Genomic DNA, 108995 nt, shown 5'->3' on the forward strand with positions numbered 1-108995 from the left:
CCACCTCGCGCATCACGGCGGCGGCGAAGCGGGCTTCGTCGCGGTGGTTCACCACCGGCGGCGAGGCGCGCACGAAGCTCACCTCGGCGCTGCACTCGTGGGCCAGCGCGACGTGCTCGGCCAGCGTGCGCAGGCGCTGCTCGATGCGGTCGAGTGCGGGAATCGAGAAGGTGCGCACCGTGCCGCCGACCGAGGCGAGGTCCGGGATCACGTTGGGCGCGTCGGAACCCTGCAGCTGCGTGACCGCGACCAGCGCGCGCTCGGTGCTGGCGACGTTGCGCGGCACGATGGTCTGCAGCTGCTGGGCCAGCGCGATCACCGCGCCGACCGGGTCCACGCCCGTGTGCGGCATCGATGCGTGCGTGCCGCGCCCGCGCAGCGTGACCTTGTAGGTGTTGCTCGAGGCCATCAGCGCGCCCTCGTTGAGCGCGAAGCGGCCGACCTCGCCGACCGGGAAGTTGTGCAGCGCGAAGACGGCGTCGCACGGGAAGCGTTCGAAGAGCCCGTCCTCGATCATCTTCTTCGCGCCCGCCTTGCCCATCTCTTCGGCCGGCTGGAAGATGAAGTTGACCGTGCCGTCGAACCGGCTGCCCTGCTGCGCGAGGTGCCAGGCGGCAGCCAGCAGCATGGTGGTGTGGCCGTCGTGGCCGCAGGCATGCATGCGGCCGTCGTGCGTGGAGCGGTGCGCGAACTGGTTGGCCTCGTGCAGCGGCAGCGCGTCCATGTCGGCGCGCAGCCCGATGCTGCGCGTGCCGCTGCCCCGGCGCAGAACGCCGACCAGGCCGGTGCCGGCGATGCCGCGATGCACCTCGATGCCCCACTCGGCCAGCAGTCTGGCCACCTTGTCGGAGGTCCGGTGTTCCTCGAAGCCCAGCTCGGGGTGGGCATGGATGTCGCGGCGGATGTCGACGAAGCGGGTGAAGTCGGCGAAGGAGTCGGCGAGGTTCATGGGGAGGCGGGCGGGAAGTTCGCCACGCATTCTGGACCAGCCTGGGGGTCGCGGTCCGCGGCGCCCTCAAAACGCTACCTCTCAGTTCCGCGGAATCTGACCAATTGTCTCGTCGTGAAAAGGATCGTCCTCCGCACCCCTAAGATCCGGCGCACCAAAAATCTCAGGGGAAAAAATGAGAGTTCTGATCGTATTTACAGTTTTTATGTTTTGGATGATCGGTCTTGCCAATTCTGCGAATTTATATCCCGATCAGGTAATTTATAAAGGCCAGTCTCTTTCCTCGGACGATGGTCGATATCAGCTGGTGATGCAACATGACGGCAATCTCGTGTACTACAGAACGTCAGATTGGTCCGCACGCTGGCATACTTCTACGCAGAACAGAGGCGGCCACCTTGCCGTCATGCAGCGAGATGGTAATTTTGTTGTTTACGACATTTACTGGAACGCGCTGTGGCATACAGGTACCTATGGCCGTCCGGGCGCATACATCGCCGCACAGACCGATGGCAATCTCGTAATCTACCAAAATGGCCAGCCACTCTGGAATATCGGTGTCGACACAGTGGTCCAAGATCCAAAATATCGGGCTGATGTGGTCGGCCGCAACATGGAAAACAACATGCCCTATGCATGGCTTGGGCACATAGGTTTATATGATGGATTGGGGGGCGTCTACGAAGTCTTGAATGATGGAAAGCCTAACGCCGTTGCGTACAACACCCTCATCAATTTCAAGCAGCGGGCCTACAACGGATACTGGGGAGCGGCCGCTCCGAAGATCCCTGATTACTTTGTTACCGGCTGCTTCGCAGACTATTGCGGCCCGTCATCTTATAAAACCGTCGATGCCAGATTTGGAATGGCACTACGCGCATTTCAAATCCTCGCAATTGGTGCGGAATATACGCATCTTGCACAATATGCGCCCGCGACGCCCCGATATCCAGATCGCTCCACGCGGCAGGGTACATATCGATGCGACACTTATATATTAAACATTTTTAATGCTTATGAGGCGAACATCACAGACGCCTATGGCACTCCAATAAACATACCCGCGCTTTCCCTTAACCATCCGATACGACGCTGGATCAATTTCACCATGGAATTGAGAACCGTGATAACCCCATTGAGCATCTTTAACAAGCTGAAAGCCTATGCCGGTTAAATTAGCATGAAAAAGTTGTTTCCACCTCTCCTCGGCGTAACCGGCCTTCTAGCAGTTGTGCTTATTCTTTATCGTATCGACCATACACCAGCGGCCATTGTTCTTCCCAGCAATCAGAGCTACGCCGATATTCCTGTATCGCCAAGCACGCCAGGAGCAGGCGGCGCCATGAAATACAAGGCCGATCTCGTCATCGCGGCCTCAAAAACAGATGAACAAAATCCTCTGCATTCCTACAAGCCGCGACCGGGGCTGGAAGGCCGCAATGCGATGGATGAAATCTACTTTAAAGGCGTTCCCGCTACGGCTCAATCGGTGAATCTTGCACGCGCCCTTTTGCATGGCGGCACTCTGAGTTCTGACGAGAAAATTCCGCTTATTCGGATATTGGCCGACCTTCACAACAAAGAAAATACAACGGGCGCAAACAATGATATTGCGTTCGATCTGAAGATTTTGGCTGCCGACCCAGACAAGCAACTTGCCGCCCAGGCAGCGATCAAATACGCGCGGCTGGACTATCAGATTGGAACGGAATTGGTGTTGAAAAAGGCCCTGGAGAATGGAGCATTGGATATCGACACGTATTTTCAGGAGCTGGCTCATCTGATTCCCAGCTCCCCTAAAGAAAAACAAAAAGAGTTTCTTGCAGAAATTCGGGGCGCAGGCAACCTGATGGGCCGCGATGTCCTCGTCATGGCCCTCAACAGCGGAGAAGAGTTCAACGCCGTGTCGTTCCTCAAATCGTCCGAAGATATGGCCGAACTGCTGCGCGCCACAGAGCCGCCGTTCGGCCCGACCGTTGGGCTCGGCCTCGGGCAAGCGGTTCGCTACACGGAATGGTTGCGCGCCAGTGCCGCGATCGAAAGCCACAAGACCGGGCGCAGCATCGACGAGGTCATCATCGGGAGATTGAGTCGAGGGAATGCTTGGGGGCTAGCGCCGCGGTGGAGGGACGTACATGGGATACCCCGGCGGGGCTGGGCTCGGGCCGATCAACGGGCCGGTCGGCGGCATCGCGACAAGCGGCGGAGGTGGGGGCGGAGGGTGCTTCATTCGCGATCTGATCTCCTTCACGAACTCGATCATCGTCAGGTTGCCCGGACTCTGTGCGGAATAGATCTGTGCCACGTCGACGAGCTTCTGAATCGGCGAATCGGGCGCGGCAGCCGCCAGCATGGGGCCTGCCTGGGGCGAAATGAGGCGAAGCGCAAAGCACCCATTCACCGCTTGGCGAAGCACGTCACGTGCCCCTACGATCTCACCCACTCGATCGTCAAAGGAGGGCACCACGATGAGCAACGAACTGCGCAGGAAGCTGCACGAGCTTCAGGAACTCTCGAACAACGCGCCCGATCCGGCGACGCGCGCGATCATCGAAGCCATCCGGCTTCAGACCGCGGTGCTCAACGAGCGCCTGTTCGCCGTCGAGCTTCAGTTGGCGGAGGTGCTCAAGCGCAGCGGGACTCAGCCCCTGCCTTGAGCAGCCGCTGCGCTCAGTGGGCGGCTGCGTTGCGCTTGCGCGTGGCAGCGGCCTTCTTGGCCGAGGCCGAACGCTGGGCCGCCGTGCGGCCGGCCGAAGCCGCACCGCCCTTGTGCCCGCCCTTGCGCGAGGGCGCGTGGTTCTCGGCCTTGCCGCGGCCGGAGCCGCTCTTCTTGCCGCCGCCGCTCTCGGCGTTCACCGTGGCCCACGCGCGGCGCTCGGCTTCCTTCTCGCCCACGCCGCGCTTCTCGTAGCCTTCCTCGATGTGCTCGGCCTTGCGCTTCTGCTTGTCCGTATAGGACGATTTGTCACCTCTGGGCATGTGTCACTCCTTGAATGCGGGTGAGGCCCGCATCCTGCGCGCGTGAAGGCTCACGAAGGTAGGCGCGGGGAGGCTCTGTGCGTCAGAGCGCTCCGGCGCAGCGGCAAGCCGGGCAATTCAGCGTTTGTCGCGCGCCATGCGCTCCGCTTCCTCGAGCTGGGCCGCATCGGTGCCGATGTCGGGAATGCCGGGCTGGCCCGTGCCGTCGTACAGGCGGCGTCCCATGCGGCTGCCGTGCAGCGGATCGTCCTGGCCCAGCGCGCGGTTCTGCTCGATGTTGCGGCCCGAGGCGGCGCCGCGGTCGCCGAGGCGGGCCTCGTTCTCTCCGAGCGGTCCGAGGGGCGCGGGGAGCGGGGTGGTGGTGTCGGTCATCGACATCTCCTTTCAGGGTTCATGGATCGTCACGTGATCGAAATCGATCGGTGCGACCAGCCTGCAACCCGCACCGTGCATTCGGCGCAGTCCGGCAGTCCGGGGCGCCGTAGGCGAATTCGCGCGCGCGGTCGCGGGGCGAATCTCGGCAGGGCCTTGGCGCGGCTTCCTACAGGGCCGTGCCGCCGCGGGCCCTAGCTTGGATCTCCCGACCACGAGGAGGCCGCATGAGCAGCACCACACCGACCGATCCCTTCCCCTTCCCGACCTCGGAGAAGCACGACGCCCCGGTCGAGCATCACAAGCCGGTGAAGGAAGAGCCGAGCGAGCAGGCGCTGGACAACGGCGTCGAGGAATCCTTCCCGGCCAGCGACCCGGTCTCGGTCACCGTGGACAAGGTCATCACGCCGAAGAAGAAGGAAGAGGCGCAGTAACCCGGGAACCTGCGCAGACTTCCAGCGGCTGCACCCGCCACCAGGCGGGCAGCAGCGCACGAATATCGTGCCGGGCGAAGCGATCGTCGAGCAGGTAGAGCACTCCCGCGTCCTGCTCCGTGCGAATGACGCGCCCGGCCGCCTGCACCACCTTCTGCAAGCCCGGATACACATAGGTGTAGGCATAGCCCTCGCCGAACAGCGCCTGCATGCGTTCGCGCATGCGTTCGTTGGCCGCGTTGTGCTGCGGCAGCCCCAGGCTGGCGACGAAGGCGCCGACCAGCCGGTCGCCGGGCAGGTCGATGCCCTCGCCGAAGGCGCCGCCCAGCACCGCGAAGCCGATGCCGCGCCCGCCCGGCGCGAAACGCGCCACGAAGGCCTCGCGCTCGGACTCGTGCATGCCTCGGGCCTGCGCCCAGGCCGGCACCTCGGGATGGCGCCGGGCAAAGGCCTCGTAGGCACTGCCCAAATATTCGAAGCTGCTGAAGAAGGCCAGGTAGTTGCCCGGCTGCTGCGCATACTGCGCGGCGATGATGCCGACCAGGCGCTCCAGCGAACGCGTGCGATCGCGAAAGCGCGTCGAGACATCCATCGCGATGTGCACCTTCAGCTGCTCGCTGCGGAAGGGCGAGCCCACGTCCAGCGTGGCCGTGTCCTCCGGCAGCCCCAGCATGTCGCCGTAGAAGGAAAACGGCGCCAGCGTCCCGGAAAAGCAGGTACTGCTGAGGCTGCCGGCGAAGCGCCCGCGAAGGAAGGGCGCGGGCACCAGGTTGCGGATGGCGAGCGCCTCGCGATGGCCGTCTTCTTCCAGCATGGACTCGAAGACCGAGTGCTCCCCGAAAGACTCGGCCAGTCGCGCGAACTGCACCAGGTCGAAGAAGCACTGCTGCAGCGCGCCCTGCGCGTCTTGCGGCTGCGCCGCGAAGTGGTCGCCGAGGCTGACCACCGCCTCCTGCAAGGCCCGCGCGAATCCGGCGGGGATGCCGTCCGAGGCGCGGTAGGCCTCGAGCTGCGTCTGCTGCTGCCGCCGCCACTCGCGCTGCAGCTTGCCCAGCGCCTTCTTGATCAGCGGAGGCGCCTGGCGGCGCACCGCGCCGAGCGCCGCCGCATCGAGCTGCGCGCTGTACATGCCCCGCGCCCGATCCAGCAGGTTGTGCGCCTCGTCGACCAGCACGGCCGCGCGCCATCCTTCCTCCTGCGTCAGCGCCCACAGGAAGGCGCTGGCGTCGAAGTAGTAGTTGTAGTCGCCGACGATGGCGTCGCTCCAGCGCGCCAGCTCCTGCGCGAGGAAGTAGGGGCAGACCTCGTGCGCCAGCGCGATGCGGCGCAGCGAGGCGCGATCCAGCCAGGCCGCGTCCACGGCCTCGGCACGCGCGGCGGGCAGGCGGTCGTAGAAGCCGCGCGCCAGCGGGCAGGACTCGCCGTGGCAGGCCTTGTCCGGGTGCTCGCAGACCTTCTCGCGCGCCGCCAGTTCCAGCACGCGCAGCGGCCGGCCCCCGCCGTCGCGCAGCAGCCGCAAGCCTTCCAGCGCGACCGCGCGGCCCGAGGTCTTGGCCGTGAGGAAGAAGAGCTTGTCGATGCGCTGCCGGAGCCCGGCCTTGAGCAATGGGAAGAGGGTGGCAACGGTCTTGCCGATGCCGGTGGGCGCCTGCGCAAGGAGGCAGCGTTCGGCGACGGCCGAGCGGTAGACCGCCCGGGCCAGCTCGCGTTGACCGGGCCTGAAGCCCGCGTGCGGGAAGGCCAGCGCTTCCAGCGCGGCATCGCGGGCCGCGCGGTGCGCGGCCTCCTGTTCGGCCCAGTCCAGGTAGCGGCCGCAGAGGGTCTCGAAATGCGCACGCAGGGCCTCTCGCGTCATCGTCTCGGCGAGCACATGCTCTTCGTCCGGGCCCAGGTCCAGGTAGACCAGCGCGACCTCGAGGCCGTCCAGGCCGCGCGCCTCGCACAGCATCCACGCGTAGCAGCGCGCCTGCGCCCAGTGCAGCGCGCGGTGGTTCGCGCGAATCGCCTCGAAGTCGCCGCGGAAGGTCTTGATCTCCTCCAGCCGGCGGCGCTGCGGGTCGTAGCCGTCGGCCCGGCCGCGCACCTGCAGACAGCCGAAGCGCGAACGCAGGCCCAGCTCGCTTTCGTAGTCCGCGCCGCGCCGGCCCTGCACCAGGCGGTGGCCGGCCACGCCTTCCTGCGCGCTGGGTGCGGGCACGAAGCGCAGGTCCAGGTCGCCGGCCCGGGCGGCGAAGGCGCACAGGGTCTTGACGGAGACCGCGAGTTCGGCGCCGGTCGCCGGCTCGGCGGGCGAAGAAGAAGAAGGATCGGCGGACATGGCAATCTGGATGAATATACAGTGACCGCCGTTCAAAGCCTCGTCCTACAGCAGCCCTCGCGCACCACGGACACACCCTGCCGGCGGCGCTTCTAGCGTGGTGACTCCCTCGATCAGGACACTTCAGGAGAGACCATCATGGCGAGTACCGACGGCAACGGCGCCGGCCAGGCCGCAGCGCAGTACCTGCAGGAACATGGCCTGGTGCTGGTGACCGCCGAGTCCTGCACCGCGGGACTGATCGCCTCGCGCCTGGCCTCGGCGCCGGGCGCGGGCAAAGTGCTCGAGTCGGCCTTCGTGGTGTACGACCCGAAGGCCAAGCACCGCCACCTCGGCGTCCGGCAGACGACGCTGGAGCGCTTCAACCTCACCAGCGAACCGGTGGCGCTGGAGATGGCGCGCGGCGCCCTCTCGCACAGCAGCGCCAACGTGGCGATCTCCAATACCGGGGTGGCGGACGACACCGACTCCGCCATCCCGGCCGGCACCCAGTGCTTCGCCTGGGCCTTCCGGGACGGCAACCGCACGCAGAGCTTCACCGAAACGAAGCGCTTCCACGGAGATCGCAACACGATCCGCGAAGCCGCCGCGGACTATGCGCTCCAGCGCCTCGCGCACTACCACCGCCGCTTCAAAAGCTGATGCTTCAGCCCACCGAGACGACGAACAGCGCCAGCGCAGCCGCCGCCATCGCGGCGGTGGCCAGCCAGCCCAGCAGCTTCCACTTGAGCGGCAGCACCATCGCCCCCATCACCTTGTGGCTGGTGGCCGCGATCATCACGGCCACCATCACCGGCACCGAGATGACGGCGTTGATCACCGCCGACCAGTACAGCGCCGAGATCGGATTCACCCCCGACAGCCCGATGGCCAGGCCGATGACCATGGCGGCGGCCAGGATGCCGTAGAAGCTGCGGCCCTCGGCCAGCGACAGGTCCAGGCCGCTGCGCACATGGAAGTAGCAGGCCACCGCATCCGCCGCCGAACCCGCGAGCACGGGCAGGGCCAGCAGGCCGGTGCCGACGATGCCGAGCGCGAACAGCAGGAAGGCGGCCTCGCCCGCAATGGGGCGCAAGGCCTCGGCCGCCTGCTCGGTGGTCTCGATATCGGTGATGCCGTGGGCATGCAGCGTGGCGGCCGTCGCGACGATCATGAAGAAAGCCACCAGGTTGGAGAAGCCCATGCCGACCGCCGTGTCGATGCGCAGCCGCCGCAGCTGGCCGCGAGCCTGCTCGGGCGCGACGCGCAGCGGCTGGTCGCGCGGCACGCGCTTGATTTCCTCCACCTCCTGCGCGGCTTGCCAGAAGAAGAGGTAGGGACTGATGGTGGTGCCCAGGATCGCGACCACCGTCGTCACGTAGTCCTTGTTCCATTCGATGGACGGCATGAAGGTGCCCTTCAGCGCCGCGGCCCAGTCCACGTCGACCGCGAACACCACCGCCACGTACGCGAAGAGCGAGAGCGTCAGCCACTTGAGCACGCGCACATAGCGCTCGTAGGGCAGGAAGACCTGCAGGAGCAAGGACACCAGCCCGAAGCCCAGCACATACCAGGCTGCGCTGCCCGGCAGCACCAGCGCGGCGGCGGCCCCCATCGCGTTGAGATCGGCTCCGAGGTTGATGACGTTGGCGGTCAGCAGCAGCAGCACCAGCGCGCCCACCAGCCAGCGCGGGCAGAACTGCGCGAAGTTCCCGACCAGGCTCCTGCCGGTGACGCGGCCGATGCGCGCGCTGGCGAGCTGGATGCCCACCATCAGCGGATAGGTGAAAAGCAGCGTCCAGCCGGCGGCGTAGCCCAGCTGCGCGCCGGCCTGCGAATAGGTGGCGATGCCGCTCGGGTCGTCGTCTGCTGCGCCTGTGATGAGGCCCGGTCCCAGCCGCTTCCACCATCGCTCCCGGCCTTTGCGGGTGCTGCTGGCAACGCTGAGGGGAGGGGTGCTCATGGCGCTTTTCGTGAACGGCGGGGTGCAGGCGATGGCGCAAGGTCGCCGGGCCGCATCGAGGGCCGGATAGGCGCCGGCCGCATCCCGCTGTGGGACGTCATCGAATCTGCAAGGGCGATGCGGCATCGGACGACATGAGGCTTCTCCCGGACTGGCTACGGTGAATTTCACCCCTTCATCTTCATCAGCAGGAGCCATTTCATGCCTTCGAACCGGGACACCCCCACCTCCGACACCAGCGAGGTCGCCGAGCAGCAGCGCAAGGTGCAGCGCGAGCAGGACGCCAAGGACCGCAAGGCGGGCGACGCCAAGCCCAGCAAGAAGCCCGTGCAGGCCGGCCACCGCCCGGAACCCGAAAACCCGATGCCGGCCCAGCACCTGAAGAAACCCGGCATCGAAGCCGACATGGACCTGCAGCCGCGCTTCCAGGCTTCGGGCTACCTGGGCAGCGGCAAGCTCGACGGCATGGTCGCGCTGGTGACGGGCGGCGACTCCGGCATCGGACGCGCGGTGGCGCTGCTCTATGCACGCGAGGGTGCGGACGTGGCCATCGTCTACCTCGAGGACGAGCAGGTCGATGCCGAGGAGACGCGCCGCTGCATCCACGAGGAGGGCCGGCACTGCGTGCTGATCCCCGGCGACGTGCGCGATCCGGACTTCTGCCGGCGCGCAGTGAAGGAAACCGTCGAGGCGTTCGGCAAGCTCGACATCCTTGTCAATAACGCCGCATTCCAGTTGCACGCGGTGAGCATCGAGGACATCACGGACGAGCGGCTGGACCTCACCTTCAAGACCAACATCTACGGCTACTTCCAGATGGCGCGCGCCGCGGTGCCGCACCTGCCGCGCGGCGGTTCGATCATCAACACCGGCTCGGTGACCGGGCTCGAGGGCAGCGCGCATCTGCTGGACTACTCGACCACCAAGGGCGCGATCCATGCGTTCACGAAGTCGCTCGCCAGCAACCTGCTGGACAAGGGCATTCGCGTCAACGCGGTGGCGCCGGGCCCGGTGTGGACGCCGCTCAATCCGGCGGACCGCTCGGCTGAAGAGGTGCAGCACTTCGGCAAGCAGACGGACATGAAGCGGCCCGCACAGCCCGAGGAGTTGTCGCCGGCGTACGTGTTCCTGGCCGCACCTTCGTGCGCGAGCTACATCACGGGCATCGTGCTGCCGGTCACCGGCAGCGTGGGCGCCGTGTAGCGCCGGCGCCCCTGCCGCGCCGATGCGCTGCGCGCTTCAATGGCGCGCGGCGCGGCGCCTGCCGAGCTTGCGCTGGCGCTTCGTCCAGCGCTCCGCCAGCACGTTGCCGAGCGTGAGCACACCGAGCCACAGCATCTGCCGCAGGAGCGTCGCGGTGGCGCGATCCACGCGTCGATCGATCTCCTCCTGGGCGCGCGCCGTACGTCCGATGCCCGAGTAGTCGGCCGGCGGTGCCGTCGCGGCCGCCGTCGCGCCCCCGGCCTCGACGCGGTCCGTTCCGGCGTCCGCTTCCTTCGCGGAAGCCTCCGTGGCAGCCACCGCCTTGGCGCCCGAGGTCGACCCGTGCGCACCGGCATAGACCTTGGTGAACTCCGCCCCGAGCAAGAAGATCTGCGCCGCGTAGTACACCCATGCCACCAGCAGCACCAGCGATCCCGCCGCGGCAAAGGACTCGTTCACGCCGCTCTTGCCCAGGTACAGCCCGATGCCCAGCTTGCCCAGCTCGAAGAGCACGGCGGTCACCAGGGCGCCGATCCACACGTCGCGCCAGGCGATGCGCGCGGTCGGCATCAGCTTGTAGATCAGCGCGAAGAGGAGCGTCACGATGCCCAGCGAGATCAGCACGTTGAGTCCCTGCAGCAGCAGTTCCCAGCCCGGCATCAGCCCGCCGAACCAGCTGCCGAAGGCCGCCAGCGCGGCGCTCACCACCAGCGACACCATCAGCAGGAAGGCCAGGCCCAGGATCAGCCCGAAGGACAGCAATCGCGCGCGCAGCACCGCCCAGATGCCCGAGGGCTTCTCGCGCTCCGGAACGTGCCAGATGCGGTCGAGCGCGCTCTGCAGCTCCGCGAAGACGGTGGTGGCGCCGACCAGCAGCACCACGGCACTGACCAGCCCCGCGATCAGGCCCTTGTCGGGTTCGCTCACGCTGCGCAGCATCGACTCGACGGCGACCGCGCCCTCTTGCCCGACCAGCCCCGAAATCTGCGCCACGATGCGGCCCTGCGCCGCCTCGCGCCCGAACAGCGCGCCTGCGATCGCGATCACGATCACCAGCAGCGGAGCGAGCGAGAAGATCGTGTAGTAGGAGATCGCGGCGCCCATGCTCGGCGCATAGTCGTCGACCCACGCGACGACGGACTGGCGGCAGAGTGCGTAGAGCTTCTTGGGATTCATGGCGGCCTCGCAGGTGCTGAGGCCAATGTCTTCCGCGCCGGCCCCGCCGCCATGCGGCAAGCTTGCAAGTTCGAGTAGGCGCGCGCCCCACCTGCGCGTCGCCATCACCGCGCCGGCCTCGCCCCGCCGCCGAGCGCGCTCACCAGCGCGTCGTACACCAGCCGCACGCGCGCCGGCACCGGCGCGCGCTGCGCCCGCCATACATGCACCGGCCAGGGCTCGGGCGCCTCGGCCTCGAGCACCGACACCAACTGCCCCGTCTGCAGCCACGGCTCGGCCAGCGGCGCCACCAGCTGGCCGAAGCCCAGGCCGGCCAGCACGGCGGTGCATTCGGCATCGGTGTCGTCGGTGACGAAGGCCGGTGCGGACACCGGCATCTGCCGCTTGCGGCTGAAGGACCAGGGCCAAAGTCGGCCGGAATCGCGATCGACCAGCGCCGTCAGCGGCAGGCGCTGGAGCTCGTCGACGCTGCGCGGCACGCCGGTGCGCGCGACCAGCGCCGGCGCCGCCACCACCATCAGCGCCATGCGCTCCACCGTGCGCGCCACGAAGCGGCCGCCCGGCTGGCCGCCCACGCGCACGCCGACGTCGATCTGCTGGCTCACCGCGTCGGCCAGCTGCTCCGACAGGCGCAGGTCCAGCACCAGCCCGGGATGCCCGGCCAGCATCGGCGCCAGCGCCTGCGGTATCCAGCGGCGGCCGAGCACGCTGGGCGCGGTCACGCGCACCGTGCCCGCGTGCTGCGAGAGCGCGCGGCGGTCGGTGCGGTGGAAGAGCGCATCCACGCCGCCCACCGCGGTGCGCGCGCGCTCGGCCAGGGCGCGCCCGAAATCGGTGAGCTGCACGCCGCGGGTGCTGCGGTGGAACAGCGGCTCGCCCAGTTCTTCCTCGAGCTCGCGCACCGCGCGCGTCACCACCTGGGGCGAGACCGACAGGCGGATCGCCGCATCGCGGAAGTTGGCCGCGTCGGCGGCGGTGCAGAAGACGCGCAGGGCTTCGAGGCGGTTGGACATGGAGCGCGGCTTTCTCAAGATCGGAGTGTTCCGGAAATGCGAATTCTGAACGCGCCGGAGTTTCATTTACGGGAACGCCAGGATTTTTCACACTCACGTCACTCCTCCTCAACCCCTCCTCGAAAGGAAGCTTCCATGACATCCGTTCAAGACAACATTCGCGGCAAGGTGGCCATCGTCACCGGCGCGAGCAGCGGGCTCGGCGAATCGACCGCGCGCCATCTGGCCGCACGCGGCGCGAAGCTGGTCCTGGCGGCGCGACGCACCGACCGGCTCGGGCAGCTGGTCGCCGAGATCCGCGAAGCCGGCGGCGAAGCGATCGCCGTCGCCACCGACGTGGCCAGGCGCGCCGACCTCGAGAAGCTGGCGGCCGCCACCGTCGAGGCCTTCGGCCGCATCGACGTGCTGGTCAACAACGCGGGCGTGATGCCGCTGTCGCCCCTGGCCCGGCTCCGGGTCGACGAGTGGGACCGCACCATCGACGTGAACATCAAGGGCGTGCTCTACGGCATCGCCGCCGTGCTGCCGCGCATGCAGGCGCAGGGCAGCGGGCACATCGTCAACGTGGCCTCGATTGCGGGGCTCAAGGTGTTCACGCCGATCGGCACGGTGTACAGCGCCACCAAGCATGCGGTGCGGGCGATCTCCGAGGGCTTGCGCGTGGAAGTCGGCAACAGCGGCGTGCGGGTGACCATCGTGTCGCCGGGCGCGGTGGAGTCCGAGCTCAAGTTCGGCAGCAGCGATGCGGAGAGCGCCGCGGGCGTGAAAGCCTTCTACGACGCGAACCAGATCCCCGCGGATTCCGTGGCGCGCGCCGTGGTCTATGCGGTCGAGCAGCCGGAAAACGTGGACATCAACGAGGTAGTGCTGCGGCCGGTGTCGCAGGAGTTCTGAGCGGTCTTCGGCGCCCTCCCCCAACTGGAAAAGGGCTGGGGTGGGGGCAGCGGCCGTGTCGAAGAGGCAGCCCCGCGATCTGACCGAAAATCCCGCTCCCGACAGTCCAGCCCTCTTCCCCCATGAAAATCCAGAAAGACACCGTCGTCACCCTGCGCTACAAGGTCGCCGACGCCAGCACCAACAAGCTCATCGACGAAAGCCGCGACCCCATGGTCTATCTCCATGGCGGCTACGACAACACCTTCCCCAAGATCGAGGCCGCGCTGGAAGGCAAGGAAACGGGCTTCCAGGCCACGCTGCACCTGGCGCCCGGCGACGCCTTCGGCGAGCGCGACGAATCGTTGATGCGCACCATCTCCAAGGCGGACTTCCCGCCCGGCGTGAAGGTCGGCGGCCAGCTCGAGGGCCGCGACGACCAGGGCCAGCCGCAGGTCTTCAACGTGGTGAAGATCAAGGGCCCGCAGGTGATCCTCGATGGCAACCACCCGCTGGCCGGCAAGTCGCTCAAGTTCAGCCTGACCGTGACCGGCGTGCGCACCGCGACGGCGGAGGAGATCTCGCATCGCCACGTGCATGGGGAGCACGGGCACCACCACTGAGGCCGAACGAGCCGGCAGGATCGTCGGCCCGGGAACAGCCGGGCGACGGAACTTTCGCATTCCCGCGGTTACCCATTGGCGCCGCTCTGCTAAAGCCGATGTACTGCCGCACCCTCAAATACCGCGATGGCCATGGCCGCTTCTCCATCACCGTGGAGGAACGGCCGGATGGCTCATTGCAGATCTGGGAGCTCGATGTGCCCGGCGGCGAGGCGCGCCGCCTCCACGTGATCGAGGAAGTCGCCGGCAGCCTGTCGCGACAGGGCCGGCGGCTGCATGTGGTCTGGGGCGCGGCGCGGGTCGAGCGCAAGCGCGCCGGCGACTTGCCCTGGTCTTGAGGGCCTGCGGTTCGCGTGATTGCGCATCGCCCGAGCGGGCACGGGCGCCCTCACTGCGTCCGCACCTGCGTCGTCCGCACGCAGCGCAGCCACAGATAGCGCACGGCGAGGAGGGCGGCCATCACCGCGCTCCCTCGCCCGCGATGTCCGGCTGGATCAGCAGAAACGACGCCCTCCGGTCCACGGGCCAGAGCTTCACGAGGTCGGCGACCCGCTTCTCGTCCCTCGCGGGCGCCTCGGCCTGCATGGCCGGGTCCGTTGCGATCCCTGTCTCCCAGGTTTCGGCCTGGGTGGGCTCTCTGTGCGTTGGCGGCACGATGGTGGGATCGAAGTCCGGGGGCGGCGTGGCGATGGGCATGATGCGTGACTCCTTGCTGATGCCAAGGTAGTCCCCGGCGCTTCCGCCGCACTGTAGGAAGGCGCCGTTGCCGGGACGGGAAGCCGTCCGGGTTGAGTGTCAGACCCACCAGCGCCCGGCCGCCAGCGCAACCGCCAGGGCGATCGGGCTGGTGACCTGGGTGGCATACCACGCCAGCTGCGGCACGTCGCCGCCGCCGGGCACGCTGCCCGCGGCCATCACCGCGAAGGTGCAGACGCCCAGCGCGTAATACGCGAAGACGGCCAGGAACGGCACCGCGAAGCGCGTCAGACGGCTTCGCGCCGGACGCCGACGTGCCGCCGACGCGAGCGGCAGGGGCTGGGTGCGCATGGTGCAGGTCGGAATGCCGCCATCGCCATGGCGTCGGTCCGGGAAACTCTGCTGTGGCTGCTGGTCCATGTCGTTGTTCTCGTGGGAATCGCGGCGGTCTCTTCGCCGCTGCCTGCCGTGTCGGGGCCTGGAGGCGCTGGTACGCGCCGGAATTGTGGGCCCGTACTGCCGCGGCCCATTCGTCGAACAGAAGCGCAATCCGCCCGTAGATCGTTGCGATGCCGGGGCGACAGCGTCCTGCGGCCGGCACTTCACCCGGGCCGCATCGTCCCCATCTGGAGCGAACCACTTTCCATTGAATCGATCGGAACAGAATGAGCCTCTGTCCAGCAGGAAAAACATCATGAGCACCCCCAGCCCCATCGTCCGCATCGAAGCCCTGGGCTTCCCCTGGAAGACCATCGATCCCTTCCTCTTCTGCGCCTATCACGACGACGCCTACCCGCGCGCCAACGCGCAAATGGGCCCCGAGGCCCCGCTGGCCGGGCGCGACCTGGGCCAGGACTTCAGCCGCAAGGACGGCTGGAGCATGTACCACGGCACGACGGTGCCGGGCTTTCCGGGCCATCCGCACCGCGGCTTCGAGACCGTGACCCTGGTGCGCAAGGGCCTGATCGACCATTCCGATTCGCTGGGCGCCACGGCGCGCTTCGGCGGGGGCGACGTGCAATGGCTCACCGCCGGGCGCGGCATCGTGCATGCGGAGATGTTCCCGCTGCTCGACAAGGGAGCGCCCAATCCGCTGGAGCTGTTCCAGATCTGGCTCAATTTGCCGGCACGCAACAAGATGGCGCAGCCGCATTTCACGATGTTCTGGGCCGAGGACATCCCGCGCTTCACCGCGCTGGACGCCGAGGGCCGCTCGACCGAGGTGGCGAGCATTGCCGGACGCATCGCGCCGATCGAGGGCGAGCCGGGCGCCGGCGGTCCGCTGGCGCCGCCGCCCGATTCCTGGGCCGCGCAGCCCGATGCGGACCTGGCCATCTGGACCGTGAAGATGGAGCCGCAGGCCTGCTGGGTGCTGCCGGCCGCGACCGGCAAGGGCACGCGGCGCACGCTGTACTTCTTCAAGGGCCGCTCGGTCCGCGTGGCGGGGCAGCAGGTCGACCATCATGCCGCGATCGAACTGCGCGCGGACGCGCGGGTGGAACTGATCAACGGCGACGAGGAGAGCGAATTCCTGGTGCTGCAGGGCCGCCCCATCGGCGAGCCGGTGGCGCAATACGGCCCCTTCGTGATGAACACGCAGGCCGAGATCGCGCAGGCCATGGCCGACTACCGCAGCACGCAGTTCGGCGGCTGGCCCTGGGGCGACATCGCCCCGGTGCATGGACGCAGCCCGACGCGCTTTGCGCGGCACCCGGACGGGCGCGAAGAGCGGCCCGAGCAAGCCGCGGCCGGCGCAGCCGCGCGCGGCTGAGCCTGCAATTCAGCCGCAGCCGGCCGGCGGCTGCACGAACCAGCGCCCGTCCGCGCCCTGGTGGAGGGCGACGCTGGTGAAGAAGTAGTCCCAGGCGAAGCCGATGTCGCGCAGGTCGCCCGTGCTGATCGCGCGCAGGTTGAAGAATCCGCCCAAGGTGGCGCGCCCCGCGCCCACATGCGCGCCGGGTGCGGCGACCACGCTGGTGCAGCTCGGCGGCGGCGGCGGTGGAGGCGGCGGCGCAGGGCCGCCGGTATCGGCCGCATGGCGCGAGAAGAAATCCCACACGATGTCCGGATAGCTCGGCCCGCGCTGCAAGGCCCAGTTCCCGTCGCGGCCCGCCTGCCCGCCGATCCAGTAGTGGCCGTGATCGGTGTCGCCCGGGGCGGGCGTGGCGGTGGGCCCGCTGTAGAACACGGTCTCCACCAGCGAGCGGCTGCCGGGCTGCGCATCGACGGTGTAGAAGCTTTGCTGGCACCCGTAGTCCGGCCCGTTGATCGGCGTGCAGGGCCGCTGCCCCGCCAGCGCCTCGGCCGGCGTGTCGTGCGCGGCATCGCCGTTGAGCTGCAGCTGCGCATCGCGCAGGTTGCGGCCGGCGGGCTGGACCACGGTGCAGTCCTGGTTGTTCTGCAGCACCAGCAGCGGGATTGCTTGGCTTTCGTTGCGTTCGCGCCGCATGTCGGCGACCACCCGGCTCACCGCGTGGAACGTCGCGTTGCCGGGGCAGCCCGAGAAGGACACCGAAGCCGCGTCCTCGCCGTAGGGCAGCCCCGAGGCGCTGGCCGCCGCGGCAAAGTACTCGTTGTGCGTGACCGAGAGCACCACCGCCATCGCCGCGCCCGAGGAAAGGCCGGTGACGTAGCGCCTGCGCGGGTCGGTGCCGAAGCGCGCCTCCACCTGCCGCGCAATCTGGTGCAGGTCCTCGGGCTCCCCGCGGCCCTGGTGGCGGTGCTGGTCCAGCCAGAAGCCCCAGCAGTTGGTGTTGCGCAGCCCGTCGTAGCTGGTGATGAAGGGCGCGACCAGGATGAAGCCGAAGCGGTCGGCCGCGGCCGTGAGGCCCCAGTCGCGCAGCACGTCGTCGTGCGTCTGCTGGCAGCCGTGCAGTGCCATGACCATCGGCGCCGGGGTGGCGATGCCGTCGGGCACGTAGACCTTGTACTGACGCTCGCGCGAGCCGGAGTAGCTCTGGGGGGGCAGGGTGAAGGCGCTGGTGGTGCCGGCCTGGACGGGCCGCCATGTGCCGGCCAGCACGAGCAGCCCGAAGAGGGCGATGACGATGCAGCGCGTCAGCGTGAAGACCATGGTCACCGTCCTTGGGCATTGGGCGGCACACCTTAGCGTGTGCGCGCGGCCCTCGCAATCCTAGCCAAGCGGAAGCGTTCGCAGCCCCAGCGGCCCGGCCGCATGGCGCGCGAGGGCAGCAAGGTCGAGCTGCGCGCCGCACAGCGCCACGTACCCGTCGGGCCGCAGCAGGTAGAACGAAGTCGCCGGCAGCTTCAGGCGTGCCAGTTCGGCAACGTTGTCGACATCCGAAGGCACGGCGTGGACGCGCACCAGTTCGTCGGGGAGCAGCAGCGGCTGCTGCGGCGCCGGCTGGCCGAACAAGAGCAGGTGGAAATGCAGGTCGTCGAGCTTGTCGAACACGTCCTCCTGCGGGCCTTCCGCCGAGAAGCGCAGCCGCATCCACGGAAAGCGGTCGCCCGCGCGCGGAGCGCCCTGCGGCGGATCGTCCAGCGACACCGACAGACTGCTCGCGCGGTAGTTGATGCCGATCTGCGAGACCACCCGGAAGGCCGTACGCTGGATGCGCGGCCGGCTCATCGCCAGCGCACCGACGCGCGCCATCACCTCGGTGCGCAGCAGGCCGGCCCACCAGCTGTCCGACACCACCAGCTTGAAACCGCGGTCGGTGGTGTCGAGAAGTCGCCGCGCGACCGGCATGCGCTCGGCCTCGTAGGAATCGAGCAAGGCCGCATCGGCCCGGCCCTGCGCGACCAGCGCCAGCTTCCACCCCAGGTTGTAGGCGTCCTGCAGGCCGGTGTTCATGCCCTGCGCGCCGACCGGGCTGTGGATGTGCGCCGCATCGCCCAGCACGAAGGCGCGGCCTTCGCGGAAGCGCGAGGCGCTGCGGTGATGGATGCGGTAGGTGGAGAACCAGCTGCATTCCTTGAATTCGAGCCCGGCGCCTGCCTCCTCGCGCACCGAGGGAATCACGTCATCGAAGCGCACGCCTTCCCTGTCGCGCAGCGACGGCGGCAGGATGCCGACCAGCCGCCAGTGGTCCTGCCCGCGCATCGGAAACAGCAGGTTAAAGCCCTCCTTGTGCAGGTAGACATTGACTTCGTCGGGCACCATGCTGCCGGTGGCCTGCACGTCCGCGACGAAGAACACGTGCTCGTAGGGTGCGCCGGGGAAGCCGATGCCACTTTGCTCGCGCACCGCGCTGCGCGCGCCGTCGCAGCCGGCCACCCAGGCGGCCTCGATCTCGCGCACGCTGCCGTCGGGCTGCTTGAGCCTGGCCACGGCGCGCTCGGGCGTCTGGGTGAGTTCCAGCAGCTCGGTGTTCCATTGCACGGACAGGCCGAAGTCGTGCAGCCGCTCGCCCAGGATCTTCTCGTTGTCGTCCTGGCCGAGCACGAGGATGTAGGGATAGGGGGTGAGCCGCGCGCCCGCATCGGCCAGCGGAACACGCGCCATGCGGCGGCCTTCGGCCCACATGTTGGCGCCGTCGCCGCGCTTGCCGAGCGCCAGCGCGCGATCGACGACGCCCAGCTTCGAATAGATCTCCAGCGTGCGTGCCTGCACGCCCAGCGCGCGTGTCTCTCGCGCCGGCCCGGCATGCCGATCGATGATGAGCGTGCGCACGCCGCGGCGCGCGAGCTGGTTGGCCAGCATCAGGCCCGTGGGGCCCGCGCCGACGATGAGGACGTCGCAATCCATGGAGTGTCTCCCGAGGCCAACCAGACGCGGCCCAGCAGATAGTCGTTCTTCGCCTGCACCAAGTCCAGCTCGGCTGGCGTAGAGGCGCTGCTGCGCATCGAGCACACCCAGCTCGGTGATGGTGCCGTGGGCAGGACGGGGAGGGGGAGCAGGGTGGCGACGAAGAGCTCGCCCATGATCGACAGGCCATCGGTCCCCACAAGACCGAGCGCGTGTGCGGCACCATGGCGAGGATGGCCGCCGGCGCGGTGAGGGCGCTGGGTCGCACGCGGCGCGGCCGGCGACGAAAGCACCGCCGCCGGCTTTTTGCCGCGGTGCGACAGCGTGAAATAAGCCCGCGGTGGGATGGGTAAACCCTGACCAGGCGCCCTGCGGCGCCCACTTCCAATCCTTGTTCACCATAACCACTACCCCGGGAAGAGGATTCGTTTCATGCAACGCAGAAGTTTTGTCGCGTCCAGCGCGGCATTCGCCGCCGGCCTGGTGCCGCTGTCGTCCGCGCGGGCCGCCGAGAACGGCGTGAGCGACGGCGAGATCGTGCTGGGCAGCTCGGCCGTCCTGAGCGGGCCGCTCGGCTCGCAGATCAAGGTGGTCCACAACGGCGCCGGGCTCGCCTTCGATGCCGTCAACGAGCAGGGCGGCATCGGCGGCCGCAAGATCAAGCTGGTGGCGCTCGACGACGAACTGAAGCCCGAGAAAGCGGTCGAGAACTACACCAAGCTGCTGAACGACCACCGCGTGTTCGCCTTCTTCGGCTGCGTGGGCTCCGGCACCACGGCCGCCGCGGCCAAGCTGCTGCAGCAAAGCGGCGCTCCCAGCGTGGGCGGCTACGGGGTGGGCGACACGGCGCGCGAACGCGTCGCCGGCTCGGCCTACTTCGTGCGTGCCAGCAATGCGCGCGAGGCGCAGGCGCTGGTCGAGCACCTGACGACCGTCGGCGTCAACAAGATCGCCATCGCCCACCTCGACAATCCCGGCGGCGCCGAGGCGGTCAAGCTGATCGGCGCGGCCATGGCCACCCACAAGCTCACGCCGGCGGCCGCGGTCTCGGTCAAGGGCGACAGCTCGAACGCCGCCGAGGCCGGCAAGACGCTGGCGGACAGCCAGCCCCAGGCCGTGCTGATGTACCTGGCCGGCACCGTGGCCGGCGAGGTGATCAAGGCCACCTACGCCGCCGGCAGCAAGCCGATGTTCTACGGCATGTCGATCGTGCCGGGCGAGGTCACGGCCAAGGTGGTGCAGCTGCAGTCGAGCGGCCTGGCCATCTCGCAGGTCATGCCCTATCCCTGGGGCGAGGTGGAGACCGTGGCGCGCGACTACCGCCGCCTGGCGGAGCGCGCACAGGTGCCGGTGGGCTACGGCAGCTTCGAGGGCTACCTGAACGGGCTGGTGATGATCGAGGCGCTCAAGCGCACGGGCCGCGACCTGACGCGCGCCCGCCTGCATGCGGCGCTGCGCGCCTTCAAGCTCCGGCTGGCCGGCATGGACATCGACTTCACGTCCGGCAACGGCACCGGCTCGCGCTTCATCGAGATGGTTCGGGTGACGCCGGAAGGGCGCTTCGTGCGTTGAGCGCGCGGGGTACCGGGCGCGCTCAACCCAGGCGAAGGGCCTGGTAGAGCTTCTCCCTCCCGGCGGAAGGCGGCAGGTTGATTGCGTGGAAGCCGGAGTCCTCGGGCACCTCCCGGAAGTTGTCGAGCACCTGCACTCCCCCTCGTTGCGGATGATACGGCCCAGGTCCCTGGACTACGATGCGCGTGGCGCACGATGCGCCGGGCAGGAGGGCGTATGGCAGCAGCAGACAACAGCGGCGCGGCGGACTTCGGCGCCGCCCGCAACGCGTGGTGGAACCGGACCGTGCCGCCCTGGCCGTGGCCGCCGGCCGCGCCGCAATCGCTCGTTCAGCCGATCAACCCGGGCTGGTCGCTGATCAACGTCACCAACAACAACTCCTCGGCCCCCGCCATCGAGCGCGACGTGCTGCAGCAGCACAGCTACGGGCGCCAGATCGGGCGGTTGATGGACGCGCTCTCGGTGCTGGTGGAGCGCCTGCCGGCGAGTGCGAAGGATGACCAGCGCATCGAGGATTTCGTGGCGCTGGCCAAGGAGGTGGCGCAGATCAAGGAGAACGCGCGCCTGCCGCGATTGGAGCGGCTGCGCAAGGACATCGAGGCGCTGAGGCAGGAGGACCCGAAGGCCTACGCGCAGCTCAAGGCCCTGCTGGTGCGCTGAAGCCGCCCGCTGCGTCGGCACGCCCGCAAGTCGCCCTCTCGCACCTCCGCGGCCGAAGCAGCAGAAAGCGCTAGATCAATTCGTCGGCGCACCACCGACCCGACGATCGCGCCGAAGGGAGCCCTTCTAATCCTCGATTGCGCCGGGATTCGTGCTTCCATTCTGGGACAGCGAGCCGGCAGGCTGAGCCGACGCCTGGTTGCGCAGCTTCTTCTGGTAGTTCTGCTCGGCCTTGTCGCGGTTGCTCAGGTATAGCCTTTCGGCAGTCTTGCGGCCCTCGTTTGCTCCCGTGGCTGTGAGCTTGTTGACTGCCTCCAATGCCCGGCCTGTGCTCGTTCCTGCGAAGGCCTCCCCGAGACATTGAGCCAATTCAGCGATATCGGAGCTCATCATGGTGAGCGCGAACCCCAGCCCTGCCCCGCGCGTCGCCAGGAGCAATGACTGCTTGTTGCGTTGGAGGATGACGCCGAGCAGGTCCATCGCGCCATCGAACTCAACGCCCGCCCTTCCCTCGCGCTCGAGACCGTCCCGGGTAGTGAAAGTCAGCGATTGCAGCGATTGCAGCGATTGCAGGGCTGGCAGCGGTTGCCGCCAAATACCTTCGAGGGATTCGAGCGGTCCATCAGAGGTCCCCATACCTGGCAGGATGATCCAGTTCGGGCTGGGGAGCGTGACGTCCGTCAGATGCTCGGCCGCGAACAGCCGGGACACGATGTTCTTGACGTATTCGTCGTCGATGGACTGGCCGAGGTTGCTCAGTTCGACCTGGTGAACGCTAAGCTCCGGTCCCAGCGTTGCATTGGCGTTGGCGACCGCTTCGGCAACCCATTGGTGCCCAACTGCTAAGGCACTCCGAACCGAGAGCTTCTCGACCCCACCCAGGAGCAGGACGCGATCGAGTTCGTGTTTTTGTTTCTCTGTGGGAGGGAAAGGGACATCCAACGAGATTTCCGGGACGCTGCGTTTCAGCAACGACAACACGGTTGGAGGGCCGCCCACGTGTTTCAGCGTCTTGCAGTTCTCGATGCAGCCGCTCAGGATCTCCCTCGTGATTGCGGCTCCGCCCTGTTCCAAGTCCCGCTTACACGGATAGGAGAAGCTCGTGATGCAAAACTGCCCACTTGTAATCGCATCTCTCAGCACATGTGCATGAGTCTCGTCGAGCCACTGGGAGACGCTGACGCCGAACGTCACGCCGTTGCTTTGAAATCCCGTGAGCAGGGTGCCGACATTCTCGTAGCACAGCAAGTTCACCGTCGGGAGGAATTCGGGGGCGCATTTCTGCATGCCAGCGAGCAAATCGCTTTGCGGCTTGGTCTTCTCCAGCCAGAGAGACAGATTCAAGCTGTCTCTTCGCGAAAGCTGCTCGCCGTCGATGAACTTGTAGAGGGCAGTTGTCCCCAACATGCCTCTGAGGGGTAGCTGTAGACCGTGGGTGAGAAGGAGGTCGCGCCGCGCGTCGACGGTCGACTCGTTCGGGGTCTCGCCGGATCCACGGTCGGCCGCGCCGCGGCTCGGCCAGTGAATGTTTTCGAAGCCGTTCGTGCTGGTCCTGGAGAGCATGGTTGGGGTGAATGAGTGGACACGGAACTGGGTAACCGCTGCCCACGTCCAGTTCCGCCAGCCCCGTCGACCCGCGCGCGGGGCCCTAATGCACCGTCTTCAGCCCCGCACCGCCGCAACCACCGCCTCGCCCATCTCACGCGTGCCCACGCGCCGCATGCCGCTCTGAAAGATATCGCCGGTGCGCAGCCCCTGCGCCAGCACCCGCCGCACCGCCGCCTCGACGCGGTCCGCCTGCTCGGCCAGCCCGAAGGAATAGCGCAGCATCATCGCCATCGAGAGGATGGCGGCCAGCGGATTCGCCAGGTCCTTGCCTGCGATGTCGGGCGCGGTGCCGTGCACCGGCTCGTACAGTCCCTTCGTGCCCGCGGCCATCGAGGCCGAAGGCAGCATGCCGATCGAGCCCGTCAGCATCGCAGCCGCATCCGAAAGGATGTCGCCGAAGATGTTGCCCGTGACGATCACGTCGAACTGCTTCGGTGCGCGCATCAACTGCATCGCCGCGGCGTCGACGAAGAGATGCGTGAGCTCGACCTCCGGGTACTCGGCGCCCACGCGCGTCACCACCTCGCGCCACAGCTGCATCACCTCCAGCACGTTGGCTTTGTCGACGGAGCACAGTTTGCGTTTGCGCGCACGCGCCGTGCGGAAGGCCACGTGCGCAATGCGCTCCACCTCGGGTTCGGAATAGCGCATGGTGTTGAAGGCCTCGCGCTCGCCGCGCGCGTTGGTGCCGCTGCCGCGCGGCTCGCCGAAGTACACGTCGCCGGTGAGCTCGCGCAGGATCATCAGGTCCAGGCCCTCGACCACTTCGGGCTTGAGGGTCGAGGCACCGATCAGCTCGGGAAAAAGAAAGGCCGGCCGGAAGTTGGCGAACAGGCCCAGGTCCTGCCGCAGCCGCAGCAGGCTGGCCCCGGGACGCATGGCGAAGGGGATGGCCTCGTCGCCCGGCATGCCGGCGGAGCCGAACAGGATGGCATCGGCCGCCCGCGCGATTTCGAGCGTGGCCGGCGGCAACGGGTCGCCCGCGCTGTCGATGCCCGCCTGGCCGATCGGCGCTTCCACCAGCTCCAGGGCCCGGCCGGCGCCCAGCACGGCTTTCATCACGCGCACGGCCTCGGCCGTGACTTCGGGACCGATGCCGTCGCCCGGCAACACTGCGATCTTCATGGAGGACAACTCTTTCTTCAGGCGGAGGGGATGGGTGAAAGGGACGAAGCGCGCTCGCGCTCGAAGGCCGCGATGCGCCCGGACTGGCCGAGCGTGTAGTCCAGCTCGTCCAGGCCTTCGAGCAGGCAATGGCGCGCGAAGGGATCGATCTCGAACTCATCGCAGCCGCCGTCGCCCGCGTGCACGCGCTGCGCGGCCAGGTCGATGCGAATGCGCGCGCCGGGCTCGCGCTGCAGCAGGCCGAGCAGCGCCTCGACGCGCGGCTCGGGCAGGCGCACGGGCAGCAGCCCGTTCTTCAGCGCGTTGGAAAAGAAGATGTCGCCGAAGCTGGGCGCGATCACGGCGCGAAAGCCGCCATCGGCCAGCGCCCACACGGCATGCTCGCGCGAGGAGCCGCAGCCGAAGTTGCGGCCGGCCACGAGGATGCGGGCCTGCGCAAAGGCCGGATCGTTGAGCGGGAAGTCCGCGCGCCGCGCGCCCTGCGCATCGTGCCGGACGTCGCGAAAAAGGAAGGCGCCGAAGTCGGCGGCGCGCGGCTTCTGCAGGTAGAGCGCCGGCACGATCTGGTCGGTGTCGACGTTGATGCGGGGCAGCGGCGCGGCCACCGCATCGAGCTGGGTGAAAGCTTGCATGGGGCTCGTCCTCAAGGCACCGGCAGCAGGCCGCGCACGTCGATCAGCCGTCCCGTCACCGCGGCCGCGGCGGCCATCGCCGGGCTCATCAGGTGGGTGCGCGCGCCAGGTCCCTGGCGGCCGACGAAGTTGCGGTTGGAGGTGGAGGCGCAGCGCTGGCCCGGCGCGACCTGGTCGCCGTTGGTGCCCAGGCACATCGAGCAGCCCGCATGCCGCCACTGGAAGCCGGCCGCACGGAACACGGCATCGAGCCCCTCCTGCTCGGCCTGCTGCTTGACCAGGCCGGAGCCGGGCACGACCCAGGCCTCCACGCCCTCGGCCACGCGGCGGCCGCGCGCCACCGCGGCGGCGCTGCGCAGGTCCTCGATGCGGCCGTTGGTGCAGGAGCCGATGAAGACGCGCTGCACCGCGATGTCCTGCAGCCGCTGGCCGGGCGCGAGGCCCATGTAGGCGAGGGCGCCTTGCATCGCCGCGCGCCGGTCGGCGTCGCCCGCATCGGCCGGGTCGGGCACGCGGCCTGAGATCGGCAGCACGTCCTCGGGGCTGGTGCCCCAGGTGACCATGGGCGCGATGTCGTCGGCGTGCAGCGCGAGCTCGCGGTCGAAGGCGGCGCCTTCGTCGCCGGGCAGCAGGCGCCAGCGGGCGAGGGCGGCGTCCCAGTCGGCGCCCTTCGGCACCTGCGGGCGGCCGGCCAGCCAGGCATAGGTGGTGTCGTCGGGCGCGATCATTCCGGCGCGCGCGCCGGCCTCGATGGACATGTTGCACACGGTCATGCGCGCTTCCATCGACAGCGCGCGGATCGCCTCGCCCGCGTACTCGACGACATGCCCGGTCGCGCCCGCGGCGCCGATGCGGCCGATGATGGCGAGGATGAGGTCCTTGGCCGTCACGCCATCCCCGAGCCGGCCGTCGACGCTGACGCGCAGCGTGCGCGGCTTGCGCTGCCACAGGGTCTGCGAGGCCAGCACATGCGCCACTTCCGAAGCCCCGATGCCGAAGGCCAGCGCCCCCAGCGCGCCATGGGTGGAGGTGTGGCTGTCGCCGCAGACGATCAGCATGCCCGGCAGGCTCAAGCCCTGCTCGGGGCCGACCACGTGGACGATGCCCTGGCGCGCATCGTCCAGGCCGAAGAAGCGAATGCCCGATGCGGCGCAATCGTCGGCCAGCGCCCGAGCCATGGCGCGCTTCTCCGGATCGGCGATGCGGCCGAGGTCGCGCGAATCGGTGGGCACGTAGTGGTCCGGCGTGGCGAAGGCCAGCTCGGGCCGGCGCACCGGCAGGCCGCGCTGGCGCAGCATCTGGAAGGCCGGCGCCGAGCCGTCCTGCACCAAATGGCGGTCGACGTAGAGCAGGCCCTGGCCGTCATCGCGCTGCATCACGACGTGCTGCGCCCAGATCTTGTCGAACAGGGTGCGGGGGGAAGACTGCGAATCGGCCATCGGCATCAATCCAGCTTGGCGCCCGAGAGCCGCACGATCGATTCGTAGCGCTTGATCTCCGACACGATGAAGTGCCCGAACTCCTCCGGCGTGCCGCCGCCGATCTCGGCGCCGAACTCCGCCATGCGCCGCTTCATGTCGGCCGACTGCAGCACCTCGTTGGCCTGCGCGTTGAGCTTGTCGATGATGGGCCGCGGCGTGCCGGCCGGCGCCATCAGGCCGTACCAGGATGAGGCGTACACGCCGGGCAGCCCCACTTCGTCGAAGGTCGGCACGTTCGGCAGCGCCGGGTTGCGCTTCTTCGATGCGACGGCCAGTGCGCGCATGCGGCCGCTCGCCACGAAGGGCAGGCAGGTGGTGGTGTCCAGCATCAGCGAGATATGGCCCGCCGCCAGGTCGGCCTCGGCCGGCGCGGTGCCCTTGTAGGGCACGTGCACGATGTCGATCTTTGCGGCAGACATGAACTGCACCGCCGCCAGGTGCTGCGAGGAGCCGACGCCGCCCGAGCCGTAGTTGAGCTTGCCGGGGTTGGCCTTGGCCGCATCGATCAGCTCCTTGACCGTCTTGTAGGGCGAGGAGGCCGGCACCACCAGGATGTTCGGCACCGCCGAGACGTAGACGATGGGCGCGAAGTCCTTCACCGGATCGAAGCCCAGCTTGCTGTAGAGATGCAGGTTGACCGCGTTGGGGCTGATCGAGCCCATCAGCAGGTTGTAGCCGTCGGGCTTGACGCGGGCTGCGAGCTCGGTGCCGATGTTGCCGCCGGCGCCGCCGCGGTTGTCGATCACGATCGGCTGCCCCAGCTTCTGCGCCAGCGGCTCGGAGATCATGCGGGCGGTGGTGTCGACGCCGCCGCCGGCGGGCCACGGCACCATGAGCTTGATCGGCTGGCTGGGATAGGCGCTGTCGGCTGCGGCAGCGCCCGCAAGGGCGAGCAGCGCGGCGGCCAGGCCGGCATGCAGGCAGGCATGCGCTTTCTTCATCGTCACCATGGGCTCGTCTCCTGTACTTGTCATGGGGTCGATCCTATGAACGCAGCGGCGCGCGGGCAATCACAATTAAGGCATGCACCCCATGAGCAAATCTCATGGCCTCGCCGAGCCATGAGCCGCCGGGGCCTTCCCGAGGCGAAGACCGTGCCGGTGGCGGAGCCGCTCCAATGACGCGCCGTCTTCCACCCCTCAACGCCCTGCGCGCCTTCGAAGCCGCGGCCCGCTGCGGCAACTTCACGCGCGCGGCGCAGGAGCTGTGCGTGACGCAGGGCGCGGTCAGCCGCCACATCGCCACGCTCGAAGGCTGGCTGGATCTCGCGCTGTTCGAGCGCGGCCGGCATGGCATCGCCCTCACGCCCGCGGGGCAGCGCTACTTCGACACCGCGCGCGCGGCGCTCGACCAGATCGATTACGGCACGCGCCAGCTGCAGGCCGGGCCCGACGAGCGGCGCCTGCGCATCAAGCTGCCGCCCACCTTCGCGATCCGCTGGCTGGTGCCGCGGCTGGCGCGCTTCCATGCGCTGCACCCACGCATCGACGTGCAGATCACCACCTCGCACGAACGCGCCGATTTCGAGCGCGAGGAGGTGGACGTGAGCATCCATTCCGAGCCTCGGCCGCCCGCGGGGCCGGGCTTCCGGCGCCTGTTCGGAGAGACGCTGGTGCCCGTGTGCGCGCCGGGCCTGCTGGAGCGCGGCCCCCGGCTGCGCAAGCCGGCCGACCTGGCGCGACACGTGCTGCTCTGCTCGATGAACCGGCCCAAGGACTGGCCGGCCTGGCTGGCTGCGGCCGGCGCGCCGCAGATCGACGGCAACAGCGGGCTGAGGTTCGAGAATGCCGCGCTGGCCTACCAGGCCGCGGCCGACCAGCTGGGCGTGATGGTCGCGCTCGACGCCTTCGTGCGCGACGACCTGGCCACGGGCCGGCTGGTCGCGCCCTTCGCGCTGAAGCTGCGGACGGAGGGCGCCTATTACCTGGCCTGGCGAGACCAGGCGCCGCTGCCCGAGCGGGTGCGCGCCTTCGAGGACTGGATCGCGAAGGAGGCCGAGGCGATGGAACCGGCGCTCGGCCCAGCTTGACCTCGGCGTTCGCGCCGATCCGATCACGCGTGTCTCGATGCGGCCGCATCATGCGGCGAATCGAGAGGGTTGCCGCGACTACTGCGCCAGCTGCTTGCGCCGGGCCCCACCCTGCCGCTCCAGCATCCAGCCCGGGTATTCGGAAGGCAATGCGCTCACCTTGTCTAGCTGCGCCAGCTCTTCGCCGCTCAGACTCAGCGCCGTCGCCCCGATGTTGTCGTCCAGCTGGTCCACGCGCTTGGCGCCGACGATCACGCTGGTGACCACGGGCTGGTGCAGCAGCCAGGCCAGCGCGACCTGCGCGACGGAGACCTTCTTCGACTCGGCGATGGCGCGCATCGTGTCGATGGTGGCCCAGGCGCGATCGAGCTGCACCGGCGGGAAGTCGAAGGTGGTGCGGCGGCTCCCCTGCTCGGCCTGGGTGCTGCGGCCGTACTTGCCGCTCAGGAGGCCGCCCGCGAGCGGGCTCCACACCATCAATCCGACCTGTTCGCTCTGCAGCATCGGCACCAGCTCGCGCTCCAGGTCGCGGCCGGCGATCGTGTAGTAGGCCTGCAGCGATTCGAAGCGCGCAAGGCCCAGGCGCTCGGAGATGCCCAGCGCCTTCGCGATCTGCCAGGCCGCCCAGTTCGACACGCCCACGTAGCGCACCAGGCCCTGCTGCACGAGCGTGTCGAGCGCGCGCAGCGTCTCCTCGATGGGCGTGGCCGGGTCGAAGCCGTGGATCTGGTAGAGGTCGACGTGCTCCAGCTGCAGCCGCTTCAGGCTCGCATGCACCGAATGCAGGATGTGATGGCGCGAGGCACCGCGCGCATTGGGCCCCGGCCCCATCTCGCCCAGCACCTTGGTGGCGACCACCACGTTCTCGCGCGGGATCTTCAGGTTCTTGAGCGCCTGCCCGGTCATGATTTCGGAGCGGCCTTCGGCATACACGTTCGCGGTGTCGATGAAGTTGATGCCGGCATCGATCGCGCGGCCGACCAGTTCATCGACCTGGCGCTGCTCCAGGTTGCCGATGTGGCTCCAGATGCCGCTTTCGCCGCCGAAGGTCATGGTGCCGAGGCACAGTTCCGAAACGAAGAGGCCGGTGCGGCCGAATTTCTTGAAACGCATGGGGAGCACTCCTTGATGAGGCTGGGAAGTATGTGGCGCGATCGATCCCAAGCCCATGCCGGATCGTGGCGCAACATTGCCCGATCCTGCAAAGCGGGAACGCAGCTCAGGACGGTGGAAGTCGTCTGATGTCATAAGTGTTAACGCAGCGCTGTCTTCCGCAGAGCGACGAAGATGGCGATGCAGTGTCCTGGAGAGCTGTCTCGTATCGGCGTCGCCCTCATGGTTTTCACTAGTCTCAGCGTTCGGCTCGACTTGTACGATGACCGATGACATTCGACGCCCACCTCGATCCGGCGTCGCATGCCGCCGAAGCCGTGCCGCGCGCTTGCCGTGCGGCCGGTACTCGTCCCCCAGGCCCGATCCAGCCACCAGGGCGTGAGCGCTTCCCGGTGCACCGGAACGGGCGAATCACCTTTGAGGAGCAGCGAATGAAACGCAGAAGATTCGTGGTGTCCGGACTCAGCCCACTGGCCCTGGCGGCCTGCGGTGGAGGCGGGAGCGGCAACGGCGCCCTCGCCCCTGCCGGGATGGACAGCGCCAAAGTCGCCCAGGACGCGCAAACCCTCAAACCCGACGCAAGCGGCGACAAGATCCAGAAGAACGCCCGCATGGCCTTGCGCCGTGCCGTCCGCTTCATGGACGAGCAGGTGTCCTTCCGCGGCGGCTATGTCTGGGCCTACCTGCCCGACCTGTCGGTGAGCTGGGGAGAGATGGAGGCCAAGCGCAGCATGTGCTGGATCCAGCCGCCAGGCACGCCGACGGCGGGCCACGCCCTGCTCGATGCCTATCACGCGACCGGGGACGAGCTCTTCTACAAGGCCGCCGAGCGCACCGCGTTTGCCATCGTCGAGGCGCAGCATCCGGCCGGAGGCTGGAACTACATCCACGACTTCGCCGGCGAGGACTCGCTCAAGCATTGGTACGAGACGATCGGCGCCAACGGCTGGCGGCTCGAGGAGTTTCAGCACTACTACGGCAATGCGACCTTCGACGACGCGGGAACTGCGGTGGCATCGCAGTTCCTGCTGCGCATGTACCTGGAAAAGCACGACTGGCGCTTTCGCGGCCCGCTGTACAAGGCCATCGCCTTCGTCACCAACGCCCAGTTCAGCGGCGGCGTGGGCGACGGCGGATGGCCGCAACGCTATCCACCGCATCCGGGCGCGATCTCGTCGATGCCGCTGCCCAACCCGCAGCAGCTGCCGCCCGGCGCGACACAGGGCATGGAAGACGGCGACTACACGCGCCACATCACCTTCAACGACGACGTGGCGGGCGAGAACATCAAGTTCATGCTGATGTGCGTGGTCGGCCTCGGCGAGACCCGCTTGATCGAGCCGGTGCAGCGCGCCATGCGATGCCTGCAGCGCCTGCAGCAGCCGGCACCGCAGGCCGGCTGGGGGCTGCAGCACCTGACCGAGGACGGCAACGGCCGCTTGGCCGGCGCACCCGCCGGCGCGCGCAGCTACGAGCCGCGCTCCCTCGCGACGCACACGACCCAGACCAACGTGCAGCAGCTGTTCAACTACTTCCGGCTGACCGGCGACAGGAGCTTTTTGGCGCGCGTGCCGGAAGCGATCGCCTGGCTCGACAGCTGCAAGCTCACGCCCGCGATGATCGCGGACAACCCGCTGCTGGCCGGACGCACGCATCCCACCTTCATCGAGCTGGGGACCAACCAGCCGCGCTTCGTCCACCGCTACGGCTCGAACATCTGGAACGGCGCGTACTACTTCGACCACGATCACCGCGCCACGCTCAGCCACTACTCGGCGGGCCGCAGCGTCAACATCAACAACCTTCAGGCCACGTACGACCAGCTCGCATCGATGAGCGACGCCGCAATCGCCGAGATGACCTCGCGCTCGCCGCTGAAGACCACCAGCGCGAGGGAGTTGCCGAAGTATTTTTCGCTGCGCGAGGTCGACTTCCCCGATCTGTTCACCGGTGCGAAGATGACCAGCCCGACGGTCACCGAGGCGCAGGCGCAGGCCGTGATCGATGGGCTCGGCGACAAGGACCACTGGCTCTCGCCGATTCCCTTCGTCACCAATTCGTTCCGCGGCAACGGGCCGAGCACGCCCTACACCGGCGACGCCTACCGCAGCAGGCATGTGGGCGATATCTACGACACCTCGCCCTACGACCCGCTCACCCCGCCCGAAATCGAGCCCTACCAGCCACGCGAGCGGCCGCTGGGCATCTCGACCAGTGACTTCGTCGCGAACACGGGCAAGCTGATCGCGTTCCTGGCGCCGGTGACCTGAGCGCAGGACGGGCCGCGGTTTCGAGAGCTTGGGGCAAGCCTAAAAGCGCGCCTTCAGGAAAGCCGAAGGCCCCTTCAACTTGACCCGCAGCCGCGCCGTGCTGCTCAGCGCATCGAAGTCCCGCTTGAGCTCGATCTCGCTCACCCCATAGGACAGCACCACGCCCACGTTCTTGATGGGGAACCACTCCACCCCAAGCGCCGCGTTGTAGATGTGCCCGCGCAAACTGCTGCCGCCCTTGCGCACGCCCGACACGTCGGCGAAGAGGCGAAGGTCGGGACTGATCGCATGCCGCACGCCGACCTCAAGAAGCGGCGCGAAGGCGTCGTCGCTGTCATGCTGGCTGAAGGTGGCGGTGGCGCCGTTCACGCCGGCGAGCGCGTTGCTGTCCAGGCTCACGCGGTAGTAGGCCACCCCCGCCCCGAGACCCAGCACCGTGTTACCCGAGCCGATCCACCACTTGTAGGCGAATTTGGCGAAGTCCAGCTTGAGGTCGAGATTGACGTTGCCGAGTGCCGTGACCGAGGTCGGCCCGATCGCGAAGCTGTTGGCGAAGCCGGTGCCGTAGTCGCGGTTGAAGCGATAGTAGTCGAGCGAAAAGCCCTGGCTGTCGCCGATCAGCACGTCCGCCGTGATGCGCGGCATGGTCACGCTGCCGCCTTCGATGTCGCGTGTGTCGAAGCGGCCGTAAGGCGTGTTCAATCCGGCGTCGAGAGTGGGTTCGGCGTGAAAGGCGCCGACCGAGAGGCTGAAGCGGTCCAGTGCAGGCGAGGGCTCGGCGAGCGCGGGAGTCGACATGGCGCATCCCGCCCCGGCCAGGATGGCGAGCACGCATGAGCGCGAGAACTTCATTGAGAAGCAATCCGATGTTGCGGCTGATGCCCGGCGTGAAGGCCCGATGTCGTGGTGGCCGCGAGGCCCCCCTGGGCGCGAGCGCCAAACTAGGAGGCCTGCCGCAGAAGAGAAATGCGCGGATTTCGGCTCTTTGTGTAGGAATGCGCCTTGTGCCCGGAGCAAGCCATCCGGACTGCGGTGCGGCTCGAAAAAGTGAACGGCGTAGATCGGTTGGCGGGGATCGCTGCTACCAGACAACGATCTTGCGAAGTTGGCGACGCCAGATCCCAAGCGGGAAGCTGACGTGCGACGGCAATGCTTCCAGGCGAAGGATCGCATCGATCAAAGCGATATTTTCAGCGGGCGATGACGGCGCTTTTGCAAGACGTTCGATGAAATCTTCCACATGGTCGAAAGGGCAACTTTTCAAGAACCTGGCTTGCTCCAGAAGGGACAACTGCATGAAAGACTCTACGAGTGCCGCTTCACACACAAAGTAAACAGCCTGAAACGGATGCGTATGCTCGATCTCATCATCCGGGTTGCCCGGCACTGCCAGTGACAGGACGTGACGTACCAATGCCGTGGTCCGGCTCACCAGTACTTCGAGCTGCTCACTCGCCAGCAAATGCTGCCGATGCAGATCGGAGAGAAGCTGCATCGCGACAAGCGAAAACACGTTCCAGGGCTGATCATGCGAAGGCAACATGCCGATCAGGGAGCCGATGGCTGCCGGCTCGATCGGGTGGGGAGGGTCGACGTAAAACAGTCCCGCGACCGCTTTGTAGCGGGCCAGCTTATCCAGTTGCAGGCATGATGCCTGCGTCCCAAGTGCGTCGAGCTGTTGCTCCAGGTCTGCGCAACGGTTCCTTTCGGGTTGAAAAAAGAAAGCGCAGAGATCGGCATACACCTGTGCCTGCGCTTCCGCACCATAGATGTTCGACGTGTTCAGTACGACCCTCACCATGGCTTCGAACTCGGCGCCGTTCTTGTCGAGCATCAGGTACGCTGCCAGCAAGCCATCTGCCGGGAGTTGGGCCAGACTCATGTGTCGCGGCGCACCGGCTCGGTTTTTCGCCCGGTTGTGCAACTCCCTATACAGCCTCGACAGGTTCTGCCATCCGGCAACCATCAGTGCCAGCGTGTGGTGGGAGGGGGCTTGCGCCAGATTGGACTTGTAGACATCAAGGTCGACCAGCATCTGGACGCTCTCGTTGAATTGAAGTCGAACAGCAGGATCGCGGTTCAGCTTGAGCCGTTCCAGCGTGAGTTGGAACGACCAGCGCAAGCAGGAAAGCTTCCCTCCATATTGCTGGTTGTACTCTCGGTTCAGCAGTGCCAGACGAGCCATTGGTGTCGCGCTCGCTATAAGGGTTCGGGTGGTTTCGACGCTGAGCGCGTTCACCTCCGGTACCGGGAGCTCGAGGATGCGTCTGGTCCATGCATGGTCCCAGGAGTAGCCCGGATTGATGCTGATGATCTCGTCGGGTTCCATCTCGGGCTGGGCGGGCAATTCCAGCGGGATGACCAGCGTCCCCGGTGGCAACTCGGGGGCTTCAATGAAGTCTGCAATGCCGTTGTCTTTCTCGGGCATCGCCGACTTCTGGATATCGGTGCAGGCGGTCGAACTGGCGACACTTTTCAAGCGCTTCAGATACAGCTCGAACGTCCCGCTGAGTGTCGCAGGCGCCTCCATCGATCGTTCGTCGGCAATTGTCTCGACCAACCGGACGAGCTCCTGTCTCGACGCCGAAGGGAGATGTTGAGCCAACTCGACGAAGGCGGTCAGGACACAACGCAAGTCGTGCGTGGTCTTCGCGAGCATCAGCAGCCTTTTGACGATCTGTCCCAGCAACGCAGTGTCTTCGCGAGCTACTTTGAAGAGCTGTTCGATCAGCCGGAAAGGCATGTCCGAGTGGCTTGTCAGATCCTCGCTTTGGAGGGCATCGAGCACCACCCGCACATTGCCTGCGGCTCGAATGCGCGGTATGTCGGCGATCTTCAATGTGCCCGGCTGCAGTTGGGGGAACGGGTCCGTGCGCGGCCGCTCCACAGGCGGAATGTCCAGCCGAAACACCTCCAACCTCTGTTTCTTGACTTCCCTTTCCACGGGGCTTTCATGGGTCTCGGAATTCCGCCGTTTGAACTGGCTTCCTCTGCCATCGGATCGCTCGATGGGTTCGTTGGACGACGATGAAGAGGACGACGAGGATGAAAAGCGAGTACGTGGAATGCTCATGCGGGGATCGGGCGTTGATGAAGTTTTGCCATCGTGAGTAACTCCAACCCCAACCATGGTTCCCCGCATTCGGCCGTGCTCATGCTGCCGGTCACAACACCTCGTTGAACGCATAAAGCATGTTGTCCCGGCACCGATGCCAAAGCCCACGCCGGGCCCATGCATCGGCCCGCAGCTCCACGCACTCGCGGGCGTCGCGCTCGAAGATCGCCTCCAGTTGCGCAGCCAGCGCGTCGTCACGCACCCCGAGCGTGATCTCGTCGTTGGTCTCGAAGGAGCGGTCGTCGAAGTTGCTCGACCCGATCGCACACCACGCCGTGTCGATGGTCATCACCTTCTGGTGCAGCAGGCACTTCGGGTACTCGAAGATGCGCACGCCGCCGGCGAGAAGAAGGTGAAAGTTGCGGTGCGCCGCGTGCTGGACCATCGGCATGTCCGACGCCTCGGTCGACGGCACCATCACGCGCACGTCGACCCCGCGCTGCGCCGCGTCGCACAAGGCATCGATCGCCTCCCTGTCGGGCAGGAAGTACGGGTTCTGAATCCAGATGCGCTTGCGCGCGACGCACAGCACCAGGTGGTGCAGGATCTTCACCGCGGGCGGGGAGCCCTCGGGCTTGAGGCTGGCCACGTGGACCGCGACATCGCCCACGCGCTCGAGCGGCGGGAACACCTCGTCGCCGACGAACAGCTCCCCCGTGTCCTCCACCCAGTTCTCGCTGAAGGCGCCCTGCACCGCATGGACGATCGGCCCGCGCAGGCGCACGCCCAGATCTCGGACATGCTCGCGCGTCTCGCCGTTGCCCATCCAGCCGTCGACGATGCAATGCCCACCGACCAGCGCCACCCGGCCATCGGCGACCAGGAGCTTGCGATGGTCGCGTTCGTTGAAGACGCCGATGTTGCGGATGTGCCGCGGATGATGCATCTTGAGCGCACAGCCCGCTTCCCGAAGGCGCACGGCATCGCGTCCCATCTTCTTGCCGCCATCGGCATCGACCAGCACGCGCACCTTCACGCCCGCGCGATGGCGTTCCAGCAAGGCGTCGACCAGGCGCGCGCCCAGCACGCCTTCCTTCCACAAGAAGGTCTCGAAATGCACGGAGGCTTTCGCCTCGCGGATGTCGTCGAACATGACGTCGAAAAAGGCGCCGTTCTCCAGCAACTCGACCGTGTTGCCTTCGTAGATGGTGCCTTGCGTCAGTCCCGACAGCGAGGGCAAGAGGTCGGTAAGGGGTGCATCGCAATCGATTTCCAGGCGCGGATCGCGATGCCTTCGGATAGACCAGATGACGAGGCCCAGCACGACGACGACGATCGTCAGTGCGAGCGCGAGCCAGGTGGGCCATGACGCCGAGGCGGGCAGGTCGATGTTCATGCCGCCTCTGCCTCTAGCAGCCGCAGGGCGGGATGATCATTCCTTGGGATCGATGCCCTCGATCGGATTTTTCGTCAGGTCCTTGCCGATCTCGACGACCTTGTCTTCGTTCGCCTCGTCGCGGAACTCGCCGGGTTGATCTTCCGTGCTCTTCTCCATGTTGTCCTTGACGCTCTCGCGGCTCGTCTTGGGCTGTTCCTTCGTGCTCATGCGTGTCTCCTTGCAAATGGCCGCCCGGCAGGCAGCCCGTGCCGATCGCCGGCACCCCCACAGGGTCGCAGCAGCGGCAGCGCCGCGCTGTCAGGCAAGAAGAACTTCGGGCGTAAGGGAAGCCGCGCCGCCCGAGGCTACTGCTCGGGTCTTCGCCAGAGCCAGATCGACACGATCAGCATGACCAGCGGCACTGCGATCCTGGCTTCCAGCGGCACCGACGCGAACTGCACCACCACCGCCCCGGACGCCATGGACACACTGGCCGCCCACTTCGCGCGGCGAGACACGATCTGGCCCCGGCGCCATTCGCGAAGCGAATGACCGTAGCGCGGATGCCCGAGCAGCCATTCCTCGAGCGCCGGCCATCCGCGCCCTGCACACCACGCGGCCAGGATCAGGAAGGGCACGGTCGGGAGAAGCGGCAGCACGATGCCGATGATCGCGAGCGCGAGAAACAGGATCGCGAAGATTCGCCAGAGCAGAGACAAGTGATGGAGTTCCCAGATCAGCGCCCGACGGCGCCCGCAGCGGCCATGATCTGCGCCGCGTCCGGAAAGTAGCACAGGCTGCTCGGCCCGTCGCGCGCCTCGATGTTCGCCCAGGCGATGGTGCCGGCGCCATCGACCAGGAAGTGTCCGACCAGCTGCGTGGCATGGCTCGCCATGATCGCGATGTCGGTTTCGTCGGGCTCGAAGCCGTCCTTGGCATTGAGCACGCTATTGGCCGCCATCGGTTGCGTCGGTCCGGGGAGCTCGCGGGTCGGGTAAATGCGTGCCGCCTCGAAGTCGGCCATGCGCGTGCGCACGGGCCACTCGGACGGCTCGTTGCTGTCTTCGGGCAGGAACTCGACGGCCGGCACGCCGAAAGCCCGGTGCGTGCCGCAAGCCGGGTCGGCCAGCAGCAGCAGCGGCACCGGGCGATAGCGGAAGTACATGCGGGCGCGCTCCACGGGCGTGTTGATCACCGCCACGGTCTCGATCCCCTCGGCGCGCAGGGCCGGCTGGATCTCGGCCAGCTGCGTCACCTGGCGCCGGCAGAAGGGACAGTGCAGCCCGCGGAACAGGCCGATCAGGAAGGGGCGGCCGCGCAGGTCGGCGAGGGAGACGCTGCCTTCGCGGTTGGCCGCGGGGAGCGTGAACGCGGGCGCCGGGTCTCCGGGTTGCAGCGGGTGTAGCGGATCTCCCATGGGGCACCTCTCTTCGTCGTGCGTTTCGGTCGAGCGGGCAGGCGTTCGGACCCTATCACTTGTCGCAGGAAGGCACAACGCCGCAAGTCCGCGCCGGAACGCCCTGTGCGGCATCGCGCGACTGAACCACAATGCCATCCGGAGGTGTCCATGCTCGTCGACGCGGATTCGGAGATGGTTCGCGCGCCACCGGCGCCGGCGCCGGCTGATCCGCCCGCCGCGCAGCACAAGGGCGCGCGCCAGCGCCCGGCGCGCCGCTGGCACCTGTTCCCCAAATATGCGCTGCTGATCATCGCGCTGGTCTGCAGCACGCTCGTCGCCAGCGGCGCGGTCGTCATCTATTTCTCCTTGCGCGAGAACCAGGCCCACGTGGTGGCGCTGCAGGCCGAGAAGGCCCAGGCCGCGGCCACGCGCATCGAGCAGTACGTGCTGAACATCGAGCAGCAGCTGGGCTGGACCGCGCTGCCGCGCGTCGATGCGCCCGGCAGCGATCCGCGCGAGGCCCGCTACATCGAGTACCTCAAGCTGCTGCGCCAGGCGCCGGCCATCACCGACGTGGCATGGATCGACGGCGCCGGTCGCGAGCAGCTGCGCGTCTCCCGCCTGGCGATGAACGAGCTCGGCCGCGGCATCGACCGGTCGGCCGAGCCGGGCTTTCGCAGCGCGATCGAAGGCCGCACCTGGTTCGGTCCGGTCTACTTCCGCATGGGCACCGAGCCCTACATGACGCTCGCGCGCCCGGCCGGGCCCGGCGGCGGCGTCACGATGGCCGAGCTCAACCTGAAATTCGTATGGGACGTGGTCTCGCGCATCCGCATCGGCGCCAAGGGCCTGGCCTACGTCGTCGATGCCGAGGGCAGCCTGATCGCCCACCCCGACATCAGCCTGGTGCTGAAGAAGACCGACATGAGCGCGCTGCCCCAGGTGGCTGCCGGCTTGCGGCCCGGCGCCGAAGCCTCCCAGGCGCCTGCGCGCGACCTCTCCGGCCAGCGCATGCTGGCCGCGCACGTGCCCATCCCCTCGCTCGGATGGACGGTGTTCGTCGAGTCGCCCCGCAACGAGGCCTTCGCGCCTGTCTACGTCATGCTGCAGCGCATGGGCCTGGTGCTCGTGCTGGCGCTGCTGGCCTCGATGGCGGCCACCTTCTTCCTGGCACGCGCGCTGGTGCGCCCGCTGCGCGCGCTGCAGGCCGGCGCGGCGCAGATCGGCGCCGGCGACCTCGACCGGCGCATCGAGGTCCACACCGGCGACGAGCTCGAAGGCCTTGCCGAGCAGTTCAACCAGATGGCCGCGCAGCTGCGCGAGTCGTACTCGGAACTGGAGCGCAAGGTCGAGCTGCGCACTGCCGAACTGAGCGAGTCGCTCGCCTACCAGACCGCCATCAGCGAGGTGCTGCGCGTCATCAGCGAATCGCCCACCGACGTGCAGCCGGTCTTCGAGGCGATCCTCGACTGCGCGGTTCGGCTGCTCGGCAGCCTGACCGCCGCGGTGTTCCGCTACGACGGACGGCTGGTGTACCTGGTGGCGCACCGCAACTGGTCGCCATCGGCCATCGAGAACGCGGCGCGCTTCTACCCCGGCCCGCCGGACACGCGCATGCTCAGCGGCCGGGTGATCGCGTCGCGCAAGGCGGTGACCATCGACGACGCCGCGGCCGATTCCGACTACGACCACTCCACGGCAGCCACCGGCCGATGGCGCCGCATGCTGGGCGTGCCGCTGCTGAAGGACGGCGCGCCCATCGGGGCGATCGCGGTGGCCTGGACCACCCCCGGCGCCACGCCGCAGCGCCAGATCGACCTGCTCGAAACCTTCGCCGGGCAGGCCGCGATCGCGATCGAGAACCTGCGGCTCATCAACGAGACCCAGGAGGCCCTCGCGCAGCAGACCGCCAGCGCCGAGGTGCTGCGGGTCATCAGCAGCTCGGTGGCCGACGCGCGGCCGGCCTTCGACGCCATCCTCGACAGCTGCGAGCGCTTTCTCTCGGCGAGCGGGCTGGGCATCGCGCTGGTCGACGATGCCGGCATGCTGCACAACGGCGGCTTCCGCGGCCCCCGCGAGCCGCTGCTGCGCGCCATCGTCGGCGCCTTCCCGCGCCCGCTGGAAGGCAGCGCGACCGGGCTCGCGCTGCGCGAGCGGCGCGTCGTTCACTATCCCGTGGTGCTCGATGCCGCGGACGCACCGGCTGGTTTGCGCGAGGTGGCCGAAACCACCGGCGACTTCTCCATCGCGATCGCGCCGATGCTGTGGGACCAGCGTGGCGTGGGCGCGGTGCTGGTGCTGCGCGATCCGACGAATCCCTTCTCCGCCAAGGAGCTCGCGCTGCTCAAGACCTTTGCCGACCAGGCCGTCATCGCGATCCAGAACACGCGCCTGTTCAGCGAAATCCAGGACAAGAGCCACCAGCTCGAACTGGCCAACAAGCACAAGTCGGAGTTCCTGGCCAACATGTCGCACGAGCTGCGCACGCCGCTGAACGCGATCATCGGCTTCAGCGAGGTGCTCGCCGAGCGCATGTTCGGCGAGGTCAACGACAAGCAGCTCGAATACCTGAAGGACATCCACGCCTCCGGCCACCACCTGCTGAGCCTGATCAACGACATCCTCGACCTCTCGAAGATCGAGGCCGGCCGCATGGAGCTGGACCTGTCGAGCTTCCATCTGCCGATGCTGCTCGACAACACCGTGACGCTGGTGCGCGAGCGCGCGCTGCGGCACGGGCTGACGCTGGCGCTCGAGGTCGACCCGGCCCTCGGCGACTGGGTGGCCGATGCGCGCAAGCTCAAGCAGGTGGTGATCAACCTGCTGTCGAACGCCGTCAAGTTCACGCCGGCGGGCGGGTGCGTGACGCTGCGCGCACGCGCGCTCGAGGATGCGGTGGAGATCGCCGTCATCGACACCGGCGTGGGCATCGCCGCCGACCAGCAGGCGCTGGTGTTCGAGGAATTCCGCCAGGCCGGCGGCGACTACCTGCGCAAGGCCGAAGGCACCGGCCTCGGGCTGGCGCTGGCCAGGCGCTTCGTCGAGCTGCATGGCGGCACCCTGCGGGTGGAGAGCGCGCCGGGGCAGGGCTCGACCTTCGCCTTCGACCTGCCGCGGCGCACGCTCGGGGATTCGCCGCCGCAACGACGGGATTGATCGGCGGGGACAAGAGGAGGAACATGGCGCCCGGACTCCCTACCCCGCACACGCCCGCGACACGCAGAGGAGGTGGTCGAATGGCATCGAACCGACGCGTCATCCCGCTGTCCCGGCGTGCGGCGATCGCCCTCGCGCTCGCGACCTTCGCCACGGCGGCGGGCGCACAGCCGCGGGCGGCCGGCAAGGCGCGGCTGGGCATCCTCAGTGCCTCGACCCCCGACCCGATCACCATGCGCACCCAGATGGAACCGCTGCGCCAGGGGCTGCGCGAGCTGGGGCATGAAGAGGGGCGAAACCTCTCCATCGACATGCGCTGGGCCGAGGGAAAGTTCGATCGCCTGCCCGGGTTGCTGGACGAACTGCTCCGGCTCGACATCGATGTGCTGATGACCACCAGCCCACGCCCGGCCCTGCTCGCCAAGGAAAGGGTGAAGACCCTTCCGATCATCGCCGTGGGCGTCGACGACCCGGTGAAGTCGGGGCTGGTCACCGACCATGTGCGCCCGGGCGGCAACATCACCGGCATCTCCGCCGCGTTCGACGGCATCATGCAGAAGCGCCTGCAGCTCCTCAAGGACATCTTTCCGGCCGCGCGGCGCTTTGCCATCGTGTTCAATCCGAACACCCTGCCGCGCGCGGAACTCGCGCGGGGCGTGGCCAGCTGGGAACCCGCCATCGGCGTGGCGCTGCAGATCGAGGCAGTGCGCGGCCCGGATGATTTCGAGCCCGCCTTCGCATCCATCGTCGGCGCAGGCGCGAACGCGGTGGCCCTCCTGGCCGACCCGATGATCTGGACCGAGCGCGCCAAGCTCGGCGCGCTGTGCGCAAAGCACCGCCTGCCGTCGATCTGGGGCGGCGCGGGTTATCTCGACGTCGGCGGGCTGCTGTCCTACCAGGGCGACTGGTCCGCGCTTTTCTACCGGGCTGCCGCTTTCGTCGACAAGATCCTCAAGGGGACGAAGCCGGGGGACATCCCCTTCGAGCAGGGCACCAAGCTGGAGCTCGCCGTCAACCTCCAGGCCGCCAGGACCCTCGGCTTGACCATTCCGCAGAGCGTGCTGGTGAGCGCCGACAAGGTGATCGAATGAAGCAGAGACCATCGCCATGAGCACCATCCTGATCGTCGAGGACAACGAGAAGAACATGAAGCTGGTGCGCGACATCCTCCAGCACGCGGGCCACGCCACGCTCGAAGCGGCGACCGGCCGCGAAGGCCTGCGCCTGGCCGTCGAGCAGCGGCCCGACCTGGTGCTGATGGACATCCAGCTGCCCGACATCGACGGCATCGACGTGCTGCGCGAGATCCGCCGCCAAGCCGCGCTCGACGCCGTGCCGGTGCTCGCGGTGTCGGCCTCGGTCATGCCCGACGAGCAGCAGAAGATCGTCAGCTCCGGCTTCGATGCCTTCATCACCAAGCCCATCCAGCTGCAGCAGTTTCGCGAGACCGTGCAGCGCATGCTGCGGGAAGGGCGGCAGGCCCGATGAGCGCCGCACGGCCGCCCGAAGGCGCGAAGGCCATCCTTGTCGTCGACGACACGCCGCTCAACGCCAAGCTCCTGGCCGATCTGCTGAGTGCCAAGGGCTACCGCTCGGTGACCGCGGCCTCCGGCCCCGAGGCGCTGCGCAAGCTGGCCGACGAGAAGCCCGACCTGGTGCTGCTCGACGTGATGATGCCGGGCATGAGCGGCTACGAGGTCTGCGCCGCCATCCGCGCCGATCCGGCGCACGCGATGCTGCCCGTGGTGCTGGTCACCGCGCTCGACCCGGCGGTGGAGCGCGTGAAGGGCCTGGAGGCCGGCGCCGACGACTTCCTGAGCAAGCCGGTGGCGCAGGCCGAGCTCCTGGCGCGCGTGAAGTCGCTGCTTCGCATCAAGCAGCTCTACGACGAGGTCGAGCGCCAGCGCAGCGCGCTGGCCGAGTGGAACCGCACGCTGGAGCAGCGGGTGCAGGAGGGCGTGCAGGCGCTCGAGCGGGTCGGCCGGCTGCGGCGCTTCTTCTCGCCGCAGCTCGCCGAGGCCATCGTCAACGGCGGCGCCGACGATCCGCTGAAGAGCCACCGCTGCGAGATCACCGTCGTCTTTCTCGATCTGCGCGGCTTCACCGCCTTCACCGAGACCGCCGACCCCGAGGAGGTGATGGCCGTGCTCGCCGACTACCACGCGGCCATGGGGCGGCGCATCCTCGAGTTCGAAGGCACCCTCGAACGCTTCACCGGCGACGGGATCATGGTGTTCTTCAACGACCCGACGCCGATCCCCGACCCGGCACCGCGTGCCGCACGCATGGCGCTGGCGATGCAGGGAGACGTGGCCCTGCTGGCCGAGCGCTGGCGCAAGCGCGGGCACGAGCTGCAGATGGGCGTGGGCATCGCGCAGGGCTTCGCGACGCTGGGTGGAATCGGCTTTCCGGGGCGCATCGACTACGGGGCGATAGGCACCGTGACCAACCTGGCGGCGCGCCTGTGCGGGGAGGCGCAAGGCGGCGAGGTCCTGGTGTCGCAGCGCGTGTGGGGCGCGATCGAAGGCATCGTGGACGGCGAGGCGGCGGGGGCGCTGGTGCTGAAAGGGTTCGCGCGGCCGGTGCAGGCGTTTCGGTTGCGGTGCGGGTAGGTCTGAAGGCTCGACGAAAGGGCCGATGCCTGGCTTGACTACGGCAATCCGCGGCCAGCAGGCATGCCAGGAAGTTGGGAACCGCCCGGACCTTTGCGTTGACAGGAATGCTCACGGCGCGGGTGAAACGCCGAGTGCCTGATCCAGTTCTTCGTCAGCCACGAACTGTCCCGCCAGGGCCTGCCGCAAGCCCGAGATGGCGTCCTCGGCCAGCACGAGGCTCGCATGCTCGGCTTCCAGGGCATGGTAGTAGTCAAGCCGGCGCGCGTCGATCAGAGCGACGTAGCTCGCGCCGTTCTTGGTCAGCACTTTCTCGGAGCCATTTCCCACCACGTCTTCGGCCAGGTCGGTGAGCCTGGCGCGCGCTTCGCTGATGGGAACGACGTCTGATGCGCGGAGTGGCATGTTGCAGTATCCATTAATGGTTTCGTTAATGTAGCCACTCCAGCCGCCACGCCGCAATGAAGCCGTTGGCCCCTCTGGTGGAACCTTTGTTTTAGGCGTACAACATTGGCGCCCGAGGGGCGCAAGCGTTGTTCGGAGCGTGTTCAACTTCACGCGGCGATCGGCCTCGGCCCTCGTATCACCGCCCGTGGCGGGGCAGGAGAGGGATCATGGACAAGCCTTGCGGTATGGCCGTGTTCTGCGCTGGTGCAGCAGCGGCGGCGATGATGGTGATGAGTCCTGCGTGGGCCCACGAACCGGGCCGAATGACCGGCGGCGGCAGCTTTTTCTGCCCCTACTACGGCGGAACGCAGAGAGTGACCCACGGATTCGAGTTGCATTGCGGAACAGGCGGCGCGTTCGAGGGCGCCGATCCGGCGGAGCCGAACAACCTCGAAATCAATTTTTCCGGTGGTGACAACTTCCACCTGACCACGTTGACGAAGGGCCTTTGCAGCGACACCGACGCCATCCAACAGCCGCCGAGCGCGGGCTTCGACACGTTCCTGGGCGAAGGAACCGGGACCTTCAATGGCCAGCCCGCATCGATCGTCTTCACCTTCACCGATGGCGGAGAGCCCGGCACGAAGGACACGGCCCAGGTCGTCATCACCCCGACCGGCGGGACGACGCCCGCATTGGTCTGCGATCAGGCTGCGTTCCCGCTGACCTTCGGCAACCATCAGGCGCACAGGTTGACGGGCGGCACTCCGTAGCAGGGGCGTGGCGATCCACGAGGGCCTGTCGTGGCGAACAGAAAGCATCGAGCGCGCCGGGCCTGGGCCGTGCCGTGCCTGGCCACGCTTTCGCTGGCGCTGGGCACACCATTGCTGGCAGCCGAGGGCGAGAAGTCGCCCTCCGTCGAGGCAGGTGCGCCCAAGCCCGCAGGCGTCCATGCGCAGCGTGGCGAGGCGGACTTCGTGAGCCTGGGCGGCGCGCTCTACAACCCGTTCAGCCCCTCGTTCGAGACGACGCAGAGGATGCCCAGCGTCGCCTCGCCGGCACGGCAGGAAGCGAAGAAAGAGCCTGTGGGCCTGGTGACGACAACGCTCGCAGCATTCTTTGCTGCGGGGTGTCTCGTGGCGCTCGTTCGCTTCCTCGTCGCGGGCTAGGCGGCGGCGGCGCCGATGCTCCAGCAGGCGGCAGAAAAGCGGACTTCGCCTGCCTGCACGAACGGGTCGAAGGCCGCGCGGACGGTTGCGATGACGCGCGCACGCGTCCGCTCGTCCGCGTCCTGAAACACCAAGCCGACCGGACCCAGGCGGGTGAAATAGCCGATCAGCTCCTTCTCGGGCAAGGTGCAGGTGACATCGATCGGCTGGATGTCGACGCCGGTCCAGCCGCTCGATTCGAGGATGGAAGCAACTCGCCCGCGATCCGCGAAGGCGAACTGCCCCGGCGCGCCCGGCTGCCGCGGAGGAAGGGTCAGCAGGGGTGCCGCGGCACGCTCGGCTGTCGTCATGAACGGGTTTTCCGCGGCGCTGCGCCAGACGATGGCGTGGAGCCTCGCATCGTCGATCGCAGCCCGCCGCAGATTCGCGAAGGCAAGGACCGGGTCGTCGAAGAACATGACGCCGAAGCGCGAAACGATTCTGTCGAAGCTCGCGGGCTCGAAGGCGTGGCGCTGCGCGTCGGCGCAGACGAAGCTGGCCGGCAAGCCTTCGCGTTCGGCGCGAGCCCGTGCAAGGGCGATCATCGGCTCCGAAATGTCGACGCCGACGCAGCGGCCCTCGGCGCCCAGCCGCCGCGCGACGGCGAGCGTCGTGCTGCCGGTGCCGCAGCCGACGTCGAGCACGCGCTGTGCAGACGTCGCGGCCAGCGCTTCGACGAGCAGGTCTTCGAAGGGCTTCAGCACGGCATCGAGCACCTGCTGCTCGTCGACCCAGGCGCGGCCGGCGCGCCCGCTCCAGAAGGCCGCCTGATCGTTGCCGGGCGGGGGTGTGGTGGTGTTCATGGTCGTCTTTCCTTTGCTGACCCAGGGGGCGAAAGCTAGACTGTGCAACTTCAAGCCGACTTCAAGTCAAGAGCATGACGACGACCATGAGCACGAGACACCTGGACATTGCCGAGGTCGCGAAGCAATCCGGCGTTCCCGCGTCGGCGCTGCGCTTTTACGAAAGAGAAGGGGCTGATTGCCTCCACCGGAAGACGCGGGCTGCGGCGGCTCTTCGACCCCGGCGTGATCGAGCGGCTGGCGATGATCTCGCTGGGCCGGGCCTCCGGTTTTACGCTCGACGAGATCGCGCAGATGTTCTCGCCGGAAGGGCAGCTGCGCATCGATCGGCAGCTGCTGGCGGGCAAGGCGGATGAGCTGGACAGGACGATCCGCAAGCTGAGTGCGATGCGCGACGGGCTTCGGCATGCGGCGGTCTGCCCGGCGCCGAGCCACATGGAATGCCCCACGTTTCGGCGGCTTCTGAAGGCCGCGGGCGAGGGGGCTTTGGGGGCGGCCCGGCGCGACAGGGAGCCACGCCGCCTGCGCCTCAGGTCGCCTTGATCGCAAACCGCTTGATGATGTCCCCGTACTGCTTCGTCTCCGCACGCATGCGCTCGGCGAACGCCTTCCCGGGCATCGCGACCAGGTCGGTGCCCAGCGCGCTGAGCTTGGTGCGCGTGTCGGGCCGCTGAAGCACCGCGAAGGCGGCCTTCTCCAGCTGCTGGACGATCTCCGCCGGCGTGCGCGCAGGCACCAGCACGCCGTACCACGCGACGAAGTCGTCGTTGCGCATGATGCCCAGCGCCTCGCCCATCGTCGGCACCGCCGGCACGAGCGGCGAGCGCTTCGGCTGCGTCACCGCCAGCGCCAGCAGCTTCCCCGTGTTGAGGTGCGACAGCAGCGGCGGCGCGCCCACCAGCGCGAAGGACACCTCGCCGCCCAGCACCCCGACCGTCGCCGGCGCGGCGCCCTTGTAGGGCACGTGCACGATGTCCAGGCCCGTCTGCGAGCGCATCAGCTCCACCGCGATGTGCTGCGGCGTGCCGTTGCCGGGCGTGCCGATGGTGATGCCGCCCGATGTCTTGCGCGCCGCATCGAGCGCCTCGCGCAGCGTCTTCGCGCCCAGCGATGCGTTGGCGACCAGCAGGTTGGGCGACTGCGACACCAGCGCCACCGGCGTGAAGTCGGTCAGCGGCGCATACGACATCCTGGCGTGGAGCGAGGGCGCGATGGTCAGCTCGGGGTTGCCCGCGAGCAGCACGGTGTAGCCGTCCGGCGCCGCCTTGGCCGCGGCCTCGGCACCGAGCATGCCGCCGGCGCCCGCGCGGTTGTCGACCACGAAGCTCTGCTTCAGCTCCTCGCCCAGGCCTTGCGCCATCAGACGGGCGACCGCATCGATGCCGCCCCCGGCGGAATAGGGCACGATCATCTTCACGGGCCCCTGGGGGTAGCCCTGCGCGAAGGCCGTGCCGATGCCCCCGAACAGGGAGGCGCCTAGGCCAGCGAGGACGGTTCTGCGTTGCATGCGATGTCTCCTTCGTTCTGATCGAATATGCGGCCCGGGTTGAGCAGCCGGGCCGGATCGAGCGCCTGCTTCAGCCGGCGCATCAACTCGACTTCCGCCGGGCTGCGCGACACCTGCAGGAACTCCTTCTTCAAGCGGCCGATGCCATGCTCGGCGCTGATGGTTCCGCGGCGCCCGCGCAGCGCGCCGTAGGCGATCTCGTCGACCTCGTGATGGGCCCGTGCATCGACCGGCCCGCTGATGAGGTGCAGGTTGTTGTCGCCGAGATGGCCGAGGAACAGGTGCTCGGCCGACGGAATGCGCTGCCGCAAGGCGGCCTCGACCTCGCCGATGTAGCCGGCCGTCTCGGCCCAGGGCATGCCGATGTCCAGCGCAGCCGTGGGCCTGAGGTGCGACAGCATCTCGGGAATCGACTCGCGCAGGCGCCAGAAGGCCTCGCGGTGGGCGAGCGTGGCGGCGAAGGCGCAGTCGGCGATCTCTTCTTTCTCCAGTGCATCGGCCAGGGCCGACTGCAGCGCGTCTTCCATCGACTGGCCGGCCGAACCGGCGGCCTCGATCAGCACGTGCCAGGGCGCCGCGCTGCCCAGCGGCGACTCCTGCCTGCAGAGCTTCGACGCCATTTGCACGAAGCGGCCCGACATGAACTCGAAGGCGCACAGCGCAGGCCCCATGCGGCTCTTGAGCGCGCGCAGCAATGCCGGCAGCGCCTCGAAGCGATCGGCCGTCACCCACGCCGCGGCCACCTCGCCCATCGGCGGATGCAGCCGCAGCGTGAGCCGCGTGATGATGCCCAGCGTGCCCTCGGTGCCGATGAAAAGGAAGCGCGGATCGAAGCCCGTGCTGTTCTTGACCAGCCGCGTGAGCGACGACACCACCGTGCCGTCGGCCAGCACTGCCTCGACGCCCAGCACCGAATCGCGCATGGTCCCGTAGCGGATCACGCGGATGCCGCCCGCATTGGTCGCCGCATTGCCGCCCACCGTGCAGCTGCCGCGCGCGCCCAGGTCGACCGCGAACATCCAGCCCTGCGCGGCCGCCGCTTCCTGCACCTGCTGCAGCGTGGCGCCGGCCTGGACCTGCATCACGCCTTCGAGCTCGTCGATGTCCTCGATGCGGTTCATGCGCTCGAGATTGATCACCACGTCGCCGTCGCCGGGCACCGCGCCGCCGGCCAGGCCGGTCATGCCGCCCTGCACGGTGATGCGCCGCTTCTCGTCGCGGCAGCGGCGCACCAGGGCGGCGACCTCCTCGGTGGTGGTCGGCCGGTGCAGCTCGCTCGGCATGCCGTGCGGCAGGCCGCTCCAGTCCTTCAGGTAACGCTCGTCGATGCCGGTCGTGATCATGTTGCGTGCCTCACACCTTGACCGGGGTCGACGTGGACGATCCCAGCCGGTGCGCCGCATCCGGCCCGCCGTAGTGCTGGATCAGCCGCGCCTGGTCGACCTGCGCCTGGCGGTCGACCGCGTCGGGGTCGCAGATCGCCAGCAGCGCCTCGTGCATGGCCGCCAGCACATCCGCATGCGCCGCGCTGCCGGCGAGGTCGACCAGCTCTTCCGGATCGTCCTGCAGGTCGAAGAGCTCGGGCCGGAAGCCGACGTAATAGTGGTACTTCCAGCGGCCCTTGCGCAGCATGAAGCCGCCCGTGTTGCTGCCGGCCGCGTGGTATTCGCTCAGGATCGGGCGCTCGGGCTCCGGCGCGGACGTGGCCACCTCGTACAGCGAGCGGCCAGGCCGCCCCGCCATTTCCGGTGCCGGGTCGAGCCCCGCGCCTTCGAGGATGGTGGGGAAGAGATCCAGCAGGTCGACCGGCGTGTCGCACACCGAAGGCGCGACGCCCGGGCCGGCCAGCAGCATCGGCACCTTCACGCTCTCTTCGTACAGCGTCGACTTGCCCCACACGCCGCGCGCGCCCAGGTTGTCGCCGTGGTCGGAGGTGTAGATGACCTGGGTGCTGTCTTCCAGCCCCGCGCTGCGCAGGGCCGCCATCATCTGGCCCACGTTGTGGTCGAGCCAGCTGCACAGGCCGTAGTAGGCCGCGAAGGCGCGCCGCCGCTCGTCGGCATCTGCGAAGCGCTCTTCGGAGGCCATGAAGTCGCAGTACTCCTGCACCCACGGGTGGCGCTGATAGCCGGTGGCGGGGTGCAGCTTGGGCTCGGGCAGGCGGTCGGTGGGGTAGAGGTTGTAGAAGGCCTCGGGCACCACCAGCGGGAAATGCGGTGCCACCAGGCCCACGTACAGCACGAAGCCCTGCTCGGCGCGCTGGGCGGCCTCGCCCAGCCATTGCGCGGCGCGCTGTGTCACCGCGCGGTCGTACTGCGTGTACGACGATTCGCCGGGGCCGATGCGCTCGCCCAGCATGCGCGGGCCGTCGGGCCGCGGGCGAAAAGGGTTGCGGATCGAGGCCCACACCATGCCGTGGCCGCCGACCACATGCATCGGCAGGTGCTCGGCGTCGAAGCCCGCCGGGTCTTCCTCGCTGCGGTAGTGCAGCTTGCCGATGCTCTCCACGCGAATGCGATGCTCCTGCAGCACATGGCCCCAGCCGCGCTGCTCGCCGGTGTAGGGCATCGCGTTGTCCCAGAGGCGCAGCTGGTGTACCCGCAGGCCGGTCGCGAAGGCGGCCCGCGCCGGCACGCAGATCGGGCTGGGCGTGTACGCGTTGGTGAAGCGCACGCCGCGCTGCGCGAGCGCGTCGAGGTGGGGGGTCTGGACGAAGGGATGGCCGGAACATCCCATCATCCGCGGGTCGTGCTCATCGGACATGATGACCACGACGTTTCTCTTCTGTGCCATGCGTTGTGTCTCCTGATGCGCCGTGCGTCGGCACCGGCGCCTGTTGGAGACTGTGATCGCTCCGGCCCTGGGAATCAAATACTGTCTAGGGATACGCCGCTTTCATTTTTTCTTATGGCTCGCGCCCGGGATGCGGCCGTGCAGCCGGCCTTCGCGAACCATGCCGCGCACGACCTCGACCAGCGTGTCGCGCACCGCCAGCGCCGCAAGGCTGAGCGGGCGGTCGCGCGGCCACACCACGGCCTGCATGCGCGTGAGCTCCGGATCGACCACCAGCCGCCCGACGATCGCCTTCGCCGCCACCGCCTCGTGGCAGGCGCTGGGCGGCATGATCGAGAACGCCAGCCCTTCGCGCACCACCGAGATCAGCATCGCCGGGCTGTTGAGCTCGTAACGCACGTCGAGCCGACGGTCGATGGCGCTCGCGGCCCGTTCGATGATCTTGCGCAGGTCGTGCGCGCCGTCGGGCTCGGCCAGCGGGAGCGCCGCGACCTCGGCGAAGGGTATCTGCGCCGGCTTGCGGCGCATCGCCGAAGAGGCGCCGAAGAGCATGAAGCGCTCCTCGAACACCGGCAGCGACTCCATGCCCTGAAGCTCCGAGGGGCTCGGCATCGCGGCCAGCTGCGCCTGGCCCGATTCCACCTGCGCGCGCACTTCGGACGACATTCCTTCGCGCACCGTCAGCTCGATGCCGGGGAATTGCTCGGCCACCGCCCGCAGCAGCGGCGCGACCAGAAGGCCGGCGAGCGAGCCGGCGATCGACAGGCGCACCGTGCCGGAGGGCCGCACGTCGCGGCCCGCGACCTGCTCCTTGAGCGCGTCCGTGCGCGCCAGCAGGTCCACCGCCTTGTCGAAGAGCAGCCGGCCCGCGGGCGAGAGCTCCACGCCGCGGGCATGCCGCTTGAAAAGCACCACCTCGAGGTCTTCCTCCAGCGCGGCGATGTTCTGGCTCAGCGCCGGCTGGGCGATGCTGAGGTGCTCGGCCGCACGAGAGAAGCTGCGGCTTCGGGCGATCTCGACGAAGTAGCGGAGCTGGCGCAGGGTGATGTTCATCGGATGGCCCTCGACGTGGCTGAGCCGACACTGTAGAGGCTCGATGCCTGTGCGCAGGGCCGTCCTACACCTGGATGCGCAACGCACTGGCACCGTTCGCGAGCCGTGATTTGCATCGTCAGGTTACGAAAGGACCGGCCATGAACACCCTCAAGCTCCGCACCGTCTTCACCGCGGCAGCTCTTGCCGCCAGCAGCATTGCCATCGTCGGCTGCACCACGACTCGGCCTGACGACACTGCAAGCAGCGTGTCGGCGCGCACGTCCATCGACGCGCAGGTCGACGCCACCTTGTCCAAGCTCTACAACACCGTGCCGGATGCGCGCGAGATGGTCGCCAAGTCGAAGGGCGTGCTGGTGTTCCCGTCGGTGGTCGGCGGGAGCCTGGGGATCGGCGCCGAGTACGGGCGCGGCGCGCTGCGCGTGGGCAACCGGACCCAGGCCTACTACAGCACCACGGCCGGCTCGATCGGCTTCCAGGCCGGTGCGCATTCCAGGGCCGTGATCTACCTCTTCACCACGCAGGAAGCGCTGGACAAGTTCCGCAACAGCAAGGGCTGGACGGCGGGCGCCGACGCCACCGTGGCCGCTGCCACCATGGGCGCCAACGGCCGGATCGACACCCAGACGATGCGCCAGCCCGTGGTCGGCTTCGTGCTGACCAACCTGGGCCTGGAGGCGGGCGTTTCGCTGCAGGGCGCGAAGATCAGCGAGGTGCGGGTCTAGACGCCGCCATGCGCGGCGTCCACTGCGCCGGCCGCTTCGACACGGCCGCGTGGTGCTCGGCCCACTTGACGGCAGCGGCGTGCAGGCCGGAGAGAAGCTTGTGCGCCCGCTCCACCGTGCCGGACCGCGTCAGCACGCACACCAGCGTGGGGCCTTGATGGATTTCCGCCCGCGCATGGATCTTTCCGCCGTCCGTCCAATGCGTGATGGTGACGCGGCGCCCGCGATGCAAAAAGGATTTGGGCTGATCGCTGCTGCTGCTGTCCATGCGACGACACTGGCCGACGCCCGTGCGGCAGCAAAGCCCCGAACTTCGTTCGAGGGTGTAGGTTAGTCGGCGTCGGTGTCGTCCGGCGACGGCTCTACCGGGCCGGCAAGCTCGTCGTCGACGTAGGCCATCAGGGCCTCGTTGCCGGCGTCGAATGCTTCGCGCCAGGTGTCGAAGCCCTCTTCGCCGGTCTCCAGGTCGAGCCAGACGGCTGGATCGTCCGTGCTTTCCATGAGGACCCACACGAAGTTGCCCGGGCTCGGACGGTCCACGAAGACGGCAAGGCGGCGGTACAAATCGGCCATGAAAAAAGGGTAGACCTGCGCTGCAAGAAATACCAGAGGCAATGGCCTACAGCGAAGCGCCCTAGGGCCTTGCCGGGTCGGGATAGAACGGACGCAGCGCCGCCGGCGCGGCAAAGCGCGTCCACCCGTTCTCCGGCATCGACAGCCGGTCTGCCACGGCATAGAGCACGGCCGGGTGGGCGCCCAGCCCGAGGTGGCTCGCCTCGACCTCGATGTTCTCGGAGGACGGCGTCTCTTCCTCGAAGCTGCTGCGCCACGACACGATGCCGTCGGAGCGGCTGAAGATGGAGGTGGAGGGCACCAGCGGCGTGGCCCTGACCCAGCGCTGGCGCCGGGGATCGTTGGCCGGCTGGCCGCTCAGCAGTTCATACACCTTGGCCGCGCGGGTGGCCTTCGGGCTGCCGTGCAAGGGGCTGCCCAGCGTGATGACGCCGCGCACGGCCTCCGGGACTTTGCCGGCGAGCATCCGCGCGAACACCCCGCCCAGGCTCCAGCCCACCAGGCTCACCTTGCCCGAGCTTCGATGCAGGCCGCGCAGCAGGTCCAGCAGGCCCTTCTCGACGCCGGGGAGCGGTCCGCAGTTGGTGCCGAGGCCCCAGCCCTGCACGGCGTAGCCGCGGCTTTCGAGATAGCGCCGAAGCAGTTCCGTCGAGCCGTCGCTCGCGCCCAGGCCGGGCAGCACGATGACCGAATGGCCATCGCCCCGCGGCGCGCATTGAAGCAGCGGCCAGAGCGCAAGCGTCGCGGTGGCTTCCCAGAGTGCGCGGCTCTCGGCCAGCAGCAGGAATTTGGAAGGGGGCTGGGCGGGGCGGGCAAGGGCTGCGGTGCGCATGGCGGTTTCTCATCTCGTTGGCTTCAGGAGCGCCCAAGGTAGGCGACGCGTCACTGGCCGCACCTTGGGACAGAAGCGATGCAATGCGTAGGCGGATTTGCCATTCGTTGCCCGGCTATGTCTTTTGACATGAAGTCCGACTTGCGACGGCGGCAGGAATCATCGTCGTCCTACTCGCGCCCACAGCCGGTCGGCGGTTTGATGCGCTTCACCATGCGCCCCATCGTTCAAGCGGCACTGCGGAGTCTGCAAGGGCTCGCCCATGCGAGGGCGGTCGCGCAGACTCGGCGGGTGGCGTGGTCGTCGCGCGCACAGGGCCGCCCGACGCGGCTGAAGGAACGGCCGGGGCCGGCGCTCGCGTGGGAGAACCACGTCGTGATTCTGCGGGCGGCCATGACCGCGCAGGACCTGAGCGACTTGAAGATCAAGCGCGCGATCTACCTGCGCATGCTGCTCGACAGTGCGCCGAGCCGATTGCAGTACTGGGTCGACGAGGACGATCTGGAGGACATGCCGAAGTCGCGGCTCTTCGAATGGGTGGCGTACGACCTGGAGTGCATGGAGCTGGAGCAGATCGAGGCCACGATGACCCCGGCTGAACAGGCGCGCTATGCGAGGGAGGCCATGACGTTCAGAGGCTTCGAGTAGCTGCGGTGCGGGGTATCCTCGGCGCATGGCTGCTGCATCCGGCTCGTCCTCAGACCCGCTCGCACGCTACTGGTCGAAGCGCGATTTCTCGATCACCTCCGAGCCGCGCGGCGAGAAGGGCAAGGCCGGCAAGTCGCTCAGCTTCGTCATCCAGAAGCACGCGGCATCCAGGCTGCACTACGACTTTCGCCTCGAGCTCGATGGCGTGCTGCTCTCGTGGGCCGTGCCCAAGGGCCCGAGCTACGACCCCACCGACAAGCGCATGGCCATTCACGTCGAGGACCATCCGCTGTCTTATGGTTCCTTCGAAGGCACCATTCCCCCGAAGCAATACGGCGCCGGAACCGTCATCGTCTGGGACAACGGAACCTGGGAGCCCGTCGGCGACCCGCGCGAAGGCCTTGCGAAGGGAAAGCTGGTCTTCCACCTGCACGGCCAGAAGATGGCGGGCTTGTGGGAGCTCGTGAAGATCGCCAAGGGCGGCGAGAAGCAGGAGCCCTGGATCTTGTTCAAGAAGCGCGACGAGTTCGCCCGCCCCAAGGCCGAGTTCGACGTCGTGACCGCGCTCCCCGACAGCGTGATTGCCAAGCCGCTGAAGGCGAACGCCGGCGCGGGAGCGGGCAACAAGACATCGAAGGCCGCACCTGCACGCCAGGACTCCGGCGTTCCCGGCGCGGTGAAGGCGCCGATGCCGGACAAGATGAGCCCGCAACTGGCCACCCTGGCCACCGGCGTGCCGGCCGACGGCCAGTGGGTGTATGAGATCAAGTTCGACGGCTACCGCGTGATGGCGCGCATCAAGAACGGCAAGGCGACCATCATCACCCGTGGGGGCCACGACTGGTCGGCCAGGATGAAGACGCTCATCCACGAGCTGGAGCAGCTGGGCATCGGCTCCGCCTGGCTCGACGGAGAGATCGTCGTGATGGACGAAACCGGCATGCCCAGCTTCAACGCCTTGCAGCAGGCCTTCGACAGCCGCGCCACCAACGCGGACATCACCTACTTTCTGTTCGACGTGCCCTACTTCGAAGGGTACGACCTGCGGGGCGTGGACCTGCTGTCGCGCCGCAAGCTCCTCAAGGCCCTGCTCGACGAACGCGGCACCGACCACGTGCGCTACAGCGCCGACTTCGAGGCCGACCCGGCGTCCATCCTGAGCTCCGCGTGCCGCATGAACCTCGAGGGCGTGATCGCCAAGCGGACCGATGCGCCGTACGTCTCGCGGCGTACCGAGACCTGGCTCAAGCTCAAGTGCAAGCAGCGGCAGGAGTTCGTCGTCTGCGGGTACACGAACCGCAGCGACGGCTCGCCCCAGATCGGCAGCCTGCTGCTGGGCGTGCATGCCCCGGGCGGCGAGCTGGTGTCGGTGGGCAGCGTCGGCACCGGATGGGATTCCAGCGAAGCCACCAGCCTCAAGCGCAAGCTCTCGAAGATCGAGATTCCCAAGCCGCCGTTTGCGGCCGGTGCGGCCAAACCGGGGCGATGGTCGAAGCGGGCGGCCGGCAGCGAGCGCTGGGTCGAACCCAAGCTGGTGGCCGAGGTCGCCTTTGCGGAGTGGACCCCGGACGGCCAGATACGGCACCCCTCGTACATCGCGCTGCGCACCGACAACCCGGCCAAGGCCATCGTGCGCGAGACCGCCAAGCAGCTCGGCGCCGCGCCGGTGCGGTCTGCCGGCAAGACGGCGGTCGGCGGCATCAAGGTGAGCAATGCCGAGCGCATCATCGACCCCGGCACCAAGCTCACCAAGCTGGACCTCGTGCGCTACTACGAGTCGGTGGCCGACTGGATACTGCCGCATCTCAAGGGCCGCCCCTGCTCCCTCGTGCGTGGGCCGACCGGGGTGACCGGCGAGCTGTTCTTCCAGAAGCATGACGACAAGATCAGCATCCCCGGCATCAAGAACCTGGACCCGGCCCTGTGGCCGGGCCATGGCGCGCTGCTCGAAATCGGCACCGCGCAGGCGCTCGCCAGCGCGGCGCAGATGAACGTCATCGAGTTCCACACCTGGAATTCGTTGGCCCGGAACATCGACAAGCCGGACCGCATGATTTTCGACATCGACCCGGGGGAGGGTACGCACTGGCAGCAGGTGCAGGAGGGGGCGACGCTCGTGCGCACGATCCTTTCGGAGCTGGGGTTGGACTCGTGGCTGAAGACGAGCGGCGGCAAGGGGCTGCATGTCGTCGTGCCGCTGGCGCCGCGCTTCGACTACGACACCGTCAAGGGCTTTTCGCAGGCGGTGGTGCAGCACCTGGCGAGGACCATTCCGTCGCGCTTCGTTGCGAAGAGCGGGCCGGCGAACCGGGTCGGGAAGCTGTTTGTGGACTATCTGCGCAACGGGCACGGCGCCACCACGGCAGCGGCGTTCTCGGCACGGGCGCGGCCGGGGCTGGGGGTGTCGATGCCGGTGAGCTGGGATGAGCTGGGAAAGCTGAAGAGCGGGGCGCAGTGGACGATTGCGACGGCGCGGGAGTACCTGTCGTTTCAGACGGAGGACCCGTGGGCGGGGTACTGGGGGGCGAAGCAGCCGCTGGCCGGGGCGATGAAGATGCTGGGGTTTGCGGCTCCGCCTGCGCGCAAGCGGAAGGCTTGAGGGGGCGGATGATGTTTGTCGTGATCTTGAGCTACACCCGGCCTTTGGAGGAACTGGATGCGCTGATGCCGAAGCATGTGGCTTGGCTGAAGAAGCACTACCGGAGCGGGCTGTTTCTTGCGTCTGGGCGGCAGGTGCCGCGGACGGGGGGCGTGATCTTGGCGCGGTCTGGGGATCGGGCGGAGCTGGAGAAGCTGATGGAGGAGGACCCGTTTGTGAAGAACGGGTGTGCTCGGGTGGAGGTGGTTGAGTTCAGGCCGAGCATGACGGCGGCGGGGGCGGAGGGGCTGAAGGAAATCTAGAGTCTGCAAATTGAGCTCTTGCCTGAGTAAATCCACAGGGGCTTTTACCGGCAGCTCAGCTTTGCAGTGCAAAAGGGTCCGAGCAGGCAGCAACTTCGCGCTGCTTCGTCCCGCTGGCCGAGAAGCACGCTACTTCGTTTGCATCGAAGCAAGCAACGCACGCCGCGCTTCCTTGGTCATCCGATGGGCTTGCAACAGGATGGCCGCCAGCACGTCGTCGTCGCAATAGAGGAAGGCAAGCGGAACCTTGAGTGCTGCGGCGATCTGCTTGGCCGTTCTCACGGGCGGCTCGTGAATGCCGGTTTCGTAGCGGCTGATCCGGGCGCTGCTGCTTGACTCGTCGAGGCCGATGAGCACGCCGAGCTTGTCCTGGGCAATGCCAGCCATCTCGCGAGCTTCGCGAAGCCGCTTGCCGAACAACGGGGCCATGTCTCCTTGGGTGCGTGAAACCATTCTTCGATATTCGAAGAATGGCTATACACTTGCTCTACGAATAACGTAGGAGTGCATGAAGTGCTCGACCAGCGGATTTCCACGGATGGTCCTTACGCTTACACGATCCTTCGCTACGTCCACGACATCGGAACGGCTGAGTTCATCAACGTCGGCGTCGTTGTGGCCGCGTGTGACACGCCCCGCGTTGCGGCGAAGTTCAAGACCGACTATGGCCGTGTCAAGGGAGCCTTTCCATCGCTCGACACAGAGATCTTTCTCGCTCGCATGGGGCGTTTGCAGGCGTGCTTCGACGCTATCGATGCCGAACGGTGCGCCCAGTTGCGTGCGCGCGAAGGTACGTCGATCGCGGCGCTGATCCGTTGTGTGGTGCCGTTGGAAGACAGCGCACTCTACTGGTCAGCCCCCCGCTCAGGCCTCGGCGGTCCGCTGGGAGCAACACTGCAGTCGCTCTATGAACGTTTCATCACCCGGCACGAATACCGACGGCGTCGAAATCTTGTGTATAGGTGACGGAGGGAGAAAGCAAGCGCGATGAGGACGGCCTAGGAATGGAACGTGAGCACGTTTTTGCGCTTGGCATACTGCCCGCCCATAGTAGACGCCTCGCAAGAGGAATCTGCCGATGCTCCTTTCCATGAGCTTAAGCAAGGGCGCTAGGGCACCATCACCGCATCGACGCGCCATAGTTGAAGTCGCCCCTGCCGCGCATATGCCCGAACTGCTGCAAAGCCAACCACGGATGGTTCGCCTAGTGCAAGGGCTCGCACAACGCTTTCGGAGATCGCGCAGCAACATGCCAAGTACTTGAAAAGGAGACCGACACGTGACCCGTGAACAGACGAAGAAGGATCTAATGGCATACCTCAAGACCGACAAGGTCTCAGTGGTCGCCCTTAAAGGCCTTTGGGGGACGGGAAAAACGCATCTATGGGACGAACTAAAGACTGAACTAGGCCCGAACGCAGAAGGCAGTCCACTTTACGCATCCTGCTTTGGCCTCGCTTCGATCGAGCAGGTGAAGTTGGCGCTCGTCCAAAACAAACTCGGAGGGACGGAGGGCGTTGCCTCTCGGGTTCACAGGAATGCGGCCCAGATCTGGGGGTCTATCAAGGAGATGACAAGAAAAGTCGGTACGCCTTGGCTAGCCGATGCCATGGGCATCGCAGGTAGTCTAGGCGGGCTGGTGCAGTCCGCCGTGATCGACGGTGTCTTGCGCAATAGGCTGGTAGTGCTGGATGACATCGAGCGAAGCTCGCCAACGCTTAACGTCGATACCCTTATGGGTTTTATCGACTATCTCAAGCGAAACCATTGCCAAGTGCTTGTCATCCTCAACGAAGAGCCGTTGCTCGCGAATACTAGCGGCGCGATAGATTGGCTCAGTTTGAAGGAAAAGTGCGTCGACAGAGAGATCTCGCTACTGATAACTCCAGACGAAGCCGCTGCAGTGGCTCTCTCGGCTGACATTCCCTATCGCGAGAGTGCGCTGCGGGCGGTCCGGAGTTTGGGCGTCACGAACATACGAGTTGTCCAACGAATAGATCGTGTGCTTTGCACACTGTTTGCGCGCCAACCCGCTTTGGACCATGACGTCTCCGGCACATTGGTACCGGCAGCAGTCATGCTCACCGCTCTGAACTTCAGCGCAGCGCCTGGAGCGCCAGACTTCAGCACGCTGCTGGACGAGTGGATGGACTGGTGCCGAGAGCCTCGTTATGCGCGCAGCGAGGAGCTGAGTCCGGCCGTCAGCTTTGCCGCGACGCACAGCCTCACTAGAGATCTGGACTTCATCACTCTAGTTGCGCAACATCTCGTTACGGGCCATCGATTGGAGACCGAGTTCGACGCGCTTCTCGATGATCGCCAGGATCTTGCCGTTCAGAGCCATTTCGTTCAGGCGGCACGTCGATTTCTTGACGACGCTTACATGAACCCACAAATGTCGGATGATGACTTTGTAAAGCTCGCCCAGCGCCATCACGATCATTGGCACTTGCTATCGGCCGATCTGATCGACGGAATTGTGCAGGTGCTTTCTGAGTGCGGCGCCGGACCCCTCGCCAATGATCTCGCTGAACGCTGGGCCGCTTGGTGGGTCGCTCATCCGCGCGCATGGACCAGTTCACTGTACTCTCCGAAGAGGTTTCATCCGACGATCCAGGCAGCGATCGAGCAGTCGGATGCTCTCGCGGCACCTCGGCCCAGCTTGCTCGAATCGATTAACGCTGTCTCTGGAGAAGGATGGGGAGACGCGCACACGAGCACGATCAACGAAGCCGGCGTCACAGAGATTGTCGACGTTCTTCGCGGCCTAAACCGCGAAGGTTTCGCTCAGCTTCTCCGCTTTTACAGCAAGGAGATCCAAGCTCCTACTACATCCAATGGCGAGCCCTTCTTCAGCAAGGGCGTCGCTACTTTTCTCGAGGCGGCAAAGAAAGTCGTTGCAGATGAGTCCGGCACTCGCCTAGCGCAGTTGCTGCGCATGCACCTCGCTAAGCCCATCAAGGGGTGAACGGGTGAACGCGAGGCGGCGTCGGGTTAGATTTGATTGGAACGCTCGACCGCTGATTGCTGGCGGTGCAGGCCATCACCTGCATGAGACTGGCTCGATGGCACCCCGCCGATGAGCCCGGCGAGGACTGACCCGTTATGAAACAGCTAGGGCGCTTTGGCGTGCGCGATCAATTCTCTGAGGCGAATGCGCGCGGCATAGACACTGGCGGCGAGGAAGAACTGCCCCACTACGCTCAAGACGAACAAGAGCAGCCCAGCGCCGGTGCCAATGCCTGATTTCGCTGTCCAAGGAACTAGGGACGCAAGCGCAAAGACAAATGCATAGAACACTGCCACCCACACATGGGTTTTCAAACGCCAGTAGTCTCCCCATAGAGTAAGCAAGCGAACAGTGTCATTGTCCTCTTGAAGAAGACTACGACATTCATTAATCACCCACGTGGCGACGGCGACGGGAAGAAGCATCAGGTACTTGAGCACGTCCTGATCTAACTCCAGCAATTCAGCCATGGACTGGAGTTCTTTGGGAAATTTCACCCATGCAAGCCCGGCGATCGAAAGCAACAAGGTTTCTACATTGATGATAAGAACGCGAAGCAGATAAAAAAATCTCATCACTTAATGCTTCATGTCGCGCTCTTTGCTGATCCGTTCGAACTGACGGCGAGCAACTGCTGCCAACGCCTCAGCCTCCGGCTGCTTCGCGAACAGAAAACTCTTCTGCGATTCCGAGGTACGCACGACGACTTCATTACCATCTTCCGTCCCGATTGCTTTACCAGTACCGTATCCATCAGCAGCCATCAGTAGTGCGGCGTCTGCAATGGCTACCTCCTCATCTGGCTCATACTTTGGATCCTCAAGTATTCGCTGGATGAGCACGAGGACCTGTGTTGACAGTCCCTGAGGTTTTTCCGTTGATTCGCGAATCGACACTTCATCGGCCTGCCGCTTCTTGACGTACTTATCGAGGCTACCCCACAGTCGACCGAACAACGGGTTTGGGGGGTGAACCTTCGCGGACAGTTCAATGATGCGGTCCAGCGATTGAAGCTTCTCCAAGAATGCCCTGTAGTCGGCAACCGGTTCGACAGTGCAGTCCACGAAGAAGTTGTTGTAGGCCGCCTCGACGATAGCCTTGAATCTTCTTGGGAAAACATCCTCCTGGATGCCGTTCCAGACATGCAGGAACGCTAGGCCAGAAAAGTCGGGAAGATACACAAAGGGGGCACTTGCCTCTAGAAGATTTGGCGCTCTCGCCTGCAGCTGTCGCTTCGCTGGCTCATCCACAATCACGACCTTGCCTTGTCGTGAATACTTAGCAAGATTGCCGAAGACATACGGCTCGGTTGATGAGCGCTTGTCAATGACATCCGTGATTGTCCATTCGAACTGGCCGAGCGGGACTGTGGGCGCTTGAGCAATTGCGTCAAGCAGTTTTGCTTGGTCTAGTTCACCCAGCTTGATTACGCGCGCCAGAAAGTAGCGGCCTCTTCGCATTTGGCTTCTCCTCCATCCTCAGTTGTTTTTTGATTCGTTCCGGTGTACGAATGTATCCGACGACAGCTGCACTCGAAGGTGCGCAGAGATGGTTTCAATTCATCCGCGAGGCTGGATTGAGGCAAGTTGCTTCTAGAAGGGCCAAGTGGCACGTCCCATTGAGACGGCTGTCTACTGGGGGGCCCGAGCCTGCCGCCCGCTTGCACCTCCTATCTCGAAACCTTCACCCTCTCAAACTCAAACACCGCCGTCTTCCCCTTCGACGTAACTTCAAACCGAATCAAATCCTGCCCCTTCGGATACGGATCACAGCACCCCTTCAACACCAGATCCCCCATCACCATCTGCAGCGGCTCGACCGTATTGGCTTGCAGAATCGACTGCGCCGCCTGCTCCTGGTTCTGCGCGTTGTACTCAAGCTGCTGAATACCCAGCCCCGTAGCGCCCCCCACAGCCGCGCCGGCCACGATGCCCGCCACCGGGTCATACACGCGCACGGTGCTCGTGCCCGCAAAGGTCCGGATGCCGCGCGGCCCGGCGCTGTAGCCCGAGTAGTTCGATCGATAGGTCTGCCGCGACGCGCCATAAGCAGCAGCCCCGGCCGCGAGGCCACCGACGATCGCCAGGGCGATCTGCTTGGCCTGCTTCTCGCTCTGGATCTCGGCGATGCGCTCGGTGTACGTGTAGATCGGCACGGGCTCGCCGCGGAAGAAGGCCTTGACGTTGTCCGGCGTGAAGTTGATCGCCTCGCCCCCGTTGTTGGCGTAGCCGATGGTGAAGGTCGGCATGGTCGTACCCTGCGTGCGGAACGTCGGGTACATGAAGATCTCATGGCTCTCGTTCTTCTCGGCAACGGTGCCGACGCCCTGGGTGTACTTCAAAGTCTGAAGCGGCTCGTTCGCCTTGGGGGTGTACGCCACCATCGTGCTGCAGCCGCTCAAGGCGAGGGCGAGGGCGGTGATGGCGATGAGGGCCTTCGCGGGTCTGCTGCCGCGTGGCTGTTCTTTGTTCGAGGGCACGGGCCGGGGCTCCAGTTGTTCTTATTGAGGCCGCGATGTTGGCGGCCCCCGGCCATGGGGGCGAGGCAAAAAGTCTCGCTTGCCCCGGAAATCTCGCCCGTCCGACCTTCCGCCCGCGGCGGGTCTCGCCTGCCTACTGCCCGACGAATGCCAGGATTGCTCTGGGTTCTTCCTTGCCGAACACCTGCGCCCAGCCACCGCGCGTATCCATGTACTCGCGGATGCGCAGCACCTTGCCGTCGCGGACTTCATAGGCAAAGCAATAGTCGTTCGCGTACGGCCGGCCGTTCGGCAGGGTCGCCGACAGGCGATGCTCGGCAAACACGACAGGGCCTTCAGCAACCATCGCGCGGAACTCGTTCTTGGGGTCCAGGAACATGCGCGGGAAGTTGTGCGCCATGAACTGCACGATCAGTTGCTTGCCCAGCGTGTTCGATCCGCTCGGCGCCCCGGCGTCTTCCGGGTTTCCAAGGCCGAGCGCGACCTGCGTGGCATTGCCGGGTGGTGCAACCCACACGACGTCGTCATGCAGCAGATTGGCGATGCGCTCCGCGTCCCCCGAGCCGTAGGCGGCATAGAGCGCGATGACGGTTTCTTTTGGACTCACGATGCTTCCTCCGCGGGTTGAGTAGCTCGTGATCGTAGTCAGCCCAACGCAGGCACCTCGCCGAAAACGGACATGTCCATCGGCACCCGAACCGGCGCGTATTCAGCGGCACTTTGCTGCCGCTCCAGCTGCGGGCGCCGGCCCCGGCGCGGCGCTGGAGCGCGGCGGAGAGGCTGTGCGGCATAGTGCCGTGCATGAATGCCGAAAGCACTTCTTCCAAGCTCGAGCCCGGGCGGCGTCTGGACGAATCCCTGATCCGGTCGCTGAACGCCCTGTTGCTCGAGGCAAGCGTTTCGAAGGCTGCAGCGCGGCTGGGCATCGCGCAGTCGGCGCTGAGCCGGCATCTGAAGGCGCTGCGCGAGCTGATCGGCGACGAGTTACTGGTGCGAGTCGGCAATCGCATGGTGCTCACCGAGCGCGCCGAAGCGCTGGCCGCGCCAGTGCGGCGCATTCTTGCTGATCTCTCGGTGCTGACGGCCGGCGGGGCCGATTTCTCACCCGTCACGTCGCGTCAGAAGTTCCGGCTGGCCGCCTACGATTTCTTGCCCAAGCGCTTCTACGCCGATCTGGTTCGGCGCGTCACGAGCGCGTCGCCGGAGTCGGAGATCACCGTCCGGGGCCTGGGGGATCGGTTCGAGCACTACAAGCAGCTCGCCGAAGGCGACATCGACATGGCGATCACGGTATGGCCCGAGTTGCCGCCGCATCTTCGCGCCACGCACCTGCTGAGCGACGAGTTCGTCTGCGTGGTGCGCAAGGGCCATCCGCTGGCCAAGGGCGCCTTCACGCTGGAGACGTACTGCCGGGCGGGGCATCTTTCGTCGCTGGAGCAGGTGGCGGGGCAAGGCACGGTGATGGACGCGCTGCTGTCGACGCTCGGCGTGTCCGTTCACACGGCCGTGCGGACGCAGTTCCTGGGCCTGGCGCCCTCGATCCTCGCGAGCACCGACCTGGTCTTCTCGACCGGCCGACTCCTGGCCGAACAAATGGCGGCGGAGTATCCGCTGCGCGTTCTGCCCTTCCCGGCGGCCATCAAGCCGCTTCGATACAACCTCGTGTGGCACGAGCGAACGCACAAGCATCGGGCGCTGGCCTGGTTCCGAGCTGAGCTTGTCGAGGCGGCCCGCGCGCTGAAAGGGGGGTCCAGGGCGAACGGGCCATAACAGTCCGGCCATAACCCGCAGTACGCCGCCCGGTCTGGCGGAACGTCCCTTCGAAGCCTACTGTCGAGGCTTCACGGAATGAGACGAGCGACGAACATGACATGGACCCCTTCGCACGTGGCGCATCTGCCCAAGGTGGAACTGCATTGCCACGTGGCCGGAACCTTGCGCCCCACGACGCTGGCGGCGCTCGCCGGCAAGTATGGCCTGCAGCTGCCGAGGCCGGTGGACGCGCTGTACACCTATCGCGACTTCTACGACTTCCTCGAAGTGCTCCGGCTGATCGCCCTGGTGCTGCGCGATCGTGCGGACTTCGAACGGGTCGCCTATGAGGCCATCGAGGACGCGTTCACGACGAGCAATGTCCGGCACCTCGAAATGTCATTCAACCCGCAATACTTCATCCCTTCCGGTGCCAGTTATGAGACGCAGATGAAGGGGCTCGTGGCGGGCATCGAAGCCGCGGAGCGCGACTTTCCGGTGTCGGCACTGCTGCTTGCCTCGCTGGACAGGGAGTGGGATGCGGCGAGCGCTTCGGAGATGATGGATCTGATCCTCGCGCATCGCCATGAGCGCGTCGTCGGGATCGGCCTCGACGGCCCGGAGCGTGCCGGTCCGCCGGCGAAGTTCGAGGGTGTCTATCGCCGCGCCACGCAGGCCGGCCTGAAGAAGACCGCGCACGTGTGCGAAGACAACCAGACGCTGGCCGAGGCGCCGCCTGCGCATTTCGACGCCTGCCTGGACCTGCTGCAGTGCGACCGGCTGGACCATGGCTACAACCTGATGGCCTGCGACACAGCCATCCAGCGCGCCAAGGACAGCGGGGTCTACTTTGCGGTGTGCGGCATCACCAGCGTTGCGGCCAACCGCGGCCGCCGCCTGGCCGCAATCGAGCGAATGGCGGCCGCCGGGCTGAAGACCACGCTGAACACCGACGACCCGGCGATGTTCCATACCGACATGGCGCACACCTACAACCATGTTCTCGAAGGCCTGGGCTGGGGATGGCGCGAAGCCAAGCAGTTCAGCCTGAGCGGCGTGGAGGCCTGCTGGCTGGATGCACAGGCCAAAGCCGACCTGCGCCGCGACTTCCAAAGCCAGATCGAGAAGCTCGAAGTTCAACTGGCCTAGATCCGATCGGCAAGACAGATCAACCACCGAGCGCCCATCATGAAACACCTTTCGACCCTGCCCCTGCGCACCCTGATGTTCGCCGCCTTCGCCGCCGGCACGATGGCTTGCAGTGCCACTGCCCATGCAGACGGCTGGCCGTCCAGGCCCATCACCATGATCGTTCCGTACTCGGCGGGCGGCAATGTCGACGTGATGGCGCGATGGGTCGCGCCCGAGCTGGCCAAGCGGCTGGGACAACCCGTGGTGATCGACAACGTGGTCGGCGCGGGCGGGGTGATCGGCACCGAGAAGGCGACACGCGCCAAGCCGGACGGCTACACGCTGCTGCTGTCGGTGGAGAGTTCCGTCGTGATCGCGAGGATGGTCACGCCGCTGACGGTGAAGTACAACGGCTTGAAGGACCTGGAGCCCGTGACACTGCTGGGCTCGCAGCCGCTGGTGCTGGTGGGCAAGCCCGAACTCGCAGCGCGCACCGCGGACGAGCTCTTTGCCGACATCAAGGGCTCACCCGGCAAGTACAGCTATGCCACATCGGGCGTCGGCACCTCGCTGCACCTCGGAGGGGAGCTTCTGAAGCAGCAGGGCGGGGTATCGATGGTGCATGTTCCCTACAAGGTTGGACCGCAGATCGTGACCGACCTTGCCGGCAACCAGATCGACCTGGCCGTGCTGCCGCTGTCGATGGTGATGCAGCAGGCGCAGGCCGGGAAGATCAAGGCTTACGGCCTCATGGCCGAGAACGCGTCCGCCGTCATGCCCGGCGTTCCGCCGCTCGCGCGGGTGCCGGCCTGGAAGGGCGCGAACGTTTCGGTGTGGCAGGGCATCTTCGCGCCGGCAGGGACCGAGAAGGCGATCATTTCCCGGCTGAACCAAGAGCTGGCCGAAGTCCTGCGTTCGCCCGACATGCAGAAGAAGTTCGACGAGGCGGGGGTCACGATGCTGGGGTGGGGGCCGAAGGAGTTCGGGGCGTTCCTCAAGACCGAGGAGGCCAAGTTCTCCGGGATCGTGACGCGGGGGCAGATCCGGGCGGACTGAGTGCGGTGTCAGCGTCCGCCGGACAAGGCCCTTTGTCGTGCGCCTCGATCTTGAAGAAACGCGACACCAGCGCCACACCAATCGCAGCTCAAGCGCCTTCGACGATGCGCAGATCCCGCTCGGCCCCGTCCCCCAGCGCAACCAGCGCGGCCTGGTAGTCGGGGCTGTCATGCGTGGTGGTGGCCTGCTCGACGCTGTCGAACTCGATCAAGACGGTGCGCTCGGACAAGCCGAACTCGTAGACCTTGGCCGGCACGCCGCGCGCCAGAAAGCGCCCGCCGCCGGCCGTGATGGCGGGGCCGGCCAGCTTGGCGTACGCCGCAAGTTTGTCGGCATCCTTGACGGCTCGGTATGCGCTGACCCAATAGGCTTTGGCCATGGTGATTTCTTTCCTTGTTGCTGTGTGGTCGATCGCCTCAGCGCACGCGATGGCGCTCGATGGCGCCCGGTGGCTCTGGCGCGCTCGATGATATTTGAGGCGCCAACGGCGTCGTGCGCCTCATCGGTGCCCGGATGAGGCGCCGCCCTCATTCGCCGAGCGTGTCGCCATCCTTGCGGATCGATTCGCGGTCGCGGTGCTTGTCGTGGCGGCCCAGGGCGCTGTCCAGCGCGCGCTTGAGCTTGTCGGCCGCGCCGCGGAAGGCCTCGTCGAGGCTGGGCGCATGCTGCGTCACGGTCACCGGCTGGCGGCCCGCCACGCGCGCTTCCATCGCGCAGCGCTTGTCGCCGCCGCCGCGCTTGTCGTGGTTCTCGTCGCTCAGGTGGACCTCGACGCGCGTCACGTCTGCAGAAAAACGGTCAAGCGCCTGCCTGATCTCCTCGTTGGCCCAGCGTTCGAGGGCATCCTTGTTCTCGACGCCGTTGCCGGTGTTCACTTGAATCTGCATGGGGTCTACCTCTGGTTCGTTTGAACTCGCTGCGTGCCCAGTCTTTCCAGCACGCCCTTCGCTTCGCGCAGCTCGCTGAAGCCGAAGCCTTCAGTAAACCACGCATGGAGCGGCTGCAGCACCTGCCGCGCCTCGGTGCCTTTGCCCTGGCGCTGCCAGAGCACCGCCAGGTCGCGCGCCGCGCGCAAGGCAAAGAGCTTGAGGCCGCGCGCCTCGGCAATGGCGATGGCCTCGCGGTACCTTGGCTCGGCGCCGGCTTCGTCGCCATCGCCCTCCAGCAGGCGGCCGGCGAGGCGCAACAGCTCGCTTTCGTAAAAGCGCTCGTCGGTCTCGGCCTGGACGGCCTGCGCTTCGGCGAGGTAGCGCCTGGCCTCGTCGCTTCTGCCGGCCCGCAGCAGCGCATCGGCCGCCTGCGCGCCGTACTGCGAACACTGCTGCTTGCCGCCGGCAGACACCCAGAGCTCGTAGCCCTTGCGCAGAAGGGCCATGCCGGGCTCGACATCGCCCAGCGCGATGCGGGCCCGGCCCGGGAACATCCAGGCGTTGGCCATCCGCGTCTGGATGCCGAAGCGCTCCGACAGCGCCAGCATCTGCTGTGCTTCCGCAACCGCCTGGGCATGCTCGCCCTTCGACAGCAGGACCCTGATCCACGCCTGCTTGGCCATGGCGATGGTGGGCGGGTGGGCCCTGGCTTCGGCAATGCGCACGGCCTCGGCCGCGAGGGCCTCGGCCTGCGCCAGGTAGCCCTGCATGCCACGCACGCGCATGCTGATGGCGCGGATCATGATGGCCGGGTCGGCGCCCGCGACGGGGTGCTCGTGCGTGAGCTGCACGCTGTCGTCCAACAGCCTCGCGTCTTCCAGGTGCTGCCATGCCTCGGGGATCTCGCCGCGCAGGTAGTGGGCGGCGCCCAGGACGATCGAGACGTTGATGCGCCAGCGCGGCGCCAGCGCCGCGAGCTGCGCCGGCTCGATGCCGTGGATGCCGGCGATCAGCTCGCCGTTGCGCCCGGCGGAGTTCATCGACGGCGCGGAGCCGACCCAGGCGCTCACGTAGTCCTCGACACGCCCGAGCTCGCGCGCCAGCTCGCGGGCCTTGGCGTAGCTCTGGTCGGTGGCGCCGGAGCCGTAGCCCTCCGAGACGGTCAGCGCATTGCCGAGCTTCAGGTGCAGGGCCAGCTCGAGCTCGCTGCGCGAGGGGCCGGCGGGCAGGCGCGCGACGAGGGCGACCGCGGCCTTGTAGTGGATGCTGGCCTCGCGGCTGGCACAGCGTTGTTGCGCGAGGTCGCCGGCGGCCGTCCAGTAGCGCAGGGCTTCGCTCACGTGGCCGGCTTCCTGGTGGTGCTGGGCCAGCAGCTCGGGGTGGATGGCGACGGTCTGCGGCTCGTTGCGCTCCAGCGCATGCGCGATCTGCGCATGCCGCAGCGCGCGTTGGCTGCGGACCATGCTGTTGTAGGCGGTGTCGCGGATCAGCGCATGCTTGAAGGCATAGCCCGCCTCGGCCGGCGTGCCGCGGCGGAACACCAGCTCGGCGCGCAGCAGCTCGTCGAGCGCCTGTTCGAGCTGCGCGGCGAGGATCTGCATGACCTGGGCGAGCAGGGCGTGGCTGAATTCGCGGCCGATGGCGGCGGCCACCTGGGCGATCTCCTTGGCGGGTGCGAGCCGGTCGAGGCGCGCCATCAGCGAATCCTGCAGGGTCGAGGGGATGGCGAGCGTCTGCAGGGGGCCGTGCAGCCGGTAGCCGGCCGGCGTGTCCTCGACGAGCGCGGACGCCAGCACGGTCTTGGTCAGCTCCTCGACGAAGAGCGGCACGCCGTCGGTCTTGCGGATGATCTCGTCGACCAGCTCGGCGGGCAGCGGCTTGCCGCCGGTGACGCTGCCGATGAGCGCGGCCGACTGGCGGTGGCTCAGGCGGTTCATCGTGAGCCGGGTGGAGTTGACGGGGTTGCCCCAGGAGGGCAGGTACTGCGGGCGGCAGGTCAGCAGCATCAGCACGCGGGCGTCGCGCAGGCCGTCGACGGCCAGGCCGACCCACTCGTCGGTGGTGGGGTCGATCCAGTGCGCGTCTTCGATGAGCACGAGCAGCGGCGCGCGCAGCGAGAGGCCGCGCACGACGTCGATGGCGGCCTGCAAGGTGGCGGCCTTCTGCTGCTGCTGCGTCTGGCCGGCCGGGGCGGGGCGGCCGCCGTCGGGCAGCGTCATCAGCCGGAGCAGGCAGCCCAGGGCTTCGGGCGCGAGCGCCACGCCGTGCTCGGCCAGGTACTGCTCGAAGCGCGCGGCGCGCGGGTCGGGCGCATCGGCCGGCGCCAGGTTCGCGGCGATCTCGATGCAGCGCACCAGCGGATAGAGGGCGCTGTTGCTGTGGGAGGGCGAGCATTGCAGCACGAGGGTCTCGCTGCCCTCGGCGGCGGTGCGTTCGCGCAGGGCCTGGGTGATGCGCGACTTGCCGATGCCCGGCTCGCCGGAGAGCAGCACGATCTGGCCCTCGCCCTCGCAGGCGGTGTTCCAGCGTTCGAGCAGCAGGGCCAGCTCGCTGTCGCGCCCGACCAGCTGCGACAGCTGCTGCGTGTGGATGGCCTCGAAGCGGCTGGCGGTGCGGCGCTCGCGCAGCACCTGCCAGGCCGGCACCGGCGCTTCGAAGCCCTTGAGCGCGAGCGCGCCGAGGGGCTCGAGCTCGAACTCTTCGCCGACGAGCTGGCGCGTGCGGTCGGCGATGACGATGCAGTCGGGCGCGGCCTGGGTCTGCAGGCGGGCGGCCAGGCTGGGGGTTTCGCCGCTGGCGCTGAGCTCGGCCGCCGGCGTGCCGGAGCCGATCTGGCCGACGACGACGAGGCCGGTCGCGATGCCGATGCGGGTGTGCAGGGTGTGCTGGCCGTGGGTCGCGAGCCGGCCGATGGCGGCGATGACTTCCAGCGCGGCATGGATGGCGCGCGCTGCGTCGTCCTCGTTGGCGTGCGGGTAGCCGAAGTAGACGAGCACGCCGTCGCCGAGCAGCTGCGCGACGTAGCCGTCGTGCGCCGCCACGGCGGCCGTCACCGCGGCGTGGTAGTCGCCGATCACGGCGCGCAGGTCCTCGGGGTCGAGCAGGGCGGCGAGTTCGGTGGAGCCGACCAGGTCGCAGAACATCACGGTGAGCTGCCGCCGCTCGGCGACTTGCGCTGCTGCGGACACGCTGGGGGCGGGTGGGGCGACGGGGCTGCCGGCGGGGGCTTCCTGATGGCCCTGCGCGATCAGGTGCAGGATGCGCTTGCGATCGCCCAGCGCCGTGATGCCGATCTCCTTGAGGTCCGCGTCGGTGAGCTCAGGCAGCACGTCCAGTTCGATGCGCTGCGCCTCGAACATCGGGGCATAGCGCTCCATGCCGATCTCGGCAAGCCACTGGAGCATGGTCTTCATCATTCGCTACCTGTCGACGGTCGTTCGATGGGTGCGTACGGCGACGAGGCTCGTCACGCACGCATCGTCCGGTGGGTTGTCGCGTTGGGGAAGCGGTTGGGAGGATACGCCTTCGGGGAGGGCTGTGGGGCAGTGAATCCTATGGCTTGCGGGAGCGCGCCGGGGAAGCCGCGCGCGCGAGCAAACGCTCGATCAGGTCCGTCACCTCGCGTTGCCGCAACGTCCGGGCTTCTCGCTGTGCGGCCTCATCGCTTTCGCCGATTTCGAACTTCGCGACCGACACCGGCCCGTCCTTGCGATAGCCCTCGGCCGCAGCCTCTCCCGCGAATCGCTTGCGCAGGATCGCCAGCGACGCTGTGACCACATCCCGGTGCTTGCCTTCGAGCTGCTGGCGGAATGCTTCGGCGGCGACCTCGATGCCTTCGGGCGCATGCTCGATGCAGTAGACGAGGTCGTGGGCGTCCTTTCGCTCGAAGCGCTGGTCGTACGCGAGAGCCTTCAGGCACGTGAAGCTCACGAGGTTGGCATGCTTGATCCGTTCGTTCGCGAGGCCGTTGCCACCCAGCAGTTCGGCCTGGATCTCGGCAACCTGATGCAGGTCGAACACGATGGACGAATGGGGGATGTTCAGCGCGGAAATCGCGCCTTCGGTGGGCAGTGGCTGCACCCTGCCGCCGGCGATATCGGGCGCGTCGGCCAGCAGCTCCAGCACCATGAGTGCGCCGTGTTCGGTTTGAGTCTGCCAGCGCCAGGAAAGCTTCTGCTGCTTGTCGTTGACGGCGCGCTCGAAGCCCATCTTCTTGAAGTTTTCCTCGAGCGTCCGGTAGGCCTGTGTGTCCGCGAGGATCTGCAGGTCGATGACGATGTCCACGTCCATGGTGCCCGCGTGCGCGGGCACAGTCGGCGGACGTGCGGGGACCAGATAACGCGGAGTAAGCCCGCCGACGAGGTAGACCGAGTCCTTCCAGGGACCGAGCCCACGCAGCAGGGTGACCAGGACGCGCTCGCAATCGAGCGTGTACTGGTCGCTGTAGCCATCCAGAGTCGCGGGCTTTGCCATCAAAAGCCGATCCTTTCGTTGCGCAGGTGTTCCGCCATTTCCCGGGATCGCCCTTCGCCCTTGAGAAGGTCGAGGTAGACATGGATCGGGCTGGCAAGCCAGGCGTTGCCCACGCGCTCGCTGAACAGCAGGTCGCCGGGGGACTTCACTTCGATGATGGCGAAGTTCGCCCCGTCGTCGACTGCGCGAGCACCGAGGTCCACCAGTGCGTCGCCGGCTTTCGGCGCTGCGAGCACGCGGCACCGCACTTGGCTCACGGCGGTAAGGAACGGGGCGTAGCGCTGTGCCGCGGCTTCGTGGGTGACGGCGTAGGCAGCATCGCGGGCTTCGAAGGCGTGCGCGAGCCGGTCGACCAGCGCCTCGGATTTCAAGCCGGGCACGAAATACCGCCGGAGCATCTGCGGCCTGCTTGCCGTGACCTGCCCGGCCCAGGCATCCAGCAAGGCGCGTGCGTCATGCAGATGCCTTTCCTTGCTGGGCCCTTGCCCACGGGACTCGATCCAATCGAACTTCTCGAGCTCGCTGAGGACGCCGGACGCGGTTGCCGGCGAGACCTGCGAGCGCTCGGCCAAATCCTTCACGCCGAACCAGTGCTCGCGCTGCATCAGCAGGGTGTGGACGACCTGGGCGCGCCGCCCGGTAAACAGCGAGCGCATCGCAGAAGCCTGGGCCTTGGGCGGCGGCTTGTCGATGTAGACATAGGCACCCGGCGTGGGCAGGTAGAGGCTGCCGCCGCTGTCGAAGTAGCCCACATGCTCGGCCCGCAGGAGTTCCTTCGCGCCGGGCGAGAGCGACTCGGCAGCCACCACGGGCACAAGGTCGATGTCGGAGCCTGGACTGCGGCCCGCGAGGGACTTCATCCGCCACAGCAGCTGCTGCACGTCGCGCGGGTAGATCGTTTTTCTCGCCTCGACGTGCAGGGTCAGGGCCTTGGCAGCGATGCGGATGTCGATGTCGGCGTCTTGGCGAGGAACGGATGAAGCGCCTGCCGGTTCGAGCTGCGACAGGTCGGCGTCGACGCCCGGTAGCGCCTGCAGAGCTTCGAGCAGTTGCTGGACCAAATGGCTACCGGGCGCGATGGAGGCAAGCATGGAAATCGCTTCGTCACTGAACAGTGAATATTCGCATATTAGCAAATATTCAGGAAAATCGGCATATTTACTGTGCAGTGAATATCACCCGGGCCCCTCCCGCCGCAAGCTGTTGCTCAACGCCGTCTTCCTCAAGATCACCGCAAACGACTGCACCGCCGCCGGCTTGCTCTCCCCCAGCCGCCACAGGATTCCCGGCGTGCGCACCGGCGTCGGGCTCTCCAGCGGGATCATCTTCAGCCCCGCCATCGCCTCCGGCACGGCGTTGATGGCCACGATCGAGCCGATCAGGGTGCGGGCCACCAGCGCCAGCATCGGCGCCACGGTCGACATCTCGGCCACCACCGTCGGCTCGGCGCCGCAGGCGTGGAAGCATTCGTCGAGCATGGTGCGGGTCGAGAAGCTGGACGAGACCAGCACCAGGTCCTGCCGGTGCAGCTCCACCATGCGGATGCGCTTGCGGCCGGCCAGCGGGTGGGCGGTGGAGACGACCAGCACCATCTCCTCGTTGTAGAGCGGCTCGAACCACAGGCCGGTCGGGTCCTGCGGGCGGTAGGAGATGCCGAGGTCCAGCTCGCCGGCCGCCAGCCGCGCGGCAATGACCTCGGCCGCCAGCTCCTCGACGCTGATGCGCACCGTGGGATGCCGCGCCAGGAACTGCGCCACGCACTCGGGAATGAGGCCGATGTTGAAGGTGTGGGTGGCGCCGATGCGCACCTTGCCCGTGAGGTTGCCGGCGCCGGGCTTGAGCAGCGCCACGCCCTGGTCCACCTCCTTCAGCGCGCGCGAGGCAAAGCCGCGCAGCAGCTCGCCGGCCTCGGTGGTCACGACCTTCTTGCCGATGCGCTCGAAGAGCGGCTGGCCCAGCTCGTCCTCGAGCTGCTTGATCTGGTGCGAGAGGGTCGACTGGGTCACGTGCACGCGCTCGGCAGCGCGCGTGAAGCTCAGGCAATCGGCCAGTGCGACGAAGTAGCGCAGATGCCTCATCTCCATACAAACCCCTGCAAATGATCGATGCCATCGATGATATCGATGGAAATTCATCATTTGTCGCCGTGTCTTGCGAGGCCTATCGTCCGGCCAGAACCAGGAGACGAAGACATGGCGGACTACAACCAGGACAGCATCACGCAGGACGTGCTCGACGCCTTCGCGAAGACGCCCGACCCGCGCCTGCGCCAGCTCATGACCGCGCTGGTGAAGCACATGCACGCCTTCGCGCGCGAGGTCGACCTGAAGCCAGAGGAGTGGCTCGCGGGGATGAAGTTTCTCGAGGCGACGGGGCAGATCTCGACCGACAAGCGGCCGGAGTTCATCCTGCTGTCCGACACGCTGGGCCTGTCGATGATGGTGGTGGCGCTGGACCAGGCGCGCGCCGCCGGCGGGGCCCAGGGCGCGACCGAGGCGACGGAGGCCACGGTGGAAGGCCCGTTCTACTGGGCCGGCGCGCCCGACATGCCGCTGGGCGCCGACATCCGCGGGAGCGCGCGCGGCGAGCCGACCTTCTACATGGGCCGCGTGACCGACGTGCACGGCAAGCCGCTGGAAGGCGCCCTGCTCGACGTGTGGTCGGGCGACGGCGAAGGCAAGTACGACGTGCAGCTGAGCACCGAGCCGACGATGGCCGCGCGCGGGCGCTTTCGCACCGATGCGCAGGGGCGCTACTGGTTCTGGTCGATCCTGCCCGCCTACTACCCGATTCCCGACGACGGGCCGGTTGGGCAGATGCTGCACGCCACCGCGCGGAGCATTTACCGCCCCGGCCACATCCACCTGCAGGTCTCGGCGCCGGGGCATGTGACGCTGACCACGCAGGTCTTCGTCGCCGGCAGCCCGTACATCGAGGAAGACGCGGTGTTCGGCAAGCGCGACAGCCTGGTGGTCGACTTCGAGAAGCACGCGCCGGGCAAGGCGGTGGACGGGCGCGAGATGCGCGAGCCGTACTACTCGGCGAGCTTCGACATCAGGCTCGCACCTGCGGCCTGACGCTCTCTTCCCGGCTTTACTCAATTTGCAAGGACCCTCATGAAGATCGGCAAGGCCACCGTGCCGCGCACGGCCATCTGCACCTCGGACGAACACACGATCGTGATCCGCGGGCGCGACCTCTCGAAGGAACTCATCGGCAAGATCTCCTTCGTCGACCACTTCTTCCTGCTGCTGACGGGGCAGATGCCCACGCCGGGGCAGGCCGCGGTGCTGAACGCGACGCTGGTGGCGATTGCCGAGCACGGGCTGGTGCCCAGCGTGCAGGCGGCCCGCATGACCTTCGCCGCGGCGCCCGATGCGATGCAGGGCGCGGTGGCGGCGGGCATCCTGGGCTGCGGCTCGGTGGTGCTGGGCTCGTCGGAGACGGCGGGGCGCATGTACGTCGAGATCGACGAGAAGATGCAGGCCGGCATGGCGATGGACCAGGCGGCGCTCGCGGTGATGAAGGCCTGGCGCGAGGCCGGGCGCTCGGTGCCCGGCTACGGCCATCCGCTGCACAAGGAGCGCGATGCGCGCGTGGGTGCGCTGTTCGATGCGGCCCAGGCAGCGGGCACTGGCCTGCGCTTCGTCGAGATCGCGGAAAGCTGCGAGCGGCTCCTGCCCGGGTTGCTGGGCAAGCCGCTCAAGCTGAATGTGTCGGGCGCGATTCCCTCGGTGCTGCTGGGCGCCGGCTTCCCGGTCGAAGCGCTCAAGGGCATCCCGATGCTCGCGCGCACCGCGGGGCTGATCGCGCACATGGTGGAGGAGATCCGCCAGCCGATCGGCTTCGCGCTCTCCTACCAGGCGACGCGCGAGATGGAATACGACGGCGACGTGCCGCCGGGCTTCGGAAAGCACGCATGATCCCCGTGCTGCAAGGCCTCAAGGTCATCGAGCAGGGCACCTTCATCACGGGGCCGGCCGCCGGCATGCTGCTGGGCGACCTCGGGGCCGACGTGATCAAGGTGGAGCAGCCGGGCACGGGCGACCCCTTCCGCGCCTTCAAGAACGGGCTGTACAGCCCGCACTACCAGACCTACAACCGCAACAAGCGCAGCATCACGCTGGACACCAAGAGCAGCGAAGACCGCGAGGTGCTGGACGCGCTCATCGCCGATGCCGACGTGTACATCCAGAACTTTCGCCCCGGCGTGGCGGAGAAGCTGGGCGTGGGCGCGGAGCGGCTGCAGGCGCTGAACCCGAAGTTGATCTACGTGGCCATCAGCGGCTTCGGCTCGACCGGCCCGGCCGCGAACCGGCCGGCCTACGACACGGTGGCGCAGGCGGCGAGCGGCTTTCTCAACCTGCTGGTGAACCCGGAGAACCCGCGCGTGGTGGGGCCGGCCATCGCCGATTCGCTGACCGGCTTCTACGCGGCCTACGGCGTGCTGGGCGCGCTGTACGAGCGCAGCCGCACGGGCATCGGCCGCAAGGTCGAGGTGTCGATGCTGGAGGCGATGGCGCATTTCAACCTCGACGCCTTCACGCACTTCTTCCAGGTCGACGAGGTGATGGGCCCGTACAGCCGGCCGAGCGTGTCGCAGTCCTATGTGCTGCGCTGCGCGGACGACAAGTGGATCGCGCTGCACATGTCCTCGCCGGAGAAGTTCTGGCGCGGGCTGGCGATCGCGATCGAGCAGCCCGACATCTTCGAGGACGCGCGCTTTGCCACGCGCGATGCGCGCATCGAGAACCAGGAGGCGCTGATCGCGCTGCTGGGCGCGCGCTTCGCCACGCAGACGCGCGACGAATGGTGCGCCCGCCTGCAGCGCGAGGACGTGCCCAACGCGCCGATGTACGACACCAGCGAGGCGCTGGAAGACCCGCAGGCCAAGCACCTGCAGTTGATGACCTCGGCCGAGCATCCGGTGATGGGGCTCTTTCGCACGGTGCGCTCGCCGGTGAGCTTCGACGGGGAGCGCGCCCTGCAGGTGCGGCCGCCGCCGATGCTGGGCGAGCACAGCGACGAGATACGCGCGGCACTGAAGCGCAAAAAGACAGACAAGCCAACGGAGACGAGCGAATGACTTTCAGGACGACGATGCGCACCCTGCTTGCCGCGGGCGTGCTGCTGGCGGGCGCGGTGGCGCAAGCCCAGGCACAGGACAAGGGCGGCCCGGTCCGCATGGTGGTGCCCTTCGGCGCCGGCACCACCACCGACACGGTGTCGCGGGTGTTCGGCGAAGCGCTGGGCAAGGCACTGCAGCAGCCGGTGATCGTCGACAACCGCGCCGGCGCGGGCGGCTCCACCGGCAGTGACCTGGTCGCCAAGTCGGCGCCCGACGGCCGCACGCTGGTGATGGGCACGGTGGGCACGCACGCGATCAACGCCGCGCTCTTCAGCAAGCTGCCCTACGACCCGATGCGCGACTTCGCGCCGGTGGCCTTCATCGGCTACACGCCGACGCTGCTGGTGGTGGCGGCGGATTCGCCGATCCGATCGCTCAAGGACCTGGCGCAGGCGGCAGCCCGGCCGCAGGGCGTGACCTTCGCCTCGGCCGGCAACGGCACCTCGGGCCACCTGGCGGGCGAGCTGCTGGCACAGCGGCTGGGCGGCAAGATGATCCACGTGCCTTTCAAGGAAGGCGCGATGGCGCTCACGGGCGTGATCGCCTCGCAGGTGGACTTCATGTTCTATCACCCGGCCGCGGTGATGCCGCAGATCAAGGCCGGCAAGCTGCGCGCGCTGGGCGCGAGCGGCGCGGTGCGCAGCGCGGCGGCGAGCGACGTGCCGACGCTGATGGAGCAGGGCATTGCCGACTTCGACCTGGTCGCGTGGTTCATGTTGTACGCACCCGCCGCGACCCCGGCAGCCACGCTGGCGCAGCTACGCACGGCGAGCGCCAGTGCGCTCGCGCAGCCCGAGGTGATGGCCAAGCTGCGCGAGCAGGGCATCGAATCGCGCCCCATGAAGCCCGAGGAAATGCAGCCCTTCAACAAAACCGAACTCGGCAAGTGGGCCGGCCTCGTCAAGCGCTCAGGGGCTCAAGTCGACTGAAGGCTTTCGCTTTTTCGTTCTTTTTTCGTTCGTTTCGCTCACAAGAATTTGACAGGAGACAGGAACCATGAAGACGCAGCAGAACCTTCGAGGCATCGGGCGGCGCGCCGCCGTGGGCGCCATCGCACTGGCCGCGGCCGGCTTCGCGCTGGCACAGCAGCCGGCCGGCCAGCCGATCCGCATCGGCAGCACCTTGGCGCTGACCGGGCCGCTCTCGGCCACGGCGCAGATCCACAAGCTGGTGGGCGAGATCTACGTCGAGCAGCTCAACCAGCGCGGCGGCCTTCTGGGCCGGCCGGTGGAGTGGGTGGTGAAGGACGACCAGTCCAAGCCCGACCTGGCCCGCACGCTGTACGAGCAGCTGGTCACGGCCGACAAGGTCGACCTGCTGATGGGGCCCTACGCGACCGGCGCGATCCTCTCGGCCATGGGCGTGGCCCAGCGCTACAACAAGGTGCTGGTGCACCACACGCTGGGCATTCCCTCGCTGGCCAAGTACGACATGCAGTTCCCGGCCTGGTCGATCGGCTCGGACCCGGCGACCACCGTGCCCAACACGCTCTTCGATGCGCTCGCGGCCTCGCCCAAGCCGCCGAAGACGGTGGCGGTGGTGACGAGCAAGTTCCCCTCGATCCAGTTCATGAGCGCGGGTGCGCGCGAGGTGATCAAGAAGCGCGGGCTGACCGAGGTGCTGTTCCTCGAATGGGACTTCGGCAATCGCGACTTCGGGCCGATCGCCAACCGCGTGAAGGATGCCAAGCCGGACTTCGTGTGGGTCGGCGCGATCGGGCTGGAGGGCAACCTGCTGCTCGATGCGATGAAGAAAATCGACTACTCGCCGCCGCAGCACTTCTACCTGTACCCGGCGCCGGGGCCGCTGCTCGCCTCGCCCGATGCGAAGAACGCGCTCTCGGCCACCATCTTCGAGGCGCAGCCGCCCTTTACCTCCAACAAGGGCGCGGCCGAGTTCGTCAAGCTCTACAGCGAGCGCGCCGCCAAGGCCGGCTTCCCCGACACCTCGGTCGAGACCCAGGCCGCGGCTTCGTACACCGCATGGCAGATCCTGGAAGCGGGCGTGGTCGCCACCAAGAGCCTGGACGACAAGGCCATCGCCACCTGGCTCAAGGCCAACAAGGTCGACACCCTGCAGGGCAAGCTGCGCTTCGACGGCACGGGCAACTTCGGCGACGACCTGATGCGCATCAAGCAGATCCAGGGCGGGAAGTGGGTGGTCGTCTGGCCCAAGGAAGTGACTTCCGGCGGCGCCAAGATGATCGTGCCCTGACATGAGCGCCGCACGGCCGCCCGAAGGCGCGAAGGCCCCCCCGGGGGGCAGCGCAGTACACGAAGTGACCAGCGTGGGGGCTCCATGAGCGGTTTTACGCTGCCCAGCCTTTCGCTGCTGTCCCAGTCAATCCTCTCCGGCATCTTCGTCGGTGCGCTCTACGGATTGATGGGGCTGGGGCTCAGCCTCAGCTGGGGACTGCTGCGCCTGATCAACCTGGCGCACTTCGCGTTCGCCTTCCTGGCGGCCTACCTGTGCTACCAGCTGGCGACGATGGGCATGGACCCGCTGCTGACGCTCCTGGTCATCGTGCCGCTGTTCTTCGCGTTCGGCGCGGGGCTGCACTGGGTGATGGCGCGCTTCGCCGTGACGCCCTTCAACTCGCTGCTGCTGACCTTCGGGCTCACGGGCATTGCGGAGAGCGTGATCCAGTCGATCTGGACGGCGGACTTCCGCAAGCTCGAGTCGCACTACGGGGAGCAGAAGTTCAAGCTCGCCGGCCTGTACGTCCCGGTGCCGGAGCTGATCACGCTGGTGATCGCCGTGGCGCTCGCCTTCGCGGTGTGGGGCGTGCTGCGCTACACCGACCTGGGCCGCGCGCTGCGCGCTGCCGCGCAGGACGGGCCGGTGGCCTCGGCCTTCGGCGTGAACGAGAAGGCGCTGGGGCTCCTGCTGGCGGGCACCTGCGCGGCGCTCGCGAGCATCGCGGGCGTGTGCCTGGCGCTGAGCTTCACGCTCACGCCTTCGCAGATGTACGCCTGGGTCGGCGTGGTGTTCGCGGCCGTGATGCTGGGCGGGCTGGGCAGCGCGCTCGGGCCGCTGGTCGCGGGGGTGCTGATCGGCGTGAGCGAGGCGGTGACGATGGCGGTGACCGCGCCTTCGTGGGCGCCGATCGTGTCGTTCACGCTGTTGATCCTCATCCTTCTGTTCAGGCCGGGAAAGAGTGCGTAGATGAAGCCGCAAAGCATCGGACTTGGTTCCCCCTCCCTCTGGGAGAGGGTGAGGGTGAGGGCACGCGGCGTATCGGGCACTGCCAGCGAATCCACCGCCCGGCGCGCTCACCCCAACCCTCTCCCGGAGGGAGAGGGCGCAGGAGGGGCCGCGCGCGCCGTCGCATCGGCGCCCCCGAGGAGGAAGCTGACCCCGCTCCTGATCGTCGCCGCCGGCATCGCGCTCGCCTTCGTGCCCCAGCTCGGGCTGCCGGCCTTCTACGACTCCCTGCTCTACCTGATGCTGCACTGGGTGGTGCTCGCCACCTCGTGGAACATCCTCTCGGGCTACTCGGGCTATTTCTCCTTCGGCCACGGCGCCTTCTTCGGCGCCGGCATCTACACCAGCGCCAATCTGATGGCGCGCTACGACTGGCCCTTTCTCTGGACGCTGCCCGCCGCGGCGCTGGTCGCGATGGTGCTGGGCGTGGTGCTGGGTGCGATCGTGTTCCGCGTGAAGAGCGTGCGCGGCGAGCTGTTCGCGCTGCTGACGCTGGCGATCACCTTCGTGATCGGCACCATCGTGGTCAACACGCCGCTGGACGGCGGCAACGGCGTCTCGCTGGCGGCGGTGACGGTGCCGAAGATCGGGCCCACGGCCTCGGCCACCTTCTATCTGCTGGCGCTGGCCGCGGCGGTGGCCACGCTGCTGATCGCCTGGGGCATCCAGGTCTCGAAGTTCGGTGCGGGGCTGTTCGCGATCCACGACGACGAGGAGGCGGCCGAGGTGCTGGGCGTGCCCACCTACCGCTACAAGCTGATGGCGCTGGCCGTGTCCTGCGCGCTGGCGGGCGTGGCGGGCGGCATCCATGCGCTGTTCCTCTCGTACGTCACGGCGGGGGAGGTGTTCACCATCACGGTGCCGCTCACGGTGGTGCTGATGAGCGTGCTGGGCGGCACGCGCCACTGGGCCGGGCCGGCCATCGGCGCGGTGGCGATCACGGGGCTGCTCTACAGCTTTACCGCGGCGGACCATGCGGTGGCGGGCAAGGCGCTGATCGGGGCGATCCTGATCGCGGCGATTCTCTTCATGCCCGATGGCATCCTGGAACGCGTGCGGCGGCTGTGGCGGCGTGCCGTCTTGCGCCCTCTCCCTGCGGCAGGGAGCAAGGCAGCGGCGCCGGTGCTCGCCGAACCGGCCATGGCGAGCGTCGCCCCGCAAGGCGAGGTGCTGCTGCGCGTCAAGGGCTTGAGCAAGTCCTTCAAAGGCGTGCGTGCGCTGGCCGGCGTGGACGTCGAAGTGCGGCGCGGCGAGATCCTCGGTCTGCTGGGGCCCAACGGCTCGGGCAAGTCCACCTTCATCAATGTCGTCAGCGGGCACTACACGCCGACCGCCGGGCACATCGAGTTCGAAGGCCGCAGCCTCAACGGCCTGCCGGCGCACCGCATCGCGGGCAGCGGCATCGCCCGCACCTACCAGATCCCGCGGCCCTTCGCGCACCTGAGCGTGCTGCAGAACGTGGCCATTGCCACGATGTTCGGCGGGGCGGTGCGCGACCCCGCGGACGCGCAGCGGCAGGCGATGCGCTGGCTGGAATTCACCGGCCTGGAGGCCAAGCGCGATGCGAGGCCCGAAGACCTGAACCTGCACCAGCGCAAGTTCCTGGAGCTGGCGCGCGCGCTGGCCTCGCGCCCGCGGCTGGTGCTGCTGGACGAGGTGCTGTGCGGCCTGACGCCGAGCGAGATCGACGACGCTGTGGCCCTGATCCGGCGCATCCGCGAGCAAGGCTCCACCATCGTCTTCGTCGAGCACGTGATGCGCGCGGTGATGGCGCTGACCGACCGCATCGTGGTCTTCAACCACGGCGAGATGCTGGCCGAAGGGACGGCGCGCGACGTGATGCAGCGGCCCGAGGTGATGAGCGCCTATCTCGGAAAGGCCGCCCATGCTTGAAGTGCGTGACCTGCAGGTGGCCTACGGCGCGGCGAACGCGCTGTGGGGGGTGTCGCTGGACCTGCGGCGAGGCGAGCTGCTGTGCGTGGTCGGGCCCAACGGGGCCGGCAAGACCACGCTGATCGCGACGCTGGCCGGCATGCTGCGCGCGCGCGGCGGGCGCATCGTGTTCGACGGGCGGGACATCACGCGGCTGCCGGCGCATCGCTTCTGCGAGGCCGGCATCGCGCTCGTGCCCGAGGGCCGGCGGCTCTTCACGGGCATGACGGTGCGGGAGAACCTGGAGCTCGGCAGCCTGCTGCCGCAGGCCAAGGCGCAGCGGCAGCAGTCGATGGCGCAGGTGCTCGCGCTGTTCCCGGCGCTGAAGGAAAAGCTCGCGAGCCCGGCCGGCGAGCTCTCGGGCGGGCAGCAGCAGATGGTGGCGATCGCCCGCGCGCTGATGGCGCGGCCGCGCCTGCTGCTGCTGGACGAGCCTTCGCTGGGCCTGTCGCCGCGCATCGTGGGCGACATGTTCGCGGCCATCCGGCGCATCAATGCCGACGGCGTGTCGGTGCTGCTGGTGGAGCAGAACGTGGCGATGGCGATGGAAGTGTCGCAGCGCGCCTATGTGCTGGAGGAGGGCCGCATGGTGGCCGAAGGCCTGCCGCAGGAGCTGCTGGCGCGGCCGGAGATCCAGCGCGTGTACCTCGGCGTCTGATTTTTCAAGGAGAAGACCCCATGCTGTTCCCCACCACCATCGTCGGCAGTTTTCCGCAGCCCGAGTGGCTGATCGACCGCGCCAAGCTGGCGGGCCGCTTTCCGCCGCGGGTGCGCGCGCGCGAGCTGTGGCGCATTCCGCCGCAGTACCTGGAAGAGGCGCAGAACGACGCAACGCTGATGGCGATCCGCGCGCAGGAAGAGGCCGGCCTGGACATCGTGAGCGACGGCGAGATCCGGCGCGAGAGCTATTCGAACCGCTTCGCGACGGCGCTCGACGGCGTGGACCTGGACAACCCCGGAACGGCGCTGGACCGCTCGGGACATCCCAACCCGGTGCCGCGCATCGTCGGCCGCATCCGGCGCCGGCATCCGGTGGAGGTGGAGGACCTGAAGTTCCTGCGCGCGCATACCGAGCGGCAGGTGAAGATCACCGTGCCCGGCCCCTTCACGATGCTGCAGCAGGCGCAGAACGATTTCTACGAGACCGAGGAAGAGGCCGCCATGGACTATGCCGAGGCGGTGAACGCGGAGATCCGCGATCTCTTCGCGGCCGGGGCCGACGTGGTGCAGATCGACGAGCCCTACATGCAGGCGCGGCCCGAGAAGGCGCGGCAGTACGGGCTGGCGGCGCTGAACCGGGCGCTGGAGGGCATCACCGGCACGACGGCGGTACACATTTGCTTCGGCTACGCGGCGATCATCCACGAGCGGCCGAGCGGCTATTCCTTTCTGCCCGAGCTGGCGCAGTGCAGCTGCAGGCAGGTATCGGTGGAGACGGCGCAGTCGCACCTGGACTGCTCGGCCCTGGCCGCGCTCGACGGCAAGCGGGTGATGGTGGGCTGCATCGACCTGTCGACGCCGGAGGTGGAGTCGGTCGGAACCATCGTCGATCGCATTCGGCGCGCACTGCCTTACGTGAAGCCGGAGAACGTGATCCTGGCGCCGGACTGCGGCATGAAGTATCTGCCGCGCGACGCAGCCATCGGGAAGCTGCGCGCGATGGTCGCAGCCGCGCGGGTGCTGCGCGAGGACCATGCGGAACATGCTCCCTCTCTCTCTGGGAGAGGGCAAGGGTGAGGGAACGAGACCTCACTCCCGCAGCGTCTCATCTTTCAACCCGCAGCGATCCAGCGCCCGGCCGATCGATCCGCGCGAATACGCGATCGCCTGGTACAGCGCGGTGGCTGCCCGCGCCCAGTGCACGTACAAGCCCTGCAGCCGGAGCCGTTTCGCGGCACGGTACAAGCGGCGGCTCCACGTCGTGATGGCGGCACGCATGCGGTAGACGAGCTTGCGCCGAACGCCGAGCGACGAAGCCGAAGGCTGCACCCGCTTGCGCGGCCGAACGCCGCGATGCGGCCAGCTCAGGCGGTAGGCCAGTCCTTCGCGGCGCTGGCGAAAGCCCGCCGCCTGCGTCCGCTGCACGAAGGCGCCGTCGACCTCGTCCAGCCGCAGGCGCTGCTCCACGACGGCACGATCGATCAGCTCGCGCAGCCGCGCCGAGCGCACCACCATCACGTTCGTGCCCCGCCCGTCGCTGGAGTAGGGCTCCACCCAGGCATCGCCGAAAGCGATGTCGGCGGTCTCGGCCACGACGTCGTCGCAATAGTTGCACGCGGCATTCTGAAAAAAGCCCGAGCCCCAGTCGCCTTCGGCCAGGTGGAACCAGTCATGGCGGAACGTGCGCCCATCGCGCTGCGTGAACTGGACCGTGTACCAGTTGGCCGGCCGCCGCGGGTCTTTCACGCGAAAGTCGATCTGCCGCACGTCTTCCAGCCGAACGCCCGCCTGGTAGGCAAAGCTCTCCACCATGCGCGCACTCTTCATGTGGCCGCAGAACAGTCCCAGGGTGAAGGCCACCCGCTCGCGCACGACCGGGTCTTCGCGGCGCAGCAGCTGAACGGCCTTGATGAAGCAGGGCACGCCGACCACGGCATAGCGCTCGGGCACGGCGCGGATGGTCGACAGCACGCCGGACATCTCGACCGGGTAGTAGCGCGACTTCGCTGCGCGGCACACCTCCTCGGGGCTGCGCGAGATGCGGTAGCGGAAGAAGGGTTCGCCCTCGCCGGGCGAATCGCCCTCGCCCACGTGCGCGACGCCATCGACCAGCCCGAGGCGCAACAGCTCGGCCGCCACCCAGCTCACCAGTCCTCCGGAGCTGCCCTCGGCGCGGAACTGCCCCTCCGCCGCATGGCCCACATAGGCCGACTCGAAACGACCGATCATCGGGTCGGCGTTCAGCGCATCGGGGTACAGCGCCCGCGCGAGCGTGGTCTCGTCGGCGGCCGATGGCGAGAAGGGACAAAGACGCGCGAGTTCGTCCGATCGATGCGCCATCCACGCTTCAGGCCCCGTGGGCTTCAGCTCGCCATCACCATCGAGCATCATCCGCGCGCCGGCAACGGGACTGCGGGAGACACAGGCGCCGCAGCCCACGCACAGTCCAGCGCGCCGCATGTCGCGGGGACTCACCGGCGTGCCTTCGCCTTCGGCCGCGGTGCCGGTCGCCCTCGCAGCGGCCGTGCGGCTCGGGAACCCGATGGCATCAGGCGGCATAACGCGGCTCTTCCGCGCGCGGGCTGTCTTGCGAAAGGACCCGGTCCAGGTACGCCTCCGATGCACGGCGCCGCTGCTCGAGCCGTCGCGCGATGTCGATCGAGAGCGGCGAGTCCAGCCGCGCCTCGTAGGTCTGCCACGGGCTCTGCTCGCTGACCAGGTGCTCGGAGGTTCCGGCCAGCGCCATGAGCTCGCCGATCTTGATCGTGCGATAGGGCGAGCGTTCGCAGACGAAGGGCTTCCACTCGCGCAGCGCGAAGACGCAGCCGTGGAAGAAGTTGGTCGCGATCGCACGCGCCCCGGCCATGAAATGCCTGAAGTCCTCCGGCCCCGCGGAGATCCAGCTGTCGTCGGCCCAGCCGTTGCGGTAGCCAATGCTCACCAGCCTGAGGTCCCTGCGCCTGGCCCAGTCCCGCAAGGCATGGGCGAACCACCCGCTGAAGCTGTGGCCATACACGGCCACGTACGCATCGCCGTGCTCGGCGCGGTTCGCATCGCGGTGTTCGCCGAGGGGAAACTGAAGGCAAGGGTCCAGGACCACTTCGGCCTGGACGCCCAGCGCGCCTTCGACGATGGCCCGCGAGTTGCCATCGCGCACCGAGATCAGGTCGAAGCTGCCGAGCCGCTTCGCCCAGGCGTGCGGCAGGCCCTTGTCCGCCGCATAGCTGCCGAAGCTCGCGCCGTAAGCGGCCAGCCGATGGGCGCGCACACGCTCGCCGAAAAACAGAGGGCATTCGCCATACCAGGGATGGTCCAGGTTCCACACCTCGTCGCTGCCGACGATCACCAGGTCGTAGGAATCCGTTCCGCGAGGCGAATCCAGGTCGAAGCCCGGCGAAGAGGGAAGCGCGGCGAGCGCATCGAGAAAGCGGCGTGCCTTGCTGGCATAGAGCGCACCATCGGAGCGGAACGACGCCGGCCACGCCGGACGAAGCGCGCAGCGCCACTCCGCCATGTCGATCCTGCGTGAGCGGTGGTCCAGCAGCACGGCATCGTGGCCGCGACTTCGAAGTGCCTGCAGAAGGCAGCGCGCCTGCCAGTAAGAGCCGTAGTTGATGCAGCGATGGAAGGTGAGCAGCCCGATCTTCATGGTCCCGGCCGCGGCAATGCGCATGCCTGAACGGTGTGCGCCGGGTGCAGGCAGGCGCAGCCCTGCCCTCAGGTCTCCTCGCGCCTGATGCTGCGGCCGATGCGGCTCTTGAGCCCTGCGGCGCGTGCCTCGTCCGGCGTGAACTCGTGGGCCGTCCCCTTCTCGTGCGCCGAGCGTCCGCCCTCCCGGGCAATGTCGCGCTGGCGCGCGGGATCCATGCCCGCGAATCCGCGCCGCCGCACGCGTGCTCCGCGCAGGACATCGTCGTCGTCGTTCAAAGCCATCAGGACTCCTTGCTGGGTGAGAAGTGGAAGGGAAGCGGCCGCACGCGAAGACCGTGCGGCCGGCCATGCCGCGGCAAACGGCGTGCCCACCGCTCGACCTCCACGCAGGGCGCTCGATCCCTGCGGCGCATCTCCGATGCGTCACAGAAAGCCCGGGCTGATGCGTTCATCGCGAACGGGGCCTTCATTCCTTCAGCCCGGCTTGCTGCAGTTCTTGCTGTCTCGATTCACTTCGACTTGCGGCGCGAGGCCGCACCCGCCTTCGCGGGCGCGTCCGGGTCGCCCGGGCCCATGCCCAGTTCGGCACCGGTCTGCGGATCGCTCGACGGATCGGAAGCGGTCCGCGCGGCCATGTCGTCGCAGGCCGCCATCTCGTCCGAGGTCAGCGAGACCGAGGGCTCGCCGCTGCCGCCGTCCACCGCCATCTGCGACTCGGGATCGCTGCGGTATTCCCAGCGCTCGCCCTGGTTCCAGGGGCCGCGCACCTCGCCGCCCTTGGACATGTCGAAGTACACGCCGGTGAACTCCGGCATGCCCGGCAGCTTGCCCGGCGGGAAGTTCGGCGTGATCGCATAGAGCGCCTTCTCGAAGGACTTCTGGTGCGCGATCTCGCGCGTCATCAGGAAGCCCAGCGCCTCCTTCACGCCGGGGTCGTCGGTGCAGGCGATCAGCCGCTCGTAGATGATCTTGGCGCGCGCTTCCGCCGCGATGTTGGAGCGCAGGTCCGCCGTCGGCTCGCCGATGGTGTCGATGTAGGCGGAGGTCCAGGGCACGCCCGCGGAGTTGACCAGCGGCGGGCCGCCGCCGTAGAGCACCTGCGTGATGTGGCTGTCGTTGCCCGCGCCGGTGATGCGCCTGTACATCTCGGCCTCGGTGTCGGTGGCCTCGGCGAGCTGGCCCTTGGCGCCCTTGTTGAGCATGCCGACGACGGTGCCGATCACCTCCAGGTGGCTGAGCTCCTCGGTGGCGATGTCGAACAGCATGTCCTTGCGGCCGGGATCGTCCTCGCCGACGGCCTGGGTGAAGTAGCGCATGGCCGCGGCGAGCTCGCCCTGCGGACCGCCGAACTGCTCGAGCATGAGATTGGCGAGGCCGGGATTGCACTCGCTCACGCGCACGGTGTACTGAAGGCGCTTGTTGTGAGAGAACATGGGGGCATCCTTTGAAGAGAGGGTTGAACACACGGCCTCCTCGGGGCCGCGAGGAGGCAATCTCCGCCGGACGCCGGTGCATCCGTGTAGGCCCGCCCGGCGCACTCCTGTCTCTTTTCATTGATGAGCCGGCGGGCACGCGGCGTGCCGTGCTGCCCGGCCCTCTTACTCATTTCAAGGAGATCCACATGACGCAGATCAACATGCTGCGGGTGCTTGCGGCGGCCGGCCTTCTGTGTGCCGCGATCGCCGGCGTGCCCGCCCAGGCGCAGAGCGACGGCACGCGCGCCACGACGGCGCCGGGTGCCATGTCGCCGCCGGCCAGGCTCCCGCGTGCCGACCAGGCCATGCTGCGCGACATCGCGCAGGCCAACATGGCGGAGATCGCCACCGGCAAGCTGGCGCTGGAGAAGTCGCAGGACGGCGAAGTCAAGAAGTTCGCCCAGATGATGGTGGACGACCATTCGACGGCGCTGAAGGACGTCCAGCAGCTGGCCCAGGCCAAGGCGATGACGCTGCCGAGCGAGCCCGACACGAAGCACAAGGCCGCGATGAGGGCGATGCAGGCCATGGACGGCGCACGCTTCGACCGCCAGTACATGTCGCAGGCGGGAGTCGGGGACCATCGCAAGACGCGGGAGCTGCTGCAGAAGACCCAGGCCAAGGCCAAGGACGGCGACCTGAAGGCGCTGGCCGAAAAGATGCTTCCCGTGGTCGAGCAGCACCTGTCGCACGCCGAGAAGATGGCGAAGAAGTGATGCCTTGCCGGTGCGGTGTCCCGGCGCCGAAGCGCTTCAGCCCCGCGCCGCGGCGCGCAGCTCGATCGGATCGATGCGCAGCGCCTGCCGGTACTTGGTCACGGTGCGCCGGGCGATGCGAAAGCCCTGTTCCGTGAGGCGGCGCGCGAGTTCGGCGTCGCTGAGCGGCGCACCGGCCGGCTCCGCCGCGATCAGTTCGCCCACCAGTTGCCGCAGCGCCGTCGGCGCGCTTGCGCCGCGGTGGGCATGCTGCATGCCGCGCGAGAAAAAGTACTTGAGCTCGAACACGCCGGCCGGCGTTGCCATGTACTTGTGGTGGACGGCGCGCGAGACGGTGGAGGGATGCACGCCGACCGCGTCGGCGATCTCGCGCAACCCCAGCGGCTTCATCGCCAGCGGGCCGTAGTCGAAGAAGAGCTTCTGCTTGTCGACGATGGCCTGCGCGACGTCGCGAATGGTGGAGACGCGCTGCCCCACGTTCTGCACCGTCCAGCGGGCGCTCTCGAGGCAGCCGCGCAGCTCCGCGCTCGCCTTGGCGCCTTGCTGCTCGAACATGCGCGCATAGGTCTGGTGCAGCTTCACGCGCGGTACGGAGGCTTCGTTCAGCACCGCCGTCCATGCGCCGCGGCGCTTGCGCACGATCACGTCGGGCGTGACGAAGGCGGGTGCCTGCGGGTCGTGCCGCCAGCCCGGGCGCGCGTCCAGCGTGCGGATGCGCTCGGCCGCGAGCTTGATCCGTGCCACCGGCTCGCCGAGCGCGAGCGCGATGCGCTGCCAGTTGCGCGAAGCCAGCGCCTCCAGGTGGCCGGCGACGATGCGGCGCGCGAGCTCGCGCAGCGCCGCATCCTCGATGGCGCCCAGCTGCAGCAGCAGGCACTCGGACACGCTGCGTGCAGCGACGCCCGCGGGGTCCAGCGACTGCACGCGGGACAGCGCCGCTTCCAGCGCGGGCACCACATCCTCGCCGGCATCGCCGACGACCGCGCCGATCTCCTCCAGCGAGATGCGCAGATAGCCGTCTTCGTCGAGGGACTCGACCACCGCGGCGGCCAGCAGGCGCTCCTGCGCGTCCAGCCTGAGCACGCCGAGCTGCGCGTGCAGGTGATCGCGCAGCGACACCGCGGCCGGGATGCGCTGCAGCGCGTCGGCACTTTCGTCGTGCGACAGGCGCGCGCCGGGCAGGGCCGGGCCGGTGCTCAGCCGGTCGAGGGCCGCGTCCGAGGACCACTCCGCGCCTTCGAAGCCCGACCAGTCGGGGGCCGGCGCCTCTTCCAGTTCCAGAAAGGGATTGGCATCCGCGGCTTCGTGCAGCACCTGCGCAAAGTCGAGCGCGGAGAGCTGCAGCAGCCGCACCGCCTGCTGCAGCCGGGGGGAGAAAGCGATGGTCTGGATGGGGCGGGCCTGCAGGGCGATCGAGCTCATGGTCTTCCTTGTGGGGCTGCGGCCTGCGCAACACCCGTGCCAAGCCAAAAACCCAGCATTTAGAATACTTTTGTTTTCACACCGTCGAAGGATCGGAGACCCCGGCGGCATTCTTTGCGGCAACTCTTGCGATGCGGTCCGACCCCGCCCTGCATCGCTTTGCCGGACACTCGCAGCATGAGACAGAGCGCCTTCGTCTTCGCCGCCCGTACCGCGTTCTTCGCAGTGCTGGGTCTGGCGGCAAGCCTCGCCGCCGCCACCGCCCTCGGCCGTGCCGCGCGTGCCGAGAACGAGGCCGAGGCCGAGGCGGAGTCCCAGCTGGAGGGGCTGCGCCAGACGCTCGCCGCCCATGCCAAGGAAGCCAGCCGCCTCGACCACGCGTTTCGCACGCCGATCGGCGCCGCGGCCGCAGCGCTGGAGCTGCTGGAAACATCCGGTGACGATCCCGAGCTCCAGGCCCAGGCCCGGCAGGTGATCGCGAGGCAGCTCAGCCGTATGACGGCACTGACAGAATCCTTGCGCGAAGCCGCACAGCGTCTCGGCGACAAGCCGTAGCCCGCATGTGCGGCATGCGGTCATGATCTTCAAACAAACCCTGGTGTCATTCAGAGGAGCGGAGAGCAAGGAGACGGCAAGTTGGGACACGCGCTCATCGTTGAAGACGACGACGACTCCGGCCGCATGCTGGCCACCCTGGTCAAGCGCGAAGGCCACTCCGTGGCCATTGCCACGACGATCGGCGATGCGCGCCGCTTCCTCGCCATGCAGCAACCCGACCTCCTGCTCCTGGACCTGCACCTGCCCGACGGCAGCGGGCTCGACCTGTTCGAGGACACCGGCCTGCTGTCCGACACCGAAGTGGTGCTGATGACCGGCCAGGCCAGCCTGGAGACCTCGATCCGGGCGCTGCGCCTCGGCGCGGCCGACTACCTGGTGAAGCCCGTGAATCCGCAGCACCTCAAGGGCCTGCTGTCGCGCCTGATCCGCCCCTCCCAGCTGCGCGCCGAGCTGGCGGAGATCACCGAGCAATGGCGCGAGACGGGCCGCTTCGGCTCGCTGATCGGCGCCTCGGAGGCCATGCAGAGCGTCTACCGCCAGATCGCGCGGGTGGCGGAGACGGCGGTCAGCGTCTTCATCCACGGCGAGAGCGGCACCGGCAAGGAGCTGGTGGCCAAGGCGGTGCACGAGCTCAGCCGGCGGCGCGAGCAGCCCTTTCTTGCCGTCAATTGCGGTGCAATTTCGCCGCACCTGATCGAAAGCGAGATCTTCGGCCACGAGCGCGGCAGCTTCACGGGCGCCGAGCGCCAGCACCAGGGCTTCTTCGAGCGGGCGCACGGCGGCACCCTGTTCCTCGACGAGGTGACGGAGATGCCGCTCAACCTCCAGGTGAAGCTGCTGCGGGTGCTGGAGAACGGCACCTTCATGCGCGTGGGCTCCACGCAGCTGCAGCAGACCGACGTGCGCATCATCGCGGCCACCAACCGCGACGCCGCGGAAGCCGTGATGCGCGGCGGCCTGCGCGAAGACCTGCTGTACCGGCTGAACGTGTTCCCGATCTCGCTGCCGCCGTTGCGCGAGCGCGCCGGCGACATCCCGCTCCTGGCGCGCAGCTTCCTCGACGAACTGGCGCGCCAGGAGCAGACCACCAAGCGCTTCACGCCCGAGGCAATGGAGCGGCTCAAGGCCTATCCCTGGCCGGGCAACGTGCGGGAGCTGCGCAACGCCGTGCAGCGCGCGTGGGTCATGGCCGCGGGCGCGGAGATCGACGGCGAATGGCTGCCGAAGCTCGCCGGCACGGAAGCGCCGAGGCCGCCGCAGCGCCCGGGGGCCGAGCCGCCACGGGCCGGGGAGCCGGCGGGCGGCCACCCGGCGCTCAGCATCCGGGTGGGGACGCCGCTGGCGGAGGCGGAGCGGCAGCTCATCCTGGCGACCTTCGACTATTGCGGGCAGCACAAGGAGCGCACGGCGGCGCTGCTGGGCATCAGCATGAAGACGCTCTACAACCGGCTCAAGGAATACCGGCTCTGAGGCGCTGCCGCCGGAGCGCAGCGGGCCTGCGGGCATGCCGATTGCCGGCCGGGTGCAGGAATGCGCACCGCCGTGCATCCTTGCCCGCAGAACGGAAGCCACTTCATGACCACAGTCTCCGACCACATGACGCGGGGCGTCCGCGCGATGTCGCCGCGAGATTCCGCCCAGGCCGCGGCCCAGGTGATGGCCGAGTTCGGCGTGGCCGTGATCCCGGTCTGCGAGGCCGGCCGGCTGGTGGGCATCGTCAGCGACCGCGACATCGCGGTGCGCGGCGTCGCCCGCGGGTTGCCGCTGGCCAACACCCCGCTGGGCTACCTGATGAGCGCCGAGCTGCTCTGCTGCTACGAGGACGAGTCGATCGACGAGGTCATCGCCCGGATGCGCCATGCGCGGATGCGGCGCCTGCCGGTGGTCGACCGCCGGCGGCAACTGGTGGGCATGCTGCTGCTGGGCGAGCCGAGCGAGGCCCATGCCTGGTCGCACTGACCGGGGCGGGCGGCCGCACTCCGCTACGCCGGGCGCCGGTCCTCCAGCAACTTTGCGATCGCGGCGATCAACCGATCCGGCTCGATCGGCTTGGTCAGATGTGTATCGAAGCCGCGCGCCAGCAGATTCATGCCGTCCGTCTCGCTGCCCCAGCCGGTGAGCGCAATCACCACCAGCTTTTCGCCCGATGTCATCGTGCGCAGCCGCTCGGCCACCTCGATGCCGTTCATGCCCGGCATGCCGATGTCCAGCACGGCCACCTCGGGCATGGCGCGCTCCGCCGCGACGAGGGCTTCCGGGCCGCTCGCGGCGACCGCCGTCTCGTGTCCTGCGGCTTTCAGCAGCATGGACAGGGTCCACGCGGCGTCCTCGTTGTCGTCGACGATCAGCACCCGCGTCCTGCCGAGCCCGGCGGGGGTCGCTGCCGGCGGCTGCGGCGCGGCGGCCTGCGCGCTGCCGAGCGGCAGCCGCACGCGGAAACGGCTGCCCTTGCCAGGGCCCTCGCTTTCGGCCTCTACCTGGCCGCCGTGCAGCCTGATGATGTTGCGCACCAGCGCCAGGCCCACGCCCAGGCCGTCGTTGTTGCGATGCGCCGCGGCAGGCCCCTGGGCGTAGAGATCGAAGATGCGGTCGATCGTCTCGGGCGCCATGCCGACGCCGTTGTCGCTCACCACGATCGCCACCTCGCCATCACCCGCTTCCACCTGCAGCGACACCTCGCCGCCCGGCGCGGTGTACTTGGCCGCGTTGGTCAGCAGGTTGACGATGACCTGGGCCATGCGCAGCGGGTCGACGCGCACGTAAACGGGCTGGTTCGGCAGGCGGGTCGAGAGCCGATGCTCCGCGGCCTTCAGCAGCGGCTCGGCCGTCTCCAGCGCCGCCTCGACGACGCTGGAGACGGCCACGTCCTGCAGGTGCAGCTCGAGCTGGCCCACGGTCAGGCGCGACACGTCCAGCAGGTCGTCGAGCAGGACCTTCATGGTGCGGGACTGGCGCTTCACGATAAGAGCCGCCTGCTCGCGCTGCTGCGGCGTGCTCGATTCGTCGGTCAGCAGGGCGGCGGCGCTGCTCACGGCGGCCAGCGGGTTGCGCAGCTCGTGCGAGAGCACGGCCAGGAAGCGGTCCTTGGCAGCGTCGGCTTCCTCCAGCCGGGTGCGCGCGGCCTCGTTCTCCTGCAGCGCGTGCATCAGCTCGGCCTGGCTGCGCTTGAGCGCCGCCTGCGCTTCGCGCGCCTGCGTCTGGTCGCGCAGGATCTTCACGAAGCCGACAGCCCCGCCGGAGCTGTCCTGCATGCGCATCAGCAAGCCGCTGCCCCAGAAGCGGATGCCGTCCTTGCACACGTGGAAACGCTCGTCGGCCGCTCTTTCCTCGGTCAACGCGGTCCGGGCTTCCTGCGCAGGCGCTCCGGCGCGCCGGTCCTCGTCGGTGAAGATGATGTCGGCCGGCCGCCCCAACGCCTCGGCTTCGGTGTAGCCCAGCAGTCGTTCGGCGCCCTTGTTCCAGCTGGTGATGACGCGTTCGAGGTCGGTGGAGAAGATGGCGTAGTCGCGCGCGTTCTCCACCACCAGGCGCAGCCGCTCCTCGCTGCGGCGCAGCGCTTCCGCCGCCTGCGCGGCCTTCTCGGCATTCGCGAGCTCGTCGGCCTGGGTCTCGAGCGGCGGGTGGGAGTGCGCCTGCGGCACCGGCGAAGGCGCTGCGCCGCGGGCTTTGAAGTCGAAGAGCACCAGCGTCATGTCATGGCGGCCCTCCTTGACCGGGACCACCCGCATGCCAATCACCCAGGCCTCGCCGCCGGCAGGCACCTGCACCCTGGGCGTCTCGACCACCTCGCCGCTCTGCGCGGCCCGGTCCAGCGCGGTCCGCAGCTCGGCACGCAGGGCCGAGGGGACCAGCCGCAGCAGGTTGCGGGCCGGCTCGCCGGCCGTGTGCTGCAGCAGCTGCGCCGCGCCGGCGGACAGATGCACGATGTCGTGCCCGGCGTCGATCAGCGCCGAGGGGAGCCCCAGATGCTCCAACAGCTTCAGGTGCAGCTCGCCCAAGGAGATGCCCGTCATGGCCGGACCTTTCCGCGACATCCGGCGATCAGGTGCTGCTGCTCGATCAGGACGGCGTCGTCGATGAGCTCGGAATGCGCTTCCTCGATGTGGTCAGGCGTGAGGTCGTTCATGGCTCGGTCCGTGGGGGCCTGGGCCGTGCTCGCCGCCTCAGGCCGGTGTCGATTATGCGAGCCGGGGGCTCATTTCCCGGTGCGGCGGCACTGGAGTACCTTCTGGCCCAGCGGGGTGAATTTTCTCGTGCCGGCATTTCATTCACCGAGCTTGCGCTCGCTCTGCTGCATGCGGTCGAGCACCTGCTCGGGCGCGACATCGCGCTCCAGTTCCTGGAGCTCCGGGTCGTGCGCCTCGGGCACGCCCATGCGGCGGGCCATCTCGCCGACGAGCGTGACCAGGCGCGTGATCTCGTGCTCGGCGAGCAGGCTGATCTGCAGGTCCAGGTCGGCGCGCTGGTCGGCCTGCGCGGCCATGCGGTTCTGGCTCACCAGCACGAAGGTGGAGATGAAGATGGCCTCCACCGAGGCCACCATGGCGAGCACCACGAAGGTGGGATCGAAGCGGGGCACCGGCGGCACCCAGCCGAGGTTGACCACGATCCACGTGCCGTAGACGAGCAGGTGCAGGTAGACGAACTTCATGCTGCCCGCAAAGGCGGTGATCGCATCGGCGATCCGGTCCTGCAGGGCGGTCTCGCGCTGTTCCTTTCGGCGCCGCTCGACCAGCGCCTCGATGTTGCGGTCTACCAGGCCGGCCATCTCGCCGGCGCCGCCCGGGTCCGGCGGCTGCGCGGCCGCGGGATCATCCGCGCTCACGGATCGCTCCGGCTGCCGCGTCGAACTGCGACGCGTACAGCGCACGCGCGCGCGCCGCCGCTTCGTCGGGCGCGCAAAGATAGATCTCGTGCCCCGGGCGTGCCTCCACCCGCAGGCCGCTCGACCGCAGCATGGCCTCGACCGCGGCATGGTTGGGCGCCCACCAGTTGGTCGGATCGCCTGCCAGCCGGTGCTCGATGAAGGCCATGCGCGGCCAGCCCGACTCCAGGAGCGGCGTGCGGTCCTCGATCGGGCAGTCGGCCGTGCGGGCGTACACCGAATCGCCCGGCATGGTGAGTGTCTGGAACATCATGAGCCGCCGCGTGCGGCGGGCCAGCAGGTCCAGCGCCAGCAGCGGGTAGCGCAGGTGATAGAAGACGCCCATGAACCACACGAGGTCGAACGTTTCCTCCGAGTGGGCGATCTCGTAGACCTCCATGCGGCGGAACTCCACCTGCGCTTCCAGCCCGAACTCGTGCGCCGCCCAGCGCGCCTGCGCCAGGTAGTGCGCATCGACGTCGATGCCCAGCACCGAGGCGCCGCGGCGCGCGAGCTCGAAGCTGTAGAAGCCGGCATTGCAGCCGACGTCCAGCACGCGCCAGCCGCCCAGGTCGGCCGGCACGAAGGGTTCGATCTGCTGCCACTTGAAGCGCGGGAAGTCGCCGCCGAGAAAATGGTGCGGCAAGGTCTGCACCCCGCCCGGCAGGTGGAGGTTGTGGAACCAGGGCGCGAGCGCGTCGATGCGGCGCTGCAGCGCGTCGGCGTCCGGGGATCGGGGCTTGGGGCTGGTGGACATGGCTGCCGCGCGCTCCTTCATGCTGCCTCGCGCGCATGCAGCGCGCGCACATAGCCTTCGAGCTGCACGGCGCGATGCGCGGCCGTGTGCTGGGCCAGGATGCGGCTGCGCGCCCGCTCGCCCACCGAGCGGCGCTCGTCCTCGGGCAGCTCGCGCAGCAGGCGCAGCACCTCGGCCGCCGAGTCGGCGAGGAAGATCTCGCGCCCGGGCTCGAGCAGGGTCTCGATGCCCTCCCACCGGTCGCTGACGATCGGCGTGCCGCAGGCCGCCGCCTCGAACAGCCGCACGCTGGGCGACCAGCCGGCTTCGATCATGTCGTCGCGCGTCACGTTGAGCGTGAAGCGCTGGCGGTTGTAGAAGGCGCGATGCTCGGCCGGCGGCAAGTGCTGGATGTGCTGCACGGTGGCGGGCCAGTCGATGCCGTTCGGGTATTTCGCCCCGGCGACGGCGAAGCGGCCCGCGTGCCACTGCCGGGCCGGCTGCAGGAGCATGCGCTCGACGCGCGGCTGCCGGTCGTCGCTGTAGGTCCCCATGTAGCCCAGGTCCCACTGCATCGGCAAGGGCTCGGGGAAATAGAGCGTGGGGTCGACGGCGCAGTGGAGCACCCGGGCCGCGGGCGAGCCGAATTCGCGTTCCAGCCTGGCCAGCGTGGGGCCGCCAGTGAAGGAGAGGTACAGGTCGTAGCCGGCCACTTGCCGCGCCTCGAGGTAGGGCGCCTCGCCGGGCGGCGGTTCGCGCAGGCGCGCGAGCGTGACCGGCGTGTCGATGTCGTAGAAGGCCGTGAGGCCCGAGGCCTCGGCCTGGACCCAGTCGCCGACCGCGACGCCGTCGCGCACGAAGGAACCGACGATCACCAGGTCCGCCGCGCCGATGTCCGCCGCATGGAGGCGCTGCAGCGCCTTCAGGTCCTGGTAGAGCACCGTGCGGCCGAAGGGCGGCTGCGGCAGGTCGCGATGGCCGGCGTACCAGGGGACGTCGCATTCGAGGAAGAGCACGTCGTGCCCGCGCGCGGCCAGCTCGCGCACCAGGCCGCGGTAAGTGGTCGCATGGCCGTTGCCCCAGGACGAGGTGATCGACAGGCCGATGATCGCGATGCGCAGCGGGCCGGGATTCATGGATGGGCCTCCCCGGCGGCTCAATGCGCCAGCTCCACGACGCGCGCCGTCTCCCGGCCTTCGAGCAGGGCCTCCAGCTGCGCGGCGCGGTGCGCGTAGGTGTGCTGCGCCAGCAGGCGCTTGCAGGCGGCCAGCCCGATCCGGTGGGCGGCCGCCGGGTCCAGGCGCTCCAGGTGCGCGGCCACTTCCTCGCCGCTGGACGCGACCAGCACCTCGCGCTCCGGCTCCAGGAAGAGCTCGATGCCCTCCCACGCATCGGTGATGAGGCAGGCGCCGGCGCCGGCCGCCTCGAACACGCGCGTCGCCGGCGAGAAGCCGTAGCGCGCCATGCTCTCGCGGCTGACGTTGAGCACCGCCTTCGGCGTGGCATTGAAGGCGTTGTGGTCGGCCGTGTAGACGTGGCCGATGTACTTCACGTTGCTGGGCATCGCCTTGTCCTCCCAGCCGCTGCCGCCGAGCAGGAAGCGGGCCTCGGGCAGCCGGGCGGCGGCATGCAGGAAGAACTCGCTCACCCGTGCCTCTCGGTCCGGCAGCCGGTTGCCCAGGAAGGACAGGTCCGCCACGAAGTGCGGCAGCGGCTCGACCGGGTGGTGGGTGGCCGGATCGAGCGCGTTGTAGATGGGCACGCAGCGCCGGGCACCGAAGCGCTCGTAGGCGGCCACCACCGGCTCGCCGCCGCCGTAGGTGAGCACGAGGTCGTAGCCGGGCACCAGCGCGCGGAAGGGGTCGGCCGGATCGGCCCGCATGCGGTCGAGCGTGGCGGGCGCGTCCACATCCCAGAACGCGACGCGCGTGGAAGGGCTCTTGAGGTCGAGCACCGCGGCCTCCAGCAGCGCATCGAACACGCCGACGCCGCTGGCCTTGACCACCAGGTCGGCGCCGCGGGCCTGCTCGACCATGCGCAGCGCGTGATGCTCGCCTTCGCCGGGGTAGACGATCACCTCGGCCCAGTCGGGGTCCTCGATGTCCCGGTGCTGCTGGCGCCCGTAGGCGTCGGGTTCGTAGAAGCGCACGCGATGGCCGCGCTCGTGCAGCGCGCGCACGATGCCGCGGTAGTAGGTCGCGGCACCGTTCCAGTAGGCCGAGACCAGGCTGGAGGCGAAGAAGGCGATGTCCATGTTCTTCCTTTGGTTCACGCAATGCCGGGTGCGGCGTGCGCGGCCGGCTGGAGCCCGGCATGAATGCCGAGCAGCTCGTCCACGCGGTGCGCGCAGGTGTGGCGCCCGAGCACGGTGCGCCGCCCGTGCGCCGACAGCTCGCGCCGGGCTTCGGGGTCGGCCAGCAGGGTGCGCAGGTGCCGCTTCATGGCCCGGCCATCGGCCGCCACGAGGTAGTCGCGGCCGGGATCGAACAGCGCCTCGACGTCGTCCCAGGGCGCCGAGACCAGCGGAATGCCGCAGGCCAGCGCCTCGAACATGCGGATGGTCGGGATGCCGGGCAAGGCCTTCGCATAGGGCCGGCGCGGCACGTGCACGGTGAGCGCGAAATGCGCGAAGACGCGCGGCGCCTCGTGGTTGGGCAGCCAGCCGCCGTAATCGATGCCGGCCTGCTGCAGCCGCGCGAGCGCATGCGCCGGATAGCGCACGCCGTGGATGCGCGCCTTCAGGCCGAGCTGCCGCACCGGCTCCAGCAGGAACTCGCCGAGCTCGGCCTCGCGCTCGTCGTCGCCCCAGTTGCCGATCCACACCAGGTCGCCCTCGCGCGCGAGGCCTTCGATGGGGCGGAAGCGGCGCACGTCCGCCGCCTCGTGCCAGGTCCATGCCCGGCGCGCCCAGCCGCGGGCGCGGTACAGGTCGCGGATCACGTTGCCGAAAGCGAGCACGCCGTCGTAGTCCGACAGGTCGTAGCGGGCCATGCCCAGCGCATCGGTCTTGCTCCGGTGGTGCGTGTCGTGGAACAGCAGGCGGTAGTGCCGGTGGGCACGGCGGTGCAGGCCGATGCGCCGCACCAGCGCATGCGTGTTCCACTCGTGCACGAGCACCAGGTCGGCGCCGTCCAGCGCCTCGTCGAGGTCGAGCGTGGCCTCGTCGTAGAAGCGGCTGCGCAGCTCCGGGTAGGCGCGGGCGAAGGCCGCGAGCGCTTGCTCGCCGTGCTCGGCCTGCAGGTTCACGCGGCTCCAGGCGTCCCGCGGTTCGTAGACCGCGAGCGCATGGCCGCGCGCGACGAGCTCGCTGCAGACGCCGCGCAGGAAGTGGGCATTGCCATGGTTCCAGTCGGACACGAGCGAGTGGCAGAAGATCACGACGCGCATGAGAACGCCTCCATGCGTGGCGCGCGCGGCGGCGAGGCGTGCGCGATGAGTTGGCGGTAGGCGCGGCGATAGGCGTGCGCCATGCGCGCGGGCGTGAAGCGCAGCGCGCGGGCACGCGCGCTGCGCGCCAGTGCGTCGCGCAGCGACGGCTGCGCGATCAGGCGCAGGAGCGCATCTCGAAGGGCGTCGTGGTCGTCGGGTGCCACGTAGAGCGCGGCCGGTCCCCACAGCTCGCGCAGGCTGCCGATGTCGCCGAGCACCAGCGCGCAGCCCGACAGCGCCGCCTCGAGCGCGCTCTGGCCGAAGGGCTCGTAGCGCGCGGGCAAGGCATAGATCGCGGCCTGCGACATCCGCACCGCCAGCGCTGAAGGCGAGAGCTCGCCGAGCGCTTGCACGGCGCGCGTCTCGCGCGTGCCGCCGCCGGGGTTGCGCGTTGCACCGGCCACGTACACCGGCCAGGGGAGCTCCGGGGCCACGGCCTCGAGCGCGGCCAGGTTCTTGGCCTCGTCCCACAGGCGCCCCGCCGACAGCACCATCGGCTGCTTGGCCGAAGGGCGGTAGACAAGGGGACTGCGCCCGTTGGGCAGCACCAGGCCGGGCCGCGCAAGCCCGTGGTGCTCGGCCAGCGCGTCGAGCATGGCGCGCGTCGGCGCAGCGACCAGGCCGGCGCCGGCCAGGCCCGCGGCCACCACGTGCCGGTAGCGGTCAAAGTGCGCTGGCGCGCTGCCGCCACGCACCGCGCGCCACCACGACAGCACGCACGAATGCGCCACCACGAGCGTGGGTGCCCGAAAGCGCAGGGCGCCGAAGGCGAACTGGTTGAGGTGCAGCACGTCGGGACGCAGCGCATCGTCGAGCTGCTGCAGCCAGCGGCCCGCGCCGGCGACATCGGCCCAGGGGTCGTCCATCCATTCGAGCCGCCACGCGCTCTCGTGCAGCGACAACGCCGGAATGCCCGCCGCCTGCGCGCGCTGCGCCGCGCTCAGGCGCGCTCCCATGCTGGCCAGTGTGACGCGCACGCCCAGCGCGCCGAGCCCTGCCGCCAGTTCCAGCGCATGGGCCCAGACGCCGCCGACGCAGTCGGCCGTCATCAGGACGTGGAGCGGGCGTTCAGCGGCCATAGATCGCATCCAGCACCGCTGCCACCTCGGCCACGCGCGCCACCTCGGGATCGAAGCCCGCGCCGGCCGCGAGGCGGCGGGCCCAGTGAACGGCGGCGCGGCCGCCCCAGTCGTCGGGCGGCTCGGCCAGCAGCGTGGCCTGCGTGCCGTCCAGGCGCTCGGCCACGAAGTCGTAGAAGGAGCCGCGCAGGTTGCGCAGGCGCGCGCCGCCGCGCGTGCCGTGGAAAGTTGCCCCGATGACGGCATCGCAGCCGGCGTGCAGGTTCCACGAGCAGGCGAGCCGCGCGGTCGCGCCGCCGCCCAGCTCGAGTTGTGCGATGGCATGGTCTTCCACCACCGACGGCCGGGTGCCGAGCCGGCGGCCTTGCGCCCACAGCGTGCTCCGAACGTCGAGCACGCGCGGAAAGCCGAGCGTCCACAGCGCCAGGTCCACGAGATGGATGCCCAGGTCGATGACGCAGCCGCCGCCCGAGCGCAGCGGATCGCGGAACCACGGCTTGTCGGGCCCGTAGGCGTTGTGGAAGACCAGGTCGACCGCGTACACCTCGCCGATCGCGCCGCCGGCCACCAGCTCGCGCACCCGGCGCATCGCGGCGGTGTGGCGATAGGAGAGGTCGACCGCCAGCAGCAGCCCGGCCTGGCGCGCCGCATCGATGACGCAGGTGCTCTCCACGGCCGTGCGGCCCAGCGGTTTCTGGCAGAAGACGGCGAGGCCGCGGGCCAGCGCGGCTTCGGCCTGCTGCGCATGCAGCGCGCTCGGCGTCGCGATCACGATGCCGTCGAGCGCCTCGCCGAGCAGCGCATCGAAGGACGATGCCGGCGCCGCCCGCGGATGCGCCGCCAGCGCGGCGCCGAGCGCCTCGGGCCCGGCATCGCACAGCGCGGCGACCTCGGCCGCGCCGTCCGCGGCGATGGCCTCCATGCGGTGCCGGCCGATCCAGCCCACGCCGAGGAAGCCCAGGCGCGGCCTGCGCGTGGCGGCAGGCGGGGCGACGGCAGGGCTTGCCGGCGCCCCCTCGACCATCAGTTCGCTCACTTCCTTCCTCCTCCTCCCATGTCAGGTGCTGGTGACCACGGCCTTGAGAAAACCGTCGGGCCGCCGGCGCGTGAGCTCCAGCGCTTCGCCGAGCCGGTCGAGCGGAAGGCGATGCGTGATCAGCGGCGCGGGGTCGAGCACGCCCGCGGCCATCAGGTCGATCGCGGCGCGAATGCCTTCGACATAGCGGGCCGGGTCGCGCTCGTGCGCGTTGACGACGTCGATGCCGCGCCAGTTCCACAGCTGCAGGTTGACCTGGCGCACGCCGTCCTGGTGATAGCCCGCGATCACGAGCCGTCCGCGCTCGGCCGTGAGCTCGCCGGCGAGGTCGAGCGGCCACTGCAAGCCGACCGCCTCGATCACGCGCTCGCACCAGCGCCCTTCGGTGAGCCGCTTCGCTTCCTGCAGGATGCGTGCGTGATCGTCCATGAGGAGGGTCTCGGCAGCGCCGGCTTGGCGCGCGACCTCCAGCGCGAAGGGCCGGCGCGAGATGGCGATCACGCGCGCACCGGCATTCGACGCCAGCCGCGTGAGCAGGGCTCCGAGAAAGCCGATGCCGACGATGGCCACGGTCTGACCGGCTTCGATGCCGCTGCGCCGGAAGATGTTCACGGCACAGCCGAGCGGCTCGCCCGGCATGACGGCATGGTCGAGCTCGGGCGGAATCGGCACCACCGCCGCGGCATCCGCGACGTCGTACTCGGCGTGCGCGCGATAGCTCAGCGCGGCGACCCGCATGCCCTTGCGCAGGCCTTGCACGCCCTCGCCGACCGCCGCGATGCGGCCCCAGCCTTCGTGTCCGGGCGCACCTGCCGCCTGCGGGTACTCGAACCACGAGCGGCCCTCCCACAGCGGCAGGCTCGATGCGCACACGCCCGAGCCTTCCAGGCGCAGCAGCACCTGCCCCGGGCCGGGTGCGGGCCGCTCCACGCGCGCCAGCGTGAGCTCGCGCGGCGCGCTTATGACGCCGGCAAGCATCGGGGCTCCCAGCCAGTGCGCAGGTCCGCCGCCAAGCCCGGCGCAGCCGCGCGCATCTCGCACAGCCAGCGATGAAGCCGCTCGATGCCGTCGGCGGCGCCGATCCGCGGCGCCCAGCCGGTGGCCTCCCGGAAGCGGCGGATGTCCGAGACGTAGTAGCGCTGGTCGCCCGTGCGCCAGCCGCCGGCCTCGGTGCGCGGCCGCGCGCCCTCGAGCCGCTCGATGTGCTGGAGCAGGTCCAGCAGGCTGATGACGTTGCCCGGGCCGCCGCCGATGTTGAAGGCCTGGCCCGAGAGCCGCTCGACATGCCGATCGGCCAGCAGGAAGGCCTCGACCAGGTCGTCGACGAAGAGGATGTCGCGCACCTGCCGGCCGTCGCCGTAGATCGTGATCGGCACGCGGTCCAGCGCGCGCAGCAGGAAATGCGCGACCCAGCCCTGGTCCTCGGTGCCGAACTGGTGCCGCCCGTAGATGCAGCTCATGCGGAAGACCACCGTCTTCAGGCCGAAGCTGCGCGCGTAGTCGTGCACGTACTGGTCGGCGGTGCCCTTCGAGCAGCCGTAGGGGCTGTGGAAGTCGAGCGGGCGCGACTCCGGAATGCCGTGGGCGGCAAGCTCCTGCGACACCGGCGCGTAGCGCTGGCCGCGCAGCTCGAGCGCAACGTCCTCCAGGCCGCCGTAGACCTTGTTGGTCGAGGTCATGACGACCGAAGGCGGCACGCGCTGCGAACGCGCGGCCTCCAGCACGTTGAGCGTGCCCTGCGCGTTGATCGAGAAGTCCTCGCGGGGATCGACCAGGCTGGTGGTGACCGCCACCTGCGCCGCGAAGTGGAACACGCGGCGCGCACGCGCGACGGCACGCTCCACCGCCTTCGCATCGCGCACGTCGGCGATGGCGATCTCCAGCCCTTCGCGATGGGTGTCGCGCAGCCAGGCCAGGTTGTGCTCGACGCCGGCGCGCGACAGGTTGTCGAGCACGAGCACCGGCTGCTTTTCGGACAACAGCCGATGCGCGAGGTTCGCGCCGACGAAGCCGGCGCCGCCGGTGATGAGCGTGAGGCCCTCCCGGGCCGCGCTGCCGTTGAGCACACTGACCTTGCTGCCGTTGGCGCGCGTCATATGGCGAGCCCCCGTGCATCGAGTTCGGCGCTCGCCTGCGCCACGCGGTCGACGGCCGCCTGCCCTTCGAGCCAGGCGGCCAGCTCGGCCAGGCCGTCGTCGAGCTTCACCTGCGGCGTGTAGCCCAGGATGTCGCGCGCCTTCGAGATGTCGGCGAAGCAGTGCCGGATGTCGCCCACGCGGTACTTGCCCGTGATCTCCGGCTGCAGGTGCTCCCTGCCGGTCACCGCGGCCAGTCGCTGCGCGATCTCGCGCACGGTGCGGGCTTCGCCGCTGCCGATGTTGAAGACCTCGCCCGCCGCCGCCGGAGTCTCCAGCGCGAGCCGGCAGGCGCGGGCGATGTCGTAGACGCTGACGAAGTCGCGCTGCTGCCAGCCGTCTTCGAAGATGCGCGGCGCGCTGTCGTTCAGCAGGCGCGAGGCGAAGATCGCCAGCACGCCGGTGTAGGGGTTCGACAGCGCCTGCCGCGGCCCGTAGGCATTGAAGAAGCGCAGCGCCACGGCCTTCATCCCGTAGGCGCGGGCGATCATCAGGCACATGCGCTCCTGGTCCAGCTTGGAGAGCGCGTACACCGAGGCCAGCGCCGGCGCCTTGGTCTCGGGCGTGGGCGCGGGCAGGAGCGCTGCGCCATCCTCGTCGCGCCATTCCCACTCGCCGCGGCGCAGCTGCTCGAGCGAACGCTCGCCCACCACGCGCGTCTCGCCGCGCGCCGTGCGGTACAGGCCCTCTCCGTAGAGGCTCATGCTGGAGGCCACGATCAGCTGCGCGACCGGCTTCTCGATCAAGGCCTCGAGCAGCACCGCGGTGCCGAGGTTGTTGGTGCGCGTGTAGTGCACCACCTCGTACATGCTCTGCCCGACGCCGACCGCGGAAGCGAAGTGGAAGACGGCATCGACGCCGCGCAGCGCGCTGCGCATCGCCGTGGGGTCGCACACGTCGCCATGCACCAGCTCCACCTCGGGGTCGAGGTAGTCGGGTCTTCGTGCATCGCTGCCATGCACTTGCGACGCGAGGTTGTCGAGGACGCGCACGCGAAGGCTGCGCGCAAGAAGTTCGTCCGCGAGGTGAGAGCCGATGAAGCCGGCCCCGCCGGTAATGAGTACGAGCTGCGACATGAAGGTCCCTGTTCTTGTCTTGTTGACGGGTCGGCCGGCTGTGCATGAGCGGGTCGACCGAGGGCCCGAGCGTGGTGTGCGGAGGCCCTCTCTTCTGTGCGATGCAACTGACGCAGATGTAGGAACAAAGCTTCGTTACGCCACTGCTGAGCTGGTGTACGCGACGTGCGCGCACATGATGGAGGCTCGCATCCACAGAGAGGTCATCGATCCATGAACAAGATTCGCGTCGCGATCATCGGCGTCGGCAATTGCGCCTCGTCGCTGGTGCAGGGCGTCCACTTCTACGGCGAAGCCTCGGGCACCGCCTTCGTGCCGGGCCTGATGCACATCGATCTCGCGGGCTACCGTCCGGGCGACATCGAGTTCAGCGCAGCCTTCGACGTGCATGCGGGCAAGGTGGGACTCGACCTCGGCGAGGCGATCCTGCAGGCGCCCAACAACACGATCCGCTTCGCGCAGGTGCCGCCGCTGGGCGTCGCGGTGCAGCGCGGCCCGACGCTCGACGGCATCGGCAAGTACCTGCGCGGCGTGGTGCCGCAGGCCCGCGCCAAGCCGGTGAACGTCGCGCAGGTGCTCCGGGACAGCGGCACGGACGTGGTGGTCTCGTATCTGCCGGTGGGCTCGACCAAGGCCACCGAGTGGTATGTGGAGCAAGTGCTGGAGGCAGGCTGCGCCTTCGTGAATTGCGTGCCGGTGTTCATCGCCTCGTCCAGCCGATGGCAGCAGCGCTTCGCGGAGCGCGGCCTGCCGGTGATCGGCGACGACATCAAGTCGCAGGTGGGCGCGACCATCGTGCACCGCATCCTCACCGACCTGTTCCGCAAGCGCGGCGTGCAGCTCGATCGGACCTACCAGCTCAACTTCGGCGGCAACACCGACTTCCTCAACATGCTGGAGCGCGAGCGCCTGGTGTCCAAGAAGATCTCGAAGACGCAGGCGGTGACCAGCCAGCTGGGCAACCCGATGAAGGCGGAGAACGTGCACGTGGGGCCGAGCGATCACGTGCCCTGGCTCACGGACCGCAAGTGGTGCTACATCCGCATGGAGGGCACCACCTTCGGCGACGTGCCGCTCAACTGCGAGATCAAGCTGGAGGTGTGGGACTCGCCGAACTCCGCCGGCGTGGTGATCGACGCGGTGCGCTGCGCCAAGCTGGCGCTCGACCGCGGCATCGGCGGCCCGGTGCTGGCGCCGGCCAGCTATTTCATGAAGTCGCCGCCGCAGCAGTTCACCGACGACGAGGCGCGCGAGCTGGTCGAAGCCTTCATCCGCGGCGATGCCGAGGCGCTCGCGCCGGCGCGGCCGGCCGGTGCCGCCGAGGAAGCGATCGTTCCGCCCGAAAGCAAGAGCAGCCAGACATGATCGAAGCCGTCAAGTTCTGGAACGAGCCCAACAACAAGTCGCACTGGGACCTCGAACTCGATCCGGCATGGACCGCGTATGGCGCGATGGTCAAGGAAGCCTCGGCCGCGGTCCGCACGGAGAGCGGCGAGCTGACCCAGGTGCTCGGCGGCATCTCGCCGATCGATCCCTTCTTCATGCAGCGGCTGCGCGACCAGGGCGTGCTCGACGGGCTCGATGCGGTGGCGGTGCATGGCTTCCCGCTCGACTGGAACCACTGGCAGATCGACGAGTGGCCCGCGCGAATCGCCGAGATCGAGGCCGTGACGCCCTTGCCGGTGTGGGTCACGGAAGTGGGCATCTCCACCTTCGGCGCCGAGGAGGTGCAGGAGTTCGGGCTGCGGCGCACGGCCGAGCTGCTGATGGGCCGCGTGCCGCGCATCCACTGGTACTCGCTCTACGACCTGCCGAAGGCCTGGCCGGCCACGACGCGGCATCGCGAAGCCGAGGGGTCGAGCTACTACCGGCACTTCCACATGGGGCTGCTGCGCGAGGACGGCTCGCCCAAGCGGGCCTGCCGGCAGTTCGAGGCCTACACGCCCGAAATGGGCATCTGCCAGTGGTTCCACTTCGAGGACCATCGGCTCGACGATGCGGTGCAATGGCTGCGGCGCCTCGGCGTGCGGCGGCTGCGCACGGGCCTGAGCTGGGCCGACAGCTTTCGCCCCGGTGCGGACCGCTGGTTCGACCGGCAGATGCGTGCGCTCGAAGACTTCGAGGTGACGCTGACCTTCTGCTTCACGCCCGAGCACCGCGGCGTGGCCCCGCACCACACGAGCCCGCCGCTGGTGGCCGGCGAGTATGCGGAGTTCTGCGCGCGGATGGTCCGGCGCTATGCGCCGGACCTGCTCGGTGTGCGGCAGGCGCTTCTCACGCCTGCGCAGCGCGACGCGCCTTCGCCCGCGGCTTGAGGTGCTTGGGCACGCCGGCCACGGCAGGTGCCAGGTGCTGCGGCGCGCTCGCGGCAGTCGCCTGCAGGCCGGCGGTTTCGCCGAGCAGGCGGTCGAAGTAGGCGATGGTTTTCGTCAACCCTTCCTCGAGCTGGATGCGAGGCTGCCAGCCGAGGGTGTCGCGCGCGAGCTCGATGCGGGGCTGCCGCTGCAACGGATCGTCCGAAGGCAAGGGAGCGAAGCTCAGCTTCGAGCGCGAGCCGGTGAGGCGGATCACGTGCTCGGCCAGCTCGCGGATGGTGAACTCGCCCGGGTTGCCGATGTTCACGGGACCGATGCCGGCAGTCTCGGATTCCATGAAGCGGTGCAGGCCCTCGATGAGGTCGTCGACGAAGCAGAAGCTGCGCGTCTGGCGGCCCTCGCCGTAGATGGTGATGGGTTCGCCGCGCAGCGCCTGCACGATGAAGTTGGACACCACGCGCCCGTCGTTGGGATGCATGCGCGGGCCGTAGGTGTTGAAGATGCGCGCCACGCGGATGTCCACGGCATGCTGGCGGTGGTAGTCGAAAAACAGCGTCTCGGCGCAGCGCTTGCCTTCGTCGTAGCAGCTGCGGATGCCGATGGGATTGACGCGGCCCCAGTAGCTCTCGGGCTGCGGATGGGTGTCCGGGTCGCCATAGACCTCGCTGGTGGAGGCCTGCAGGATGCGCGCATGCAGGCGCTTGGCCAGCCCGAGCATGTTGATGGCGCCGTGCACGCTGGTCTTGGTGGTCTGCACCGGATCGTGCTGGTAGTGCACCGGCGACGCGGGGCAGGCGAGGTTGTAGATCTGGTCGACCTCGACGTACAGCGGGAAGGTGACGTCGTGGCGCATGAGCTCGAAGCGCGGATGCGCCAGCAGGTGCTCGATGTTGCGCTTGGTGCCGGTGAAGAAGTTGTCGACGCACAGCACCTCGTGGCCTTCGGCGAGCAGCTTCTCGCACAGATGGCTGCCGAGGAAGCCGGCACCGCCGGTGACGAGGATGCGACGTTGGGCGTTGTAGATGCGCATGGCGTGGACTCGCTGAAGTTGAAGGTTGAAGGTTGAAGTGCGGGGGTTGAGGTGCAAAAAAACCTAGCAGAGTTTTGGCTGGCGAGATACCGGACGACATCCTTCGGCGCGGTTGACCCTATTGATGAGCTGCCGCTCGCACCGCGCCGCGCGCAAAGGCGTTAGGGTCTGTCGAAACCGGATGCGTATGCCGTGAACACCTGGCAGCCGAACTTCAGCTGGATCGACGACACGCTCGCCGTCGGTGGGAGCTTTCCCAGCGAACGCGCGGAAGGGCTCGCGCGCGAGCACGGCATTCAGGCGGTGGTCGATCTGCGCGGCGAAGCGCAGCCGGACGTTCTCGTGCTGCGCCGGCACGGCATCGCGCTGCTGCACCTGCCGACCGAGGACATGTGCGGCGTGGCCATGTCCGATCTCGATCGCGGCATCCGTTTCGTCAACGCATTCCGGGACGCCGGGCAGCGCGTGCTGATTCATTGCGAGTACGGGATCGGCCGCTCGGCCACGCTCGCACTGTGCGTGCTGGTGCAGCGGGGCCATGCGCCGCTCGACGCACTCGCGCTCATGAAGAAGCAGCGCCCGCTGGTGTCGCCGTCTCCGGAGCAGTTCGCCTGCTGGTGCGCATGGCTGGAGCACCATCGTTCGACCAGCGATGTCGATTGGCAGCTGCCGAGCTTCGACGAGTTCCAGGCGCTCGCCTATGCGCGGCGCGAGCCCTAGTGCGCGATGCTCATCTATGCAGACGCCGTCCGCCATGAAGACGCCGCCGCCGTGCTCGCCCGCCTGCGGCGCAGCCTGCGGGAGCTCGCGCTGCTGCCGCCGGGACTCGAACGGCACGCACGCCTCGTCGGCGCGTTGGTCGAGGCCGGCGAGTTCGCGCAGGGGCTGGCCGATGCGCAGCACGGCACGGCCGATGCCGCGATGTCGCTGGTGCGCACGCTGGCCGAGTGCTGCGCGCGCTCGTGGGACAG

At 68.1% G+C, this 108995-nt stretch carries 106 protein-coding genes and 1 pseudogene (2 of these 107 only partly in view); 46 read left to right on the forward strand and 61 right to left on the reverse strand.

The genetic code is table 11. The annotated features are described in order from the left end of the window. Positions 1-949: the 5' portion of a M20 aminoacylase family protein gene (locus AC3A6Y_RS02595; protein ID WP_487866664.1), read on the reverse strand. The gene continues 251 nt to the left of window position 1, outside the view; 949 of the gene's 1200 nt are visible here — the first part of the coding sequence; it begins with the start codon at positions 947-949; its stop codon lies off the left edge, out of view. A gap of 175 nt (positions 950-1124) precedes the next feature. On the opposite strand from AC3A6Y_RS02595, the gene AC3A6Y_RS02600 reads away from it, so the two are divergent. After that, a complete protein-coding gene (locus tag AC3A6Y_RS02600; RefSeq protein WP_487866665.1) occupies positions 1125-2123 on the forward strand; it encodes a hypothetical protein in 999 nt (332 codons plus the stop codon). 201 nt (positions 2124-2324) lie between these two features. Here AC3A6Y_RS02600 and AC3A6Y_RS02605 read toward each other — a convergent pair whose 3' ends face one another. Continuing rightward, entirely contained in the window at positions 2325-2996 is a 672-nt protein-coding gene (locus AC3A6Y_RS02605; RefSeq protein ID WP_487866666.1) for a hypothetical protein, read from the reverse strand. Between the two features lie 421 nt (positions 2997-3417). Here AC3A6Y_RS02605 and AC3A6Y_RS02610 point away from each other — a divergent pair, with 421 nt between their 5' ends. Then, on the forward strand, positions 3418-3606 hold the full coding sequence (locus AC3A6Y_RS02610) for a hypothetical protein (protein ID WP_487866667.1): 189 nt from the start codon (positions 3418-3420) through the stop codon (positions 3604-3606). A 13-nt stretch (positions 3607-3619) separates the two neighbouring features. Here the strand turns inward: AC3A6Y_RS02610 and AC3A6Y_RS02615 are convergent, their stop codons facing one another. After that, on the reverse strand, positions 3620-3928 hold the full coding sequence (locus tag AC3A6Y_RS02615) for a plasmid stabilization protein (protein ID WP_487866668.1): 309 nt from the start codon (positions 3926-3928) through the stop codon (positions 3620-3622). Between the two features lie 117 nt (positions 3929-4045). Next, positions 4046-4300, reverse strand: coding sequence for a hypothetical protein (locus AC3A6Y_RS02620; RefSeq protein ID WP_106556102.1), 255 nt, complete (start codon positions 4298-4300; stop codon positions 4046-4048). A gap of 227 nt (positions 4301-4527) precedes the next feature. Between AC3A6Y_RS02620 and AC3A6Y_RS02625 the strand changes: the two genes are divergently transcribed. Then, on the forward strand, positions 4528-4734 hold the full coding sequence (locus tag AC3A6Y_RS02625; protein WP_487866669.1) for a hypothetical protein: 207 nt from the start codon (positions 4528-4530) through the stop codon (positions 4732-4734). On the opposite strand, the gene AC3A6Y_RS02630 is transcribed toward AC3A6Y_RS02625, so the two are convergent. Then, on the reverse strand, positions 4703-7051 hold the full coding sequence (locus AC3A6Y_RS02630) for a helicase C-terminal domain-containing protein (protein WP_487866670.1): 2349 nt from the start codon (positions 7049-7051) through the stop codon (positions 4703-4705). The two genes, AC3A6Y_RS02625 and AC3A6Y_RS02630, sit on opposite strands and share 32 nt — an antisense overlap. Before the next feature lie 138 nt (positions 7052-7189). On the opposite strand from AC3A6Y_RS02630, the gene AC3A6Y_RS02635 reads away from it, so the two are divergent. Beyond that, positions 7190-7693 carry a CinA family protein gene (locus AC3A6Y_RS02635; RefSeq protein WP_487866671.1) on the forward strand — a complete coding sequence of 168 codons (504 nt, stop codon included), beginning with the start codon at positions 7190-7192 and terminating at the stop codon, positions 7691-7693. A 4-nt stretch (positions 7694-7697) separates the two neighbouring features. On the opposite strand, the gene AC3A6Y_RS02640 is transcribed toward AC3A6Y_RS02635, so the two are convergent. Next, positions 7698-8993, reverse strand: coding sequence for an Nramp family divalent metal transporter (locus tag AC3A6Y_RS02640; RefSeq protein WP_487866672.1), 1296 nt, complete (start codon positions 8991-8993; stop codon positions 7698-7700). A gap of 201 nt (positions 8994-9194) precedes the next feature. Here AC3A6Y_RS02640 and AC3A6Y_RS02645 point away from each other — a divergent pair, with 201 nt between their 5' ends. Next, the gene (locus tag AC3A6Y_RS02645; protein ID WP_487866673.1) at positions 9195-10196 is read left to right on the forward strand and encodes an SDR family oxidoreductase; all 1002 of its coding nucleotides are present in this window, start codon (positions 9195-9197) and stop codon (positions 10194-10196) included. Between the two features lie 36 nt (positions 10197-10232). Here AC3A6Y_RS02645 and AC3A6Y_RS02650 read toward each other — a convergent pair whose 3' ends face one another. Beyond that, the gene (locus AC3A6Y_RS02650; protein ID WP_487866674.1) at positions 10233-11372 is read right to left on the reverse strand and encodes a YihY/virulence factor BrkB family protein; all 1140 of its coding nucleotides are present in this window, start codon (positions 11370-11372) and stop codon (positions 10233-10235) included. A gap of 104 nt (positions 11373-11476) precedes the next feature. After that, a complete protein-coding gene (locus AC3A6Y_RS02655) occupies positions 11477-12385 on the reverse strand; it encodes a LysR family transcriptional regulator (RefSeq protein WP_487866675.1) in 909 nt (302 codons plus the stop codon). A gap of 135 nt (positions 12386-12520) precedes the next feature. Here AC3A6Y_RS02655 and AC3A6Y_RS02660 point away from each other — a divergent pair, with 135 nt between their 5' ends. The 3 genes from AC3A6Y_RS02660 (at position 12521) to AC3A6Y_RS02670 (ending at position 14219) form a co-directional block, all read left to right on the forward strand. Further along, the gene (locus AC3A6Y_RS02660; protein ID WP_487866676.1) at positions 12521-13279 is read left to right on the forward strand and encodes an SDR family oxidoreductase; all 759 of its coding nucleotides are present in this window, start codon (positions 12521-12523) and stop codon (positions 13277-13279) included. A 122-nt stretch (positions 13280-13401) separates the two neighbouring features. Then, positions 13402-13881: an FKBP-type peptidyl-prolyl cis-trans isomerase gene (locus AC3A6Y_RS02665; RefSeq protein WP_487866677.1), complete on the forward strand. Its 480-nt coding sequence runs from the start codon at positions 13402-13404 to the stop codon at positions 13879-13881. A gap of 98 nt (positions 13882-13979) precedes the next feature. Then, entirely contained in the window at positions 13980-14219 is a 240-nt protein-coding gene (locus AC3A6Y_RS02670; protein WP_487866678.1) for a hypothetical protein, read from the forward strand. A 121-nt stretch (positions 14220-14340) separates the two neighbouring features. Here AC3A6Y_RS02670 and AC3A6Y_RS02675 read toward each other — a convergent pair whose 3' ends face one another. Continuing rightward, a complete protein-coding gene (locus tag AC3A6Y_RS02675) occupies positions 14341-14577 on the reverse strand; it encodes a hypothetical protein (protein ID WP_487866679.1) in 237 nt (78 codons plus the stop codon). Between the two features lie 99 nt (positions 14578-14676). Beyond that, positions 14677-14997: a hypothetical protein gene (locus AC3A6Y_RS02680; protein WP_487866680.1), complete on the reverse strand. Its 321-nt coding sequence runs from the start codon at positions 14995-14997 to the stop codon at positions 14677-14679. Positions 14998-15271: 274 nt separating this feature from the next. Here AC3A6Y_RS02680 and AC3A6Y_RS02685 point away from each other — a divergent pair, with 274 nt between their 5' ends. After that, positions 15272-16348, forward strand: coding sequence for a pirin family protein (locus tag AC3A6Y_RS02685; RefSeq protein ID WP_487866681.1), 1077 nt, complete (start codon positions 15272-15274; stop codon positions 16346-16348). A gap of 9 nt (positions 16349-16357) precedes the next feature. Here AC3A6Y_RS02685 and AC3A6Y_RS02690 read toward each other — a convergent pair whose 3' ends face one another. After that, the gene (locus AC3A6Y_RS02690; protein WP_487866682.1) at positions 16358-17650 is read right to left on the reverse strand and encodes an extracellular catalytic domain type 1 short-chain-length polyhydroxyalkanoate depolymerase; all 1293 of its coding nucleotides are present in this window, start codon (positions 17648-17650) and stop codon (positions 16358-16360) included. 60 nt (positions 17651-17710) lie between these two features. After that, positions 17711-19288, reverse strand: coding sequence for an FAD-dependent oxidoreductase (locus AC3A6Y_RS02695; protein WP_487866683.1), 1578 nt, complete (start codon positions 19286-19288; stop codon positions 17711-17713). A 432-nt stretch (positions 19289-19720) separates the two neighbouring features. On the opposite strand from AC3A6Y_RS02695, the gene AC3A6Y_RS02700 reads away from it, so the two are divergent. Then, positions 19721-20860, forward strand: a complete 1140-nt coding sequence (locus tag AC3A6Y_RS02700) for an ABC transporter substrate-binding protein (protein WP_487866684.1) — start codon at positions 19721-19723, stop codon at positions 20858-20860. Positions 20861-21076: 216 nt separating this feature from the next. After that, on the forward strand, positions 21077-21520 hold the full coding sequence (locus AC3A6Y_RS02705) for a hypothetical protein (protein WP_487866685.1): 444 nt from the start codon (positions 21077-21079) through the stop codon (positions 21518-21520). Positions 21521-21646: 126 nt separating this feature from the next. Here the strand turns inward: AC3A6Y_RS02705 and AC3A6Y_RS02710 are convergent, their stop codons facing one another. From AC3A6Y_RS02710 to AC3A6Y_RS02730, 5 genes are all read right to left on the reverse strand, one after another. Next, complete coding sequence (locus AC3A6Y_RS02710; protein ID WP_487866686.1) at positions 21647-23083, reverse strand: hypothetical protein; 1437 nt, start codon at positions 23081-23083, stop codon at positions 21647-21649. Between the two features lie 99 nt (positions 23084-23182). Continuing rightward, positions 23183-24253 carry a 3-isopropylmalate dehydrogenase gene (gene leuB, locus AC3A6Y_RS02715; protein WP_487866687.1) on the reverse strand — a complete coding sequence of 357 codons (1071 nt, stop codon included), beginning with the start codon at positions 24251-24253 and terminating at the stop codon, positions 23183-23185. 17 nt (positions 24254-24270) lie between these two features. After that, complete coding sequence (leuD, locus tag AC3A6Y_RS02720; RefSeq protein WP_487866688.1) at positions 24271-24885, reverse strand: 3-isopropylmalate dehydratase small subunit; 615 nt, start codon at positions 24883-24885, stop codon at positions 24271-24273. 11 nt (positions 24886-24896) lie between these two features. Beyond that, positions 24897-26330: a 3-isopropylmalate dehydratase large subunit gene (gene leuC / locus AC3A6Y_RS02725; RefSeq protein ID WP_487866689.1), complete on the reverse strand. Its 1434-nt coding sequence runs from the start codon at positions 26328-26330 to the stop codon at positions 24897-24899. Beyond that, entirely contained in the window at positions 26330-27340 is a 1011-nt protein-coding gene (locus AC3A6Y_RS02730; protein WP_487866690.1) for a Bug family tripartite tricarboxylate transporter substrate binding protein, read from the reverse strand. The genes leuC and AC3A6Y_RS02730 overlap by 1 nt, the downstream gene beginning before the upstream one ends. Before the next feature lie 143 nt (positions 27341-27483). On the opposite strand from AC3A6Y_RS02730, the gene gcvA reads away from it, so the two are divergent. After that, complete coding sequence (gene gcvA, locus AC3A6Y_RS02735; protein ID WP_487866691.1) at positions 27484-28395, forward strand: transcriptional regulator GcvA; 912 nt, start codon at positions 27484-27486, stop codon at positions 28393-28395. Between the two features lie 78 nt (positions 28396-28473). Here the strand turns inward: gcvA and AC3A6Y_RS02740 are convergent, their stop codons facing one another. After that, positions 28474-29508, reverse strand: a complete 1035-nt coding sequence (locus tag AC3A6Y_RS02740) for an aldo/keto reductase (RefSeq protein ID WP_487866692.1) — start codon at positions 29506-29508, stop codon at positions 28474-28476. 431 nt (positions 29509-29939) lie between these two features. Between AC3A6Y_RS02740 and AC3A6Y_RS02745 the strand changes: the two genes are divergently transcribed. Next, positions 29940-31778, forward strand: a complete 1839-nt coding sequence (locus AC3A6Y_RS02745) for a pectate lyase (protein ID WP_487866693.1) — start codon at positions 29940-29942, stop codon at positions 31776-31778. A 39-nt stretch (positions 31779-31817) separates the two neighbouring features. Here AC3A6Y_RS02745 and AC3A6Y_RS02750 read toward each other — a convergent pair whose 3' ends face one another. The 6 genes from AC3A6Y_RS02750 to AC3A6Y_RS02775 form a co-directional block, all read right to left on the reverse strand. After that, on the reverse strand, positions 31818-32576 hold the full coding sequence (locus AC3A6Y_RS02750) for a hypothetical protein (RefSeq protein ID WP_487866694.1): 759 nt from the start codon (positions 32574-32576) through the stop codon (positions 31818-31820). Between the two features lie 283 nt (positions 32577-32859). Then, complete coding sequence (locus AC3A6Y_RS02755; RefSeq protein ID WP_487866695.1) at positions 32860-34851, reverse strand: hypothetical protein; 1992 nt, start codon at positions 34849-34851, stop codon at positions 32860-32862. Positions 34852-34942: 91 nt separating this feature from the next. Next, positions 34943-36229: a phospholipase D-like domain-containing protein gene (locus AC3A6Y_RS02760; protein ID WP_487866696.1), complete on the reverse strand. Its 1287-nt coding sequence runs from the start codon at positions 36227-36229 to the stop codon at positions 34943-34945. 36 nt (positions 36230-36265) lie between these two features. Then, entirely contained in the window at positions 36266-36439 is a 174-nt protein-coding gene (locus AC3A6Y_RS02765) for a hypothetical protein (protein ID WP_487866697.1), read from the reverse strand. A 137-nt stretch (positions 36440-36576) separates the two neighbouring features. Beyond that, entirely contained in the window at positions 36577-36930 is a 354-nt protein-coding gene (locus AC3A6Y_RS02770; protein WP_487866698.1) for a YbaN family protein, read from the reverse strand. Positions 36931-36947: 17 nt separating this feature from the next. Beyond that, a complete protein-coding gene (locus AC3A6Y_RS02775; protein WP_487866699.1) occupies positions 36948-37628 on the reverse strand; it encodes a redoxin domain-containing protein in 681 nt (226 codons plus the stop codon). Positions 37629-37778: 150 nt separating this feature from the next. Between AC3A6Y_RS02775 and AC3A6Y_RS02780 the strand changes: the two genes are divergently transcribed. The 4 genes from AC3A6Y_RS02780 (at position 37779) to AC3A6Y_RS02795 (ending at position 43378) form a co-directional block, all read left to right on the forward strand. Beyond that, a complete protein-coding gene (locus AC3A6Y_RS02780) occupies positions 37779-40766 on the forward strand; it encodes a GAF domain-containing protein (protein ID WP_487866700.1) in 2988 nt (995 codons plus the stop codon). 80 nt (positions 40767-40846) lie between these two features. Beyond that, positions 40847-41857: an ABC transporter substrate-binding protein gene (locus AC3A6Y_RS02785; protein ID WP_487866701.1), complete on the forward strand. Its 1011-nt coding sequence runs from the start codon at positions 40847-40849 to the stop codon at positions 41855-41857. Between the two features lie 16 nt (positions 41858-41873). Then, complete coding sequence (locus AC3A6Y_RS02790) at positions 41874-42254, forward strand: response regulator (RefSeq protein WP_487866702.1); 381 nt, start codon at positions 41874-41876, stop codon at positions 42252-42254. Next, on the forward strand, positions 42251-43378 hold the full coding sequence (locus tag AC3A6Y_RS02795; RefSeq protein WP_487866703.1) for an adenylate/guanylate cyclase domain-containing protein: 1128 nt from the start codon (positions 42251-42253) through the stop codon (positions 43376-43378). The genes AC3A6Y_RS02790 and AC3A6Y_RS02795 overlap by 4 nt, the downstream gene beginning before the upstream one ends. Before the next feature lie 111 nt (positions 43379-43489). Here AC3A6Y_RS02795 and AC3A6Y_RS02800 read toward each other — a convergent pair whose 3' ends face one another. Further along, positions 43490-43783 (reverse strand): type II toxin-antitoxin system Phd/YefM family antitoxin, encoded by a 294-nt coding sequence (locus AC3A6Y_RS02800; RefSeq protein ID WP_487866704.1) that lies wholly within the window; start codon positions 43781-43783, stop codon positions 43490-43492. A 209-nt stretch (positions 43784-43992) separates the two neighbouring features. Here AC3A6Y_RS02800 and AC3A6Y_RS02805 point away from each other — a divergent pair, with 209 nt between their 5' ends. Continuing rightward, complete coding sequence (locus AC3A6Y_RS02805; protein WP_487866705.1) at positions 43993-44538, forward strand: hypothetical protein; 546 nt, start codon at positions 43993-43995, stop codon at positions 44536-44538. A gap of 30 nt (positions 44539-44568) precedes the next feature. Continuing rightward, entirely contained in the window at positions 44569-44934 is a 366-nt protein-coding gene (locus tag AC3A6Y_RS02810) for a hypothetical protein (protein WP_487866706.1), read from the forward strand. Here the strand turns inward: AC3A6Y_RS02810 and AC3A6Y_RS02815 are convergent. Next, complete coding sequence (locus AC3A6Y_RS02815) at positions 44931-45776, reverse strand: class I SAM-dependent methyltransferase (protein WP_487866707.1); 846 nt, start codon at positions 45774-45776, stop codon at positions 44931-44933. The genes AC3A6Y_RS02810 and AC3A6Y_RS02815 overlap by 4 nt on opposite strands. An 86-nt stretch (positions 45777-45862) precedes the next feature. Between AC3A6Y_RS02815 and AC3A6Y_RS02820 the strand changes: the two are divergent. Beyond that, a pseudogene (locus AC3A6Y_RS02820) lies at positions 45863-46319 on the forward strand (helix-turn-helix domain-containing protein). Here AC3A6Y_RS02820 and AC3A6Y_RS02825 read toward each other — a convergent pair. The 4 genes from AC3A6Y_RS02825 to AC3A6Y_RS02840 form a co-directional block, all read right to left on the reverse strand. Next, positions 46306-47283: a Bug family tripartite tricarboxylate transporter substrate binding protein gene (locus AC3A6Y_RS02825; RefSeq protein ID WP_487866708.1), complete on the reverse strand. Its 978-nt coding sequence runs from the start codon at positions 47281-47283 to the stop codon at positions 46306-46308. The pseudogene AC3A6Y_RS02820 and the gene AC3A6Y_RS02825 overlap by 14 nt on opposite strands. Then, entirely contained in the window at positions 47253-48626 is a 1374-nt protein-coding gene (locus tag AC3A6Y_RS02830) for an FAD-binding oxidoreductase (protein WP_487866709.1), read from the reverse strand. Before AC3A6Y_RS02830 ends, AC3A6Y_RS02825 begins: the two co-directional genes overlap by 31 nt. Before the next feature lie 10 nt (positions 48627-48636). Continuing rightward, positions 48637-50076 (reverse strand): sulfatase family protein, encoded by a 1440-nt coding sequence (locus tag AC3A6Y_RS02835; protein WP_487866710.1) that lies wholly within the window; start codon positions 50074-50076, stop codon positions 48637-48639. 102 nt (positions 50077-50178) lie between these two features. After that, the gene (locus AC3A6Y_RS02840) at positions 50179-51129 is read right to left on the reverse strand and encodes a LysR family transcriptional regulator (RefSeq protein ID WP_487866711.1); all 951 of its coding nucleotides are present in this window, start codon (positions 51127-51129) and stop codon (positions 50179-50181) included. A 140-nt stretch (positions 51130-51269) separates the two neighbouring features. Here AC3A6Y_RS02840 and AC3A6Y_RS02845 point away from each other — a divergent pair, with 140 nt between their 5' ends. Then, the gene (locus tag AC3A6Y_RS02845) at positions 51270-51854 is read left to right on the forward strand and encodes a BPSL1445 family SYLF domain-containing lipoprotein (protein ID WP_487866712.1); all 585 of its coding nucleotides are present in this window, start codon (positions 51270-51272) and stop codon (positions 51852-51854) included. On the opposite strand, the gene AC3A6Y_RS02850 is transcribed toward AC3A6Y_RS02845, so the two are convergent. The 3 genes from AC3A6Y_RS02850 to AC3A6Y_RS02860 all read right to left on the reverse strand — a co-directional run bounded on the left by AC3A6Y_RS02850 (position 51835) and on the right by AC3A6Y_RS02860 (position 53259). Then, the gene (locus AC3A6Y_RS02850; RefSeq protein WP_487866713.1) at positions 51835-52122 is read right to left on the reverse strand and encodes a hypothetical protein; all 288 of its coding nucleotides are present in this window, start codon (positions 52120-52122) and stop codon (positions 51835-51837) included. The genes AC3A6Y_RS02845 and AC3A6Y_RS02850 overlap by 20 nt on opposite strands. 62 nt (positions 52123-52184) lie before the next feature. After that, on the reverse strand, positions 52185-52427 hold the full coding sequence (locus tag AC3A6Y_RS02855; RefSeq protein ID WP_487866714.1) for a hypothetical protein: 243 nt from the start codon (positions 52425-52427) through the stop codon (positions 52185-52187). Positions 52428-52488: 61 nt separating this feature from the next. Next, entirely contained in the window at positions 52489-53259 is a 771-nt protein-coding gene (locus tag AC3A6Y_RS02860; RefSeq protein WP_487866715.1) for an esterase/lipase family protein, read from the reverse strand. Between the two features lie 129 nt (positions 53260-53388). On the opposite strand from AC3A6Y_RS02860, the gene AC3A6Y_RS02865 reads away from it, so the two are divergent. From AC3A6Y_RS02865 to AC3A6Y_RS02875, 3 genes are read left to right on the forward strand one after another with little or no spacing between them, the layout of a single operon-like run. Then, complete coding sequence (locus tag AC3A6Y_RS02865; protein WP_487866716.1) at positions 53389-53907, forward strand: hypothetical protein; 519 nt, start codon at positions 53389-53391, stop codon at positions 53905-53907. A gap of 25 nt (positions 53908-53932) precedes the next feature. Next, positions 53933-56506, forward strand: a complete 2574-nt coding sequence (gene ligD / locus AC3A6Y_RS02870; RefSeq protein WP_487866717.1) for a DNA ligase D — start codon at positions 53933-53935, stop codon at positions 56504-56506. A gap of 11 nt (positions 56507-56517) precedes the next feature. Further along, positions 56518-56808 carry a YciI family protein gene (locus AC3A6Y_RS02875; protein ID WP_487866718.1) on the forward strand — a complete coding sequence of 97 codons (291 nt, stop codon included), beginning with the start codon at positions 56518-56520 and terminating at the stop codon, positions 56806-56808. A gap of 129 nt (positions 56809-56937) precedes the next feature. On the opposite strand, the gene AC3A6Y_RS02880 is transcribed toward AC3A6Y_RS02875, so the two are convergent. After that, a complete protein-coding gene (locus AC3A6Y_RS02880) occupies positions 56938-57237 on the reverse strand; it encodes a helix-turn-helix transcriptional regulator (RefSeq protein ID WP_487866719.1) in 300 nt (99 codons plus the stop codon). A 75-nt stretch (positions 57238-57312) separates the two neighbouring features. Between AC3A6Y_RS02880 and AC3A6Y_RS02885 the strand changes: the two genes are divergently transcribed. Together AC3A6Y_RS02885 and AC3A6Y_RS02890 are read left to right on the forward strand one after the other, a co-directional pair. Next, complete coding sequence (locus AC3A6Y_RS02885; protein ID WP_487866720.1) at positions 57313-57774, forward strand: DUF3037 domain-containing protein; 462 nt, start codon at positions 57313-57315, stop codon at positions 57772-57774. Between the two features lie 313 nt (positions 57775-58087). Beyond that, positions 58088-59776 carry a hypothetical protein gene (locus AC3A6Y_RS02890; RefSeq protein WP_487866721.1) on the forward strand — a complete coding sequence of 563 codons (1689 nt, stop codon included), beginning with the start codon at positions 58088-58090 and terminating at the stop codon, positions 59774-59776. A gap of 146 nt (positions 59777-59922) precedes the next feature. Here AC3A6Y_RS02890 and AC3A6Y_RS02895 read toward each other — a convergent pair whose 3' ends face one another. The 4 genes from AC3A6Y_RS02895 to AC3A6Y_RS02910 form a co-directional block, all read right to left on the reverse strand. Beyond that, positions 59923-60393 carry a hypothetical protein gene (locus AC3A6Y_RS02895; protein ID WP_487866722.1) on the reverse strand — a complete coding sequence of 157 codons (471 nt, stop codon included), beginning with the start codon at positions 60391-60393 and terminating at the stop codon, positions 59923-59925. A gap of 3 nt (positions 60394-60396) precedes the next feature. Next, positions 60397-61278 (reverse strand): DUF4747 family protein, encoded by an 882-nt coding sequence (locus AC3A6Y_RS02900; protein ID WP_487866723.1) that lies wholly within the window; start codon positions 61276-61278, stop codon positions 60397-60399. Between the two features lie 209 nt (positions 61279-61487). Further along, positions 61488-62297: a hypothetical protein gene (locus AC3A6Y_RS02905; protein WP_487866724.1), complete on the reverse strand. Its 810-nt coding sequence runs from the start codon at positions 62295-62297 to the stop codon at positions 61488-61490. Between the two features lie 133 nt (positions 62298-62430). Beyond that, positions 62431-62904 (reverse strand): nuclear transport factor 2 family protein, encoded by a 474-nt coding sequence (locus AC3A6Y_RS02910; protein WP_487866725.1) that lies wholly within the window; start codon positions 62902-62904, stop codon positions 62431-62433. 113 nt (positions 62905-63017) lie between these two features. On the opposite strand from AC3A6Y_RS02910, the gene AC3A6Y_RS02915 reads away from it, so the two are divergent. The 3 genes from AC3A6Y_RS02915 (at position 63018) to AC3A6Y_RS02925 (ending at position 66236) form a co-directional block, all read left to right on the forward strand. Further along, the gene (locus AC3A6Y_RS02915; protein ID WP_487866726.1) at positions 63018-64067 is read left to right on the forward strand and encodes a LysR family transcriptional regulator; all 1050 of its coding nucleotides are present in this window, start codon (positions 63018-63020) and stop codon (positions 64065-64067) included. A gap of 96 nt (positions 64068-64163) precedes the next feature. After that, positions 64164-65198: an adenosine deaminase gene (gene add, locus AC3A6Y_RS02920; protein ID WP_487866727.1), complete on the forward strand. Its 1035-nt coding sequence runs from the start codon at positions 64164-64166 to the stop codon at positions 65196-65198. A 39-nt stretch (positions 65199-65237) separates the two neighbouring features. Next, complete coding sequence (locus tag AC3A6Y_RS02925) at positions 65238-66236, forward strand: Bug family tripartite tricarboxylate transporter substrate binding protein (protein ID WP_487866728.1); 999 nt, start codon at positions 65238-65240, stop codon at positions 66234-66236. A gap of 88 nt (positions 66237-66324) precedes the next feature. Here AC3A6Y_RS02925 and AC3A6Y_RS02930 read toward each other — a convergent pair whose 3' ends face one another. The 6 genes from AC3A6Y_RS02930 to AC3A6Y_RS02955 all read right to left on the reverse strand — a co-directional run bounded on the left by AC3A6Y_RS02930 (position 66325) and on the right by AC3A6Y_RS02955 (position 73662). Then, a complete protein-coding gene (locus tag AC3A6Y_RS02930) occupies positions 66325-66615 on the reverse strand; it encodes a DUF1330 domain-containing protein (protein WP_487866729.1) in 291 nt (96 codons plus the stop codon). A 148-nt stretch (positions 66616-66763) separates the two neighbouring features. Next, entirely contained in the window at positions 66764-67123 is a 360-nt protein-coding gene (locus tag AC3A6Y_RS02935) for an HPF/RaiA family ribosome-associated protein (protein ID WP_487866730.1), read from the reverse strand. A gap of 5 nt (positions 67124-67128) precedes the next feature. After that, positions 67129-70518: an ATP-binding protein gene (locus AC3A6Y_RS02940; protein ID WP_487866731.1), complete on the reverse strand. Its 3390-nt coding sequence runs from the start codon at positions 70516-70518 to the stop codon at positions 67129-67131. A gap of 139 nt (positions 70519-70657) precedes the next feature. Continuing rightward, positions 70658-71578: an antitoxin gene (locus AC3A6Y_RS02945; protein ID WP_487866732.1), complete on the reverse strand. Its 921-nt coding sequence runs from the start codon at positions 71576-71578 to the stop codon at positions 70658-70660. Next, positions 71578-72669: a hypothetical protein gene (locus AC3A6Y_RS02950; RefSeq protein WP_487866733.1), complete on the reverse strand. Its 1092-nt coding sequence runs from the start codon at positions 72667-72669 to the stop codon at positions 71578-71580. The genes AC3A6Y_RS02945 and AC3A6Y_RS02950 overlap by 1 nt, the downstream gene beginning before the upstream one ends. Positions 72670-72753: 84 nt before the next feature. Beyond that, on the reverse strand, positions 72754-73662 hold the full coding sequence (locus AC3A6Y_RS02955) for a LysR substrate-binding domain-containing protein (protein ID WP_487866734.1): 909 nt from the start codon (positions 73660-73662) through the stop codon (positions 72754-72756). 108 nt (positions 73663-73770) lie between these two features. On the opposite strand from AC3A6Y_RS02955, the gene AC3A6Y_RS02960 reads away from it, so the two are divergent. The 9 genes from AC3A6Y_RS02960 to AC3A6Y_RS03000 all read left to right on the forward strand — a co-directional run bounded on the left by AC3A6Y_RS02960 (position 73771) and on the right by AC3A6Y_RS03000 (position 83579). Continuing rightward, complete coding sequence (locus tag AC3A6Y_RS02960; RefSeq protein ID WP_487866735.1) at positions 73771-74655, forward strand: dioxygenase family protein; 885 nt, start codon at positions 73771-73773, stop codon at positions 74653-74655. 39 nt (positions 74656-74694) lie between these two features. After that, positions 74695-75501 (forward strand): citryl-CoA lyase, encoded by an 807-nt coding sequence (locus tag AC3A6Y_RS02965; protein ID WP_487866736.1) that lies wholly within the window; start codon positions 74695-74697, stop codon positions 75499-75501. Next, positions 75498-76664 carry a CaiB/BaiF CoA transferase family protein gene (locus AC3A6Y_RS02970; RefSeq protein ID WP_487866737.1) on the forward strand — a complete coding sequence of 389 codons (1167 nt, stop codon included), beginning with the start codon at positions 75498-75500 and terminating at the stop codon, positions 76662-76664. The genes AC3A6Y_RS02965 and AC3A6Y_RS02970 overlap by 4 nt, the downstream gene beginning before the upstream one ends. After that, positions 76661-77635 carry a Bug family tripartite tricarboxylate transporter substrate binding protein gene (locus AC3A6Y_RS02975; protein ID WP_487866738.1) on the forward strand — a complete coding sequence of 325 codons (975 nt, stop codon included), beginning with the start codon at positions 76661-76663 and terminating at the stop codon, positions 77633-77635. Before AC3A6Y_RS02970 ends, AC3A6Y_RS02975 begins: the two co-directional genes overlap by 4 nt. Before the next feature lie 67 nt (positions 77636-77702). Then, positions 77703-78920 (forward strand): amino acid ABC transporter substrate-binding protein, encoded by a 1218-nt coding sequence (locus AC3A6Y_RS02980; RefSeq protein ID WP_487866739.1) that lies wholly within the window; start codon positions 77703-77705, stop codon positions 78918-78920. An 84-nt stretch (positions 78921-79004) separates the two neighbouring features. Next, the gene (locus AC3A6Y_RS02985; protein ID WP_487866740.1) at positions 79005-79871 is read left to right on the forward strand and encodes a branched-chain amino acid ABC transporter permease; all 867 of its coding nucleotides are present in this window, start codon (positions 79005-79007) and stop codon (positions 79869-79871) included. Then, positions 79872-81803, forward strand: coding sequence for a branched-chain amino acid ABC transporter ATP-binding protein/permease (locus AC3A6Y_RS02990; protein WP_487866741.1), 1932 nt, complete (start codon positions 79872-79874; stop codon positions 81801-81803). It abuts the gene before it with no gap. Then, a complete protein-coding gene (locus AC3A6Y_RS02995) occupies positions 81796-82500 on the forward strand; it encodes an ABC transporter ATP-binding protein (protein ID WP_487866742.1) in 705 nt (234 codons plus the stop codon). Before AC3A6Y_RS02990 ends, AC3A6Y_RS02995 begins: the two co-directional genes overlap by 8 nt. A 20-nt stretch (positions 82501-82520) precedes the next feature. Further along, positions 82521-83579 (forward strand): uroporphyrinogen decarboxylase family protein, encoded by a 1059-nt coding sequence (locus AC3A6Y_RS03000; RefSeq protein WP_487866743.1) that lies wholly within the window; start codon positions 82521-82523, stop codon positions 83577-83579. A gap of 12 nt (positions 83580-83591) precedes the next feature. Here the strand turns inward: AC3A6Y_RS03000 and AC3A6Y_RS03005 are convergent, their stop codons facing one another. The 4 genes from AC3A6Y_RS03005 to AC3A6Y_RS03020 all read right to left on the reverse strand — a co-directional run bounded on the left by AC3A6Y_RS03005 (position 83592) and on the right by AC3A6Y_RS03020 (position 87586). After that, the gene (locus tag AC3A6Y_RS03005) at positions 83592-85061 is read right to left on the reverse strand and encodes a Coenzyme F420 hydrogenase/dehydrogenase, beta subunit C-terminal domain (protein WP_487866744.1); all 1470 of its coding nucleotides are present in this window, start codon (positions 85059-85061) and stop codon (positions 83592-83594) included. Then, positions 85051-86175 (reverse strand): polysaccharide pyruvyl transferase family protein, encoded by a 1125-nt coding sequence (locus tag AC3A6Y_RS03010; RefSeq protein ID WP_487866745.1) that lies wholly within the window; start codon positions 86173-86175, stop codon positions 85051-85053. Before AC3A6Y_RS03010 ends, AC3A6Y_RS03005 begins: the two co-directional genes overlap by 11 nt. Before the next feature lie 44 nt (positions 86176-86219). After that, the gene (locus AC3A6Y_RS03015; protein WP_487866746.1) at positions 86220-86435 is read right to left on the reverse strand and encodes a KGG domain-containing protein; all 216 of its coding nucleotides are present in this window, start codon (positions 86433-86435) and stop codon (positions 86220-86222) included. 227 nt (positions 86436-86662) lie between these two features. Then, positions 86663-87586 (reverse strand): manganese catalase family protein, encoded by a 924-nt coding sequence (locus AC3A6Y_RS03020; protein ID WP_487866747.1) that lies wholly within the window; start codon positions 87584-87586, stop codon positions 86663-86665. A 188-nt stretch (positions 87587-87774) separates the two neighbouring features. Here AC3A6Y_RS03020 and AC3A6Y_RS03025 point away from each other — a divergent pair, with 188 nt between their 5' ends. Next, a complete protein-coding gene (locus AC3A6Y_RS03025; protein ID WP_487866748.1) occupies positions 87775-88344 on the forward strand; it encodes a DUF4142 domain-containing protein in 570 nt (189 codons plus the stop codon). A 36-nt stretch (positions 88345-88380) separates the two neighbouring features. Here the strand turns inward: AC3A6Y_RS03025 and rpoN are convergent, their stop codons facing one another. After that, positions 88381-89766, reverse strand: coding sequence for an RNA polymerase factor sigma-54 (rpoN, locus tag AC3A6Y_RS03030; protein WP_487866749.1), 1386 nt, complete (start codon positions 89764-89766; stop codon positions 88381-88383). A gap of 177 nt (positions 89767-89943) precedes the next feature. On the opposite strand from rpoN, the gene AC3A6Y_RS03035 reads away from it, so the two are divergent. The 3 genes from AC3A6Y_RS03035 (at position 89944) to AC3A6Y_RS03045 (ending at position 92283) form a co-directional block, all read left to right on the forward strand. Next, positions 89944-90321 (forward strand): histidine kinase dimerization/phospho-acceptor domain-containing protein, encoded by a 378-nt coding sequence (locus AC3A6Y_RS03035; RefSeq protein WP_487866750.1) that lies wholly within the window; start codon positions 89944-89946, stop codon positions 90319-90321. An 81-nt stretch (positions 90322-90402) separates the two neighbouring features. Beyond that, a complete protein-coding gene (locus AC3A6Y_RS03040) occupies positions 90403-91794 on the forward strand; it encodes a sigma-54-dependent transcriptional regulator (RefSeq protein WP_487866751.1) in 1392 nt (463 codons plus the stop codon). A gap of 105 nt (positions 91795-91899) precedes the next feature. Beyond that, positions 91900-92283 (forward strand): CBS domain-containing protein, encoded by a 384-nt coding sequence (locus AC3A6Y_RS03045; RefSeq protein WP_487866752.1) that lies wholly within the window; start codon positions 91900-91902, stop codon positions 92281-92283. A gap of 23 nt (positions 92284-92306) precedes the next feature. Here AC3A6Y_RS03045 and AC3A6Y_RS03050 read toward each other — a convergent pair whose 3' ends face one another. The 11 genes from AC3A6Y_RS03050 to AC3A6Y_RS03100 form a co-directional block, all read right to left on the reverse strand. Next, on the reverse strand, positions 92307-94337 hold the full coding sequence (locus AC3A6Y_RS03050) for a hybrid sensor histidine kinase/response regulator (RefSeq protein WP_487866753.1): 2031 nt from the start codon (positions 94335-94337) through the stop codon (positions 92307-92309). A 251-nt stretch (positions 94338-94588) separates the two neighbouring features. Then, positions 94589-95149, reverse strand: a complete 561-nt coding sequence (locus AC3A6Y_RS03055) for a DUF1003 domain-containing protein (protein ID WP_487866754.1) — start codon at positions 95147-95149, stop codon at positions 94589-94591. Next, positions 95136-95945 (reverse strand): TIGR04290 family methyltransferase, encoded by an 810-nt coding sequence (locus AC3A6Y_RS03060; RefSeq protein WP_487866755.1) that lies wholly within the window; start codon positions 95943-95945, stop codon positions 95136-95138. The genes AC3A6Y_RS03055 and AC3A6Y_RS03060 overlap by 14 nt, the downstream gene beginning before the upstream one ends. 17 nt (positions 95946-95962) lie before the next feature. After that, positions 95963-97060 (reverse strand): CgeB family protein, encoded by a 1098-nt coding sequence (locus AC3A6Y_RS03065; protein WP_487866756.1) that lies wholly within the window; start codon positions 97058-97060, stop codon positions 95963-95965. 20 nt (positions 97061-97080) lie between these two features. Continuing rightward, positions 97081-98178, reverse strand: a complete 1098-nt coding sequence (locus AC3A6Y_RS03070; protein WP_487866757.1) for a CgeB family protein — start codon at positions 98176-98178, stop codon at positions 97081-97083. 14 nt (positions 98179-98192) lie between these two features. Continuing rightward, positions 98193-99311 carry a CgeB family protein gene (locus AC3A6Y_RS03075; protein ID WP_487866758.1) on the reverse strand — a complete coding sequence of 373 codons (1119 nt, stop codon included), beginning with the start codon at positions 99309-99311 and terminating at the stop codon, positions 98193-98195. After that, entirely contained in the window at positions 99299-100432 is a 1134-nt protein-coding gene (locus AC3A6Y_RS03080; protein ID WP_487866759.1) for a glycosyltransferase family 4 protein, read from the reverse strand. The genes AC3A6Y_RS03075 and AC3A6Y_RS03080 overlap by 13 nt, the downstream gene beginning before the upstream one ends. Next, positions 100422-101468, reverse strand: coding sequence for a Gfo/Idh/MocA family protein (locus AC3A6Y_RS03085; RefSeq protein WP_487866760.1), 1047 nt, complete (start codon positions 101466-101468; stop codon positions 100422-100424). The genes AC3A6Y_RS03080 and AC3A6Y_RS03085 overlap by 11 nt, the downstream gene beginning before the upstream one ends. A gap of 21 nt (positions 101469-101489) precedes the next feature. Next, positions 101490-102446, reverse strand: a complete 957-nt coding sequence (locus AC3A6Y_RS03090) for an MDR/zinc-dependent alcohol dehydrogenase-like family protein (RefSeq protein WP_487866761.1) — start codon at positions 102444-102446, stop codon at positions 101490-101492. Further along, complete coding sequence (locus AC3A6Y_RS03095; protein WP_487866762.1) at positions 102428-103564, reverse strand: NAD-dependent epimerase/dehydratase family protein; 1137 nt, start codon at positions 103562-103564, stop codon at positions 102428-102430. Before AC3A6Y_RS03095 ends, AC3A6Y_RS03090 begins: the two co-directional genes overlap by 19 nt. Continuing rightward, positions 103561-104679 carry an NAD-dependent epimerase/dehydratase family protein gene (locus AC3A6Y_RS03100; RefSeq protein ID WP_487866763.1) on the reverse strand — a complete coding sequence of 373 codons (1119 nt, stop codon included), beginning with the start codon at positions 104677-104679 and terminating at the stop codon, positions 103561-103563. Before AC3A6Y_RS03100 ends, AC3A6Y_RS03095 begins: the two co-directional genes overlap by 4 nt. A 213-nt stretch (positions 104680-104892) precedes the next feature. On the opposite strand from AC3A6Y_RS03100, the gene AC3A6Y_RS03105 reads away from it, so the two are divergent. Both AC3A6Y_RS03105 and AC3A6Y_RS03110 read left to right on the forward strand, forming a co-directional pair. Next, positions 104893-106044, forward strand: a complete 1152-nt coding sequence (locus AC3A6Y_RS03105) for an inositol-3-phosphate synthase (protein ID WP_487866764.1) — start codon at positions 104893-104895, stop codon at positions 106042-106044. Beyond that, a complete protein-coding gene (locus AC3A6Y_RS03110) occupies positions 106041-106994 on the forward strand; it encodes a glycosyl hydrolase (protein WP_487866765.1) in 954 nt (317 codons plus the stop codon). The genes AC3A6Y_RS03105 and AC3A6Y_RS03110 overlap by 4 nt, the downstream gene beginning before the upstream one ends. Here the strand turns inward: AC3A6Y_RS03110 and AC3A6Y_RS03115 are convergent. Then, a complete protein-coding gene (locus AC3A6Y_RS03115) occupies positions 106954-108024 on the reverse strand; it encodes a UDP-glucuronic acid decarboxylase family protein (RefSeq protein ID WP_487866766.1) in 1071 nt (356 codons plus the stop codon). The two genes, AC3A6Y_RS03110 and AC3A6Y_RS03115, sit on opposite strands and share 41 nt — an antisense overlap. A gap of 192 nt (positions 108025-108216) precedes the next feature. Here AC3A6Y_RS03115 and AC3A6Y_RS03120 point away from each other — a divergent pair, with 192 nt between their 5' ends. Together AC3A6Y_RS03120 and AC3A6Y_RS03125 are read left to right on the forward strand one after the other, a co-directional pair. Then, positions 108217-108744: a protein-tyrosine phosphatase family protein gene (locus tag AC3A6Y_RS03120; RefSeq protein ID WP_487866767.1), complete on the forward strand. Its 528-nt coding sequence runs from the start codon at positions 108217-108219 to the stop codon at positions 108742-108744. Positions 108745-108750: 6 nt separating this feature from the next. Continuing rightward, positions 108751-108995, forward strand: partial view of a hypothetical protein gene (locus AC3A6Y_RS03125; RefSeq protein ID WP_487866768.1) — the 5' portion only. The gene runs 1843 nt beyond the window's last position; 245 of the gene's 2088 nt are visible here — the first part of the coding sequence; its start codon is at positions 108751-108753; its stop codon lies beyond the right edge, outside the window.

Source organism: Variovorax sp. Soil_C_17, assembly GCF_057657265.1.

What these genes read in the sequence shown, in the direction of transcription:
- AC3A6Y_RS02600 (WP_487866665.1), top strand. Translation starts at nt 1,125, where the DNA reads ATGAGAGTTCTGATCGTATTTACAGTTTTTATGTTTTGGATGATCGGT.
- AC3A6Y_RS02610 (WP_487866667.1), top strand. Translation starts at nt 3,418, where the DNA reads ATGAGCAACGAACTGCGCAGGAAGCTGCACGAGCTTCAGGAACTCTCG.
- AC3A6Y_RS02615 (WP_487866668.1), bottom strand. Translation starts at nt 3,928, where the DNA reads ATGCCCAGAGGTGACAAATCGTCCTATACGGACAAGCAGAAGCGCAAG.
- AC3A6Y_RS02620 (WP_106556102.1), bottom strand. Translation starts at nt 4,300, where the DNA reads ATGACCGACACCACCACCCCGCTCCCCGCGCCCCTCGGACCGCTCGGA.
- AC3A6Y_RS02625 (WP_487866669.1), top strand. Translation starts at nt 4,528, where the DNA reads ATGAGCAGCACCACACCGACCGATCCCTTCCCCTTCCCGACCTCGGAG.
- AC3A6Y_RS02630 (WP_487866670.1), bottom strand. Translation starts at nt 7,051, where the DNA reads ATGTCCGCCGATCCTTCTTCTTCTTCGCCCGCCGAGCCGGCGACCGGC.
- AC3A6Y_RS02635 (WP_487866671.1), top strand. Translation starts at nt 7,190, where the DNA reads ATGGCGAGTACCGACGGCAACGGCGCCGGCCAGGCCGCAGCGCAGTAC.
- AC3A6Y_RS02640 (WP_487866672.1), bottom strand. Translation starts at nt 8,993, where the DNA reads ATGAGCACCCCTCCCCTCAGCGTTGCCAGCAGCACCCGCAAAGGCCGG.
- AC3A6Y_RS02645 (WP_487866673.1), top strand. Translation starts at nt 9,195, where the DNA reads ATGCCTTCGAACCGGGACACCCCCACCTCCGACACCAGCGAGGTCGCC.
- AC3A6Y_RS02650 (WP_487866674.1), bottom strand. Translation starts at nt 11,372, where the DNA reads ATGAATCCCAAGAAGCTCTACGCACTCTGCCGCCAGTCCGTCGTCGCG.
- AC3A6Y_RS02655 (WP_487866675.1), bottom strand. Translation starts at nt 12,385, where the DNA reads ATGTCCAACCGCCTCGAAGCCCTGCGCGTCTTCTGCACCGCCGCCGAC.
- AC3A6Y_RS02660 (WP_487866676.1), top strand. Translation starts at nt 12,521, where the DNA reads ATGACATCCGTTCAAGACAACATTCGCGGCAAGGTGGCCATCGTCACC.
- AC3A6Y_RS02665 (WP_487866677.1), top strand. Translation starts at nt 13,402, where the DNA reads ATGAAAATCCAGAAAGACACCGTCGTCACCCTGCGCTACAAGGTCGCC.
- AC3A6Y_RS02670 (WP_487866678.1), top strand. Translation starts at nt 13,980, where the DNA reads ATGTACTGCCGCACCCTCAAATACCGCGATGGCCATGGCCGCTTCTCC.
- AC3A6Y_RS02675 (WP_487866679.1), bottom strand. Translation starts at nt 14,577, where the DNA reads ATGCCCATCGCCACGCCGCCCCCGGACTTCGATCCCACCATCGTGCCG.
- AC3A6Y_RS02680 (WP_487866680.1), bottom strand. Translation starts at nt 14,997, where the DNA reads ATGGACCAGCAGCCACAGCAGAGTTTCCCGGACCGACGCCATGGCGAT.
- AC3A6Y_RS02685 (WP_487866681.1), top strand. Translation starts at nt 15,272, where the DNA reads ATGAGCACCCCCAGCCCCATCGTCCGCATCGAAGCCCTGGGCTTCCCC.
- AC3A6Y_RS02690 (WP_487866682.1), bottom strand. Translation starts at nt 17,650, where the DNA reads ATGGTCTTCACGCTGACGCGCTGCATCGTCATCGCCCTCTTCGGGCTG.
- AC3A6Y_RS02695 (WP_487866683.1), bottom strand. Translation starts at nt 19,288, where the DNA reads ATGGATTGCGACGTCCTCATCGTCGGCGCGGGCCCCACGGGCCTGATG.
- AC3A6Y_RS02700 (WP_487866684.1), top strand. Translation starts at nt 19,721, where the DNA reads ATGCAACGCAGAAGTTTTGTCGCGTCCAGCGCGGCATTCGCCGCCGGC.
- AC3A6Y_RS02705 (WP_487866685.1), top strand. Translation starts at nt 21,077, where the DNA reads ATGGCAGCAGCAGACAACAGCGGCGCGGCGGACTTCGGCGCCGCCCGC.
- AC3A6Y_RS02710 (WP_487866686.1), bottom strand. Translation starts at nt 23,083, where the DNA reads ATGCTCTCCAGGACCAGCACGAACGGCTTCGAAAACATTCACTGGCCG.
- leuB (WP_487866687.1), bottom strand. Translation starts at nt 24,253, where the DNA reads ATGAAGATCGCAGTGTTGCCGGGCGACGGCATCGGTCCCGAAGTCACG.
- leuD (WP_487866688.1), bottom strand. Translation starts at nt 24,885, where the DNA reads ATGCAAGCTTTCACCCAGCTCGATGCGGTGGCCGCGCCGCTGCCCCGC.
- leuC (WP_487866689.1), bottom strand. Translation starts at nt 26,330, where the DNA reads ATGCCGATGGCCGATTCGCAGTCTTCCCCCCGCACCCTGTTCGACAAG.
- AC3A6Y_RS02730 (WP_487866690.1), bottom strand. Translation starts at nt 27,340, where the DNA reads ATGACAAGTACAGGAGACGAGCCCATGGTGACGATGAAGAAAGCGCAT.
- gcvA (WP_487866691.1), top strand. Translation starts at nt 27,484, where the DNA reads ATGACGCGCCGTCTTCCACCCCTCAACGCCCTGCGCGCCTTCGAAGCC.
- AC3A6Y_RS02740 (WP_487866692.1), bottom strand. Translation starts at nt 29,508, where the DNA reads ATGCGTTTCAAGAAATTCGGCCGCACCGGCCTCTTCGTTTCGGAACTG.
- AC3A6Y_RS02745 (WP_487866693.1), top strand. Translation starts at nt 29,940, where the DNA reads ATGAAACGCAGAAGATTCGTGGTGTCCGGACTCAGCCCACTGGCCCTG.
- AC3A6Y_RS02750 (WP_487866694.1), bottom strand. Translation starts at nt 32,576, where the DNA reads ATGTCGACTCCCGCGCTCGCCGAGCCCTCGCCTGCACTGGACCGCTTC.
- AC3A6Y_RS02755 (WP_487866695.1), bottom strand. Translation starts at nt 34,851, where the DNA reads ATGAGCATTCCACGTACTCGCTTTTCATCCTCGTCGTCCTCTTCATCG.
- AC3A6Y_RS02760 (WP_487866696.1), bottom strand. Translation starts at nt 36,229, where the DNA reads ATGAACATCGACCTGCCCGCCTCGGCGTCATGGCCCACCTGGCTCGCG.
- AC3A6Y_RS02765 (WP_487866697.1), bottom strand. Translation starts at nt 36,439, where the DNA reads ATGAGCACGAAGGAACAGCCCAAGACGAGCCGCGAGAGCGTCAAGGAC.
- AC3A6Y_RS02775 (WP_487866699.1), bottom strand. Translation starts at nt 37,628, where the DNA reads ATGGGAGATCCGCTACACCCGCTGCAACCCGGAGACCCGGCGCCCGCG.
- AC3A6Y_RS02780 (WP_487866700.1), top strand. Translation starts at nt 37,779, where the DNA reads ATGCTCGTCGACGCGGATTCGGAGATGGTTCGCGCGCCACCGGCGCCG.
- AC3A6Y_RS02785 (WP_487866701.1), top strand. Translation starts at nt 40,847, where the DNA reads ATGGCATCGAACCGACGCGTCATCCCGCTGTCCCGGCGTGCGGCGATC.
- AC3A6Y_RS02790 (WP_487866702.1), top strand. Translation starts at nt 41,874, where the DNA reads ATGAGCACCATCCTGATCGTCGAGGACAACGAGAAGAACATGAAGCTG.
- AC3A6Y_RS02795 (WP_487866703.1), top strand. Translation starts at nt 42,251, where the DNA reads ATGAGCGCCGCACGGCCGCCCGAAGGCGCGAAGGCCATCCTTGTCGTC.
- AC3A6Y_RS02800 (WP_487866704.1), bottom strand. Translation starts at nt 43,783, where the DNA reads ATGCCACTCCGCGCATCAGACGTCGTTCCCATCAGCGAAGCGCGCGCC.
- AC3A6Y_RS02805 (WP_487866705.1), top strand. Translation starts at nt 43,993, where the DNA reads ATGGACAAGCCTTGCGGTATGGCCGTGTTCTGCGCTGGTGCAGCAGCG.
- AC3A6Y_RS02815 (WP_487866707.1), bottom strand. Translation starts at nt 45,776, where the DNA reads ATGAACACCACCACACCCCCGCCCGGCAACGATCAGGCGGCCTTCTGG.
- AC3A6Y_RS02825 (WP_487866708.1), bottom strand. Translation starts at nt 47,283, where the DNA reads ATGCAACGCAGAACCGTCCTCGCTGGCCTAGGCGCCTCCCTGTTCGGG.
- AC3A6Y_RS02830 (WP_487866709.1), bottom strand. Translation starts at nt 48,626, where the DNA reads ATGATCACGACCGGCATCGACGAGCGTTACCTGAAGGACTGGAGCGGC.
- AC3A6Y_RS02835 (WP_487866710.1), bottom strand. Translation starts at nt 50,076, where the DNA reads ATGGCACAGAAGAGAAACGTCGTGGTCATCATGTCCGATGAGCACGAC.
- AC3A6Y_RS02840 (WP_487866711.1), bottom strand. Translation starts at nt 51,129, where the DNA reads ATGAACATCACCCTGCGCCAGCTCCGCTACTTCGTCGAGATCGCCCGA.
- AC3A6Y_RS02845 (WP_487866712.1), top strand. Translation starts at nt 51,270, where the DNA reads ATGAACACCCTCAAGCTCCGCACCGTCTTCACCGCGGCAGCTCTTGCC.
- AC3A6Y_RS02850 (WP_487866713.1), bottom strand. Translation starts at nt 52,122, where the DNA reads ATGGACAGCAGCAGCAGCGATCAGCCCAAATCCTTTTTGCATCGCGGG.
- AC3A6Y_RS02855 (WP_487866714.1), bottom strand. Translation starts at nt 52,427, where the DNA reads ATGGCCGATTTGTACCGCCGCCTTGCCGTCTTCGTGGACCGTCCGAGC.
- AC3A6Y_RS02860 (WP_487866715.1), bottom strand. Translation starts at nt 53,259, where the DNA reads ATGCGCACCGCAGCCCTTGCCCGCCCCGCCCAGCCCCCTTCCAAATTC.
- AC3A6Y_RS02865 (WP_487866716.1), top strand. Translation starts at nt 53,389, where the DNA reads ATGAAGTCCGACTTGCGACGGCGGCAGGAATCATCGTCGTCCTACTCG.
- ligD (WP_487866717.1), top strand. Translation starts at nt 53,933, where the DNA reads ATGGCTGCTGCATCCGGCTCGTCCTCAGACCCGCTCGCACGCTACTGG.
- AC3A6Y_RS02875 (WP_487866718.1), top strand. Translation starts at nt 56,518, where the DNA reads ATGTTTGTCGTGATCTTGAGCTACACCCGGCCTTTGGAGGAACTGGAT.
- AC3A6Y_RS02880 (WP_487866719.1), bottom strand. Translation starts at nt 57,237, where the DNA reads ATGGCCCCGTTGTTCGGCAAGCGGCTTCGCGAAGCTCGCGAGATGGCT.
- AC3A6Y_RS02895 (WP_487866722.1), bottom strand. Translation starts at nt 60,393, where the DNA reads ATGAGATTTTTTTATCTGCTTCGCGTTCTTATCATCAATGTAGAAACC.
- AC3A6Y_RS02900 (WP_487866723.1), bottom strand. Translation starts at nt 61,278, where the DNA reads ATGCGAAGAGGCCGCTACTTTCTGGCGCGCGTAATCAAGCTGGGTGAA.
- add (WP_487866727.1), top strand. Translation starts at nt 64,164, where the DNA reads ATGACATGGACCCCTTCGCACGTGGCGCATCTGCCCAAGGTGGAACTG.
- AC3A6Y_RS02925 (WP_487866728.1), top strand. Translation starts at nt 65,238, where the DNA reads ATGAAACACCTTTCGACCCTGCCCCTGCGCACCCTGATGTTCGCCGCC.
- AC3A6Y_RS02930 (WP_487866729.1), bottom strand. Translation starts at nt 66,615, where the DNA reads ATGGCCAAAGCCTATTGGGTCAGCGCATACCGAGCCGTCAAGGATGCC.
- AC3A6Y_RS02935 (WP_487866730.1), bottom strand. Translation starts at nt 67,123, where the DNA reads ATGCAGATTCAAGTGAACACCGGCAACGGCGTCGAGAACAAGGATGCC.
- AC3A6Y_RS02940 (WP_487866731.1), bottom strand. Translation starts at nt 70,518, where the DNA reads ATGAAGACCATGCTCCAGTGGCTTGCCGAGATCGGCATGGAGCGCTAT.
- AC3A6Y_RS02945 (WP_487866732.1), bottom strand. Translation starts at nt 71,578, where the DNA reads ATGGCAAAGCCCGCGACTCTGGATGGCTACAGCGACCAGTACACGCTC.
- AC3A6Y_RS02950 (WP_487866733.1), bottom strand. Translation starts at nt 72,669, where the DNA reads ATGCTTGCCTCCATCGCGCCCGGTAGCCATTTGGTCCAGCAACTGCTC.
- AC3A6Y_RS02955 (WP_487866734.1), bottom strand. Translation starts at nt 73,662, where the DNA reads ATGGAGATGAGGCATCTGCGCTACTTCGTCGCACTGGCCGATTGCCTG.
- AC3A6Y_RS02960 (WP_487866735.1), top strand. Translation starts at nt 73,771, where the DNA reads ATGGCGGACTACAACCAGGACAGCATCACGCAGGACGTGCTCGACGCC.
- AC3A6Y_RS02965 (WP_487866736.1), top strand. Translation starts at nt 74,695, where the DNA reads ATGAAGATCGGCAAGGCCACCGTGCCGCGCACGGCCATCTGCACCTCG.
- AC3A6Y_RS02970 (WP_487866737.1), top strand. Translation starts at nt 75,498, where the DNA reads ATGATCCCCGTGCTGCAAGGCCTCAAGGTCATCGAGCAGGGCACCTTC.
- AC3A6Y_RS02975 (WP_487866738.1), top strand. Translation starts at nt 76,661, where the DNA reads ATGACTTTCAGGACGACGATGCGCACCCTGCTTGCCGCGGGCGTGCTG.
- AC3A6Y_RS02980 (WP_487866739.1), top strand. Translation starts at nt 77,703, where the DNA reads ATGAAGACGCAGCAGAACCTTCGAGGCATCGGGCGGCGCGCCGCCGTG.
- AC3A6Y_RS02985 (WP_487866740.1), top strand. Translation starts at nt 79,005, where the DNA reads ATGAGCGGTTTTACGCTGCCCAGCCTTTCGCTGCTGTCCCAGTCAATC.
- AC3A6Y_RS02990 (WP_487866741.1), top strand. Translation starts at nt 79,872, where the DNA reads ATGAAGCCGCAAAGCATCGGACTTGGTTCCCCCTCCCTCTGGGAGAGG.
- AC3A6Y_RS02995 (WP_487866742.1), top strand. Translation starts at nt 81,796, where the DNA reads ATGCTTGAAGTGCGTGACCTGCAGGTGGCCTACGGCGCGGCGAACGCG.
- AC3A6Y_RS03000 (WP_487866743.1), top strand. Translation starts at nt 82,521, where the DNA reads ATGCTGTTCCCCACCACCATCGTCGGCAGTTTTCCGCAGCCCGAGTGG.
- AC3A6Y_RS03005 (WP_487866744.1), bottom strand. Translation starts at nt 85,061, where the DNA reads ATGCCGCCTGATGCCATCGGGTTCCCGAGCCGCACGGCCGCTGCGAGG.
- AC3A6Y_RS03010 (WP_487866745.1), bottom strand. Translation starts at nt 86,175, where the DNA reads ATGCGCATTGCCGCGGCCGGGACCATGAAGATCGGGCTGCTCACCTTC.
- AC3A6Y_RS03015 (WP_487866746.1), bottom strand. Translation starts at nt 86,435, where the DNA reads ATGGCTTTGAACGACGACGACGATGTCCTGCGCGGAGCACGCGTGCGG.
- AC3A6Y_RS03020 (WP_487866747.1), bottom strand. Translation starts at nt 87,586, where the DNA reads ATGTTCTCTCACAACAAGCGCCTTCAGTACACCGTGCGCGTGAGCGAG.
- AC3A6Y_RS03025 (WP_487866748.1), top strand. Translation starts at nt 87,775, where the DNA reads ATGACGCAGATCAACATGCTGCGGGTGCTTGCGGCGGCCGGCCTTCTG.
- rpoN (WP_487866749.1), bottom strand. Translation starts at nt 89,766, where the DNA reads ATGAGCTCGATCGCCCTGCAGGCCCGCCCCATCCAGACCATCGCTTTC.
- AC3A6Y_RS03035 (WP_487866750.1), top strand. Translation starts at nt 89,944, where the DNA reads ATGAGACAGAGCGCCTTCGTCTTCGCCGCCCGTACCGCGTTCTTCGCA.
- AC3A6Y_RS03045 (WP_487866752.1), top strand. Translation starts at nt 91,900, where the DNA reads ATGACCACAGTCTCCGACCACATGACGCGGGGCGTCCGCGCGATGTCG.
- AC3A6Y_RS03050 (WP_487866753.1), bottom strand. Translation starts at nt 94,337, where the DNA reads ATGACGGGCATCTCCTTGGGCGAGCTGCACCTGAAGCTGTTGGAGCAT.
- AC3A6Y_RS03060 (WP_487866755.1), bottom strand. Translation starts at nt 95,945, where the DNA reads ATGTCCACCAGCCCCAAGCCCCGATCCCCGGACGCCGACGCGCTGCAG.
- AC3A6Y_RS03065 (WP_487866756.1), bottom strand. Translation starts at nt 97,060, where the DNA reads ATGAATCCCGGCCCGCTGCGCATCGCGATCATCGGCCTGTCGATCACC.
- AC3A6Y_RS03070 (WP_487866757.1), bottom strand. Translation starts at nt 98,178, where the DNA reads ATGGACATCGCCTTCTTCGCCTCCAGCCTGGTCTCGGCCTACTGGAAC.
- AC3A6Y_RS03075 (WP_487866758.1), bottom strand. Translation starts at nt 99,311, where the DNA reads ATGCGCGTCGTGATCTTCTGCCACTCGCTCGTGTCCGACTGGAACCAT.
- AC3A6Y_RS03080 (WP_487866759.1), bottom strand. Translation starts at nt 100,432, where the DNA reads ATGGCCGCTGAACGCCCGCTCCACGTCCTGATGACGGCCGACTGCGTC.
- AC3A6Y_RS03090 (WP_487866761.1), bottom strand. Translation starts at nt 102,446, where the DNA reads ATGCTTGCCGGCGTCATAAGCGCGCCGCGCGAGCTCACGCTGGCGCGC.
- AC3A6Y_RS03095 (WP_487866762.1), bottom strand. Translation starts at nt 103,564, where the DNA reads ATGACGCGCGCCAACGGCAGCAAGGTCAGTGTGCTCAACGGCAGCGCG.
- AC3A6Y_RS03100 (WP_487866763.1), bottom strand. Translation starts at nt 104,679, where the DNA reads ATGTCGCAGCTCGTACTCATTACCGGCGGGGCCGGCTTCATCGGCTCT.
- AC3A6Y_RS03105 (WP_487866764.1), top strand. Translation starts at nt 104,893, where the DNA reads ATGAACAAGATTCGCGTCGCGATCATCGGCGTCGGCAATTGCGCCTCG.
- AC3A6Y_RS03110 (WP_487866765.1), top strand. Translation starts at nt 106,041, where the DNA reads ATGATCGAAGCCGTCAAGTTCTGGAACGAGCCCAACAACAAGTCGCAC.
- AC3A6Y_RS03115 (WP_487866766.1), bottom strand. Translation starts at nt 108,024, where the DNA reads ATGCGCATCTACAACGCCCAACGTCGCATCCTCGTCACCGGCGGTGCC.